We start from the raw sequence: 97,794 nt of genomic DNA on the forward strand, positions 1-97,794 counted from the left end.
CCGCCACGCCTGCCGCGTTACTGAGCTGCCTGTACCTCGGTGGACAGGCGGGTGTACTTCACCGAGTCCGGGCCGAGGTCGATGATCGACTCACCCTCCAGCAGCTGCGCCGGGGTCACGGCGAGCGACGGGTAGGTGGTCAGCAGGGCCTTGTCCACCGAGTCCATCGCGGCCTTGTTCGGCACGTTGTAGAGGATGTTGGCGGCCACCCAGCCGTGCACCTTCGGGTCCAGGATGTAGTTGATGAAGGCGTGCGCCGCCTCCTTGTTCTTGGAGGACTTCAGCACCACCATCGTGTCCGCCCAGAGGTCGCTGCCCTCGGCCGGGACCTTGAACTTGATCTTCGGGTTGTCGGTCGGGCACCAGCCGTCCCAGGCCACGGCCATGGCCGCCTCGCCGCTCTTCAGCTTGTCGCCGAAGGTGACGTCGTCGAAGCCGAGCATCGTCGACTTGGCTTTGATCAGCAGGTCCTTGGCCGCGGCCAGGTCGGCGTCGGCGGTGGTGTTGATCGACTTCTTGAGGGCCTTCAGCGCGGGCAGCGCCAGCCAGCGCTCGGTGGTCATCATCAGGACCTTGCCGCGGGCCTTGCCCTTGGGGGCGAGAATGTCGTTCCAGCTGGTCGGCTCGGCGTCCACCATGTCGGTGCGGTAGCAGATGCCGGTGGTGCCCCAGGTGTAGGGCACCGAGAAGACGTTGCCCTTGTCGTAGGACAGGTTGGTGGCCTCGGGGTAGAGGTTGGCCAGGTTCGGGATCAGCTCGGAGTGCAGGGGTTCGAGGAGACCTGCCTCGTTGAGCGCCTGCGCGTACTGGCCGGACACGAAGACCACGTCGAAGCCGGTCTCGGCGCCGGTGGTCAGCTTGCCCATGATCTCTTCGTTGGTGGCATGCGGGGCGATCTTCAGGTCGAAACCGAGATCCTTCTTGATGCGGTCCGGAAGGTCAGGCGGGCTGTAGCCCTCCCAGATCGACATGGACAGGCTCTGCTTGCTCAGATCCGCGTTGGGGTCGAGCTGAACCGTCGTGGCGCTGGGCGCCGCCGCCGCGGTGGAGTCCGGCGAGGTGCTTGATCCACCACACGCGGCCAGCGCGAGGACAAGTCCGGCGGCGGTGAAAGCAGCCGGCAGTTGACGGGTGTACCGGATACGGGACACGACCGCTACTCCTTCATAGGTGCCTAGATGCCTGCGAGCAGCAGACCAAAGAGGGAGTGTTGCAGCCCATATCAAGATAGATCAAGACTTTTCAGGACATTGTTAGCTGGACGTTCACGGTCTGATTTGAATCTGGATTCAGTTCACGTCCAGGTCCACTTTGCGAACCTGGACATATACTCCTAAATCACCATTTAATGATCTTTTTCTGGGCAAAGCGAAGGGCCACGTGCCGGTCAGCACATGGCCCGCTACGACCGTCTTCCGGCTAGTACGGTCGCCCGTACGCCGACCGAACCGTCAGCACATACTCCACCAAGGTGATCAAAGTTGACTTGACCGCCTCCCTGGAGCGCGCGTCCGTACGGACGACCGGAATGGTGGCGGTCAGCGACAGCGCCTCCCGCACCTCCTCCTCGGCGTGCTGGAACTGCCCGTCCCAGCCGTTCATCGCCACCACGAAGGGCAGCTGGGCCTCTTCGAAGTAGTCGATGGCGGGGAAACTGTCGGCCAACCGGCGGCTGTCGACCAGAACCACCGCGCCGATCGCGCCACGCACCAGGTCGTCCCACATGAACCAGAAACGGTGCTGTCCAGGCGTGCCGAACAGATACAGGATCAGGTCCTGGTCGAGGGAGAGCCGGCCGAAGTCCATGGCCACCGTGGTGGTGGTCTTGTTCGGCGTCAGCCCGAGGTCGTCGATGCCCGCGCTGGCATCGGTCATCACCGCTTCGGTCGTCAGCGGAAGGATCTCCGAGACGGCACCGACGAAGGTCGTCTTGCCCACGCCGAACCCGCCCGCCACGACGATCTTCGTCGAGGTCAGGCCGCGACTAGAGCCTGCGAAGTCCACTGAGCACCCTTTCGAGCAAATTGTGGTCTGGTTGTCCCTGGTTGAGCTGCGGCATGTGCAGGCGCACCAGACCCTCGTCGGCCAGATCGGCGACCAGCACCCGCGCCACACCGAGGGGGACCCGGAGCAGCGCGGAGATCTCCGCGACCGAACGGACGGAACGGCAGAGCGTCATGATCGCTTCCTGCTCGGGCTCGAGCATCGAGTAGTCATCGCTCATGAACGTCACCGTGGAGACCAACGTCTCCATCGCCAGATGGTAACGCGGTTCTGCACGTCCTCCGGTGACGGCGTACGGACGGAACAGCGGCTCGTCCTCGGCTCCGTCAGGCCCACGCATCACCGGACATCACCGACGAGAGGTCTGCAACTCGGCCCGCAGCGCGGGCGTAAGCGTCTGACCTGCGCGCTCGACCAGCAGCGTGGTCTGGTAGGCCACCAGACCCATGTCACAGTCCGGCGCCGCGAGCACGGTCAGACAGGAACCGTCACTGATGGCCATCACCAGCACCAGACCGCGCTGCATCTCCACCACGGTCTGGGTCACCGCGCCGCCATCGAACACCCGGGAGGCGCCCGCCGTCAGGCTGAGCAGCCCGGCGGCAACCGCCGCCAGCTGGTCGGCCCGGTCCGGTGGGAATCCGTCCGAGTGGGCCAGCCGCAGGCCGTCGGCGGAGACCACCACGGCATGCGCGACACCGGGGGTGCCGGCCACGAATTCGGTGATCAGCCAGTCGAACCTGCGCGCCTCGACGCTCAGCTCAGTCACGAGCCCTCCTCCTGATTGCCTGACTCGTCGACCGGTTCCCCGGCCGCCGCCGCGCGTCCCCGCTGCACACCCCGCTGGAAACTGGAGAACCGTTCCCGGACCGCGTCCGGTGAGGCCGGCGCGGCCGTGGCGGGCGGGGAGCCCGCGGCATTCACCGATCCTGGCACCAGGTTCGCCCTGGGGGTACGGCGGGGCAGCCCCGCCGAAGTCACTCCGCCCGCGGCCGGCTCGTTGGCCGCCGCCGCCGCACGGAAGCCGGTGTCCGCACTGGACCGCCAGGCGCTCTGCGGCGGTACGGCCTGCCCCTGGGGCAGCGGGGGCGGCTGAGGCGCGTGTGACGCTTGAGGCGGCACTATAGGCCCCGGAGGAGGCGCCGCAGGCGGTTTGGCGTCCGGGCGGCGGAACCACGCCGACTCCACCGACGCGAAAATTGGCAAGAACTCGTCACCGCGTTCCAGCGGCTGCTCCGGCGCCTTCGGCAGCGGCTGCCGCTCGTACACGGGCGCGCCCATCACCTGGAACGCGCCCGAGTGCTCGGTGAACGCCGGGAACACCGCCGTGGACTCCCCCGCCGACTCCGGCTGAGCCGGCTGGACGGGCTGAGCGGGCTGGGCCGGCCGCGGCGGCACGCCGAAGGCCGACCATCCGTTGGACGACTCCGGTTCGCGCGGCGGAGCGGGCTTGCGCACCGGCAGCCCGCCCGTGGCGGCGCTCTGGAACGAGCCCGCGGGTTCGATCGCGGCCGGCGTCGGCCAGGCGGTGACCTCGCCGAACCCGGGGGCCGGCTTGGCGTCCGGGTTGGTGATCATCTCGGCCGGGAACAGCACCATCGCGATCAGCCCGGACACGTCGCCCGGCCGCAGCTGCACCCGGATCCCGTGCCGCTGCGCCAGCCGGCCGACCACGAACAGGCCCATCCGGCGGGACACCGACACGTCCACGGTGGGCGGCTCGGCCAGCCGCCGGTTGGTCTCGATCAGCTCCTCGGGCGAGAGCCCGATGCCGGTGTCGCTCACCGCCAGCAGGACCGCGCCGCCCTCGATCGGGCTGCTGGACACGATCACCTTGGTGTCCCTGGGCGAGAACGCGATGGCGTTCTCCACCAGCTCCGCGACCAGGTGCACCACGTCGTTCGCCGCGTGCCCGGCCACGGCGGCCGAACGGTGCACCCGTACGGTGACCCGCTCGTACCCCTCGACCTCCGACAGCGAGGCCCGGACCACGTCCTGCAGGCGGGCCGGCTGGCTGCGCTTGCGCGCGGGCTCGTGCCCGGCCAGGACCAGCAGGTTCTCACTGTTGCGGCGCATGCGGGTGGCCAGGTGGTCGAGCTTGAACAGGTCGGCCAGCCGGGTGCCGTCCTGCTCGCCGCGCTCCAGGCCGTCGATGAGCGAGATCTGCCGCTCCACCAGCGTCTGGGTCCGGCGGGACAGGTTGACGAACATCGCGTTGACGTTGTTACGCAGCTGCGACTCCTCGGACGCCAGCCGGACCGCCTGCTGGTGCACCTCGTCGAAGGCCTGCGCCACTTCGCCGATCTCGTCGGCGCTGTCCACGGTGACCGGGTGCACGTCCGGCGGCGCCTGGGGCTCGCTGGACTCGCGCATCCGCCGGACCACCTCGGGCAGCCGGATGCCGGCGATCTCCAGGGCCTCGGTGCGCAGCCGGCGCAGCGGGCGGACCATGGACCTGGCGATGAGCACGGTGGTGGCCAGCACCAGCACGATCAGCGCGAGGATGAGGCCGCCCGCGATGAGGGCGCTGCGCTGCTCGGCGGACTGGAGCGCGGAGGCGCGGGTCAGCACCTGGTCGGCGACCCGCTGCTCCACGCCCTTGATCGCGTCCAGCGCGGCGGCGTTGTCCTTGAACCACTCCTGCGCGGTGATCACCCGGCCGGGGATCGGGCGCAGCGCGTGGTTGCGGGAACCGAGCGCGACCGCCCACGCCTTGGTCATCTCCACGTCCCGGGCGGCCGGCACGCTGCGGGCGGTGAAGAAGGCGGTGAACGCGGCGGTGTCGGCCTCGGCGTTGAACGCGGTCGTGTAGGAGGCCTGCCGGGACCAGGAGCCGAGGAAGCGCTGCAGGTCGTCGGGGGTGAAGGCCTGGCGGGGCTCCAGCAGCTCTGTGAGCAGCACCGCCCGCTGCTGGGACGCCTCGTCCTTGGCGTGGGCCAGCGCGCTGAGCGCCCGGGAGGCGGCGACCACCTGCGGGTCGTCGCTGATCTCGCCGAGTTCGTCGTGCAGCCGCAGCAGGGTGGCGATGGCCTGGCCGTAGTCGAAGAAGACCGAGGTGGCCTCGTCCTTGTCCCGTCCGGCGGCGTGGCTGTCGGCGATGACCTCCAGGCGGCCGAGCGCCTGCTTGGCCTCCTCCAGGGCGCGTTCGCCGAAGGACTCGTCGATCTGGCCGAGGTCCTCGATGGACGCGGCCAGCATCCGGTCCACCACGGACTTCTGCTGGTTCAGGTCGTAGGACTGCTGCTGGAGGATCCGGGTCGGGTCGCGGAGCGAGGCGCGCACGCCGGTCAGGCCGTCCAGCCAGGCCGTGCGGTCGCGCTCGGTGCCGAGTTGCTGGCTCAGGTCGCGGAGCCGCCCGGCGTATTCGGCGGCGGCGAGGGTTCGTTGGTTGGCCGAGATGCTGCCGATGGAGTCGCTCACCCGGATGCCGGCCAAGATCACCGCGATGAGTGTGGGCGCGAGGATCAAGGCGGTCAACCGGGTTGGCACGCGCCAGTTCCGCAGCGCGAAACTATTGGCGCGTTCCCGTTTCCCTGCCGTTTTTTCGGTACTCACCGGCCCCCGCAAACGTGAAGTGCCATTGCCACACAAGCGCGGACAATTCGACCACAAGGTCACGTTGGTAAGAGGCCTTACCGATACAAGGGACGCAATCGTTACCAACTGGTAAGTGGAATGATTCCCAGGGACAGGCCGGACAGAAGATCATCTGAGGGCTATAAGCACCTGTTCCCGCACCTGGAGCCGCTGCTGCTCGTCCAGTATCGGCCGCCCGGCGCGGTCCACCACGTAGAAGACGTCGACCGCCTCCGCGCCCAGCGTCTCCACCCGCGCGGCGCGAACGTCCAGGCCACAGTCGCCGAAGGCGCGGCCGATCTTCCACAGCAGGCCGGGCCGGTCGTGCGCGCGCACCTCGACCACGGTGGCCGTACTGGACGCGTCGTCCACCAGGGTGACCCGGGGCGGGGCCACCGGCACCCGGGGCGGGCGCAGCGAGCGGGTCCTGCGGGCCAGCCGCTGCTCGATGTCCAGCCGCCCGGCCAGCACCAGGCGCAGATCCGCCTCCAGGGTGGCCGGGTCGGGGGGCGAACCGTACTCGGGGACCACCGCGAACTCGATCACCGCCGTCGAGCCTGCCGACGCGGCGGAGGCCGAGCGCACCACCATCCGGTGCGCGGCCAGCACCCCGGCGGCCCGCCAGAGCAGGCCGGGCCGGTCCGGCGCGACCACGGTCACCGCGCCGCCGTTCACCCGGATCGCGCCGCCGCCGTGCCGGGCCAGCGACGCCTGCTCCGGCGACAGGCTCGGCGCGCGCGCGGGCGGCGTGCCCGACAGCGCCGACCTGACCCGGCGCACCAGATCGGAGACGAGCGAGGCCTTCCAGGTGTTCCAGGCGGCCGGGCCGGTGGCCTGGCCGTCCGCGACCGCCAGCGCGGCCAGCAGTTCGAGCACCTCGCGGCTGCCGACCGCGTCGGCCACCCGGGAGATCGTCATCGGGTCGTCCAGGTCCCGGCGGGTCGCCGTCTCCGGCAGCAGCAGGTGGTGGCGGACCACGGTGGCCAGCACCTGCACGTCGGCGGGGGGCAGCCCCATCCGGGTGGCGATGTCGCGGACCACCACCTCGCCGGTGGTGGAGTGGTCGCCGGGCCAGCCCTTGCCGATGTCGTGCAGGAGCGCGCCGATCAGCAGCAGGTCGGGGCGGGACACCTCGCGGGTGAACGCGGCGGCCCCGGCGGCCGTCTCGATCAGGTGCCGGTCCACCGTGTAGGTGTGGACCGGGTTGCGCTGCGGCCGGTGCCTGACCCGCTCCCAGTCCGGGATCAGCCGTACCAGCACGCCCGCCTGGTCCAGCTCCTCCCACACCGGCACGGCGGCGCGGCCCGCGCCGAGCAGCCCCACCAGCGCGTCCCTGGCCTCGTCCGGCCACGGCACCGGCAGCGGCGGCGACTGGGCGGCCAGCATGCTCACGGTGGCCGGGGCCAGCGGCAGCCCGGCCTCGGCGGCGGCCGCGGCGGCCCGCAGCACCAGCACGGGATCGTTGCGCGGGCTGATGCCGCGCGCCAGCACCACCTCGCCGCCGTGCTCCACCACGCCGTCGGCGAGCGGGCGGCGGCCACGCGGCGCGGGCCCGGACAGCAGCCGGTCCACGGTCCGCCAGGTGGCGTCGAACGCGTGCCCGATGGTCCGCCCGGCCTCGGCCAGGCGGCGCATCAGCGCCTCGGCGTCCAGCAGCCCGAGCGTGCCGGCCACCGCGTCCTGCTCCTGCAGCACCAGCCGGTCGGTGCCGCGCGCGGTGACCAGGTGCAGCCCGTGCCGGATGTCCAGCAGCAGCTCGTACGCCTCCCGGACCCGGGGCCCCGGCGCGGAGGCCACCCAGGCGGCGGCCACGGCCTGCATCGCCTGCACGTCCCTGATGCCGCCGCGGGCGTCCTTCAGATCGGGTTCCAGCAGGAAGGCCAGCTCCCCGCTGGTGTCGGCCCGGTTGTCCGCGGCCTCCCGCAGCTCGCCGAGGCGGCGCCGGGAGTCGGCCCGCCACTCCACCAGGACGGCTTCGCGCGCCGCCCGGGTGAGCTCGGGATCACCGCTGATGTGCCGGGCCTGGATCAGGCCGAGCACGGCCTTGAGATCTTCCCTGGCGACCTTGGCGGCCTCGTCCACGGTACGGACCGAATGGTCCAGGCCGATCCCGGAGTCCCAGATCGGGTACCAGATCCGGTCGGCGATCTGGGCGACGTCGTCCCGGCCGTTGTGCAGCAGCACCAGGTCGAGGTCGCTGCCGGGCGCCAGCTCACCCCGGCCCAGGCTGCCGACGGCGACGAGCGCGACCCCGCTGCCCGCGGTGGCGCGCTCGCCTCCTCTCTCGATTTCGGGGAGCCCGCTCTTCCCGTTCCGCTGGCTGATCGCCGTACGGAACAGATCGGTGAGCCAGCGGTCGATGTCCGCGGCCCGCTCCTTGCGGGCCGCGGCGAACGAGCGAGCTTCCCCTCTCATCATTCGGTTACAGCGCCTCCGGCCCGCGTTCACCGGTACGGACGCGGATCACCGTGTCCACCGGCACGGACCAGACCTTGCCGTCGCCGATCTTGCCGGTCTGCGCGGCCTTGACGATGACGTCGATGACGTCCTCGGCGTCGTCCTCCTCGGTCAGCACCTCGACCCTGACCTTGGGCACCAGGTCGACCTGGTACTCGGCGCCGCGGTAGACCTCGGTGTGGCCCTTCTGCCGGCCGTAGCCGCTGGCCTCGCTGACCGTGAGGCCCTTGATGCCGAACTGCTCCAGCGCCGCCTTCACGTCGTCGAGCTTGAACGGCTTGATGATTGCGGTGATTAGCTTCATGCGTCCACCTTCTTGGCCTCGGCCGGAACCGCCGGCCCGTTCGGCGAGGTTACGCCCGAGGAGTGGATCGTGCCGAGGTCGTAGCCGGTCTCGGCGTGAGTGGTGATGTCGATACCGGTGACCTCGTCCTCCTGCGCGATCCGGAAGCCCATCGTCTTGTCGATGATCTTGCCGATGATGAACGTCGCGACGAAGGAGTAGACACCGACCGCGACCGGGCCGAGGACCTGCAGGCCCAGCTGTCCGAGGTCGCCGCCGAAGAAGAGGCCCTTGGCCTGCTGCGGGAGGAACGGGAACTCGGAGATGAAGCCGAGCGAGACGGCGCCGATGACACCGCCGACCAGGTGCACGCCGACCACGTCGAGGGAGTCGTCGAAGCCGAGGCGGTACTTGAGGCCGACCGCGTAGGCGCAGACCGCGCCGGCGATGACGCCGAGGGCCAGGGCCATCAGCGGGTTGACGAAACCGGCGGCCGGGGTGATCGCGACCAGACCGGCGACCGCGCCGGAGGCGACACCGAGGGTGGTGGCGTGACCGTCGCGGAACTTCTCCACCACGATCCAGGCGCCGGCCGCGACGGCGGCGGCGATCTGGGTGTTGATGAAGGCCAGGCCGGTGGTGCCGTCCACCGCCAGCTCGGAGCCGGCGTTGAAACCGAACCAGCCGAACCACAGGAGGCCGACGCCGAGCAGGACCAGCGTCAGGTTGTGCGGGCGCATCGGCTCCTTGCGCCAGCCGGCGCGCTTGCCCAGGACCAGGGCCAGCGCCAAGGCCGCCGCACCGGCGTTGATGTGCACCACCGTGCCGCCGGCGAAGTCCTCGATGCCCATGTTGAACAGCCAGCCGCCGCCCCAGACCCAGTGCGCGACCGGGAAGTAGACCACGGTCGCCCACACGACGCTGAAGACCACCCAGGCGCCGAACTTGGCGCGGTCGGCGATGGCGCCGCTGATCAGAGCCACCGTGATGATGGCGAACGTCAACTGGAAGGCGGAGAAGACGATGTTCGGGATGTTGTCGGAGGTGCTGTCGGGGAGCAGACCCGCGGAGAAGGTGTCCACCACGCCCGACAGGCCGACGGCGTCGAGTCCGCCGACGATCTTATTGACGAAGCCGGTGCCGTCACCGACCGCGTCGAAGGCGAGGGAATGACCGTAGATGACCCAAGTGACGGTTACCGTGATGATGCTGACGAACGACATCATCATCATGTTCAGGACGCTCTTCGCCCTGGTCATGCCCCCGTAGAAGAATGCGAGACCTGGCGTCATGAGCAGCACGATGGCGGTGCTGATCAACATCCAGGATGTGGAGCCGGTATCGATTTCCATCGACGCGGCCCTCCCTTCCATTGGCGTGTGGCCGGTTTTCACGTGCGCAGTGGGCTGCACCCAGGCTTCATCGACCGGCTGGCACACTGACGTATTCGGCCGAGCTCTCCTCCGCCGCCGGGGGGTGCCCACAGGCTCGGGTTCTCGTCCGTGGGCGCCAGCGTGTTCTTCCGCCGTTTCAGGTCACGACGTGGTGTGTTTCACATCTGTGAAACTCGCTTGTGGCATGTTTCGGGCAAGTTTCGGATGGTACGGACACGCGAAAACGCGCACCCCGAAAGGGATGCGCGTTCAGCTGAAAGTTTGGTCAGGCGGCGGCGTGGGCCATCTTCCGCAGCCGGGCCAGCGCGTCGCGTTCCACCCGGCGGGCCCGGTCCCTGCCGATGCCATACCGCTCGCCCACCTCGGTTAGCGTGTGCTCGCGGCCGTCCACCAGGCCGTAACGCCAGCGCAGCATCTCCCTGGCCTGCCCCTCCAGGCCGGTCAGCCACTGCTCCAGGCGCTCCTTCTCCAGGGTGGCCATGGCCTGCTGCTCCGGGTCGGCCCAGGTGTCGTCGGCGATCATGTCGCCCAGTTCGGTCTCGTCCTCGTCGCCGACGCCGAGCTGGAGCGAGACCGGGTCGGAGGCCCACCGGCGCAGTTCCCTGACCCGCTCGATCGGCAGGTCCAGCACTTCGGCGAGATCCACATCCGTGGGCTCGGCGTCGAATTCGGCCAGCATGTCACGGCGGACCCGCATCAACCGGGTCATCTGCTCGCCGGCGTGCGTCGGCAGCCGGACCGGCCTGGCCTGCTCGTGAATGGCGCGCCCCACCGACTGCCGGATCCACCAGGTCGCATACGTCGAGAATTTGTAGCCACGCCGATAGTCGAATTTCTCCACCGCGCGGACCAGGCCCAGATTTCCCTCCTGCACCAGGTCGATCAGCGGCATGCCACGCCCCGAGTATTTCCGCGCCACCGCCACCACCAGCCGCAGGTTCGCCTGGATGAACTCATCCTTGGCGCGCTGACCGGAGACCGCGATGCGCTCAAGCTCCTCGTCCAGCGCGTCGCCGACCTTGGGTTCCGTGTCGCCGGAGTCGAGCAGCTGCTCGGCGAAGAGGCCCGCCTCGATGCGCTTGGCGAGCTCCACCTCCTCCTCGGCGGTCAACAGCGGCACACGCCCGATCTCGGCCAGATAGGTTCCCAGCAGATCGCGATCCGCGACCTCTGCCGTACGATTCCCCGTCGCCATTTGATGGCACCTCGTTCCGCCGCGGCCATGATTCATCAACGCTTCGTCCTGCAACGACCAACGGATCGGCCAGGGCAAAGATTCCCTTGACAAATACGACCGGAGAACGGTTTTGGTTTCCTCCTGGAGGAGGATGCGCGACCCGGAATTTCGGCGTCTGCCCAGGGAAACAGGAATCAAACGACGCGGCGTCCCGCCTGCCACACCTGCGCCACCAGCGGAACTCCCGGGCGGTAGGCCAGGTGCACGTACGAGGGCGCGTCCAGGATGACAAGATCCGCGCGGCTGCCCGGCCGCAGCATCCCGACGTCGTCGCGGCGCAGCGCCGCCGACCCGCCCCGGGTCGCCGCCCGCACCGCCTCCAGCGGCGTCAGGCCCATCTCCCGTACGGCCAGGGCGACGCAGAACGGCATCGACGAGGTGAACGAGGATCCCGGATTGCAGTCCGTCGCCAGTGCCACCGTCACTCCCGCGTCCAGCAGCCGCCGCGCCTCCGGGTACGGCGACCGGGTCGAGAACTCGGCCCCCGGCAGCAGCGTGGCCACCACCCCGCTGGCGGCCAGCAGGTCCACGTCCGCGTCGGTCAGATGGGTGCAGTGGTCGGCCGAGGCCGCGCCCAGCTCGCAGGCCACCCGTACCCCCGGCCCCGGGCCCAGCTGGTTGGCGTGCACCCGGGCCTGCAGCCCCGCCTTCAGCCCCGCGGCCAGAATCTCCCTGCTCTGGTCCTCGTCGAACGCGCCCCGCTCACAGAACACGTCCACCCAGCGGGCGTACGGCGCGCAGGCGTCCAGCATCCGCCCGGCGACCAGCCGCACGTATGCATCGGGGTCGCCCTCCGGGACCACGTGGGCACCTAGAAAGGTGGTCTCCGGAGTGAACGCGGAGGCGATCTCCAGGGATCTGCGCTCGTCCTCGACCGTCAGGCCGTAACCGCTCTTGATCTCCATCGTGGTGGTGCCCTGAGCGATCATCTCGGCGACCAGCGCCGCCGTGTTCGCCGCCAGCGCGGGCGTGGTGGCCGCCCGGGTGGCCGCCACCGTGGTCCGGATACCGCCCGCCGAGTACGGCCGCCCCGCCATCCTGGCCGCGAACTCGGCGGTGCGGTCCCCCGCGAAGACCAGATGGGCGTGACTGTCCACAAACCCCGGCAGAACCGCCCGCCCGTCCACGTCCACGTCACGATCGGCCAGCGGCGCGTCATCGGCCTCACCCACCCAGACCACCATGCCACCCTCGACGACCAGCGCGGCGCCGGCGATCTCCTCACGTTCCGGATCACCCGTGTAGAGCGACCCGATCCCGCGGAACAGCGTTGCCGTCATCGCCCCATCCTGAAAGTCCGCACTCTGATTCCCGGGCCCGTCAGCCGCGGACCGTGTTGATGGCGTTTCGCAGCAGTGCGCCGACTTCGCCCAGTGTGTGTCTGCCGTCCTCGACGATCCGTCGGCCGCCCGAGACGACCGAACTGACGTCCGCCCCGGTCGCCGCGAACACCACCGATTCCACCGCCGAACCGGCGGTCGCGCCAGCCATACGGACCGAGTCGAGCCGGACCGTGACCAGATCGGCGTGCGCGCCTTGCAGGAGGAATCCGGCATCGGGGAAACCAAGTGACGCATGCCCCGCGGCGGTGGCGGCGTTCAGCAGTTCGGGGGCCGTCCAGTGGCCGCGCTCCTGGCTGGCCAGCCGCTCGTCCAGCTCGACCGCGCGTGCCTCCTCGAACAGGTCCACGACCGCGTGACTGTCGGAGCCGAGCGTGATCGGGCAGCCCGCCTCCAGCAGGCGGCGCGCCGGGCCGATGCCGTCGGCCAGGTCGCGTTCTGTGGTCGGGCACATGCAGACATGCGTACTGGAACCGGCCAGCAGCACCACGTCCACATCGGACAGGTGGGTGGCGTGCACCGCCGTCGAACGAGGGCCGAGCACCCCGTGCTCGTGCAGCACCCGGACCGGCGAGGCGGCGTACGCGGCCACGCAGGCGTCGTTCTCGGCCTGCTGCTCGGAGACGTGCGCGTGCAACGGCCCCGCGTGCCGGTGCGTGAACTCGACCACGGTCGGCATCTGCTCCGGTGGAACCGCGCGAACGGAGTGAATCGCCGCACCGATCTCCACATCCTCCTGACCGTGGTAGACGGCGGCCAACTCATCAGCGCGCTCCGCCCACCGCTCCGCGTTCCCATCCCCAAACCGGACCTGCGGCCCTTTCAGCGCAGTCCCGAATCCGCCAGTCAGATAGCAGGTGTCCAGCAACGCGATCCGCAGCCCCGCCGCACGCGCGGCCTCCACCAGCGCGTGCCCCATCACATTCTGATCCTGGTACGGCGTGCCATCCGGCCCGTGATGCACATAGTGGAACTCGCCCACGGAGGTGATCCCGGCCAGCGCCATCTCGGCGTACACAGCCGTGGCCAGGGCGAGATAACTGTCCGGATCGAGGCGGGCGGCCACCGCGTACATCTGCTCCCGCCAGGTCCAGAACGACCCACGCTCAGCCTGGGTGTGACCACGCAACGCCCGGTGGAAGGCATGCGAGTGCGCATTAGCCAGGCCCGGAATGGTGAACCCCGGCAGGCGTACCGCGTCCGGCGGAGGGTCTGCGTGGCGGACGACGTCCACGATCCAGCGGTCGTCGACGGTGACCAGGACACCGGAGATGACCTCACCCGGCGGCAGCCAGGCCAGCTCACACCAATACCTAGTCATCGAACATCCCCACACAGGACGTAAGAGATGACCGCGCCCGCCGAAGGCCAAGCAAACCCACACCAGTACTCAGTCATCGAGCGCCCCCGCACAAAACGTAGGAAATGACCACGCCCGGCGGAGCAAGGCCAGTTCGCAGCAGTACCCGGTCATCGGGCATCCCCGCACAGGTCGGCCAGGACGTCGGCGAGGGCGGTGACGCCGGCCGCGCAGTCGTCGGGTTCGGCGAACTCGGCGGGCGAATGGGATACGCCTGTGGGGTTGCGGACGAACAGCATCGCGCTGGGGATTCCGGCGGAGGCGAGGATGCCCGCGTCATGGCCGGCTCCTGTCGGCAGGATCGGCGCCGGGCCCCCGATCGTCGCCGCCAGGCGGTCGCGGAGCGCCGTCGGGAAGGTCACTTCTGGGGTCCAGGACTCGCAGACGACCTCCTGGCCTTCGGAGAGTTCGGCGACCAGGCGGCGGACCGCGCCCTCGTCGGGCCCGCGAGCGTCCAGCCAGGCCGAGACCAGGGACGGGATGGCGTTGGCGTTGTTCGGGCTGACCCTGACCTTGCCGAAGGTGGCCACCACACCGAACTGCTCGGCGACCCGGCGGGCCGCCAGTACCGCGTGCGCGTAACTGAGCATCGGGTCGTCCCGGTCGGCGAGCGCGGTGGTGCCCGCGTGGTCTGCGGTGCCGCGGAAGTCGAACCGCCAGCGCCCGTGCGGCCAGATCGCGGCGGCCACCCCGACCGGCTCGGTGAGGTTCCTGCCCTGCTCGATGTGCAACTCGACGAACACCTTCATCCGGGCGAGCGCTTTCTCGTCCCGGCCGAGCCCCACGGAATCACGGCCTTGGGCACGCAACACCTCAGCCAGCGTGCCGCCGTCATCTCCCGTCAGACCGCGCGCCCGTTCGGGCGGCAGGATTCCGGTCAGCAGCCGGGACCCGATACACGGCACCCCGAACCTGGCCCCCTCCTCGTCACTGAAACTGACGATCCCAATCGGCCGACCCGGCTCAAACCCGCGCCCCCGGAGCACATCCACCGCCTGGAACGCCGACACGACCCCCAGCGGCCCATCGAACGCTCCCCCTTCACGCACCGAGTCCAAATGACTCCCCGTAACAACCCCGGGCGTCCTGTCCGGATCCCCCCACCAGGCCCAGAGATTGCCGTTCCGATCCTCATACCGATCCAGCCCGCGCGCATCGGCCTCCTGCCCGAACCACTCCCGCAACTCCAGCTCAGACGACGACCACGCATCACGCCGGTAACCACCGGTCCGCACGTTCCGGCCAATCCCCGCAAGCACGTCGAGCATCCTCCCACCTTACTGAATGACCCCATTCAACAAAACGGCCACACCCCGACACGGCGACCTCGCCAGGGTCCGACTTGCCGTGGTTCTCCCACCCCAGCCCTCCCTAATCAGGGCTACCGGGTGTGCTTTCGGGCAGACTTGGTGCCGGTAGCCGCCGGGGGGTGAGCACTCCCCCTCCCTGGGCCCTTCGGGAGCCCTGATCAAAGATCGTGTCCCCTCCGGTCGGCCGGGAGAGTCGATCGCTGCTGGGATGTCGTGGTTCTCCCACCCTGGAGACAAGCTGTTTGGGGATGGCTGGACAGCCCCAGGTCAGAGCCTCGACCTAAGCTCTGACCTGCGGATATTCGGTCCGGGTGGTGGTGGAGTGTCTCACTGGTACCCATTGGTAGCCGCTGTGGCTCACTACTCGCGGGCCACACACGGGCCAGATTCGGCGGGCGTATTGCCTGTTCACGCGGCCGATCTCGAACGGGAGTCTACGTCGTTGCCGGGGACGGGTGCCGGATAGCTTGCCCAACCCGGGGTGTCCGGGCGGCGGGGACCATCGTGTGTCAGTTCGCTCGGTGGTGTCCGGGGTTCGTCGCTCGGCCTTCGGCTGCTCGCGTGTGGGTGGCTTGTGCCACAGTGCTGCCAGCTCCCGATAGCTGCCTGGGTCCGGGGCCTTTCAGGCGGGTTCCGTCAAGCGCGGCTTCGCGTGTACCTTCGCCGGTGACCTTCCACCGTCAGTGGTTGTCCTACCTGTGCAGCCGTGCTTGATGAGTTCCGCCTGACCCCGGATGATCGGGCGGCGGGTGCAGGCTTACGGCGAGAACCATACGGATTTGTCGGTGCGGGCAGAGTGATCGCCGAACTCGCCGTATGCAGGACCAGCTGCCTCCTCGGGCTACTTTGCACCCAAGCGCACCGTGGCATACTCGGCAAACTCTCGGCTGGTCACCGAGGGTCCGCGCGCGGACAACTCCTGGCGGAACGTCCGCAGCAAATGCTCGGCACGCTCCGTGTCCACGTGGTCCGCGAGCAGGTCCACCACGCGCCGGGCTGTCGCGCAGCCCTCGTCCACCCGGCCGCATCGCAGCTGTGCGGTGGCCACGCGCCCCAGCCAGGTCGCCCTGTCGCGGGGGTATCGCTCCCCGCATGCGGTGGTCGCGGCCACCAGTTCGCGCTCGGCGCTCTTGTAATCCCCCATGTCGTAGAGCGCCCGGCCAAGCCGTGCGGCAATCCTGGGCTCGTCCACCCAGTAAGCCCAAGGCGGCGCGTCACCGGTGACGGCTCGGTTGAGCAGTCCGGTCGCGCGACCTAGCGCCGCTCGTGCGGTGTCCTGGTTGCCTACCTTGGCGTAGGCCCTGCCTACCCGGGCCCACGCCATCGCCTGTACGGCCTCCGGCGTCCGGGCCGACTCAGTGGCTGCCAGATCCATGAGCCGGGTCGCGTCGTCCAGGCGGCCGGTCGAGTATGCCTGCGCGCCCATGAAGCCCACGATGTTCACGCCCATAGCCCGGTCCCCGGTCGCGGCCGTGGCCCGAAGCGCGGCCAGGTAGTACTTTTGGCCAGCGGCGTGTCGCCCGCTGTCTGCGGCGGCCCACCCGGCGAGGCGAGCTATTTCGGCGGCGGCTCCGTACAACCCACGCCCGACGTCTTGCTGTAGCTGCCGTTCTTGATTAAGTCGGCCACGTACCGAAAGTCGGCGTGCAGCGCATCGAGAAGCATCGCACCGCCGCGCTCATCGTCCATACGGCGACGAGTGGCGATCAGGTTGTCCAACTCGTCGAGTAGAGCGTGGCCAACGTGACGCCCGCCCTGCTGGGCGGCAATCCAAGGCTCAGGATTGGTTCGCCATTCGTATGCCGGGAGCAGGAGTTCCGCGCCAGCGAGGATGAGGAATTCTCGGCGATCCATAGCGGCCCCCTCTGCGACGGTATCCAGCGTTCTGACTGTGCCGTCCCGGTCCCACTTCTCAGTGACCCACGTGTCCGTCCCGGTGGGAAGCCAGTTCGGCCAGGCGGTCCGTACGTCGTGGGGAATCTCGAACAGAGCACGTAGGACCTGCTGAGCGGCTGCATCTGGGGTGACGCCATGCTCCCAGCGCGTCACCGTCTTGCGGGTGGTGCCAAGTCCCCGGCCGCGCATGAGCATGCCAGGGCTTCCTGTGACCAGCCTCGCTGTTGCCGAGCGGCGACGAGCGGGTGCCGTACTGGTTCGGTCATGGGTGACCCCTCCTGACCCCTACCTGACCCTGCTGTCCCTCGGGATGACCCCCCGCTGACCTCTAGCGTCACATGCCCGTTCTGCCTGTCACTAGTGATGTGAGGGTCCTGCGACACGCAGCGTGATTGCACAACACGCCGCATTTATTGGACCACAACAAAGGGCCTATGCCGAAAAGCAGCGGGTCCGGCTGGCGCTGCGAACGACCAGACGGACCCTTGCTCGCACGTGGAGGTGCGAACCGTGAACGAGTTTAGGGGGCGGCATGGCCGTCGTAGACGGGGCAGCCGTCAGGAAGATCAACGCGCGATCAATCTCATGATGATCAATCTCGTGATCACTGCATGCATCATGAACGGTGCTCACGGCTATTCCTCTTCCCGGCCCAGCGCCCGCAGCACGCTCGCCAGGTTGCTCCGACTGGCCAGCGTGTCGGGGTGCTCCTCACCCAGAACCCGGCGGCGGACCTCCAGCACGGCCCGGGTCTCGGTCTCGGCCTCCGCCAACCGGCCCAGATCCCCCAGCACGCTCGCCAGGTTGCTCCGGCTGGCCAGCGTGTCGGGATGCTCCTCACCCGACCTCTGCCTGCGGAAAATTACGGCGATACGCCAGACGTGTTCGGCAAGGTGATAGCGGCCCTGACGGTCGGCAGTAGAGGCGATCTGGTCGGCGTCGTCGGGATGGTAGACGTGCGTGAGGGCGGTCCGGATCAGCGGCTCCGGGGTGTGGGCCAGAGGGCCTTGTGCTTGCTGGGTGGCGTCCACGAGATAGTCGAAGACCACGACATGACCCCCGGCCCCGTTCTCCTCCTCGCCTTCGGCCTCGGGCATGGGCGTCAGCAGGGCGGTGGTGGCACGCCGCAGCTGGGTCGCCCACGCCCACGCGGCTTCCAATGGTTCGGGTCGTAGCCGGTGGCCGCCTCTGGCGTCCAGGTAGGTGGTGTGGAGTTCCTCGATCAGAGCGCGGGGGGCGGGGTTGATGTATCCGGCGCGGCGGCAGTCGATGGCGGCGGCGACCAGAGCGGCACCACGCGGGTTGACCCCCACATCCCAAGCATTCTCATAGTCGCGTCGGAGTCCGGGCCGGAGGCCAGGTATTCGGCGATGCCGAACTCCTCGGCCCGCTGGATGGCTGAGGCGATGCGGGCGTCCCAAGTGCGCGTCTGGGCGCGTTCCAGTTCGCGCCGCCGATGGCCCACGGGCTGGTCACCTTGAAAGTGGTGAGAACGGTGGCGGCGGTGCCCAACGCGGCTAAACCCACCACAGTGATCAATACGCGATGCTCCTGCCACCGGCCCATAGCCATGATGCCGCCCCTTCGCCCGTGACCGGAGATTCGCACGCCGAACAGAAGACGAATAGCCGGACGGTGTCGTTGACACCCAACCGTCACTGCGGCGACCCGATCAGCCGTACCAGCAAGGAGCGCCGCCCCTTGGGTGGGAGAAGCACGTCTACCCGGCGAAGCCGACATCGTCGCCACGGTGACCATGGGGGGTGGGCGGAGGCCCGCATCGAAACAAGGGGTGGGTGGGAGAACCATGACAAGCCGCAACGCCCAATCCACACCACCGCCACGGCGGAGACGGGCAGCCCGAGGAGAGCAAGCGGCGGGTGGGAGAACCGCTCCGATCAGTTCACTGGGCCCGGTGAAGGGCGGAGGGTTAGTTCGGTGAGGTGGGCGTCGGGGGGCATGGAGGCTGCTGTCAGGACGGCGCGGGCGACGGAGTCCGGGGTCAGGTAGTGGTCTGGCTCGAATTCGCCGCCCTCCTGTTTGCGGACTTCGCGTTGCATGTCGGTGGCGATGCGGCCGGGGTAGATCGTGGTTACCCGGATGCCGTGGGGTTCCTCCTCCAGGCGGAGGACGTCGGCGAAGGCGCGGAGTGCGAATTTGCTGGCGGCGTAGGAGACCCAGCCGGGGTGGGCGCGCAGTCCGGCGCCGGAGTTGATCAGCACGACGTGGCCGCGGGTGGCGCGGAGTTCCGGCAGGAGGAGGCGGGTGAGTTCGGCGACCGCGATGACGTTCAGTTCGTAGGTGTTGCGCCACACTTCGGCGGGCGTGTCCTCGATGCTGCCGAGCCGTACCACCCCCGCGCTGTGCACCAGCAGATCCACCCGCCCGATCCCGGCCACGTCGAACGGGCTGAGCGCGGTGAGGTCCACGGGCAGCGGCCGGGCGCCGAGTTCGGAGCACATCAGGTCCAGCCCGGATCCCCCGCGCCCGCCGAGAACGAGGTCGTAGTCGGGGGCCAGGGCGCGGGCGATGGCCGCCCCGAGACCACGTGAGGCGCCGGTGACCAGGGCTGTTGGGCGTTCGCTCATGCCGGCCAGTTTATCGCGTTGACGTGATCATACAAATTTGTATATAAATTTGAGCATGTCGTCCACCCGGATCCTGATCCTCGGTACCCTGCTCGACGGCCCCCTGCACGGATACGAAGTCCGCCGCCGCCTCGAACTCTGGGGCGCCAGCCACTGGGCCAACGTCGCCTTCGGCTCGATCTACCACGGCCTGGCCAAGATGGCGGACGAGGGCCTGCTGACAGTGATCGAACAGGGCAAGGGCGGCAAGACCAGCTACGAACTCACCGAAGACGGCCGGATGGAGTTCCAACGCCAGCTGCTCACCTACTGGTGGGAGATCCGGCCCATCGTGGACCCGTTCCAGGTCGCGCTCACCTTCATGAACCGCCTGGCCCCCGCCGATCTGGTGGTCGCCATGGAGGCCAGAGCCGAACAACTCCGCGCGGCCATCTCGATGACCGAGCGCGCCCTCGGCGGGAAGCAGGCGTTCGGCGCGCCCCGCCATGTGGACGAGTGCCTGCGACTCAATACGGCCCAGCTGACCGCCCAGCTCACCTGGGTGAACGAGGCGGTCGGCCGGGTGAAGAACGGGGAGCTTCCCTAGCCTCGGGAATAGCCCCCGGAAATGTCGGTGGCGGCAGGCAGGATGAAGGCATGCCGGCAGCGAAAACCCCTTGACCCTCACACCAGGTCAACCCTCATGCTGGCGATTCCCCTGAATTCGGAGAAAATATGATCATCGAGGCGCATGACCTGCGCAAGACCTTCATCGCCAAACGTGGCCGCGGCAAGACCGAGGAGGTCGAGGCCGTCCGCGGCATCGACCTGGCCGTCGAGGCGGGTGAGATCTTCGCCGCGCTCGGCCCGAACGGCGCCGGGAAGACCACCACGGTCCGGATGCTGGCCACCTTCACCGCCCCCACCTCCGGCACGGCCAAAGTGGCCGGTTTCGACGTGGTGAAGGAGGCGGCCAAGGTCCGCGAGAACATCGGCTACGTCAGCCAGGCCGGCGGCGTGGACGACAACTCGCCCGGCCTGGACAGCCTGATGCTGGCGGCCCGCCTCAGCGGTATGTCACGCAAACAGGCCCAGGTCCGCTCCGAGGAGCTGCTTGAGGCGTTCAGCCTGACCGAGATCGCCAACCGGCCGGCCAAGACCCTGTCCGGCGGGCAGAAGCGCCGGTTCGCGCTGGCCATCGGCCTGGTGACCCGTCCGCCGCTGGTCTTCCTGGATGAGCCGACCACCGGCCTGGACCCGCAGAACCGGGCCAACCTGTGGGATGAGGTGCGCACCCTGCGCGCCCAGGGCACCAGCGTCCTGCTGACCACCCACTACCTGGACGAGGCGGACGCGCTCTGCGACCGGCTGATCATCATCGACCACGGCAAGATCGTCGCCGAGGGCACGCCCACCGATCTCAAGAAGGAGGTCGCGGGCGACGTCGTCACCCTGCGGCTCAAGGGCCTCGAGGAGGCGCGCGAGCTGCTGGCCGCCCAGGACTACATCAAGGAGGTCCGCGCGGAGGACGATCTGCTGCGCGCCTACCTGGACGACGGCGAGCACGGGCTGCCGCAGTTGCTGCGGGCCTTGGAGGAGCGCAACCTCACCCTCGACTCGATCTCGCTGGACCGGGCCACGCTCGACGACGTCTTCCTCCGCCACACCGGCCGCTCGCTCCGCGACGCCGCCTGATGCGGAGTCCACAAACCTTCGCCGCCGCGAAGTGGCTTACAGCCTCGGGTATCGCGACCGCTCCAAGCCGGTGAACGTTATCGGGCACCGCACCAGTGCGTGTCCACAACCTCTGCCGAGTCGAGATTGCTCACCGGCCTCGGCGATCTGGGCCGGGCAACGTTACCGGACTCCGCACTAGCCAACCCTCGAAGGAATCCCCCCATGCTTCGCCACACAGCTTTGTTCCTGGGTTACGAGCTCAGGTTCCTGCTCCGTAATCCGATCTGGCCGGTGTTCGGCATCCTCCAGCCGGTCATGTATCTGATCTTCTTCGCGCCGCTGCTGGGCAGCACCACGCCGAGCGGATCGATGGCCGACGTGCTGGCCATGTTCACCCCGGGCTCGATGATGATGATCGCTTTGTTCGGGTCGCTGTTCGCCGGGTTCGGGCTGATCAACGAGACCCGCAACGGCGTGCTGGAGCGGCTGGCGGTCAGCCCCGCCTGGCCTCCGGCGATCATCCTCGGCCGGGTGGCCAAGGACATGCTGGTCCTGGTGCTCCAGGCCATCCTGGTGATGGGCGTGGCCATGCTGATGGGCCTGCGCATCGGCGTGATCGCGTTCGTGGTCATGCTCGGCCTGATGGCCATGACCGGCCTGTTCGCCGCCAGCCTCTCCTACGGCCTGGCACTGGCGCTCCGCGACGAGAACGGCATGTCGCAGATCGTGCAGTTCTTCGCCATGCCGCTGACCCTGATCGCCGGCCTGTTCCTGCCGGTCTCGCTCGGCCCGGAATGGCTCCAGACGGCAGCCAAGTTCAACCCGCTCTACTACGGGGTCGAGGCCGGCCGAGCCCTCTTCCGCGACGACCTCTCCAACAGCACCATCCCGACCGCGTTCGGGCTGCTCGGAGCACTGGCCGTGATCACCCTGATCTGGTCGATGCGATCGCTCCGCAAGATGGCGGGCTAGCCGAATCCCCGCGTTGCCCGGTTATCCGCTCCCCAGCGGCCCTGGGTTAGCGGAAGACTCCGCGTTGCTCGGTCATCCGTTCGTATTCCTCCAGGCGGGTCTGGGTTCGTAGCGGCGCCGCGTCGGCCATGGCCTCTACCAGCACCATGGCCAGCGCCAGCGGCGCCGCGTGCGAATCGAACACCAGGCGTTCCCCGACCGGTGCGTCGAGCACCACGTCGGCCGGGAACGGCACCTCCCGCCGATCGGTGATCACCGCGACCCGCAGGCCGAGTTCGCCCGCGAGTTCGAGGGCTTCGATCGCCTCCACCGGGTAGCGCGGCATCACCACGGCGAGCACCCAGGCCGCGCCCGCCCGGCGGGCGCTGTGCAGGCCGTCCGCCACCTCGGATCCGCCGTGGGTCAGCAGGCGGACGTCGGGGTGGATCCGGCGGGCGTAGTAGGCGAAGGTGGTGGCCAGCCCGCTCGACACCCGTACCCCGAGCACGGGCAGTGGCTCCGATCCCGCCAGGGCCACGCCGAGTTCGGTGATCACGCCCAGCAGGCCCGCGGATTCCGGCGGGTGGCCGCCGATCCGGTTGCGGAGCGCGGTGAGGTTGCGGATCTCCGCGTCCAGTGCGTCCCTGAGCAGGGCACGTTCCCCCGAGTCGTCGGGGTGGCCCGCCGCCGGGCCGCCGAGCACGAGCGGCCGGAGCGCCTGCCGGAGCTCCGGATACCCGGCGAAGCCGAGCGCGGCGGCGAAGCGGGTGACCGACGGCTGGCTCACCCCGGCCCGCTCGGCCAGCTCGACACTGGACAGGAAGATCGCCTCGTGCAGGTGTTCCGCCAGGTAGTGGGCGATCCGGCGCTGCACCGGCGAGAGCCGCCGCCCGTCCAGCAGCCGGTCGAGTCCGTCGGCCAAGTCAGCTCTCCCGCATCGGGAAACGCACGCCAGACGCGATGTCCCGCCCACCCTTGCTGACCAGCACGCCAGCGCTCATCGAGATGTGCGCACCAGGCGCGATCTTCCGCCCATCCTTATTAATCAGCACGTCGGCTCTCCCGCATCGGGATACGCGCGCCAGGCGGGAGCTTCTGCCCGTCCTTGTTGACCGGCACGTCAGCTCTCCCGCATCGGGATGCGGACGCCGCGGTCGGTGGCGACGTCGGTGGCTTCGTCGTAGCCTGCGTCTACGTGGCGGATTACGCCCATGCCGGGGTCGTTGGTGAGGACGCGGTTGAGTTTCTCGGCGGCAAGAGCGGTGCCGTCGGCGACGGAGACCTGGCCGGCGTGGATGGAGCGGCCGATGCCGACTCCGCCGCCGTGGTGGATGGAGACCCAGGACGCGCCGGAGGCGACGTTGACCATGGCGTTGAGAAGGGGCCAGTCGGCGATGGCGTCGGAGCCGTCGGCCATCGCCTCGGTCTCCCGGTAGGGGGAGGCGACGCTGCCGCAGTCGAGGTGGTCGCGGCCGATCACGATGGGGGCGCGGAGGGTGCCGTCGGCGACCATGGCGTTGAAGCGTTCGCCGGCGCGGTCGCGCTCGCCGTACCCGAGCCAGCAGATGCGGGCGGGCAGGCCCTGGAAGCGGACCCGTTCGCCGGCCAGCCTGATCCAGCGGGCCAGTGGCTCGTTGTCGGGGAACAGGTCGAGGACGGCCTGGTCGGTGGCGTGGATGTCGCGTGGGTCGCCGCTCAGCGCGGCCCACCGGAACGGGCCCTTGCCCTCGCAGAACAGCGGGCGGATGTAGGCGGGGACGAAGCCGGGGAAGGCGAACGCGCGCGCGTATCCGGCCAGCTGGGCTTCGCCGCGGATCGAGTTGCCGTAGTCGAAGACCTCGGCGCCCGCGTCCAGGAAGCCGACCATCGCCTCGACGTGGGTGGCCATCGACTCGCGGGCCCGGGTGGTGAACCCGGCGGGGTCCTTCTCCCTGGCCTCGGCCATGTCGTCGAACGCGATCCCGGCGGGGAGGTACATCAGCGGGTCGTGCGCGGAGGTCTGGTCGGTGACGATGTCGATCTCGGCGCCCCGGCGCAGCAGTTCGGGCAGTGCGTCGGCCGCGTTCCCCGCCACCCCGATGCTGAGCGGGCGGCGGGCGTCCCGTGCCTGGTAGGCGAGCCGGAGCGCCTCGTCCAGGTCGGCGGCCCTGACGTCCAGGTAGCGGTGCTCGATCCGCCGTTCGATGCTGCGGGGATCGCAGTCGACGCAGATCGCCACGCCGCCGTTCATGGTGACGGCGAGCGGCTGCGCGCCGCCCATGCCGCCGAGCCCGGCGGTGAGTGTGATCGTGCCGGCCAGTGAGCCGCCGAAACGTTTGGCGGCCACGGCGGCGAAGGTCTCGTAGGTGCCCTGGAGGATCCCCTGCGTGCCGATGTAGATCCAGGAACCGGCGGTCATCTGGCCGTACATGGTCAGACCGGCCGCCTCCAGTCGCCGGAACTCCTCCCAGTTCGCCCAGTCAGGGACCAGGTTGGAGTTGGCGATCAGCACCCGGGGCGCCCACTCGTGGGTGCGCATCACCCCGACCGGGCGGCCGGACTGCACCAGCAGCGTCTCGTCGTCGGCCAGCGTGGTGAGGGTGCGCGTGATCGCCTGGAACGAGGGCCAGTCCCGGGCGGCTTTGCCGGAGCCGCCGTACACGACGAGTTGTTCGGGATGTTCGGCGACCTCGGGGTCCAGGTTGTTGTGAAGCATCCGGAGTGCGGCCTCCTGCGGCCAGCCCCGCGCGGTGAGCGTGGTGCCGCGCGGCGCACGAACGGTAGGCATCTGCCGTCCTCCTGAATGAAAGCATTCATGTTGGTCACTCGAAGGATACGGCGCGGGGGTCGCACGGGGCACCCCGGTGTCCTGTGGCCCCGGGGTGCCCCCACGCACTGTCCCGGCGCGTACCGCACGCACGCGTTCCCCGGGAGCTGGCTGTGGCGAAGGAGAGGCTCCGCACTGACGGAGGTGCCCGTCATTCCGGCGGCGGATGGCCAGCGGACGGCAAATCTTCGATCATGGGGCCGCGGTCGCCAGGAACTGGGTGGTGGCGAGCTCGCGGTAGAGGTCGTCGTCTGTGAGCAGTTCGGCGTGCGTGCCGACGGCGCGGACCTGGCCGGACTCCATCACGATGATGCGGCCGGCGCCGGTCACCGTGGACAGCCGGTGCGCGATCACCAGGACGGTGGTCTCCCGGGCCACCTCCGCGATCACCTCGCGCAGCCGCAGCTCGTTGACCGCGTCCAGCTGCGAGGTGGCCTCGTCCAACAGGAGCAGCCGGGGCCGCCGCAGCAGCGCCCTGGCGATGGCGACCCGCTGCCGTTCGCCGCCGGACAGCAGCACGCCGCGGTGCCCGACCTGCGTCTCCAGCCCCTCGGGCAGCCGGGCCACCAGGTCGTCGAGTTTGGTACGGACGAGCGCCTGCCGTACCTCCGCCTCGGTGGCGTCTGGGGCGGCGAAGGTCAGGTTCTCGCGGAGGCTGCCGTCCAGGACGGGCGCGTCCTGTTCCACGTAGCCGACGGCGGCCCGGAGTTCGGCCAGGTCCCAGTCCCGGATGTCCCGGCCGCCCATCGTGATCGTGCCGGCCTGCGGGAAGTAGAAGCGTTCGAGCAGCGCGAAGACGGTGGACTTGCCCGCGCCGGACGGCCCGACCAGCGCGGACAGGCCGCCGGGCAGCACCTCGAAGCTGACGCCGTCGTGCACGATCGGGCGCTCTTCGCCGTACCGGAACTCGACTCCGGCGAAGGTGACGCCGACCGGCGGGCCCTCGGCGCGCAGCGGGGCGACGGTGGGCTCGGCGGGGAGTTCCTCGATCTCCCTGATCCGGGTAACGGCGGCCAGGCCGTTCTGCAGCTGGGTGAAGCTCTGCACCAGCTGCCCGATCGGGGCGACCAGGTAGAACAGGTACAGCAGGAACGCGATCAGGGCGGCGATCTGCATCGAGCCGTCGGCGACCCGGGCACCGCCGACGCCGAGCACGGCCAGGAAGGCCAGCTGTACCGACAGCCAGCCGCTCACCCCGGCGGCCGACTGCCAGGCCGCGGCCGTCACGCCCCGGTCTCTGGCCTGCCGCGCCGCCACCGAGACGACCTCGATCTCCCGGTGCTCCGCGCCGCTGGCCTTCACCGTACGGAACGCCTGCAGCGACCGGTCCAGCGCGGACCCCATCTCCCCCAGCGACACCTGCGCCAGCGTGGACGCCTTCCGGATCCGGGGCAGGATCAGCGCGTTGACCAGGCCGACGGCGGCCACCACGCCGAGTGTGATCAGCAGCAGCACCAGGTCCATCACCGCCATCATCACCGCGGCCCCAGCGAACAGGAACACCGAGCCGACGGCGGTGACCAGCGCGTTGGTGCAGACCGCGCGGAGCAGGGTGGTGTCGGCCGTGACCCGGGACAGCAGGTCGCCGGGCTTGAGCCGGTCCACCTCGGCCACCCGCAGCCGCAGGATCCGGTCCACCAGCCGGATCCGCGCCCCCAGCACGATGCCTTCGCCCATCCGCTCCAGCACGAACCCGCCGAGCGCCGAGATCAGCGAGCCGGCCAGCACGGCCGCGCTCAGCAGCAGCACCGGACCGGCCATCGACCGGCCGGTGCCGAACGCCTCGATCACGCTCTTGGCCAGCAGCGGCATGGCCAGCCCGGCCACGCTCCCGACCAGGGCGAGCACCGCGCCGAGCAGCAGCGTGCGCCGATGCGGGCGCAGGTAGTCCAGGAGTAACCGCCAGGACGCCCGCCCGGTCAGCCCTGGTTCCTGAACAGCCGGTTCCCGCCGAACTTCTTGTGCACCGCCTGCTTGCTGACCCCCAGGGCCACCGCTATCTGCACCCATGAAATCCCCTGTACGCGCGCCCGCCGCACCTGTACGGCGGCCAGCCGGTCGGCCTGTCGCCGCAGCTCGGCCGCCGCGACGAGCCCGCGCAGGGGATCGTCCCCTTCGGCCGTGGTCACGAGAGTCACGAGTTCTCCGTTCATATAGGTCAACCTATGTTGACCTCCCGATGCGGTCAATCTAGGTTGACCCGATCGGCCGGGTCAACCCGGGTTGACCTGATTCCGCTCTGCGCGTACCGGGCGGGAAGTGAATCTTTCATCGGATTCCCCTGTTGCCCCCGGCGACATTTCCCATATCCCGGGGCGAATGGCGGGCGAGGCCGCCGGCCAGCTCCCCGCAACATCCTGTACACACCCACGAAATCCCCCGAGTCTGGGAGCGCGCCGGGCCGCCCCCAGAAGACCGGTTCACCAGCCCAACCGACCCTGCGGTGAATCCGCCGGGGCGGCCCCCTCCGGCCATCTACTTAACCGGTTAATGCAGAAAGGTAGACCATGAGAAAACGGATCGCACTCGCTGGTGCGACGGTCATCACCCTGCTCGTGTCCCTGTTCGTCACCGCACTCCCCGCCGAGGCGGCCGTCGGCCTGCGGGTCAGCGGCCGGAACATCGTGGAGGCCAACGGCAACAACTTCATCATGCGCGGCACCAGCCACGCGCACGTCTGGTATCCGTCGCAGACCAGCTCGATCGCGAACATCAAGGCCAAGGGCGCCAACGCGGTCCGCGTGGTGCTGAGCGGCGGCCGGTGGACGCCCGCCAACAACGCCGCCGACGTGACCAACATCATCTCGCTGTGCCGGGCCAACCGGCTGGTGTGCATCCTGGAGAACCACGACACCACCGGCTTCGGCGAGCAGAGCGGTTCGATCAGCCTGGACGCGGCGGTGAACTACTGGATCAGCATCCAGAGCGCGCTGACCGGCCAGGAGAACACCGTCATCATCAACATCGGCAACGAGCCGTTCGGCAACAACGCGGTCAGCCCGAACTGGACCCAGGCCACCAGCTCCGCGATCACCCGGATGCGCAACGCCGGCTTCCAGCACCTGCTGATGGTGGACGCCCCCAACTGGGGCCAGGACTGGCAGTTCACCATGCGTGACACGGCCGCGAGCGTGAAGGCCGCCGACCCGACGGGCAACACCGTCTTCTCGATCCACATGTACGGCGTGTTCGACACCGCGGCGGAGATCAACGCCTACCTGAACGCCTTCCAGACCGCGAACCTGCCGCTGGTGATCGGCGAGTTCGGCATCGACCACTCGGACGGCAACCCCGACGAGGACACGATCATGGCCCAGGCGCAGTCCCGGGGGCTCGGCTACCTCGGCTGGTCCTGGAGCGGCAACGGCGGCGGCGTCGAATACCTGGACCAGGTCACCAACTTCAACGCCAACCAGCTGACCCCGTGGGGCACCCGCCTGTTCAACGGCGCCAACGGCATCGCCTCCACCTCCGTGCAGTGCTCGCTCTGCGGTGGCGGCACCCCGCCCACCGACACCACACCGCCGACCACACCGGGCGCCCCGACCGCGTCCGGCGTGACCTCGACCGGCGCCACCCTGAACTGGGGAGCCTCCACCGACAGCGGCGGCTCGGGCCTGGCGGGTTACAACGTCTACCGCGAGCAGGGCGCGACCGACCCGCAGCTCGGCACGCCCACCACCAACTCGATCACCCTGACCGGCCTGACCCCCAGCACCCAGTACCAGGTCTACGTCCGAGCCCGCGACGGCGCAGGCAACCTCTCCGGCAACTCGCAGCTGGTCACCTTCACCACCACCGGCGGCGGCGGAGGCGGCGCCTGCACGGTCGCCCCGACCACCCAGACCCAGTGGGGTAACGGCTACGTGATCCAGCCGGTCACCGTCACCGCGGGCGGCTCGGCGATCACCTCCTGGACCGTGACCTTCACGCTCCCGGCCGGACACACCGTCACCGGCTCGTGGAACGCCAACTTCACCCAGGGCGGCCAGACGGTGACCGCCAAGAACGTCAGCCACAACGGCAACCTCGGGGCCGGAGCCAGCACCAGCTTCGGCTTCCAGGGCAGCCGCCCGAACGGCAACACGTCGCTGCCGACCGCCTACACCTGCACCACTCCGTAAATATCCGCCTATCTGACCTGCCCAGAGTGGCCCCGGGACCCCCGGGGCCACTCTTCTTTAAAAAAGGAGCAATCCGCGAGCCTCCATGGGGCGAATAGGCGGGCGAGGACTCCGGCCGGACTACTCAACTGACCTGACACTCCCTACAGTCCCGAGAGGACCGATCGACATGGAGCTCCGGATCAACCGGCGATCCCTGATCGCTGTTGGGGTCGCGGGGGCGCTGGCCGCCTCCTCGATCGCCTTCCTTCGCCCGGCCGCCCCGAGTGCCTCTTCGCACCGCGAGGCCCCGCTCATCTCCGGCGACCCGCGCAACGACAACACCGACGTGTACGCCTTCGTCAGCCCCGACAAGACCGACACGGTCACCCTGCTGGCCAACTGGATCCCGTTCGAGGAGCCCCACGGCGGCCCGAACTTCTACTTCTTCGACACCAACTCGCGCTACAACATCAAGATCGACAATGACGGCGACGCCAAGCCCGACGTCACCTACCAGTGGACCTTCACCACCGTCGACAAGCGCGGCGACAGCACCTTCCTGTACAACAACGGCCCCGTGACCTCGCTGAACGACAAGAACCTGCTGTTCAAGCAGAAGTACACGCTCAAGCGGATCACCGACAAGGGCGCCAAGACCATCGGCACCGGCGTCGTCGCGCCGAGCAACACAGGACCGGCGTCCATGCCGGACTACGCCAAGCTGCGCGCTGAGGCCGTGGACGGCATCAAGGGCGGCGGCAAGCAGTTCGCCGGCCAGTCCGACGAGGCCTTCTTCCTCGACCTGCGCGTCTTCGACCTGCTCTACGGCGGCAACCTGTCCGAGGTCGGCCAGGACACCACCCGCGGCTACAACGTGCACTCGCTGGCCGTGCAGGTGCCCAAGAACGAGATCGCGCTCAAGGGCGACGTGAAGCGCAACCCGGTCGTCGGCATCTGGTCGACCACCGACAAGTGGAGCCCGAAGGGCTACGTCCAGGTCTCCCGCCTGGGCCAGCCGCTGGTCAACGAGGTCGTGGTCCCGGCCGGGCTGAAGGACGCCTTCAACTCGCTCAGCCCCGACAAGGACGCGGGCATCCCCGCCGTGGTGAAGAAGGTCACCCACCCCGAGGTGCCGATGCTGCTGGAGGGCATCTACGGCCTCAAGGCTCCCAAGACGCCGCGTACCGACCTGGTTGAGATCTTCCTGACCGGCATCGCGAAGAAGAACGGCCCGATCAAGGCCGACCTGAACTCGCAGATTCTCAACAAGGACGCCGGCAAGCTCCGCCCGTCGGAGATGCTGCGCCTCAACCTGAGCATCCCGGTCACGGCGACCCCGAACCGGCTCGGCGTGCTCGCCGGCGACCTGCAGGGCTTCCCGAACGGCCGCCGCCTCGGCGACGACGTGGTGGACATCGCCCTCCAGGCCATGGCGGGCGCCGCCCAGACCGGCCAGCTCGTCCCGGCCCTGGCGGCCGGCGACAAGGTCGACCGCAACGACATCCCGTTCCTGACGACCTTCCCGTACATCCCGGGCCCCAGCAATGTGGCCGTGAACCAGACCTTCAACGGTTCCTGACCTCACCAAACTCCGCCGCCACGGTGTCCCACCACCGTGGCGGCGGCCCTTCCCATGCCAAGGAGGTCCCGATGTCGGAAATATCCATAAAAAAGCCGCGTCGCACGGTGAACGTCCTCGTGCGGGGCCTCCTCGCGGCGGTCGTCCTCACCGCGGGGGCCGCGCTGATTCCCGGATCCGAGAGTTCGTCCGCGCCGGCCGCGCCCGTCGTGGCCATCGGGACGAACGGCTCCACGCCGGGCTCGATTCCGGCGTTGCAAGCGCGGTTGAAGCGGCTGCCGAAAGATGACGGCGCGTGGGCCGCCCTCGGGGCCGCATATGTCCAGCACGCCAGGGTCACCGGAGATCCCTCGTTCTATCCCAAAGCCGAACAGGCCGTCGAACGGTCGCTGGCGCTCAAGCCGGGGAACTTCGCCGGGCTCACCGGGCAGGCCGCGCTCGCGGCCGGACGGCATGACTTCAGCGCCGCCGTGCGTCTCGCCGACCAGGCCGTCGCGGTCAATCCCTACGGGCCCGTCGCGTACGGCGTGCTGGCCGACGCCCACACCCAACTCGGCGACTACGAGCAGGCCACCCGCGCGATCACCCGCATGATGGAACTCGCCCCGGGCGTCTCCTCCTTCACCCGGGCTTCGTACGACGCCGAGATCCACGGCGACCAGACCACCGCGCGCCGCATGCTCGAATACGCGCTCCGCGACGCCTACCTCCCCGGCGACGTCGCCTTCTGCCAGCACTACCTCGGCGAACTGGCCCTGCTCTCCGGCGACCTCGACCGGGCCCGCGAGCACTACCGCCAGGCCAGGGCCGCCGACCCGCGGTTCCTGCCGGCGCAGGCCGGGCTGGCCCGGGTGTCCGCCCTCACCGGCAACCTGACCGACGCCGCCGACCGCTACGCCGACGTGACCGGCCGGCTGCCCCTCACCCAGTACCTGGTCGAGTACGGCGAGGTCCTGGAGAAGCTCGGCCGCGACCCGGCACCCCAGTGGCGGCTGCTCACCGCGCAGCGCGACCTGATGCGCGCCAACGGCGTGCACGACGACATCACCTGGGCCGAGTTCGAGGCCGACCACGGCGACCCCGCGACCGCCGTCGAGTACGCCCGCGCCGAGTACGCCCGCAACCCCAACGTGGTCGCCGCCGACGCCCTCGCCTGGGCGCTGCACCGGGACGGCCGGTCCCGCGACGCCCTGCCGTACGCGAAGAAGGCCGCCGCGACCGGCTGGCGGAACGCCCTGTTCGCCCACCACCGGGCCGAGATCGAGCGTGCCCTCGATCTTCCGGCGGATGCCGCGGCCCTGGTCAAGAAGTACAACCCGCGCTTCGACCCGAAGCTCCCAGCCCTGCAGAGGTTCTCATGACCACCCTCGACCACCTGGCCGACCTGCGCCGCGACGGCGGACCCCGGCGGCGCTCCCGGCTCGGCCGCGGCTTCCGGCTGGCCCTCACCGCCGCGCTGACCGGCCTGGTCGTGGCCGTGGCCTCGCTGGCCGTGCTGCTGGCGATCCCGGCGGTCGCGCAGGCCCACCCGCTCGGCAACTTCACCGTCAACCACTACAACGGCCTGCGCCTGTACGCCGACCACGTCGAGAACACGGCCGTGGTCGACTCGGCCGAACTCCCGACCCTCCAGTCGGAACCGGCCATCGACACCGACGCCTCGGGCGCGGTCTCCGCCGCCGAGGCCCAGGCGCACGCCACCGCCGAATGCGCCGCCCTGATCGCCGCCCAGCGCCTCACCGTGGCCGGCTCCCCCGTCTCCTGGCAGGTCACCGCCGCCTCCTTCGGCTACCACCCCGGCCAGGGCGGCCTCAAAACCAGCCGCCTGACCTGTGCGCTCACCGCCGCCGCCACCCCGGCGGGCACGATCGGCTTCACCGACACCTTCCTCACCGACCGCCTCGGCTGGCGCGAGATCACCATCGCCTCCGATTCGGTACGGCTGGCGCCGACCGGCCTCCCCGTCACGAGCGTCTCCAACGAACTCCGCGCCTACCCGGACGACCTGCTCACTTCCCCGCTCGACCAGCGCGCCGCGACCCTGACGGTGGATCCCGACGGCACCATCCCCGGCCTGCCCGAGTCTTCGACCGAGCGCATCTCCGCTGCCGGTCTCTCCACCCCCGGCCTCTCCGTCCCCGGTCCGATCGGCGTCTGGCTGGCCGGCCTGGACCGCACCTTCACCGACCTGGTCGGCTCCGGTTCCCTCACCGTCCCCGTCGGTCTCCTAGCCGTCCTGCTGGCCGCCGTCCTCGGCGCGGGCCACGCCCTCATCCCCGGCCACGGCAAGACGATCATGGCCGCGTTCCTCGCCGGACGCCGCGGCCGCCCCCGCGACGCCCTCGTCGTCGGCATGACGGTCACCGTCACCCACACCGTCGGCGTCCTCGCCGTGGGCCTCCTCCTCAGCGCCTTCTCCGCCCTGGCCGGCGACTCGGTCCTCGCCTGGCTCGGCCTCGCCAGCGGCCTCCTCATCACCTTCATCGGCGCCCGCCTCCTCTGGACGTCCATCAAGGGCACCCCCGAAGGATCAGCATTCGGCCACGGTCACGGTCATGGGCACGGCCACGGGCACGGGCATCAGCATGGGCATGCGGACGATCACGTGGACGATGACCGCCACGAACACGATCCGGTGAGTGAGCACCAAGGGCATGGGCACGGCCACGGGCATGGGCTTGATCACGGTCATGTTCACGAAGTGGTGGCCGAGAAGGTCGGCAACGTGGGAACGCTTGAGCGGGAAAGCGAGATTCTCGCGGATCTCGAAGTTCCCGAGCCCGTCCGCGACCAACGACGAATCGGGCTTGTCGGCATGGGCATCGCCGGTGGCCTGGTGCCGAGCCCGTCCGCCCTGATCGTTCTGCTCGGCGCCATCGCGCTCGGCCGGACCTGGTTCGGTGTCGGGCTGGTCTTCGCGTACGGGCTGGGCATGGCCGCCACCCTGACCGCCACCGGCCTGCTGCTGGTGAAACTGGCCGGACGCCTCGACCGGCTGAGCACCACGGGCACCGGCGTCCTGTCCAGGATCTCCGCTCTCGCCCCGCTCTGCACCGCCCTGATCGTCGTCACCCTCGGCCTCGGCCTGGCGATCCGCTCCCTGACGGGCGGCCTCTAGCTTCCCGCCGGGCCAGATCCAGCACACTCCGGTGGATATGGCCTGATCAGGAAGGGCATACTTCGATCATGACGATTCCCCATCGGGGTGCCCGCTGATGGAGCTCACGCCCTTCTACGAGCGGGTCCTCGACGCGGTACTCGCGGTCGACCCTGACTACGGGCTGCGCCTGACCGGCGCGTACGCCCTGCGGGCGCACGGCCTGGTCGAACGCCCGAGCCGGGGCCTGGATTTCGTCACGGTCAGCGAGCTGCCGCTCGGCGACATCGCCGACCACCTGGCCGAAGAGCTGCGCGCGGGCGGGCTGGAGACCCAGCAACGGCCGGGCAGCCCGCTACAGGCCAGGATCGTCGTCTCGGACCCGGTCGTCCCCGAACAGTCCTGCCCGGTCAACCTGCTCAAAGCGCCGCTGCAACGGCCGCCCGCGCTGATCGACGACCGCCCGGTGGCCGATCTCGACGACGTCGCAGGCATGAAGGTGGGGGCGGTCCTCAACCGGGCACTCCCCCGGGACCTCATCGACGCCACCGCCCTCAGCGACCGCTACTCCCTGGACGAACTGGAGCGCCTGGGCGCCCACTTCGAGGACAACTTCACCCCGCAGGCCCTCGCTTTCGAGCTGGAGACCGCCCTGGTCTACGACGAGGAGGCCTACGCCCAGTACGGCCTCTCCCCCGAGGAGATCGCCCGGGTCAAGCGGTTCGCCCTGAACTGGTACGAGGACCTGTCGATGCGCATCGCCGAAGAGGCCGAGATCGACCCGTTCGACTAACGAGCGGACCGGTACTCTCTGCGGATCTTCCGAGCCGCGGCCTTGATCTTGTCCTTGGTTTCGAGCAGCCGCGCCTCAGCCGACTCGGTCCGGCCTGCCGCGGCCAGGCGGCGGTTCCCGGTCCGCGCACCGAGACGCTGCTTGGCCATGGCCTTCATTTCCCGAAATTTCGTCATCAGTCCCATGGACGGACGACTGCCCGAGACAGCCCCGCGCTAACGCGGAAGATCATGTCGCCCCGACACGAACTCCTGCACGGCGATCTTGACGCGGATCACCGGCCGCCGCCAGCGCTCCTCCCGGCGGAGCGCGCGCGCCATCTTCCGATCCCGCCCGGCGTAGAACCAGCGCGCCCACGGCGACCCCGGCCGCGCCAGCCGTACCGCCCCCACATAGCCGAAAACCGGCACGAACAGGCCGAGCAGGCCGCTCCAGATCTTGCCCTTGAGCAGGGTGATCACGGCGAACACCAGGTTGAGTATGAGGAAGCCGGTGCCGGTCGGGATGCCGTCCAGGCCGGTCCAGTCGAGCGGGCGGCGGCCGAGCAGCAGCAGCCCGGTCGCCGCGATGGCGACGAAGACCGCGTCCACCGAGGTCCGGCCCTCCTCGGCCCAGTACACGTCGCGCAGGTGCAGGATCAGCGCGAACTCGTCCAGGACCAGCGCGGAGCCGACCCCGAAGATCGCGGCGGTGACCGCGTGCCAGCCCACCGACACGCCGGAGACGATCAGGCTGGACACCCCGCCGAGCAGCATCAGCACCACCCCGAACACGACGTGGTGGATGTGCATGTCGCCGACGTTGACGTTCTTGAACCACCAGCGCGTCTCGGCGCGGATCAGCCGCACGTTGATCCGGGTGAACACGAAGGCCACGATCAGGGCGACGAAGAACGCGAACAGCGGCAGGCGCTGCGCGTCGACGATGCCCCGCTGGAAGAGTTCACCCATATCGTTACCTGATGCTACCTACGCCAGAAACCCCCTGAGCAGGGCCGCCGTTCCCTCCAGGTGCTCGGCGACGGCCTGGCGGGCCAGAGCGGGGTCGCCGTCCAGGATGGCGTCCACGATCGCGGCGTGCTGCGCGGCCGAGTGCTGGATGTTGAAACTGAGGATCGGGATGGCGTTGAGCAGGTCGGTGACGCGTAGTCGCGCGTCCGCGCAGGCGGCGGCGAGCAGCGGCGAGCCGGTCAGCTCGGCGATGCACAGGTGGAACGCGGTGTCCAGGCGCCGGTAGTCGGACGGGCCCGCGTCGTTGACGTCGGCCAGCCTGCGGCGCAGCGTGGCGCTCTGGGCGGGCGTCAGGTCGCGGTCGGCGAGGACCTGCGCCGCGCCGCATTCGACGGCCATCCGGAAGGTGAGCGCGTCGTCGAGCTCGCTGGGGCCCATCTCGTTGACGGCCCGGCGCAGATCGCCGTGGCGCGGGTCGGGCGGCCGGTAGACGACGAAGGCGCCACCGTAACGACCCCGCCGTACGTCCAGGTAGCCGGATTCCTGCAGGGCCCTGATGGCTTCGCGGAGCGTGACGCGGCTGATGCCGAGCTGGGCGGCGAGCTCGCGTTCCGGCGGCATCTTCGCGCCGTGCGCGACGACGCCGAGTTTGATCGCCTGAAGCAGCCGCTCGACGGTCTCCTCGAAGGCGTTTCCCGATCTAACCGGGCGCAGCAACGAAACAGGCGAGGGTTCCGTCATCATCCACCCCCTTCCAAATGGCCCAAGATTAGCCCAAGCCGCAGTTGACGAGCTGACAGACCGGGTGCTTGCATGCCTCCATTGGTCTGATTCCAGACTTTTAGAAAGGACTCGCGCGTGCTGACTGTGGAGCAGCTTCGAGCTGAGGCCGAGGCTGGCCGGATCGACACGGTGCTGCTGGGGTTCACCGACATGCAGGGCCGCCTCCAGGGCAAACGCCTGTCGGCGCGGTACTTCCTGGAAGAGGTGCTCGGCCACGCGGCCGAAGGCTGCAACTATCTGCTCGCGGTCGACGTCGAGATGAACACGGTCGGCGGCTACGCGATGTCCTCCTGGGATCGCGGCTACGGCGACTTCGTCTTCAAGCCCGACCTCTCCACCCTGCGCCGCGTTCCCTGGCAGGAGGGTACGGCGCTGCTCCTGGCCGACCTGGTCTGGGAGGACGGCTCCGACGTCACGGCCTCGCCCCGGCAGATCCTGCGCCGCCAGCTGGCCCGGCTGGGCGAGCACGGCTGGGGCGCGTACGTGGGGACCGAGCTGGAGTTCTGCGTCTACGCCGACAGCTACGAGGAGGCGTGGCGGAACGCGTACCGCGACCTGACCCCCACCAACCTCTACAACGTCGACTACTCGCTGCTCGGCACGGCCAGGGTGGAGCCGCTGCTGCGCCGGATCCGGCTGGGCATGGAGGGCGCCGGCCTGTACGTCGAGTCCGCCAAGGGCGAGTGCAACCTGGGCCAGCACGAGATCGCGTTCCGCTTCACCGACGCGCTGGCCAGCTGCGACAACCACTCGATCTACAAAAACGGCGCGAAGGAGATCGCGGCCCAGGAGAACATGTCGCTGACGTTCATGGCCAAGCCGAACCAGCGCGAGGGCAACTCCTGCCACATCCACATCTCGCTGCGGGACCAGGACGGAACGCCGGTGATGGCCGGCTCCGAGCCGTACGGGCTGTCCAGGGTCGGGCAGCACTTCATCGCCGGGCAGCTGGCCGCGATGCGGGAGCTCACCCTGCTGTACGCGCCCAACATCAACTCCTACAAACGGTATGTGGCGGGTTCCTTCGCCCCGACCGCCGTCAAGTGGGGCATAGACAACCGGACCTGCTCGCTCCGCCTGGTCGGGCACGGCCCAGGGCTGCGGATCGAGAACCGGGTGCCGGGCGGCGACGTCAATCCGTACCTGGCGGTGTCCGCGCTGATCGCGGCCGGGCTGCACGGCATCGAGAACGAGCTCCCGCTCGAAGACCCGTACGGCGGAAACGCCTACGTCTCCGGCGCGGAGGCCGTCCCGGCGACGCTGCGCGACGCGCTCGGCCTGTTCGAGGGGTCCGCGCTCGCCCAGGCCGCCTTCGGCCAGGACGTGGTGGACCACTACGCCAACTACGCCAGAGTGGAACTGGCCGCTTACGACGCGGCCATCACCGACTGGGAGCTGTTCCGGGGGTTCGAGCGGCTGTGAAGATCGTCAATCCGGCGACCGAGGAGGTCGTCGCCGACGTCGAGCTCGCCGACGCCGCCGAGGTCGACCGCGCGGTGGAGCGGGCCAGGGCGGCGTACGCGACCTGGCGGGAGGTCTCCCCCGGGGATCGGGCCCGGCTGCTGCGGGCCTTCGCCCGGCAGGTCGAGGAGCACGCCGAGGAGCTCGCCCAGCTGGAGATCGCCAACGCGGGGCACACCGTCGGCAACGCCCGGTGGGAAGCCGGGAACGTCCGCGACGTCCTGCACTTCTACGCGGGCGCGCCCGAACGTAACCACGGCAAGCAGATCCCGGTGCCCGGCGGGATCGACCTCACCTTCCAGGAGCCGCTGGGCGTGGTCGGGGTGATCGTGCCGTGGAACTTCCCGATGGTGATCATGATGTGGGGGGTCGCCCCGGCCCTCGCCGCCGGCAACACGGTGATCGTGAAGCCGGCCGAGTGGACTCCGCTGACCGCGCTGAGGCTGGCCGAGCTGGCCTTGGCGGCGGGCCTCCCCGAGGGGGTGCTCCAGGTTCTGCCTGGCGCAGGGGAGGTCGCGGGAGCCCGCCTGGTCGATCACCCCGCCATCGCGAAGATCGTCTTCACGGGTTCCACCGAGGTCGGCAAGCAGATCGCCGCGAAGGCCGCCGGCCAGGTCAAGCGGGTCACGCTTGAGCTGGGCGGGAAGAGCGCCAACATCGTCTTCGCCGACGCCGATCTGGCCAAGGCGGCGGCTTCCGCGCCGATGGCGGTCTTCGACAACTCCGGGCAGGACTGCTGTGCCCGGTCCAGGATTCTGGTGGAGCGTTCCGTGTATCCGGAATTCCTGGAACGGCTGACGCGGGCCGTACAGGAGCTGAAGGTGGGGGATCCGCGTGATCCGGACACCGCGCTCGGGCCGCTGATCAGCGCCGAGCACCGGGAGCGGGTGGCCTCCTTCGTGTCCGAGCCCCACTTCCAGGGGGACTGCCCGGCCGGGCCGGGGTTCTGGTTCCCGGCCACCGTGCTGACCGGGACCGAGGACCGGGCCTACCGCGAGGAGGTCTTCGGTCCTGTCGTGTCGGTCGTCCCCTTCGACGGCGAGGCCGCCGCGATCACGATCGCCAACGACACGCCGTACGGGCTGTCGGGATCGATCTGGACCAGGGATGTGGGGCGCGCCCTGCGGGTGGCACGGGCCGTGGAGGCGGGGAACCTGTCGGTCAACTCGCATTCCAGCGTCCGCTACTGGACGCCGTTCGGCGGCTTCAAGCAGTCCGGCCTCGGCCGGGAACTCGGCCCGGACGCGCTCGCCGCGTTCACCGAGACCAAGAACGTCTTCATCGCATCGGAGTAGTGGGCATATATGCAGCGTTTGCAGGACCGGGTGGCCGTCATCACCGGCGGCGTCGGCGGGATCGGACTGGCCACCGCCAAGCGGTTCGCCGCGGAGGGGGCCAAACTGGTCCTGGTCGACCTGGATGAGACCGTCGGCAACCGGGTCGCCGAGGAGGTCGGCGGCGTCTTCGTCCGGGCTGACGTGACCGACGAGGACGACGTGATCCGGATGTTCCAGGTGGCGTACGACACGTACGGCAGTGTGGACATCGCGTTCAACAACGCCGGGATCTCCCCGACCGACGACGACTCGATCCTGACCACCGGGCTGGAGGTGTGGCGGCGCGTCCAGGAGGTCAACCTGACCAGCGTGTATCTGTGCTGCAAGCATGTGCTGCCGTACATGCGGCGGCAGGGCAAGGGGTCGATCATCAACACGGCGTCGTTCGTGGCCGTGATGGGGTCGGCGACCTCGCAGGTGTCGTACACCGCGTCCAAGGGCGGCGTGCTGTCGATGAGTCGTGAGCTGGGGGTGCAGTTCGCGCGGGAGGGCATCCGGGTGAACGCGCTCTGCCCGGGGCCGGTGGACACCCCGCTGCTGCGGGAGCTGTTCGCGAAGGATCCGGAGCGGGCGCAGCGGCGGCTGGTTCATGTGCCGATGGGGCGTTTCGCGCGGGCGGAGGAGATCGCGGCGGCGGTGGCGTTCCTGGCCTCCGACGACGCGTCGTTCATCACCGGGGCGGAGTTCCTGGTGGACGGCGGCATCTCCGGCGCGTACGTGACGCCGCTGTGAGGCCGGTGATCGGGATCACCTGCTACGTCGAACCCGCGGCGTACACGGTGTGGGAGACGAAGGCGGCGCTGCTGCCGTACGACTACGTGCGGCAGGTCGAGCGCGCCGGCGGGCAGCCGGTGATCCTGCCGCCCGCCGGGGAGCCCGCCACGCTGGTCGGGCGGCTGGACGGCCTGATCGTGGCCGGCGGTGGCGACATCGACCCGGCCCGCTACACGGCCGACCCCCACCCCACCACCTCCTATATCCGGAAATTTCGTGATGACGCGGAGTTTGCGATGGTGACGGCCGCGCTGGCGGCGGGGTTGCCCTTTCTCGGGATCTGCCGGGGCATGCAGGTGCTCAACGTCGCCCTGGGCGGCACCCTGCACCAGCACGTCCCCGACGTGGTCGGCCACACCGGGCACTCCCCGGCCCCTGGCGCCTACGGCCGCCTCCCCGTACGGCTCTCGCCGGAACTCGCCAAGATCTACGAGGCCGACGAGATCACCCCCGCCCACTACCACCACCAGGCCGTCGACCGGCTGGCCGACGGCCTCACCGTGACCGCCGTCGCCGACGACGGCACCATCGAAGCCGTGCGGCTGAACGAGCGGGTCCGAGCCGTCCAGTGGCACCCCGAGGTCGACGAGGACGGCCCCCTCTTCGACGACTTCGTGGCCGGGTTTCGGCTAGGCTGGCCGGACACCGGTGATCCCGCGCGGGAGAGCGGCCTGGCATCCGGCCAGGTCCCCTGAAGGAGCAAGCCCTCCCCGCGAACCTCTCAAGGCAAAGGACCGTGCGGGCCAGGTGACCTCTGGAAAGCAGGCCTGCGCCTCGCCGAAGGTGAAAGTCCGGGCAAAATCCGGGCGAAGCTCTCAGGCACCGATGACAGAGGGGGAGGATGCGTAACATCCGACCCTGCCTGAGGTGCGCCCTATGTCACGAACGACGCCGCTGTCCGAGGTTCATCAGAGCCTCGGCGCGACTCTCACCGACTTCGCCGGCTGGCTGATGCCGCTGCGGTACGGCAGCGAGTCCGCCGAGCACAACACGGTTCGGACCGCCGCCGGCCTCTTCGACCTCTCCCACATGGGCGAGATCTTCGTCACCGGCCCGCAGGCGGGCGAGGCCCTCGACTACGCCTTCACCGGGCAGCTGAGCACGCTCGCGCCCGGCAAGGCCCGCTACACGGTGATCTGCGCCCCCGACGGCGGCGTGCTGGACGACGTGATCGTCTACCGGCTGGCCGACGAGGAGTTCATGGTCTGCGCGAACGCCTCCAACTATCCGCGCGTCGCCGCCGAGTTGACCGAGCGCGCGGGCGGGTTCGAGGCGAAGGTGGTCGACCGCTCCGAGGAGTGCGCGCTGATCGCCATCCAGGGCCCGCGGGCGGCCGAGATCCTGGCCACGCTCACCGACGCCGATCTGGACGGGCTGAAGTACTACGCCGGGCTGCCCGGGATCGTGGCGGACGTCTCGGCACTGATCGCCCGTACCGGTTACACCGGTGAGGATGGGTTCGAGCTGTTCGTCGCGAACGATCAAGCCGTACCGCTCTGGCAGGCCCTGACCGACGCGGGCGCCCGCCCCGCCGGGCTCTCCGCCCGCGACACCCTCCGCCTCGAAGCCGGCATGGCCCTGTACGGCAACGAGCTGACCGCCGAGATCACCCCGTTCGACGCGGGCCTCGGCAGGGTAGTGAAGTTCGACAAACCCGGCGATTTCGTCGGACGCGCCGCACTGGAGGCCAACCCCGAACCGCGCCGCCGCCTGGTCGGCCTGGTCGCCCGCGGGCGGCGGGTCCCCCGGCACGGCTACCCGGTCGTGGACGCGTCCGGCGCGGTCGTCGGCGAGGTCACCAGCGGTGCGCCGTCGCAGTCATTGGGCAAGCCGATCGCGATGGCGTACGTGCGGCCGGAAGTATCGGAAAATGATCACCTGGCCGTGGACATCCGCGGCACGCACGAACCGGTCGACGTCGTTGACCTGCCTTTCTACAGGAGGAAGAAGTGAGCACCATCCCCAGCGAGCTGAGCTACACCAAGGAGCACGAATGGGTGGCCGGCCTCGATGACGGACTGACGGTCACGGTCGGGATCACCGAATTCGCCGCCGAGGCGCTCGGCGACGTGGTGTACGTGCAGGTCCCCGACGTGGGCGGCACGGTCACGGCCGGCGACGCGGTCGGCGAGGTGGAATCCACCAAATCGGTCAGCGACATCTACTCCCCCGTCAGCGGCGAGGTGGTCGAGACCAACCAGTCCGTCGTCGACGACCCTTCCCTGGTCAACTCCGACCCGTACGGAGAGGGCTGGCTCTTCCGCGTCAGGATCGACGGCGACCCGTCCGATCTGCTGACCGCCGAGGAGTACGGCGCTCTCACCGCGGGCGAATAACCCTCTAGCAGAGGCACAGATCAATGGCGATCAGCGTCTTCGACCTGTTCAAGATCGGCATCGGGCCGTCCAGCTCGCACACGGGCGGCCCGATGGCGGCCGCCCACCGCTTCGCACGCGCGCTGAGCCAGGACGGCCTCCTGGAGAAGACCGCCCGCGTCGAGGTCATCCTGTACGGCTCGCTCGGCCTCACCGGCAAGGGCCACGGCAGCGACAAGGCCGTCCTGCTCGGCCTGTCCGGCGAGAAGCCGGAGACCGTCGACGTGGAAGCGGTCGAGGCCCGCCTCGCCGAGATGCGGTCGACCGGCGTGATCCGCCTGTTCGGCAGTCACGACATTCCGTTCGTGGTGGGCGAGGATCTGGTCTTCGAACGCAAGATCTCGCTCCCGCACCACCCGAACGGCATGCGCTTCACCGCGTCCACCTCCTCGGGCGACGTGCTGCGGGAGAAGGTCTACTACTCGGTCGGCGGCGGGTTCGTGGTGGACGAGAACGCCACCGGCGCGGACCGCATCAAACCCGACGACACCGTGCTCCCGCATCCGTTCACCACCGCCGCCGAACTCCTCGGCCACTGCGCCGAGACCGGCCTGTCCATCTCCGGCCTGATGCTCGCCAACGAGCGCGCCTTCGGCCGGGACGACGAGCAGATCAAATCCGAGTTGCTCCGGCTGTGGCAGGTCATGTCGGACTCGGTCCGCCGGGGCTCCTCCCGCGAAGGAGTGCTCCCCGGCGGCCTCAAGGTCCGCCGCCGCGCCCACCAGCTGCAGCGCCGCCTGCAGAGCGAATCCGCGGAAGGCGACCCGCTCCAGGCCATGGACTGGGTCACCCTGTTCGCCCTCGCCGTCAACGAGGAGAACGCCGCCGGCGGCCGCATCGTCACCGCCCCCACCAACGGCGCGGCCGGCATCATTCCCGCCGTGCTGACCTACTACTCCAGGTTCATCCCTCGGGCCGATGATGAGGGAATCGTCCGGTTCCTGCTCACGGCCGGAGCCGTCGGCGTCCTGTTCAAGGAGAACGCCTCCATCTCCGGCGCGGAAGTCGGCTGCCAGGGCGAGGTCGGCTCGGCCTGCTCGATGGCCGCCGCCGGCCTCACCGAAGTCCTCGGCGGCACCCCCGAACAGGTCGAGAACGCCGCCGAAATCGGCATCGAACACAACCTCGGCCTCACCTGCGACCCCATCGGCGGCCTCGTCCAGATCCCCTGCATCGAACGGAACGCGGTCGCCTCCATCAAGGCCATCGCCGCCGCCCGCATCGCCCTCCGCGGCGACGGCCGCCACTTCGTCTCCCTCGACAAAGCCATCCACACCGTCCGCACCACCGGCCGCGACATGTCCACCAAATACAAGGAAACCAGCCGAGGCGGCCTGGCGGTCAACGTCATCGAGGCCGAGTCCCACGTCGGCGTCAACATCGTGGAGTGCTGAGGTCCGGCAGTATCCTGGCGAACCACTTGAGGAGGCCGGACTGATGATTCGCTCGCGGTGGAGTGTCCACCTGTTGTTCGGGGGGCTGCTTCTCGCGGGGGTTGGGCTGCGTGGGCTGGCGATGCTGGGGTATCGGCCGGTTTTGTGGTTCTGGGCGGATTCGTTTGCCTATCTGAGTTCGGCTATTGATCTGCGGCCGTTGCCTTCGCGGCCGGCGGGGTACTCGCTGTTTCTGTGGCTGTTCGACAGTGTGCAGGCTGTCGTGGTTGTGCAGCATTTGATGGGGATCGCGATTGCTGTCGCGATCTACGCGGTGTTGTTGCGGGCTCAGTTGCCCAGCTGGGGGGCGGCGCTGGCGGCTGCGCCGGTGCTGCTGGATGTGCATCAGGTGCAGTTGGAGCATCTGCTGATGGCGGATCTGCTGTTCACCTTTCTGGTGGTGATGGCGGTCGTGCTGCTGGTGTGGCGGCCCGCGGCTTGGGCGGTGGTGGTCGGGTTGGGGCTGCTTGGCTTGGCGACGGTCACGCGGACGCTTGGGCTGCCGCTGATCGTGGTGGCGGTGGTGTGGTTGCTGCTTCGGCGGGCGAACTGGCGGGCTGTGGGAGCGGGGGCAGTCGCCGCCGGGCTGGTGGTCGGGGGGTATGCGACCTGGTTCAACGCCGTTCATGGCTCGTTCGGCATGGGGGGCAGCAATGTGTGGATGTGGTCGCGCACGATGACCTTCGCGGACTGCCGGGTCATGGATCCGCGTCCGGAGCTGGCGGTGCTCTGCCCGGAAGCCGGGCCTCGGCTGGCCGCGCCCGCGTACATCTGGGATCCGAGCTCGCCCATCGTGCGGAGCGGAGCGGAGAAAGAGGAACTGACCAGCGAGTTCACCTCTCTGGTCATCCGCAGCCAGCCGTTCGACTTCCTGATGACCGGCCTGAGTGACGCCCTCTGGACTTTCGAATGGAACCGCCGTATATATCCGTCGCCGGGCCCGCAAAGCGCATATGTCTTCCCTGACTCGGTACGCCCGTTCGCCGACAAAGTGGCTTCAGCCGGGCGAACCGCGACCCAGCTGACCGTCGAATACCAGGGTTCCAGTGGCGAGACCACCATCGTGGAACCTTATGCGGGCTGGCTCCGGGCCTATCAGGAGCAGGGATTCCTGCGCGGGCCCCTGCTGGCGGCGATCCTGCTCGCGGGTCTGGCCGGGATGGCCGTCCGGTGGGTCCGGGGCCGATTCGCCGACACGATGTCCGCGCTCCTGCCGTGGGCCGCCGCGATGACCCTGACGTTCCTGCCGCCGCTCATCGCGGCGTTCGATCACCGCTATGTCGTCCCCGTCGTCCCGCTGGCCTGCCTCGCCGCCGGGCTGGCCCTGGCCCGGCGCTCGTCCGGCGACGCGCCGGCGGGCCGCCACTCGGCCACCCGTACCGGGCAGCACGCGTTCACAACCGGGTGACGTGCAGATACACCACGACCGGTAGCGTGCTGCCCGACCCGAGCACGCTGCGCACCCGGGCGACCGCCTGGTCGTCCAGCCGCCGCGCCACGTCCCCCAGCTGCGCCGACGGACGGCAGCGGATCCGAATCCGGGTGCGCTTGTCCGGAACGACCCGCACGGCCAGCTTGTCGATGCCGTCCAACCCCTGAAGCGCCACGCCCAGCATGGCTGTGCCGGTCCCGTGGCGAGCGCCGTACCGTCGCTCGGCGAGGGTGAAGGCGACCCAGCGGATCGCGGTCAGCGCCACGATGACGAGCAGCAGCGCGATCAGAGCCTGAGCCCAGCCGTTGATGAACGTCGTGTCGAAGATCAGGCGGTCGGGGTGCGCGTCCCGGGCCCAGAGGGCGAACAGGCCGCTGAGAGCCAGGAACACGCCGACGGCGGCGAGGCCGATCCGGTTGCCCATCAGATCTTCCTCCGGCGCAGGCGTACCACGACCTCGTGGCGGCCGTGCAGGGCGAGTCCCTGCAGGCGGTCGCCGACGGCGGCGCCCACCTCGCGCAGCAGGTCGCCGGTGCGGAACGCGTCGGTGACCACCGTGACCTGAATGCGCCCGTGCCGCAGCCGGACGCGCGCCAGATCCGCGCCGTCGACGGCGAGCGCCGCGGCCGCGAGGGTACGGCACAGCCCGGACCGGGTCAGCCCCATGGTCACGCTCTCGTCGACGGTCTCCAGGGCCACCAGCTTGGCCCGCCCCGGCAGCAGGGCCAGCGCGACCAGGGCCAGCCCGGCCGCGACGGCCGCCAGCGCCAGCCCGGGCACCAGCGGATCACGCCAGGTCAGCGCCAGCGCCCCGGACACCCCCGGCCAGAGCGAATGCGCGCCCCACCAGAATGCGACCATCTCCGCCATGATCCCCAATGCGGTGATCGCCACGACGGCGGCCACCGCGATCCCCGCCACGGTGCGGCCGGGGTGCAGCGTCCGGGTGGCCCTCCTGGCGACCAGCCTGCGCCGGACCCGCTTGCCCGGTACGGCGGTCAGGATCTCCTCAACCGTGCTCATGGTCATCCAGGGATACACGGACCGGACGGCTCCCGGGCGGCGCACTCGCCACTTTGCCCGATCATGCAGAGGCAGGCCCTGATTGTTTGCCGGACCGCCCGTTAACATGAACTCAGCTCATATAAGCCGGATGCGGCTTAAACTGCACCGGTAACCCGCGATGCCTGGAGATTTCATGACATCTGCTGAGGCTTCGGCAGCCCGTTATGACCGGGCCACCGCGGCGCTCGAACCTCCGTTCGCGGTGGTCGACCTGGACGCCCTGCGCGCCAACGCCGCCGACCTGGTCCGCCGCGCCGCCGGGAAGCCGATCAGGGTGGCCAGCAAGTCGATCCGCAGCCGCGCGATCCTGGAACGCGTCCTGGCGATGGAGGGTTTCGCCGGAATCATGGCGTACACCCTCGAAGAGGCGCTCTGGCTGGTCTCCTGCGGATTCACCGACATCCTGGTCGCCTACCCGACCGCCGACCGCACCGCCATCGCCGCCCTCGGCGCCGACCCCCGGGCAGCCCGCGAGATCACCCTCACCATCGACTCCTCCGACCACCTGGACCTCCTGGACGGCCTCCCCCACGAAATCCGGATATGTCTTGATATCGACGCTGGATTTGTCGCCATGGCCGGAAAGTTCCGCGCGGGCGCGCTGCGCTCCCCCATTCGCGACCCCGACCAGGCCACCGAACTCGCCGCCCACATCGACAAACGCCCCGGACTCCGCCTGGTCGGACTCCTCTCCTACGAGTCCCAGATCGCCGGCGTCGGCGACAAACTCCCCGGCCTGTACGGCAAAGCCGTCCGCCTCATGCAAACCCTGTCCCGCCGCGAACTCATCATCCGGCGCGGCCGCATCGTCCAGGCCGTCCGCCAGGTCACCGACCTGGAATTCGTCAACGGCGGCGGCACCGGCAGCCTCGACCGGACCGTACGCGAAAAGGCGATAACCGAAGTAGCCGCGGGTTCCGGTTTCTACCACCCGCGCCTATTCGACTTCTACCGCGATTTCACCGGCATCCCCGCCGCCCTGTTCGCGCTTTCCGTGGTCCGCAAACCGTCGCCCTGCGTGGCCACCGTCCTGGGCGGCGGCTATCACGCCTCCGGCGCGCCCGGCCCGACCCGGCTGCCCCAGCCCTACCTTCCGGCCGGGCTCGCCTACCACCCCGACGAGGGCGCGGGCGAAGTCCAGACCCCCCTGCTCGGCGAGGCGGCCAACGACCTGCGGGTGGGCGACCGGGTCTGGTTCCGCCACGCCAAAGCCGGCGAACTCTGCGAGCACTTCCCCAGCCTTCTCCTGATCGAGGGCTCCGAAATCACCGAAGAAGTCCCCACGTACCGAGGCGAAGGCAAGGCCTTCCTGTAACCCGTCTTCTCTTACCGCCGACGACGCCGCCGCATGATGAGGATCGCGGCCCCCACCGCCAGCGCCACACCCACGCCGATCAGCACCGGAGCGATGTTCGGCGGCGGGTAGTCGTCCTCCCAGCCCTCGCTCTCCCCGGCCCGCGCCGTGTCGTTCGCCGTCGCCGGCGCGACCCCGTTCGCGAGGTGACCCGCGGAAATGACCCCGTTCGACCGCTGCGCGCCCATGAAGTCGCCGATCGTCGTCACGACATGCTCGGCCTGCGCCTTCACCTTGGCCACGTTGCGCCCCGCAACCCGCTTGGGGCTGACCCGGTCCGCGATGGCGTCGACCGTGCGCGCCAACTCCGTCCGGGTGCGCTCGATCTTCCGCTCCAGCGCCGCGGGATCGGTGTCCGCCATGGCGATCCCCTCCTGTTGTCTCGTCTGTGATCAGTGTGCCAGGTCGGGTACGGCCCCCGGACGCCGCCCGACCCGGTAGTTTGTTGCCGTCGCGACCCCGTCGCTGCCCGAGATAACCCAGAACACGCCACGCGGAGGCGAAGTGAGCCAGTCCAAGCTTGAGCCCGGCGACGCCGCGCCGGACTTCATCCTGCCCGACGCCACCGGCGCCGACATCTCGCTGAAAGCCTTCCGCGGCAAACGCGTCATCCTGTACTTCTACCCCGCCGCGATGACTCCCGGGTGCACCAAACAGGCCTGCGACTTCCGCGACAACCTGAACTCGCTGACCGCCCACGGCCTCACCGTCCTCGGCGTGTCCAAGGACAAACCGGCCAAACTCCAGAAGTTCGCCGAACACGACGCCCTCACCTTCCCCCTCCTCTCCGACCCCGGCCTAGAGGTCCACAAGGCGTACGGCGCCTACGGCGAGAAGCAGAACTACGGCAAGACCATCACCGGCGTCATCCGCTCCACCTTCGTCATCGACCCCGAGGGCAAAATCGAAAAGGCCCTCTACAACGTGAAAGCCACCGGCCACGTCGCCCGCCTCCTAAAGGACCTGGCCATTTCCTGACCCCGCAAAACCGGGTGTCTCCCACCACCCCTCACCAGGTAAGATGGATGCCACCCGGACGTTCGGCGAACCCGAATTCTCCGCTAATTAAACAATGGGGTTGTGGCCCAATTGGCAGAGGCACATGACTTAGGATCATGCCGGTGCGGGTTCGAGTCCCGCCAGCCCCACGAACGACCGACCCTGCGTGTTCGGAAGCTGCGCTTCCTTCCCGCAGGGTCGTTCTTCGTTACACGGGGGGACGACCCCCCGAGCCCCCCGCTGTGGGGGGCACCGCCCCCCACGGTTGCTATCGCGTTGCCGTGTTTTAGTCCGTGGGTATTGGGCTCTGCCTATTTCTTGGCGAATAATTATCGGTGGGTGGCCCGGCGATTCGCTTTTTCGTCAGGAGCTTCGCGTTGCCCCTGTGGGGTTTACCAGACGAAAACTGTGAGATGAGGTAGCGCCTTGTCTGCGGCGTCCACCACGGCGATGGCAATCGGTAGGTCGTCGCGGACGCCGTCCTCGTCGATCCATGTGGTTGTGGTGGGGGTATTCGATCTCGTGGCGAGTTGTGCGGATGCGGTCGATCGGGCGGAGATTGGGCCCATTGAGGCGCCGGATTGGGCGCGGGTGGCGTGTTGGATGGCTAGGTGGCCGCCGGTGGCTGTGGCGCGTAGACCCTGGATCTGCAGGAGGGCGGCCAGTGACTTGCGGACGGCGTCGTGGAGGGCGGCATAGGCGAGGTGTGCGTCTGTGGAGGCGAGGGCTTCCGCGCTCAGCAGGTGTTGGCGGGCTGTAGCAAGTAGTCGTTCGGCGAGTGGGGTGTCGGCGATGACCTGGGTGAGTTCTCGGCGTTGCAGCATTCCGATGATTTCTTCTCTGCCGCGTGGCCAGCTCATTGGCGGCCGTCCGTGGAGAGAACCGGGACGCGGGGGCGGCGGTGCAATTCGCGAATGAATCCGTCCTCGTCGGCTTCCCAGCGTCTGGGCGCCACGACCACGGTGTTGACCTCACGGCCCAGCCGTGATTTCGCTCGGGCGGTGGCGTCGTGGAGGTTGTCTCGATCGGGGCGGCCGATGATGAGGAGGTCGATGTCGACGGGGGCCGGGCCGGGTTCGCCGTGCATGCGTGCGGCCCATGAGCCGAAGACCGCTGCCTCTTCGATGCCGACGAGGTCGGCCAGTTCCTCGGCCAGGATTTGAGCGGGACCGAGCGTGATGGTGATGAGGTCGAGTAGCGGTTGGTAGAAGGGGGCAGTGTGGTTGGGCTGCACCAGTTTGGTGCGGCCTACGTGCCGGCTGGTGAGGATGGCGGCCTGCTCCAGCCGGGAGATCTCGCGCGCCATGGTGCCGGTGTCGGTGTTGGCGGCGGCGGCCAGTTCGCCTATGGAGTGTTCGTGGTCGCTCACGTAGGTGAAGGTCAGCACCGCGCAGGTGATCCGGGAGCGGAAGATCGGAAAGATGCTGGGCGGTGGCTGCTGCATGCCTGGATCCTCCAGCAGGCATGAGCGTGACGGCTCGATCACGCTCGGTATATTACTGTCAAACAGCCAGGATATTCTGGCGTTTTGACAGATTACCTCGTCACCGGGCGGGTGAACAGGCCCGCTCAGAGCTCACCCGGCGACGAGCGTAGGGCGGCAGGTGCCGGGCCTCGCTGGGACTATTCGGGCCTCAGAGGCGCATTTCCTGATTTATCGCGAATTCGCCGGAATGTTCTGGGGAAAATAGCCGGCGGAGTCGGCTCCGGGGCCCGCAGCAGTCTCGGAGTGACTCCGCCGTGGTCTTTGGTGTGGTGGCAGGGTCGCGCGGTGTGTCCTGGCACCGCGCGACCCTTTTGGCGATCCACCATCGGTTCTTATCCCTTTACCTACCCCAAGGGGCGTTCCCGTTAATGATGATGCTGGGTGGGTCGTAAGGGGGGTGTAAGCGGGGTCTGCGACCTGAGTCGTAGGTGGGAATCAGTCCTGAGGCGGACCGGGATTGAGCAGGGGATACGTATCGTGGGGGCATGTTCGGCAGACTGCGGGCCTGGAGGCGGGGGCATCGGGCGGTGGTGGACCTGGTGGCCATCGCGCCATTGGTGGTTTTCTGTCTGGTTACGGTGCCGGAGGCGGTCGGGGCTCCGCTTGTGGCGACGAGTCTGCGGTTGAGTGTGCCGGCGGCGGTGGGGCTGTCGGTGGCGTTGCTGGGGCCGTTGGTTTGGCGGCGGAGTTATCCGCGTGCGGTGTTCGCGGTCGTGGCGGGGATCAGTCTGGGGCAGTGGCTGCTGGGGGTTGAGCCGTTGCCGGCGAATCTCGCGGTGCTGGTGGGGATGTATGGGGTCGCGGCGCGGTGTCCGGTGCAGTGGGCGCTGGGGGCGGGGGCGGTCGCGGAGTTCGGGACTTATCTGGCGTTGCGGGCTTGGAATGATCTGAGTCTGGAGGTGTTCGCGAACGCGTCGGTGTTCGTGGTGGCGATCTGGATGGCGGGGATCTACGCGAACATGCGGCGGCGGTTCGTGCTGGGGCTGGAGGAGCGGGCGGAGCGGGCCGAGCGGGAGCGGGATCAGCAGGCGTTGATCGCGACGGCGGCGGAGCGGGCGCGGATCGCGCGGGAGTTGCATGACGTGGTGGCGCACAACGTGAGCGTGATCGTGGTGCAGGCCGATGGGGCGGGGTTCGCGATCGACAACGATCCGGAGCAGGCGCGCCGGGCCGTACAGGCGATCTCGGCTACCGGGCGGCAGGCGTTGACCGAGATGCGGCGGCTGGTGGGGGTGCTGCGGGATGACACGGCGGCGGGTGAGGAGTATCAGCCGCAGCCGGGGTTGGGGCAGTTGGAGGAGCTTGTCCGGCAGGTACGCGTGTCGGGGTTGCCGGTGGACATGACGGTCGATGGTGATCTGTCGGGGTTGCCGGAGGGCGAGCAGTTGGTGATTTATCGGATTGTTCAGGAAGCACTCACCAATACCCTCAAGCACGGTGGGCCGGGGGCTCGGGCCGGGGTTCGGGTGGAGGCCGGTAGGCAGGAGATCGTGATCAGGGTGATGGATGACGGGCGTGGCGCGGCGGCTCGGGTGAGCGAAGGGGGGCACGGGCTGATCGGGATGCGGGAACGGGTCACGATGTATGGCGGGACCATGGACGCGGCTCCCCGTACCGGGGGCGGGTTCCTGGTGGTGGCGCGGCTGCCGGCGGGCCTGCGCGAGGGGGCGGCGTGATCCGGGTGGTGCTGGTGGACGATCAGCAGCTGGTCCGGACCGGGTTCCGGATGGTGCTGGGAGCGCAGCCGGACATCGAGATCGTCGCCGAGGCGGCCGACGGGGCCGAGGCGGTGGCGGCGTTGCGTGGAATCAGGGCGGATGTCGTGCTGATGGATGTGCGGATGCCTCGAATGGATGGGGTTGAGGCGACGCGGTTGATTCTCGCCGAACCGGATGCGCCGAAGGTGTTGATTCTCACCACGTTCGACTTGGATGAATATGCTTTCGCGGCTATTCGAGCGGGGGCGTCCGGATTTCTGCTGAAGGATGTGCCGCCCGCTGATCTGCTGAGCGCGATCCGGTCGGTGCATGTGGGGGATGCCGTCGTGGCGCCCAGCACGACCCGGCGGCTGCTCGATCTCGTCACCGCGTACCTGCCGAGTGAGAGCAGGCCGGTGGGCAATTTGAACGTGCTGACGGCGCGGGAACGCGAAGTGCTGCTGCATGTGGCGCGCGGGCTGTCGAATATGGAGATAGCCGCTCAGTTGCACCTGGCCGAGGCCACGGTGAAAACGCATCTGGGCCGCATCCTGGCCAAACTCGAACTGCGGGACCGAGCCCAGGCCGTCGTGTACGCCTACGAGAGCGGCCTGATCTCCAGTCGGCCGAAAGGGTGAGCCCGCGCTACCTCAGGAGTCGCACCACGCCTGGCCGAAGGCTCCCGGAGGACCAGCCCGAGCCCATTCCGAGGGCCGAGGAATGGCCGCGAATCCGGCCCTAGCGTTGACCTCATGACCATTACCACCGAGGTCCGGCACGCCGTCGTAGCCAAGGGACTCGCCAAGATATACGGCCAGGGCGACGCGGCGGTGCACGCCCTGCGCGGGGTCGACGTGAGCTTCGCCACGGGGGCGTTCACGGCGATCATGGGCCCGTCCGGATCGGGGAAGTCCACGCTCATGCACTGCCTCGCGGGGCTCGACACGGTGACCGAGGGCAGCGTGGCCATCGGCGACGTCGAGATCACCCGCCTGTCCGACAAGCAGCTGACGCTGCTGCGCCGGGAGCGCGTGGGTTTCGTGTTCCAGGCTTTCAACCTGCTGCCCACCCTGACCGCCGAGCAGAACATCCGGCTGCCGCTGGAGATCGCCGGACGCCAGGCCGACCAGGTGCTGTTCGACCGGGTGATCGACACGGTCGGGCTGCGCGACCGGCTCTCGCACCGGCCGAGCGAACTGTCCGGCGGGCAGCAGCAGCGCGTCGCCGTCGCGCGGGCGCTGATCAGCAAGCCAAATGTGATCTTCGCCGACGAGCCGATCGGCAACCTGGACTCCCGCAGCGGCGCGGAGGTGCTGGCCTTCCTCCGTCACTCGGTCCGCGAACTCGGCCAGACCATCGTCATGGTCACCCACGACCCCGGCGCCGCATCGTACGCCGACCGGGTCGTCTTCCTCCGGGACGGCCTGCTGGTCAGTGAGCTGACCGACCCCACGCCGCAGACCGTGCTGGACATGCTGCTGAAGCTGGAGGCCTGACCGGTGCTCAGAACCACCCTGGCCGGGCTGCGAGCCCACAAACTCCGGCTGCTGCTCACCTCGCTGGCGATCACCCTCGGCGTCGGCTTCATCGCCGGCACCTTCGTGCTCACCGACACGATCGAGGTCGGCTTCCGGCAGAAGTTCACCGCCGACGCGGCCAAGATCAGCGTCGCGGTCTTCCCGAAAGCAGAGCAGAACGCCCAGGAACTCCCCTTCATCCCGGCGGAAACCCTGACCAAGATCAGGGCGGTCCCCGGGGTCACCGACGCCCAGGGCCTGGTCAGCGGCCCGACCCCGCTGCTCGGCAAGGACGGCAAGGCGGCGGGCAACTTCCCGACGACCGGTCTCTCGGTCCCCTCAGGGCCGCTCAATCGCGTCGTCCTGACCAGCGGCGTCGCCCCCGCGAAGCCGACCGACGCCATCATGGACGACAACACCGCCCAGACCAGGCAGTTCGCCATCGGCGCCACCATCACCGTGCTCGACGCGAAGGGCGCCAAGAACGACTTCACCCTGGTCGGGCTCTTCGACACCGGCGTGGACCAGCAGCTCGGCTACACCGGCGCGATCGGCTACACCACCGACACCGCCCAGCGCATGATCGACGCCAAGGGCTTCCGCGAGGTCGACGTCGCGGGCGCGGACGGCGCTGACCCGGCCCAGCTGCGCGACGCGGTGGCCGCGGCCATCGGAGCGGGCTACGAGGTCAAGACCGGCAGCGAGTACGCCGACGAGCTCGCCCTCCAGAGCAACGTCGACACCGGCTACCTCACCCTGATGCTGCTGCTGTTCGGCGTGATCGCGATGTTCGTGGCCGCGCTGGTGATCTACAACACGTTCAACATCCTGGTCGCCCAGCGCACCCGCGAGATGGCGCTGCTGCGCTGCATCGGCGCGACCCGCGCCCAGATCTTCGGCTCGATCCTGCTCGAATCCGTCGTGGTGGCCGTGCTCTCCTCCGGCCTGGGCCTGCTGCTCGGCCTCGGCCTGGGCGCGGGCGCGATGGCCGCTCTGGGCGTGCTGGACGCCCCCGTCCCGGTCGGCGCGGCGATCGCCCTCACGCCCCGGACGATCATCCTCGCGGTGGTGATCGGCCTGGTCGTCACGGTCGGCGCCGCCCTGCTCCCGGCCCGCGCCGCCACCCGGGTCGCCCCTATCGCGGCGCTCCGCTCCCAGGTCGAGGAGCAGACCTTCAAAGCCGGTCTGGTACGGACCGTCTTCGCCACCCTCTTCCTCCTGGCGGGCACCGGCCTGACCGTGGCCGGCGTGACGACCGGCGGCAGCCAGGAGTCGCTGATCATCATCATGGCCGGCGGCGGGGTCTTCTTCCTCGGCGTGCTCGTCATCAGCCCGGTCCTGATGCGCCCGCTCGCGTCGTTCGTCGGCTGGCTCCCCAGGCGGCTGTTCGGCGTCCCCGGCAAGCTCTCCGTCGACAACGCCCGCCGCAACCCGAAGCGGGCGGCGACCACGACCGTGGCCCTGACCATCGGCGTCACCCTGATGACGCTGATCTCGGTGATCACGGCCACCACCCGGGCCACGGTCAAGGCCCAGCTGGACGCGCAGTTCCCGGTCGACTACATGATCTCCGACCAGCGTGGCGGCGACTCGCTCGTTCCGCGCGCGCTGGCCGACCAGCTGCGGCAGCGCCCCGAGGTCGGTTCGGTGATCGAGATGCGGCGCGCGGACGCCCGGCTGGCCGGCCCCGACGCGGCCCTCGACACCAGCCGCTACCAGGTGGGAAATTTCCCGATCGCGCCGGATTTCCGGCCGCAGGCGACCACGGGCTCGTTCGGCGACCTCGTCGCCGGCACCGCGGCCCTGAACGACGACGTCTCCCGCGACCTGGGCCGCAAGGTGGGCGACACGCTCCAGCTGACCACCAAGGAAGCCGGACCGGTCACCTTGAAGATCGTCGCGACCTTCGACCGGGAGAGCACCGACCAGGCGCCGATCACCCTGCCGGACGCGGACTTCGAGCGCTATTTCGGCCGGCTCGACAACGCCGGCGTCTACGTGAACGCGAAGGACGGGGTCGCCTCCGACGTGGCCCGCCGGGCGGTGGAGGCGGTCGCGCAGCCGTACCCCACGGCGCTGGTGGTCAGCGCGACCGAGCTCCGCGGCGAGTTCGACGACGCCCTGGACATGATGCTGATGATCTTCGGGGGGCTGCTGGGCCTGGCGATCCTGATCTCCATCCTCGGCATCGCCAACACCCTGTCCTTGTCCGTGCATGAACGCACCCACGAATCCGCTTTGCTCCGCGCCCTCGGCCTGACCCGCCCGCAGCTGCGCCACATGCTCTCCCTGGAGGCCCTCCTGCTGGGGCTCATCGGCGCGCTGATCGGCATCACGCTGGGCACGGTCTTCGGCTGGGCCGCGATGCAGACCTTCCCGTTCGAGGTTCTGTTCCGCGCCCCGGTCGACCAGATCCTCGTCTTCCTGGTCCTCTCCGGCCTGGCCGGGGTACTGGCCGCCCTGCTCCCCGCCCGCCGCGCGTCCCGCGCCTCCATCGTGGACGCCCTCGCCAGCACCTGACCGACCCATTCGCGCCCGCTCCCGGACACCCGGGGAGCGGGCGCTCGTCATGTGGTCGGCAAACACAGGCTGTTCTGAGGATTCTTACCGGGAGTGAGTGGGGGGTGGTCCCTTAACCTTGGGAAGCATGTTGGACGGGAGCATTGGGATCTTTGACAGCGGCGTCGGCGGGCTGACCGTGGCGCGGGCCATCATCGATCAGTTGCCGCATGAGTCGATCTTGTATGTGGCGGACACCGCGCGGCAGCCGTACGGGCCGAAGAGCATCGCGGAGGTCCGGGGCTACGCACTGGAGGTGATGGACCACCTGGTCGAGCATGAGGTGAAGATGCTGGTGATCGCCTGCAACAGCGCCAGCGCGGCCGTGCTGCGGGACGCGAGGGAGCGGTATGACGTGCCGGTGGTGGAGGTGATCCAGCCGGCCACCCGCCGAGCCGTGCGGGCGACCAGGAACGGGCGGGTCGGGGTGATCGGGACGCGGGCCACCATCGAGTCGATGGCCTACCACGACGCGTTCGCGGCGGCGCCGCACGTCGAACTGGTGGGGGTGGCCGCGCCGCGGCTGGTGGAGTTCGTCGAGCGGGGGGAGACCGACAGCGACGGGCTGATCGAGGCGGTGCGCGAGTATCTGACGCCGATCCTGGCGGAAGGCTGCGACACGCTCATCCTCGGCTGCACCCACTATCCCCTCCTCATCGGAGCGATCTCCTACGTCGCGGGGGACGGCGTGACGCTCGTGTCGAGCGCCGAGGAGACCGCGAAGGACGTCTATCGCGTGTTGCACGACCGGGGGCTCAACCGACCGGCGGCGGTGCCGAAGCACCGGTTCCGCGCGACCGGCGATCCGGCTCCGTTCGCCCTGCTGGGACGGAGGTTCCTGGGGCCGGAGATCCAGGCAGTCGAAATGGCGGCAGTCGGCGACGTACCCGAAATCGTGGACGTCTCCGCGAATGGGAGGTCGGTGTGAAGCTCACAATCGTCGGGTGCTCGGGCAGTTTCCCGGGGCCGGACAGCCCCGCGTCCTGCTATCTGTTCGAAGCGGAAGACTTCAGCCTGGTCGTCGACTTCGGCAACGGCGCGCTCGGCGCCCTGCAACGCCACGTCGGATTAGACCAGGTGGACGCCATCTGCCTGTCCCACCTGCACGGCGACCACTGCCTCGACCTCTGCCCCTACCACGTCGTCCGCACCTACTCCCCCGACGGCCCGTTCCCGCGCCTGCCCGTGTACGCCCCCGCCGACGCCCCCATCCGCCTCAACCGCGCCTACGGTATGCCCGACGAACCCGCGCTCGAAACTGCGTTCGACTTCCATCCCCTCGCCCCGGGAACCCGCCAGATCGGCCCGTTCGAGGTCACCACCGCCCTGATGAACCATCCCGTGGAAACCTACGGATTCCGCATCTCCTGCGGCGGCCGCTCGGTCGCGTACTCCGGCGACACCGGCGAATCCGCGGAGCTGGTCCGGCTGGCCAGGGACGCCGACATCCTGCTCTGCGAGGCGTCCTTCCCCGACCTCCCCGACCTCCCCGCTGACCTGCACCTCAACGGCCGTCAGGCGGCCGAGCACGCCGCCAAGGCCGAAGTGGACCGGCTGATCCTGACCCACCTCGTCCCCTGGCACGACCCCGTCCGCATCCTGTCCGACGCGTCGAACGCGGGCTTCACCGGCCGGATGGAGTTGGCCAGAAGCGGTGCGGTCTATGACCTAGGGTGAAGCTCATGGCTCGCTCTGATGGACGTTCTCCCGACCAGCTCCGGCCCGTCACGATCACCCGGAACTGGCTCGCCCACGCCGAAGGCTCGGTCCTCGTCGAGTTCGGCGGCACGAAGGTGCTCTGCGCCGCGACGGTGGAGAGCGGCGTGCCGCGCTGGCGCAAAGGCAGCGGCCTCGGCTGGGTGACGGCGGAGTATGCGATGCTGCCCCGCGCCACCAACACGCGCGGCGACCGCGAGTCGGTCCGGGGCAAGATCGGCGGCAGGACCCATGAGATCTCCCGCCTGATCGGCCGGTCGCTGCGCGCCTGCGTCGACTACAAGGCGCTCGGCGAGAACTCCATCATCCTGGACTGCGACGTGCTCCAGGCCGACGGCGGCACCCGCACGGCCGCGATCACCGGCGCCTACGTGGCGCTGGCCGACGCGGTCGGGTGGATGCGCAAGAAGCGCATGTGCCCCGGCGACCCGCTGGTCGACTCGGTCGCGGCCGTCTCGGTGGGGATCGTGGGCACCACGCCGCTGCTGGACCTCTGCTACGTCGAGGACGTGAAGGCGGAGACCGACATGAACGTGGTCATGACCGGCAGGGGCGCGTTCGTCGAGGTGCAGGGCACCGCGGAGGGCGCCCCCTTCGACCGGAACATCCTGGACGAGCTGCTCGACCTGGCCGCGGCCGGCTGCGCCGAACTCACCGAACTCCAGAAAACCGTTTTGGCCTGAGCGCGGCCGTAACCCACCATTGAGGTCGCGTCGGTTGGTTTAGGGGATGAAATGACACGTCTGGTGCTGGCGACCCGCAACGCGGGCAAGATCGTCGAATTCCGCCGGATTCTCGAGGAAGCGCAGGTGCCCATCGATCTGGTGGGCCTGGAGGCGTTCCCCGAGATCGGCGAGGTGGCCGAAACCGGCCTCACCTTCGCGGAGAACGCGCTGCTCAAAGCGCACACCGTGGCCAAGGAAAGCGGCCTGCCCGCGATCGCCGACGACTCCGGCCTCTGCGTCGACGCCCTGAACGGCATGCCCGGCATCTTCTCGGCCCGCTGGTCCGGCTCCCACGGCGACGACCAGGCCAACCTCAACCTGCTCCTGGCCCAGCTCACCGACGTCCCCGACGGCCGCCGCCAAGCCCATTTCACCTGTACGGCGGCGCTCGCGCTCCCGTCGGGCGAGGAGCGCACGGTCGACGGCATCATGCGCGGCACCCTGATCCGCGAGCCGCGCGGCGGCAACGGCTTCGGCTACGACCCGATCTTCGTCCCGGACGGCGAAACCCTCACCACGGGCGAACTGGCCGCCGCGGAGAAGGACGCCATCAGCCACCGGGGCAAGTCGTTCCGCGCCATGATTCCGGTAATCATCGAGGTCCTGGGCGGGTGAGCCCGGCTCGTAACCCGCTCGTAAGATCTTCTGTCGCCCGGCGGGCGTAGGTTTCGGCTGTGGAACCACGCACTCGCCTGCCCGCCTGGGCGGCCGCTCTGGTCGGAGTGACGGCCGGCGCGGTCGCGCTCGGCGTCGCCCAGCTCGTCGCCGGAGGTCTCGGCGAAACCTCGGCGATCATCGCCGTCGGAAACTCCGCCGTTGACCTCACGCCGCTCTGGCTGAAGGAATGGGCGATCCGCACGTTCGGCGAGAACGACAAGAACGTCCTGATCAGCGGCATCCTCGCGGTCATCGTCCTGTTCGCCGCCACACTCGGCCTCCTCTCCCGCCGCCGGGTCGGCTTCGGCGTGACCGGCCTGTATCTGTTCGGCGTGGTCGGCATGGTGGCCGTCCTCTCCGGCGCGGAGGCCGGACCGTTCGCCATCCTGCCGCCGCTACTCGGCGCGGCCGCGGGCGCGATGGCGTTGTCCTCCCTGTTCCGCCGCCTGGAACCCCCGCCGTGGGCCGAATCCGAACGCGCCGCCGCGGAACGAGCCGAGCGCAAATCGGAACACGCCGCCGCCGAACGAGAACTGGCCGAGCGCGAATCCGAACACGCCGCCGCCGAACAAGAGCCGGTCGAGGGCGGATCCGACCGCGCCGCCGAACAAGAGCCGGCCGAGCGCGAATCCGAACACGCCGCCGCGGAACAAGAGCCGGTCAAGGGCGGATCGGACGCGGAGATGCCCCCGGTCATGCGCGCCGGATCTGATCTGTACGCGTTCAACCGCCGCAAACTCCTGACCGGCGTCAGCGTGGGGCTCGGGGTCGCCGGCGTGTCCGGAGTCGCGGGTCAGCTGCTCGCCGGCCGCAACGACGTCTCCGCCGAGCGCACGGCCATCGCCAAGGCGCTGCCCACCCCCGCCACGCCCCTGCCGCCCCTCCCGGCCGGAGTGGACTTCAAGCTCCCGAACCTGTCCCCGTTCACCACCCCCAACCACGACTTCTACCGCGTGGACACCGCGCTGGTGGTGCCCTCGGTGGACCCCAAGTCCTGGAGCCTGAAGATCCACGGCATGGTCGACAAGCCCATCGAGATCACCTTCGACGAGCTGCTCAGACGCCCGCTGACCGAAGCCGACGTCACCCTCACCTGCGTCTCCAACGAGGTCAACGGCCCCTACGTGGGCAACGCCCGCTGGCTGGGCGTGCGGATGGCCGACATCCTCCGCGAGGCCGGCCTGCACGCCGACGCCGACATGCTGCTCAGCACCTCCACCGACGGCTTCACCTGCGGCACCCCCGTCGACATCGTGATGGACGGCCGCGACGCCCTGTTCGCCATCGCCATGAACGGCGAGGTCCTCCCCGTCGCACACGGCTTCCCCGTCCGCCAGGTCGTCCCCGGCCTGTACGGTTACGTCTCCGCCACCAAATGGGTCACCGACATCAAGGTCACCCGCTACGACCTGGACGAGGCGTACTGGACCCCACGCGGCTGGTCCGCCAAGGGCCCTATCAAGACCGGCTCCCGCATCGACGTCCCCCGGAACAAGGTCAAGCCCGGCCGCAACACGATCGCCGGCGTCGCCTGGGCCCAGCACCGCGGCATCGAGAAGGTGGAAGTCCAGGTCGACGAGGGCGAATGGCGCGTCGCCCGCCTGGCCGAAGTACCCAACCTCGACACCTGGCGCCAGTGGGCCATCGAATGGGACTTCACCCCCGGCCTCCACAACATCCGCTGCCGCGCCACCGACGGCACCGGCCAAACCCAGACCGCCAACGGCGCACCCCCCGCCCCCAGCGGCGCGACCGGCTACCCGTCGGTCCTGATGGAGGCCGTGTGACGGGAGGCGGGTGAACGCCGGCTCTCCCAACACGCACTTCGACGGCCGCAGGGTCGGCACACGGCCGTCGGTTCACCGCGCGACCGTCTGATCAGCACGTCGCCGTCTGATCGACACGCGGCCGTCGGAGTCGGCACGTCGCCGTCTGATCGCCATGCGACCGTCTGATCAGCGGTTCTTGGGTTGGCCAGTGGAGCGGCATGATTTGGGAAACGCGCCTTGCCCGGCTGAAACGGCCCCTACGATCGACAACCTGAGGGGGAGGGGCCTGCAGTTGGTTTTCAGGGGGATGGCCGATCGTCAGTCCCGGTGGCGGCTGCCGTCCGGCGTCTACAACCCCGTCGTTTCGGGTGATGGCCGCCGCTGGCGTGATTACGAACAAGCCGCCGAGACGCCGGCCCCGACGCTGGAGGATCGCCCGCCCCGCCCGCGAAGTCCCGGCCCGTCCGTCACCGACGACTGGTTCGACCACGGCTGCCGCCCGCCCCGGCTGGACGAGGCCAGGCCGTACGGGATCGCCGGCGGTCTGGCCAGGCCCGACCCGCAGACCCAGCAGGACCTGCTGCAGGCGGCCGTCGGACGCTTCCCCGACCCGCGCGGCACCTGGATCCGGCTGATCAACGCCGAGGGCCCGACCGAGGACCCGTTCCGCTCCACCAACGCGATCGACTGCGCCCTCGCCGTCATCTCCACCTGGCACGGCGAACCGGCGGTGGCGGCCCCACGCCAGCCCGAGTACGACCGGGTCGGCAAGCCCGTCCTCTCCGGCGAGACCGGAGGCGTGGCCAGGGCCGAACAGTGGCTGGGCCACCGGTTCGAGTATCTGGGCCAGGGCCGCCGCGCCTACCTGACCATCGCGCAGCGTCTGCTCGGCGGCGGCCAGGGCGCGTCCGCGATGCTCATCACCCGCTGGCCCAACGGCGGCAGCCACGCCTGGAACGCCGTGAACTCCCGCGGCGAGGTGCTCTGGATCGACGCCCAGCGCGGCCACATGGCCGTCGAACCGCCGTACGAGAACGTCACCGGCGTCTTCTGCGTCATCATCGACCACAGCGGCCAGCGAATTTGACCCGCCCACACCCGGAGCGTGCGCGATGAGCCCCGAAAGCGCACGAGCCCTGGCCGAGGAGTACTTCAACGGCGGACGCCCGCAGGCCGTCGAGGTCTCCATCCACGCCTTCGACGCGGGTTACATCGCCTGGCCACACGATCCGACCTCGGAAGACCCGACCTCGTTACCGGCCACCGTCGGCGGCGCCTGCATCGTCATCGACCGCCAGACCGGCGAGATCTCCATCCGCCCCCTCCTCACCCCCGAACTCGTGGCCGAACAGTGGCCCGACCGAACCCCCCGTTAGGCCCGTTACCCCGCCGGACCCGTCAGACGCCATCGAACCCCGTCAGGCCCGGGTCGGACCCCGTCGGACCTCCTCGGGCCCGGCCGAACCCTGTCCGGCCCGGTCGGACCCCCTGTCCGGCCCGGTCGGACCCCTCGGGCCCGATCGAACCCCCAGTAGGCGCGACGGCGCCCGGTCGGGCATGGCCGCCTTCGGTTAGGCGCGGCCGACGCGGGCCAGTTGGCGGGATTGGGCGACCAGTCGGCCGGTGGAGTCGTGGACTTCGACGTCCTCGTCGAACCAGTCGTCGGAGATGAGGCGGCCGGAGGCGCGGATGGTGAGCCAGCCGGGGGCGGGGAGGGCGCGGAGGTGCCAGGTCAGTTCGACGGTGGGGGCCCAGCCGCGGAGGCCGGCGGAGAAGGCGACCGGGGGGAGCGCGTCCACCGCGAGGGCCAGGACGTAGGGGTCGGGGGCCTGGGGTTCGGTGAGGCGGAAGTAGGCGCGGGATTCGGGGTGGCGGGTGGGGGTGGAGTTGAGCCAGCCGATGGTGGGGGGGTCGAAGCGGAGGTCGGTCTGGGCGTTGAGGGTCATGCCGGATTCGGGCTTGGGGGCCGGGAGCTGGACGCAGTCGGCCAGGGGGGGCATGGGGGTGGTGGGTGGGGTCGTGTAGAAGGGCTCGGCGTCGGGGGTGAGGGTGGCGGTGGTGATGAGAGCGGCCAGGTAGGGGTCGCCGTGCTGGGTGAGGACCGCCTGGGTGACCGTGGTCGTACGGCCGGATTTGAGCGGGGTCAGGTGCACGACGGCCGGGCCGGGGCGGGCGGAGCGCAGGAACTGGGTGCTGGTGCTGACGGGGTGCGGATGCGGGGACGCGTCGACCGTGGCGCGCAGCAGGGCGGCCATCAGGTAGCCGCCGTTGAGCGGGCCACCGATGGCGTAGCCGTCGTCCAGACACACCTCGTACGTCGTCGCGTCGACCCGGATGGCCTTCGTCGCCTCGTCGAACCTGGTCACAGAAACCCCCACCAGTACCGAATGTTGTTCTGGTGGATACCTTAGGCCATATCCCTTCTTGGTCGGTTCATTAGCCACCTGATCAGGGAAAACGCGGCATCCATGGGCAGACTCCCAATGGGGGGATGATCTATGTTGGGTGCCCGCGATCTGATCGGACAATCCGTATGGGACATACACGGAATCTGGGTCGGCCACGTCGTCGACGTGAAGATGATCCGCGAACGTAGCAGCTGGTTCCGGAGACCAGACGAGCCGGAAACAGCCGGTCTGCTCGTCTCGTGCAACCGCGCGCCCTGGCTCATGGGCGTACACCGAGACGCCAACGGCAAGATCACCGGAACACTCCAGAACTTCACCCGGCTGCTGTACGCCCACAGCAAGGTAGTCCCCTGGGACCTCATCGAGTCCAGCGACAGCGGCGAAATCCACCTCAAAGGACCAGGAAAAGATCTCAAACGGGACTAACATCAAGCGCTCTGCAAGCGGACCGCAGGCAATGTGGCATATTTTCAAACTCGCCGAGATAAACCCCCTTCTGTGAGTTGAGAGAGATGCCTGCCGAGAACCCCCCCGGTTTCCCGTTCCCCGAGAACCAGGACCCGGATCGGACCGTCCACTACCGAACCCCTCAGCCGTCCTACGGCCAGCCCTACGGTCAACCGGAGGGCGACCAGCCGACGCGCATGGCGTACCCCGGACCGGCAGGGCAGGATGACGCGGCGACCCGCATGCAGTACCCCGGCCAGGGCCAGCAGCCGCAGTACGGCGACCAGACCCGGGTCGACTACCCCCAGAACTACCAGGACCAGCAGTACCAGAACCAGCAGTACGGCCAGCAGCCCTACGGCCAGCAGCCGCAGTACGGCCAGCAGCCCTACCAGCAGCAGCCCCACCAGCAGTGGCAGCAGCCCGAGGAGCTCGGCTACGGCCTCCCGCCCGTCCAGCACGCCCCCCAGCCCAAGCGCGGCGGCATCGGCCGCGGCTGGATCATCGCGCTGATCGCGGCCGTCCTGGCCGGCATCGTCGGCGGCGGCGGCTTCTACGTGGTCTCCGCGCTCAGCGGCGGCGGCACCCAGCCGCACGAGGTGTTACCCGGCAGCGCGTTCGCCTACGTCCGCCTGGACCTCGACCCGGCCGCCAACCAGAAGCTGGCGCTGTTCACCATCGCCCGCAAGTTCAACGCCACCAAGGACATCTTCAGCGGCGACGACCCGCGCCAGGCGCTGTTCGACTCGCTCGCGCAGAGCAGCCCCAACTTCAAGGGCGTCGACTACGCCAAGGACGTCGCGCCGTGGCTGGGCAGCCGCGTCGGCGTCGCGTTCTCGCAGCCGGGCAAGGCGGCGGAGGGCGAGCCGCAGGCCGCCCTCGGCGTCGCGGTCGCGATCCAGACCAGCAACGAGGAGGCCACCCGCGCCTTCCTGCAGAAGATGGACGCCAAGGAGAAGCAGAAGACCGGTTTCGCCTTCCGCGACGGCTACGTGATCCTGGCCGAGAGCCAGGCCGAAGCCGACAAGTACGCCGACGCCCCCACCCTGGCCGACAACCCCGACTTCTCCGGCGACATGGCGGCGCTGGGCGAGCCCGGCGTGCTGTCCTTCTGGGCCAGCGCCAAGCCGATCCTGGAGTCCGGCATGACCGGCGTCGTCGACCAGACGATCAGCGACCGCCTCAAGAACGGCCGCTTCGCCGGCGCGCTCCGCTTCGACGGCGACTACGCCGAGATCACCGGGATCACCCGCGGCATCGACACCACCCTCACCAGCGACCTGGAGGCCACCCGCCTCGGCGAGCTGCCCGACTCGACCGCCGCCGCGATGTCCATCTCCGGCCTGGGCGCCGTGCTCAGCGAGCAGTGGACCGAGATCCTGAAGGCCAGCAACGCCAACGGGGGCGCGCAGCTCAACCAGTTCGTGGCCGAGGCAGAGCAGCAGTTCGGCCTGACCCTGCCGGACGACCTGGCCGCCCTGCTCGGCAAGAGCATCACCGTCGCCCTGGACGAGAACGGCCTGGACGGCAACCTGCCGAACGTCGGCACCGTCCTGTCCACCGACCCGGCCAAGGCCAAGGAGGTGCTGGAGAAGGTGGAACTCGCCTTCGCCAACACCGGCACGCCGGTCCAGCTGGCCAAGAAGGCCGGCGACGGCAAGCTGGTGGTCGCCACCACCGAGGAGTACGCCGCCAAGCTCGCCGCCAACGGCACGCTCGCCGACAGCGAGACCTTCAAGCTCGCCATCCCGAACGCCGCCGACGCCAACTTCGCCCTCTACGCCGACCTCGACAAGATCGAGAAGCTCTACCTGAACTCGCTCCAGGGCGAGGACCGGGCCAACCTGGAAGCACTCCGCGCGGTGGGCCTCAGCGCCCAGTACTCCGGCAGCGAGGTCGGCTTCACCCTCCGCCTCATCTTCAACTAGTCGACCACCCTCGGTGCCCGGCCGGGCCTCCCGCCCAACACCCCGGCCGGAAACCATAAGAAACGCCCGTCTCCCCTGAGAGTTGGAGACGGGCGTTTCGTTCGACAGCTTACCTAAGCGGTTTTCCGAGTTCCGGCCGCCATGCCCTGGACGGGACTACGCCCAGAGCTGGCCTTCCAGCCGATCCTCCGCCTCGTTCAGCGTCCCCTCGTAGGCGCCGGTCGACAAGTACTTCCAGCCGCCGTCGGCGACGATGAACACGATGTCGGCCCGCTCTTCCGCCTGTACGGCCTTGCGCGCCATCCCCAGGGCCGCGTGCAGAGCGCAACCCGTGGAGATGCCGGCGAAGATGCCCTCCGCGCCCAGCAGCTCGCGGGTGCGGGCCAGTGCGTCGGCGGACGACACGGAGAAGCGGGTGGTCAGCACGGAGGCGTCGTAGAGCTCGGGGATGAACCCTTCGTCCACGTTCCGCAGCCCGTAGACCAGTTCGCCGTAGCGGGGTTCGGCGGCCACGATCTGCACGCCGGGAACCTGCTCGCGCAGGTAACGTCCGACGCCCATCAGCGTTCCGGTGGTGCCCAGCCCGGCCACGAAATGAGTGATCGTGGGCAGGTCTTCCAGGATCTCGGGGCCGGTGGACTCATAGTGCGAGCGCCAGTTGGCCGGATTGCCGTACTGGTAGAGCATCACCCAGTCGGGGTTCTCGGCGGCCAGCCCCTTCGCGACCCGGACCGCCTCGTTGGAGCCGCCCGCCGCGGGCGAGGAGATGATCTCCGCTCCCCACATCCGCAGCAGCTGCCGCCGCTCCTCCGAGGTGTTCTCCGGCATCACGCAGATCAGCCGGTACCCCTTGAGCCGCGCCGACATGGCCAGCGAGATCCCGGTGTTCCCCGAGGTGGGTTCCAGGATCGTGCAGCCCGGGCTGAGCAGCCCGTCCTTCTCCGCCTGTTCGATCATCCACAGCGCGGGCCGGTCCTTGATCGAACCGGTCGGGTTACGATCCTCCAGCTTGGCCCAGATCCGCACCTCGTCCGAGGGCGACAGCCTGGGCAGGCCGACCAGGGGCGTACGGCCGACCGAATCGATCAGCGAGTCGAAGCGCATGCCGGCTCAGCCACCGGCGACGGCGGGCAGCACGGTCACCGTGTCGCCGTCGGTGACCGGGGTGCCGAGGCCGCCCAGGAAACGCACATCCTCGTCGTTGAGGTAGACGTTGACGAAGCGGCGCAGTTTGCCCTCGTCGACCAGGCGTGCCCGCAGACCCGGGTGCCGGGCTTCCAGGTCGCCGATCAGCTCGTCCAGCGTGGCGCCGGAGGCGTCGACGGCCTTGGCGCCGTCGGTGTAGGTGCGCAGGATGGTAGGGATGCGAACCTCGATGGCCATCTCGGGTCATTCTCCTTGATCAGTTGTCGTTATGTGAAACACAGGGATACACGCACGGATTCCTGCGTCAGCGACAGTCGTAGACGACGACCGATCGAGTATGCGCGAAGAGGAACTTCTGCACCGCCGAGAACATGGCCCCAGTTTAGCCGTTCGACTCCAGGATCTTGACTTCCTCCTCCTCGATGACCCCGTCCACGATCCGGAACGATCGGAACTGGTCGAACTCCGTGGAGTAGAGGACGTAGTGCGCGAACGGCTCGGAGGCGTAGCTCACGTCGGTGCGGGACGGATAGGCCTCGGTGGCCGTGTGCGAGTGGTAGATCACCACCGGCTCCTCGTCCCGGTCGTCCATGTCCCGCCAGACCCGGAAATGCTCCATCGAGTCGAACCGGTAGAAGGTCGGCGAACGCTCCGCGTTCTCCATCCGGACGAAACGCTCCGGCACCCCGTCCCGACCGGCGACCACGCCGCAGGCCTCGTCCGGGTGATCCGCGCGGGCGTGCGCCACGATCTGGTCGACCAGCTCACGTGAGATCGTCAACATGCCGGCAAAGCTACCAAAGGGCCCGGACGAGCGTGTCCTGGAGGTAGGTGAGCCAGTCGTAGGTCACGAACGCGGGATAGCGCGGGTCCTCCTCGGACATGCGCGCGATCTCCTCGTGCACCTCCTCGGTCACCTCCAGCCGCACCCCGAGCATCAGCCGGACGTCGTTCAGCGCCCGCATCCAGGCCCCGGCCTCCTCGGTGGTCAGCTCCACCTCGCCGCCGGCCGCGGTGTCGATCAGGGTGATCGCGTCGGCCCGCTTGCCCTCGCGCAGCGTCGCCTCGGTGTAGCGGCGGAACTCCCCCGCCGCCTCGTCATCCTCGTACGCCGACGGGAACAGCCGGGCGAGCACCGGATCGCTGGGGACCTCGGCCGCGCCGATGCCGAGCGCGCGCTGCAGCGGGTCGTCGCCGGTGGTGCCGGGCTCGACCAGGCCGAGCACCAGCCCGACCAGGGAGCGCAGCACCGACGCCTCGGCCGCGTCCAGCCGGATGGAGACGCCGGTCTTGGTCGGCTTGAACCCGGTGCTCATCAGGAATCCCGCTGGACCGTGGCCCACAGGCCGTACGAATGGAGGATCTGCACGTCGCGTTCCATCTCCTCGCGGGTTCCGCTGGACACCACGGCCCGGCCCTTGTGGTGCACGTCGAGCATGAGTTTCTCGGCCTTCTCCCGGGTGAAACCGAAGACGCTCTGGAACACATACGTCACATAGGACATCAGGTTGACCGGGTCGTTCCAGACGATGGCCAGCCATGGCAGATCGGGCCGCACGTCGATTGCCGGACGCTCGACCTTCATTGGAGCGGTGCTACCCACATCCCCAATCCTGCCCTACCGCGGTCGTACTCTCGACTCGTGCAGATGACCATGAACACGGCGTTGCTTACCGACCACTACGAATTGACCATGCTGCAGGCCGCGCTGGCCAGCGGAGCCGCCCATCGGCGCGCGATTTTCGAGGTTTTCGCGCGGCGGCTGCCCGCCGGGCGGCGTTACGGCATGGTCGCGGGCACCGGACGCATCCTTGACGCAATCGAGAACTTCCAGTTCGGACCGCAGGAACTGGCCTTTCTCCGGGACCTGGTCGACGCCCCCACGTATGACTTCCTCGCTAGATTCCGGTTTTCCGGGGATATATACGGATATCGGGAAGGTGAGACGTACTACCCGGGGTCGCCGATCATGGTGGTCGAGGGGCCCTTCGCGGAGGCCGTCCTGCTGGAGACGGTCGTCCTGTCGATCCTCAACCACGACTGCGCCATCGCCTCCGCGGCCGCGCGGATGACGCGCGCCGCCGGGGACCGCCCGATCATCGAAATGGGCTCCCGCCGCACCCACGAACGCGCCGCCGTCGCCGCCTCCCGCGCCGCCTACCTGTGCGGATTCGGCTCCACCTCCAACCTGATGGCCGGTCTGGAGTACGGCGTGCCCACCGCAGGCACCTCCGCCCACGCCTTCACCCTGCTGCACGACTCCGAGGAAGCCGCCTTCCAGGCCCAGCTCGCCTCCCTCGGCGCGTCCACCACCCTCCTGATCGACACCTACGACGTGGCCAAAGCCGTGAAGACCGCCGTCGACCTGGCCGGACCCGGGCTGGGCGCGGTCCGCATCGACTCCGGCGACCTGGCCACCGCCGCCATCGAGGTCCGGCGGCTCCTCGACGACCTGGGCGCCCACCAGACCCGGATCGTCGTCACCAGCGACCTCGACGAGTTCGCCATCGCCGCCCTGGCCGCCGCCCCCGTCGACGGCTACGGCGTGGGCACCTCCCTGGTGACAGGATCCGGCGCGCCCACCGCCAACCTCGTCTACAAACTCGTCACCAGAGAGGATTCCACCGGCGCCCTCCAGCCGGTGGCCAAGAAGTCCGTCGGCAAACCCAGCCGGGGCGGCCGCAAATGGGCCTACCGGGCGCTACGCGACGGAACCGCGACCGCCGAGCTGGTCACCCTCGCCCCCGACGAGCACGCCGGACGCCCCCTGCTGGTCCCGCTGGTCCGCGACGGCGCCGTCGTCGGCCGGGAGCCTCTCCCCGCGGCGCGGGCCCGGGTGCGCGCCTCTGTGACGGAATTACCGGCAATAGCGCACAGCCTCTCGCCCGGGGATCCCGCGATCCCTACTATCTTTAAGTGATCGTGGGAGAGCGGCGCATGAGGACGACGCCGGTCTCCCACGATCTTCTACGCTGGCTTCATGCCTACCGCGCTTGTCATCGTGGACGTGCAGAACGACTTCTGCGAGGGCGGCAGCCTGCCGGTCGCCGGCGGCGCCGACGTGGCCGCGGCCATCACCGAACACCTGCGCACCCACCCGTATGACCACGTCGTGGCCACCCGCGACTACCACATCGACCCCGGCCCGCACTTCTCGGCGACCCCCGACTACGCCCAGACCTGGCCCGCCCACTGCGTGGCCGACACCCCCGGAGCGGACTTCCACCCCGCCTTCGACACCACCAAAGTCCAACAAATCTTCAGCAAAGGCGCACACTCCGCCGCCTACAGCGGCTTCGAGGGCACCGCCCCCGACGGCGCCACCCTCGACTTCTGGCTCCGCTCGCACGCCGTCACCCACCTGGACATCGTCGGCATCGCCACCGACCACTGCGTCCGCGCCACCGCCCTGGACGCCGTCCGCCACGATTTCACCGTCCACGTCCTGCTCGACCTCACCGCCGGCGTGGCCCCCGCCACCACGGCCGCCGCCCTGGCCCAGCTCTCCGACGCCGGCGCCCACCTGACCGGCACCCCCGTCGTCCACCCCTGACCGGTACGCCAAAATCGGTGAGTGTCCAATACTTGCCGGTTCTTTGAGGAATGTCCGTGTTCGCCGTGAGCAGCTCGGAACTGCTGCGAGCCCTCCAGGAGAGAGCCTCCCGCGCCCTCCCCGCCGCCCACATCGAGCACTCCGAAGGCTGGTGGCTACGCCACGCCCCCAACTGCTCCTGGTGGGTGGGCTCGGTGCAACCCCACACCGACACCAGCCCAGACGAACTCCCGCAAAGAATCATCGACGCCGAAAAGTTCTACGCCACCCACGGCGCGACCACCCGATTCCAGATCACCCCGGGAGCCTGCCCCGAACACCTCGACACCGCCCTCGCAACCCGCGGCTACCACCGGCAAAGCCCGATCTCATTACAGGTGGCGTCAACCACACGGATCCTGGAACCGACACCAACGCCCGCGCCCACGCTACGCATTCATGTGCACGACCGACCGACATCTGAATGGTTCGAAACCTGGCACTCCGTGCACACCCATGCCGACCCCCATTCCGAGCGCGCCATGCTCGACCGGGTAAAGGACCCCAGCGCCTACGCCTCCGCCCTGATCGGGCACGATGTCGTCGCCGTCGGCCGCACGGTAGCCGACACCGGCTGGGCAGGCGTATTCAACATGGCCACACGCCCCGAAGCACGCGGAAAGGGCGCGGCCCGCCAGGTCCTCACCGCTTTGGCCTCCTGGGCGAGCACCCACGAAGCCGACCACATGTACCTCCAGGTCGAGCCCGACAATCCCCCCGCCCTCCGCCTGTACGAACGCGCGGGTTTCCGCGAAATCTGCCGATACCACTACCGCAACGCGGAGTAACCCCACCCATTCCACCACCCATCGAGCGGGCCGGCCTGGTCGACTTCGAGGCGACCGAAACCCGCCACGCGCCCAAGATGGCTGGCCCGCGCGACCGCGCAGACGCGATGGAGGGCGGCGCGCGCCAATCGTCCCCAGTAGCCACGCACGCCGACCATGCAGACGCGGTGGGGAGCCGCCCGCGCCAGAGACCGGGCACGTGACCTACTTTCGCTGGCTGGCCCAGCGGCGGATCATGGCGATGCGTTCCCGGATCTGTTCGGCCGAGGCCTGGGCGATCGGGGGGCCGCCGCAGGAGCGGCGCAGGTCGGCGTGGATGACGCCGTGGGGCTGGCCGGTGCGATGGTTCCAGGCGCCGACGAGGCCGTTGAGTTCCTTGCGGAGTTCGTGGATGACCTCGTGCGGGGCGAGTTCGGCGGGGGCCGGTTTGGGCTGGCGGCGTTTGGCGGCCTGCTGGTCGGCCTGGCGTTTGCGCAGGAGTGAGGCCACCTGGTCGGGTTCGAGGAGGCCGGGCAGCCCGAGGAAGTCCTCCTCCTCGGGGGAGCCCGACGCGGCGGCGGTGCCGAATTCGCCGCCGTCGAACAGGACCCGGTCGAAGGTGGCGGAGGCTTCGAGCGTCTGGAAGGGGAGCTCGTCGCCGAGGGCGTCGGGCTGTTTCTGCTCACGCTGCGCCTGTTCGAGGAGCAGGTCGTCCAGACCGTCCTCGTCGCGTTTGCGGTTCAGGATGTGGTCGCGTTCGGCTTCCATCTCCGCCGCGAAGGTCAGCAGCAGCGGCACCGAGGGCACGAAGACGGAGGCCGTCTCCCCGCGCTTGCGCATTCGGACGAAACGGCCGATGGCCTGGGCGAAGAACAGCGGCGTGGAGATGCTGGTGGCATAGATGCCGACGGCCAGACGGGGAATGTCGACGCCCTCGGAGACCATCCGGACGGCCACCAGCCAGCGCTGGGTGGAGAGACCGAACTCCTTGATCTTCTTGGACGCGCCGGGGTCGTCGGAGAGCACGACGGTGGCGCCTTCGCCGGTGACCGTACGAAGGTGCTTGGCGTAGGCGCGGGCGGTCTCGTGGTCGGTGGCGATGATCAGGCCGCCCGCGTCGGGCATGCCCCGGCGGACCTCGGTGAGGCGGCGGTCGGCGGCCGTGATGACCTGCCGGATCCAGTCGCCCTTCGGGTCGAGGGCGGCCCGCCAGGCCTGGCCGAGCTGGTCCTTGGTGAGCGGCGTGCCGAGCGTGGCGGTGATCTCGTCACCGGCCCTGGTCCGCCATTTCATCTCGCCGGAGTAGGCCAGGAAGATCACCGGCCGGACGACGCCGTCGGCGAGCGCGGGGCCGTAGCCGTACGAATAGTCCGAAACGCTGCGGAGAGCGCCGTCGCCGTCCTCGGCGTAGGCCACGAAGGGGATCGGGTTGTCGTCGGACCGGAACGGCGTGCCGGTGAGCTGGAGCCGCCGGGTGGCCGGGTCGAACGCCTCGCGGATGCCGTCGCCCCAGGACTTGGCGTCGCCGGCGTGGTGGACCTCGTCGAAGATGACCAGCGTCTTGCGCGCCTCGGTGCGCGCCCGGTGCAGCGCCGGATGCATGGCGACCTGCGCGTAGGTGACCGCGACCCCGACGTAGTCCCGCGACGTCGCGCCCTGGCTGTTCTTGAACTCGGGATCGAGGCTGATGCCGACCCGGCCGGCCGCGTCGGCCCACTGCCGCTTCAGATGCTCGGTCGGCGTGACGACGGTGATCGACCGGATCACGCCGCGGTTCATCAGCTCGCTGGCGATGCGGAGCGCGTAGGTCGTCTTCCCGGCCCCCGGCGTCGCCACGGTCAGGAAGTCGCGCGGCTCCCGCTGGAAGTAGAGGTCGAACGCCTCCTGCTGCCAGGCGCGCAGCTTGGGGGCGGTCCCCCAGGCGGCCCGATCCGGATAAGAAGGCGACAGGTGAGACGCCGCGGACACGCTCACTGCGCCCCCGCTTCCCGCTGATCAGCTGAGCGACCGCCGCCATGGCGGTGGATTCGCTTGCTCACCCGGCCTCCCCGTTCAGTTGTCCACCCGACACATCCCGGCCAGAGTAGCCGCCCCCACCGACAAACACGCCGACCACCGCGGATCCCGTCCCCCGCGCCAGCCGGTCCGGCCGGAATCCGTCAGCGCACGCCCGAGGTGATCAGATCGATGTCAGCACGGGATTCCGGTGTGTCCGGATGCGCCAGCCCGAGCACCACGACCGTCCCCCCGGCGGGCGCGGTGAGAATGGTCACACGCAGGAACGCCGGGCGGTTCACCACGTCCCGGTATTCGGCGTGCAGCGCCCGGGTGTGCCCGGTCCGGCCGTCGACGGTGATCGCCTTGTCCTCCACGACGTCGACCGTGTCGCCGTGCAGGAGCAGCCGCGAGTACAGCTCGGTGAGCTCCACCAGTTCGGGCCGGATGGCGGCCGCGTCCAGCGGGTCGCCCGGCCGGAGCATGGCGATGGCCAGGTCCCGGTTGCTGGCGACCGAGGTGAACCCGGTGACGGGCGCCAGCACGCCCTGCCGCCAGCCCGGCGGGAGCGGGTAGCTGACCCCGGCCAGGTCGTCGCTGACGGCGACCGTCTCCGGGGGCTCGTCCGGGCGGCCCAGCACCGCCAGCACGAGCACGGTGACCAGCGCTCCGGCCGTCAGCAGCGCCAGCGCGGCGAGCAGCAGGGTGACGGCCCAGCGGGGCAGCCGGCGCGGCGGGGCGGTCGGCGTGCCGTACCAGCGGGCGGAGGGGGGCAGGTCCTGGTCTGGCTCGCCCCGATCGGTGGGTGGCCAGACCCTCCCGTCGTCCATGCCAGGAGTAATTCACGCCCGGGCCGGAACGGTCAATGCGGGTCAGACTTTCGGTATGCGGTAGGCCGTCCACATCTGCCGCATCCGCTCCGACTGGCCTGGGGTGAATTCGGACATGCAGCGGTCGAAGCTGTAGTCCATGTAGTTGTGGATCGGGTCGGTGCCGGGGATGCCGGGGCAGCTGTCCTTGGCCGACGGGCAGCCGTCGGTGGGGTGGCCCTCGGCGGGGGTGTCGTCCACCGAGTCGCCGGGCGCCTCGCAGCCGTTCTCGAAGGTGTGCAGCAGCCCGAACCAGTGCCCGATCTCGTGCACCCCGGTGAAGCCGCGGTCGAAGTTGCGCAACGCGCCGCCGGGCAGGCTGCGCCAGTCGATGACGACGCCGTCCAGCCTGGGGGTGTCGGGGAACCAGTGCGGATAGGTGGCATACCCCAGCACGAGCTCGCTGAGCTGCCCGACGAACAGGTTGAGCGTCTCCCCGCCGCCGCGCCTGAGCAGGGTCTTCATCGGCTCCTCGTGGCCGAGCGGGTCGCGGAACCAGGCCTGGTTACGGGTCCTGGTGATCCCCTTGAGCACGAACCTGATCCCGGTGTCGGTCCCGCCGAACCCCCCGCCGTAGGCCGTGTTGAGGGTCGCGACCTGGCCCTTGACGGCGCTGTCGGACGCGCCGCGCTGGCCGTCGGTGAGCACGTGCACCCAGATCGGCACGTCGATCTGCGCGGCCACCACCCGGGAGGACAGCCGTTCCCGCAGCTCCCCCTCGACGCGGGCGAGCTCGGCGGCGTCCGGCTCGCGCGGTTCGCCCCGCGCCATCCGGGCCGCCCGCACCGCGCACTCACGATCCGCGACGGCGGAACCCGGCACCAGGCCCAGCGTGAACAGGCATGCCAAAGAGACGGCGATCGTACGCCGGGCCATTCGTTTCCCCCGATACGACTGGTCGGTCCAGCCTCCACACGCTAGCTGGATCGGACCTGGTCAGCGGGGAGCGACACTCAGTCGTCGTCGCCGGAGGGGAGACCTTCGTAGATCTCCTTGCACTCCGGGCAGACCGGGTACTTCTTGGGATCCCGGCTCGGCGTCCACACCTTGCCGCAGAGCGCGCGGATCGGGATGCCGGTCACCATACTCTCGGTGATCTTGTTCGCGTCCGCGTAGTGCGAGAAACGCTCGTGGTCGCCGTCCCCGGTCGACAGGTCCGGCGTGACGTCCGCCTCGGGAAGAATCTTCGTACTGCTCATCGCACCGAGTTTAGCCGCAGCCACGGGTACGGCTCCCGCCCGCGGGCGAGAGCCGTACCCGCCGAAAAGCGATCAGCCCACATGCACGGGCGCGCCCTCGGTCTTGCGGCCGGCCTTGACCAGCAGGGCGAGTACGGCGGCGACGATCGCGACGCCGGTGCTCACCATGAAGCCGAGGTGCAGGCCGTCCATGAAGGACAGGTGGGAGGCGTTGGCGATGACGCCGGCCACCTGCTCGGGCAGGCCGGGCGGGGCCATGCCCACCGAGGCCAGGCCCTTGAGGCCCTCGATCTGATCGGGCGGGATGGCGGCCGCGGCCGGGCCGAGGTAGCCGACGTACACGTCGGAGACCTTGGCGGCCACGACGGCGCCCAGGATGGCGGTGCCGAGGGCGCCGCCGACCTGCATGGCCGAGTTCTGCACGCCGCCGGCGACGCCAGCCAGCTGCGGCGGGGCGTTGCCGACGATGATCTCGGTCGCGCCGACGAACACCGGGGACAGGCCGAACGCCAGCAGGGCGAACGGGATGGCGCTGTCGATGAACTCGGCTTCGATGCTCAGCCGGGACATCAGGAACATGGCGGTCGCGGTGATGAGCATGCCGACCGCGATCGGGATGCGCGGCCCGATCTTGCCGATCACCAGACCGGCCAGCGGAGACGCGATGATCATGCCCGCGCTCATCGGGAGCATCCGGACGCCCGACTCCAGCGGGGTGAGCCCGTGCACGCCCTGGAAGAAGAACGTGAGGAAGAACATCGCCCCGAACATCGAGAAGGCCATCAGGATCATCAGGCCGGTGCCGATCGAGAACGACGCGTTCTTGAACAGGGTGAGCGGGAGCAGCGGCTCCTTGGCCCGGGTCTGCCAGAACAGGAACGCCGCGCCGACCAGCACGGTGGCGGCCAGGAAGCCCAGCGTGCCGGGGTCGCCCCAGCCCCACTCGGGCGCCTTGATGATCGCCCAGACCAGCGAGAACATGGTGACCGACAGCAGCACCACACCGGGCCAGTCGACCCGGGCGAGCAGCTGCGTCTTGCTCTCCCGCAGCGCCCACAGGCCCATCACCAGCGCCACCGCGCCGACCGGCACGTTGATGAAGAACACCGACTGCCAGCTCACGTTCTCCACCAGCAGGCCGCCCACGATCGGCCCGGCCGCGCTGGACAGGCCGATGATGCCGCCCCACGCGCCCATCGCCATGTTCAGCCGGTCACCGGGGAACGCGAGCCGGAGCAGCGCCAGCGCGGCGGGCTGCAGCAGCGCGCCGAACAGGCCCTGGAGCACGCGGAACGCGATCAGCGCCTCGACCGAGGAGGTCAGGCCGATGGCGAGCGAGGTGAGCGCGAATCCGGCCACGCCGATCAGGAAGACCCGCTTGTGCCCGAACAGGTCGCCGAGCTTCCCCGCGGTGATCAGGAAAACCGCCAGGGCCAGCAGGTAGCCGCTGGTGACCCACTGCAGGTCGGCCAGGGAGGCGCCCAGTTCCTGGCCGATGACCGGGTTGGCGATGGCGACGACGGTGCCATCCAGCATCACCATGATCACGCCGAGCGAAACGGCGAGCAACGTCAGCCAGGGGCGTCCCTGGCCAGGTTTCTCCGGCGCCTCGGCAGGCGCTGCTAATGCTTGGGCCATGACGGGATTCCCCCCTGTAGAAGTCAACGCGTAGCAATTTATGTCAGTGAGTGACAGATGACAAATCCTTTTATCCGACATAAGGTGACATCTGGCAGTGTGTGAACTTTGGGTTTCGAGGGGGTGACAGGGATGGGTCTACGCGAGCGCAAGAAGCAGAAGACCCGGCTGGCCTTGATCGACGCGGCCCTCGACCTGTTCCTCGAACAGGGCTACGAGGCCTCGACCATCGATCAGATCGCGGCGAACGTCGAGGTCTCGCCGCGGACGTTCTTCCGATATTTCGGTTCGAAGGAGGACGTCGCCCTGGCGTTGCTGGCCGACTCCCAGGACATATTTCTAGCGGAGCTGTCCGCCCGTCCTGAATCCGAGTCCCCCTTTGTGGCGATGGCGCAGGCGATGCGGCTGTCGCTGACGGCCATGGGCGAGGGCGACGAGGCCGACCACGCCCGGTTCGTCAAAACCCGCAGGCTGCTGGATCACCACCCGCAGTTCATGGCGGGCCAGCGGCGGCTGATGATGGCCAACGAGCAGCGCCTGCTGGCCGAGATCGCCCGCCGCCGCGGCACCGACGACCTGCGCTCGCACTTCGTGCTCGCGCTGTTCACCACGGTGGCCCGGGTCGGCTTCGAGTACTGCCGGCCGGACGAGGTACGGGACGCGGACGCAATGGCCGCGCGGCTGGACGAGATCCTCGCCATCGCCGAGGCGTCGTTACGCCCGGACTGGGACAAGTAGGGATCAGTTGAGCTTCGGATCGTCCGGATAAGTGGCGACCATCGCGAGCTCGCCCGGCTGACGGCGCAGCACCGAGCGCCACAGCGTCGACGGATCCGGATGAAAGGTGTCCCCGGGCTCGGAGTCCACCACGTACCAGGCGCCTTCCCTGACCTCGTTCTCCAGCTGGCCGCTGGTCCAGCCCGCGTACCCGGCGAAGATCCGCATCTGGGAGATCTCCCCGGCCAGGATCTCGGGCGGCGCGTCCAGGTCGACCGTGCCGAGCCGGGAGACGGCCGGGCGGCCGGAGTGCAGCCGCCGCCAGCCGAGCGGCTCCTCGCCACTGAGCACGACGGCCAGCGCCAGCGCGCTGTCGGTCTGCACCGGGCCACCCTCGAACAGCACCGATGGCCCGGAGACGAGCGCGTCCCACACGGGCAGCACCTGGGTGACGGTGATGTCGCTCGGGCGGTTGAGGACCACGCCAAGGGTGCCGCCGTCGTCATCGTGCTCCAGGACGAGCACCACGCTACGCCGGAAGTTCGGGTCGTCGAGCAGTGGCGTCGCTACGAGCAACCCGCCGACGTAGATCGCGTCCGCCATACCTTCCATGATGGGGCAGGAAGGACTAATCGCGCACGATTGTCCGAGGAGCAAGTCAAGCGTCACCCCTCACGCCTCGGTGAAGCCGCGCACCTTCCCGCCCGCGGACTCGCGCACGGCCGCCGCCACCGCGTTGGCCACATCCGGATGGAAGACGCTGGGCACGATGTAGTTCGGCCCGAGTTCCTCGGAGCTGACCACGGCCGCCAGCGCCCGCGCGGCGGCCAGCAGCATGTCCTGGGTGACCCCGTCGGCCTGCGCGTCCAGCAGGCCACGGAACACCCCGGGGAAGGCCAGCACGTTGTTGATCTGGTTGGGGTAGTCCGACCGCCCGGTCGCCACCACGGCCGCGTGCTCGCGCGCGTCGTCGGGCGAGACCTCGGGCTCGGGGTTGGCCAGCGCGAACACCACCGAGTCCGGCGCCATGGTGGCGATGTCGTCGCCGGTCAGGATGCCCGGCGCGGACACCCCGATGAACACGTCGGCGCCCTTCACCGCGCCGCGCACGTCGCCGGAGTAGCCCTCGGCGTTGGTGTGCTCGGCGATCCACCGCAGCGACTCGTCCAGGTCGTCCCGGCCCTGGTGCACCGCGCCCAGGTAGTCGCAGACCACCACGTGCCGCGCCCCGGCGGCCAGCAGCAGCCGCAGCACCGCGGTCCCGGCCGCGCCGGCGCCCGCCAGCGCGATCCGCACGTCGGCGAGCTCCTTGCGCACCACCCGCAGCGCGTTGGTGAGCGCCGCCAGCACCACGATCGCGGTGCCGTGCTGGTCGTCGTGGAAGACCGGGATGTCCAGCAGCTCGCGCAGCCGCCGCTCCACCTCGAAGCAGCGCGGCGCGGAGATGTCCTCCAGGTTGATCCCGCCGAACCCGGGCGCGATGGCCCGCACGATCAGCACGATCTCGTCCACGTCCTGGGTGTCCAGGCAGATCGGCCAGGCGTCGATGCCGGCGAACCGCTTGAACAGGGCGGCCTTGCCCTCCATCACCGGCAGCGCGGCGGCGGGCCCGATGTTGCCCAGCCCGAGCACCGCGGAACCGTCGGTGACCACGGCCACCGAGTTCCGCTTGATGGTCAGCCGCCGCGCGTCCTCCGGGTTGCGGGCGATCGCCATGCTCACCCGAGCCACCCCCGGCGTATAGGCCATGGACAGCTCGTCGCGGTTCCGGAGCGGGACCTTGGACTGCATCTCGATCTTGCCGCCGAGGTGCATCAGGAAGGTCCGGTCCGAGACCTTGTGGATGACCACGTCCTCGATCGCGCCGAGCCCGTCCACGATCGCCTGCGCGTGGTCGGTGTCCCGGGCCGCGCAGGTCACGTCGATGCGCAGTTTCTCGTGACCCGCGTTGGTCACGTCGAGCGCGGTGACGACCCCGCCGGCGTGCTCCACCGCGTGGGTGAGCAGGCTCACGGCCTTACCCCCGGCGGGCACCTCAAGTCGGACGGTGATCGAATAGGAAACACTGGGCACGGTGGCCACGTCAATCCGCTCCTTTGCGCATTGGGTGTGGGTCCATCGTGCCACCTCCGGAGGGGTGGAGCAGGCCGAAATGTGAAGCGAAATGAGCCCTATGTACGTTTTGGTCGCTTAGAAGAGGGCCGAAGCCAGCCCCCGGCGGGCCTTGGCGATCGCCGGGTCGTCGGCCGGCAGGGTGTCGAACAGGCCGAGCAGGTGCACCCGCGCCTGATCCCGGTCCTCCCCCGCGGTCCGGCGGACCAGGCCGATCATGCGGTCGAAGGCGGCGTCCACGTTCCCGGCCAGCATCTCCACGTCGGCCGCCTGGATCTGGGTCGCCACGTCGGCGGGCGCGTCCGCGGCGCGGCGCAGCACCTCGGTGGGGTTGAGCCCGCTGGTCCGGCGGACCAGGCCGACGCCGGCCAGCCCGATCTTCGCCTCCTCGTCGGCCGGGGCGCGGGCCAGCAGCCGCTTGAAGGCGGCCTCGGCCGCGTCCAGGTCGCCGTCCTCGATCGCCATGTCGGCCGCCAGCAGGTCGGGGTCGACCGGGGGCTCGGCGGGGCCGTCCTCCTCCGGCGCGCCCAGCTCGCCCAGCTCCACGCCGAGCTGCTCGAAGACCTGGGCGAGGGCCTGGCGCAGCTGCGATTCCGGCAGCGGGCCCTCGAACAGCGGCATCAGCTGCCCCTGCACCGCCAGGTAGACGGTCGGCACCGCGCGCATCCGCAGCGCCTGGGCCAGCTCGGGGTTGGCCTCCACGTCGACCCGGGCGAGCAGCCAGGCGCCGGCCGCCTCGGCGGCCAGCTTCTCCATCGCCAGGCTGAACTGCTGCACCTGCTCGGCCCGGGGCACCGTCGCCTCGACGATGATCGGAACGCTCATCGAGCGTTCCACCACCTCGGCGGTGAAGGTCGCCGCGGTCGGCTCGATGAGCTCGGGGGTGCCCGGAGAGGCGGGGTTCTTGGCCGCGGTCTCGCGCCGCGCCTGCGCCTCCAGGGCCTGCTTGCGCGCGCCGAGATCAACGGCGCCGTAGAGCGATCCAGGTCGAGAGAAGTCCGCTGCCATAGTCCAATCCTGCCGCATCCCCGGGGGGCCACGTTCCATCCCCTCGGGAATGGGCGGTCAGAATCGCGGCGGTTCCGTGTAAGTGCCCCATTCTTCGCGGAGCACGTCGCAGATTTCTCCCAATGTGGCCTCGGCCCTGGCCGCCGCCAGCATCGGTTCGATCATGTTCCGGTCGGTCCTGGCCGCGTCCAGCAGACTGGCCAGCGCCGCGTCCACGGCCTGCCCGTCCCTGGCCGCGCGGCGCTCGGCCAGCACCCGCCGCTGCTCGGCCTCCACCTCGTGGCTGACCCGCAGGATCTCCAGCGGCTGCTCGGCGGTCCCGGTGTGGCAGTTCACCCCGACCACCCGCTTCTCGCCCTTCTCCAACTGCCGCTGGTAGTCGAAGGCGGCCTCGGCGATCTCGGCCATGAACCAGCCGTCCTCGATGCCGCGCAGCAGTCCCGAGGTGATGTCGCCGGCGCCCATCTCCCTGATCTTGGCGAAGATCTCCTCCGCCTCGGCCTCCAGGCGGTCGGTGAGCGCCTCGACGTACCAGGAGCCGCCGAGCGGGTCGACCACGTTCACCACCTCGGTCTCCTCCATGATCACCTGCTGGGTGCGCAGCGCGATCTCGGCGGCCTTCTCCGACGGCAGCGCCAGCACCTCGTCCAGCGCGTTGGTGTGCAGCGACTGGGTGCCGCCCAGGACCGCGGCCAGGGCTTCGACGGCGGTTCTGACGATGTTGTTGTCGGGCTGCTGGGCGGTGAGCGAGACGCCGGCGGTCTGGGTGTGGAAGCGCAGCCACTGGGCCTTCTCGGTGCGGGCGCCGTACACCTCGCGGAGCCAGCGGGCCCAGATCCGGCGGGCGGCCCGGAACTTGGCGATCTCCTCGAAGAAGTCGATGTGCGCGTCGAAGAAGAAGGACAGGCCGGGGGCGAAGACGTCGATGTCCAGGCCGCGTGACAGGCCGAGTTCCACGTAGCCGAAGCCGTCGGCCAGGGTGTAGGCCAGTTCCTGGGCGGCCGTGGAGCCGGCCTCCCTGATGTGGTAGCCGGAGACCGACAGCGGCTTGTAGGCGGGCACCTCGCGGGCGCAGAACTCCATCAGGTCGCCGATCAGCCGCAGGTGCGGCTCGGGCCCGAACAGCCACTCCTTCTGCGCGATGTACTCCTTGAAGATGTCGGTCTGCAGCGTCCCGTTGAGCGCCCGCAGCGGCACACCCTGCCGCTCGGCCGCCACCACGTACATACAGAAGATCGGTACGGCCGGCCCGCTGATCGTCATCGACGTGGTCACCTCGCCCAGCGGGATGCCGTCGAACAGCAGGTCCATGTCCAGCGCCGAGTCGATCGCGACGCCGCAGTGCCCGACCTCGCCGAGGGCGCGCGCGTCGTCGGAGTCGCGGCCCATCAGCGTCGGCATGTCGAAGGCGACCGACAGCCCGCCGCCGCCCGCGCCGAGGATCATCTTGTACCGCTCGTTGGTCTGCCGCGCGTTGCCGAACCCGGCGAACTGCCGGATCGTCCAGGGCCGCCCGCGATAACCGGTCGGATGCAGGCCGCGGGTGTACGGATACTCCCCCGGCCACCCGATCCGCTCGAACCGTGGATCCGGGGCCGCCGGCCCGTAGACCGGGTCCACCGCGATGCCGGACAGCGTCCTGAACTCGCGGTCCCGCTTGTTCGCCGCGTCGTACCTGGCCTGCCAGCGGGCCCGTCCGGCCTCGATCTCATCCATGGACAAAATACTAGGACGTCCTACTAACAACCGCCAGCATCTCTTGACTACGCATGTCACACCTTGGCCTCAAATCACCCACACCTTGGCTCCTTGTCGCAAATACCCCCAATATGGCGTCCGCACGGAACTAACCCGTGTGTTTGTTCCTGCCCACAGGGAGGTGGCAGTTTGAAGCGCGTATCCGCTATCGCCGCCGTCGCGGCGTTAACCGCAGCGGCGTTGACAGCCCCGGCTCAGGCGGCGCCGGCCACGGCCGAGCCCGCGAGCACCAAGGAATACGTGGTCCTCTACAAGGAGGGCGCCAGCGCGGCCGAGGCCCAAAAGGCGATCCAGGCAGCCGGCGGCACCGTTGTGAAGGTCAACACCGCGGTCGGCCTGGCCACGGTCAGCACCGCCAACGCCGGCTTCGCCGACGCGCTCAAGAGCAGCGCGGCGATCGAGGGCGTGGCGGCCAACCGCGTCATCGGCAAGGCCCCCGAGAGCGCCAGGGTCAAGGCCAACGTGCGCAAGGCCATCGAGGCCAAGGTCATCGAGAAGGAGGGCCGGCACGGGACCAAGCGCGCCAAGTGGAACGCGAAGCCGTCCGCCGAGCCGCTGGACGACCTGCAGTGGGACCTCGACGTCGTGCAGGCCAACCAGGCGCACAAGTACGAGCAGGGCGACAAGCGCGTGCTCGTCGGCGTCATCGACACCGGTGTCGACGGAACCCACCCCGACATCGCCCCGAACTTCAGCAACTCGCTCAGCCGCAACTTCACCACCGACATCCCGGTCGACGCCAACGGTGACGTGATCGACGGCCCGTGCGAGGAGGAGCCCGACGCCTCCTGCAGCGACCCCGCCAACGTGGACGAGGACGGGCACGGCACGCACGTCGCCTCCTCGATCGCCTCGCCGCTGAACAAGCTCGGCGTCGCGGGCGTGGCCCCCAAGGTCACCATCGTGAACATCCGGGCCGGCCAGGACTCGGGCTACTTCTTCCTGCAGCCCTCCGTGGACGCGCTCACCTACGCCGGCGACATCGGCGTGGACGTGGTGAACATGAGCTACTACATCGACCCGTGGCTGTTCAACTGCGCCAACCACCCGCTGGACTCGGCGGCCGACCAGGCCGAGCAGCGGATCGTCATCCAGGCCACCCAGCGCGCCCTCAACTACGCGCACCGCAAGGGGGTCACCCTGATCGCGGCGGCCGGCAACGGCGCCACCGACTACACCAAGGAGCTCCTGGACGGCTCCAGCCCCGACTTCGCCAGCGAGCCGGGCGAAGCCCCGTACGACCGGACGATCCCGACGAGCTGCGTCTCGATGCCCAGCGAGGGCAACCACGTGATCTCGGTCTCCTCGGTCGGCAACAGCACCCGCAAGGCGTACTACTCCGACTACGGCAACGGCTACGTGGACGTGGCCGCGCCCGGCGGCGACGTGTACGACACCCCCGGCAACACCCGGGACATCACCAAGGCCACCCTGTCGGCCTACCCCGAGTCGCTGGCCCGCCTCAACGGCGAGATCGACGCGAACGGCGTGCCCACCGTGGAGTACGTCGTGCGGGACTGCCGGGGCAGCGTCTGCGGCTACTACCAGTACCTGCAGGGCACCTCGATGGCCTCGCCGCGCGCGGTCGGCGTGGCGGCTCTGATCGTCAGCAATTACGGCAAGCAGAGCTGGGGCGGCTTCGGCATGGACCCGGACGCGGTCGAGCGGCGCCTGGAGTCCACCGCCACCGCGACCCGGTGCCCGGCGGGCGGCAGCTACACCTACACCCGCAACCTGCCGAGCGGCTCGACCGTGACGGCCACGCACGCCTGCGAGGGCTCGCGGAACAGCAACGGCTTCTACGGTCAGGGCATCGTGAACGCCCTGAGCGCGATCGGCCGCTAAACGATCATTGAAGGGGGTCCGTCACCTGACGGGCCCCCTTCTTCGGTTTTGTCGGCGAAGTCACCGGCCGCCACCCGGAGGGTTCTGAGCACGTCGAACATCGCGGCCAGGTCGGCCTCGCCGTACATGGCCAGGCCGAACTCGGCGGCCATCAGGTCGGCGGTGGCGGCCCGGACGGCGGCCCGGCCCGGCTCGGTGATCTCGGCCAGCACGCCGCGCCCGTCGTTCGGGTTCCGGCGGCGGATCACCAGGCCCGCCTTCTCCAGCCGGTCCACCGTGTTGGTCACGCTGGTCGGGTGCACCATCAGCCGCTCCCCGATCTTGGACAGCGGCAGCGCCCCGGTCCTGCTGAAGGTCAGCAGCACCAGCGCCTCGTACCGGGCGAAGGTCAGATCGTATGGCTTGAGCAGCGTGTCCAGTTGCGCCAGCAAGATCTGGTGAGCTCTCATGATCGAGGTGACGGCGGCCATGGCGGACGAGGGCCCGAAGCGCTCCCGCCACGTTCCGGCGGCGCGCTCGATGGGATCGAACGGCAGGTTGAGAGGCACAGCGTTACGGTAGCGCGCTGATCGTCCTGGTTCGCACTTCACGTAGCGTGACCAAACTCATTCCTTGACCAGAGAATTGGCCCACCAAACATCACGCTCCGTTATGGTTGCGATGGCAAACAGTGAGGTAGCGGCAAACTCGTCCCGCGCCACGGGGAATGGCGCACGGACGGCGGCTCGCACAGGCACGGGGGGTGCTTGATGGGCAGCACATTGACACGGCTGGATCGTGCGTGAGCACAGGGGCGTTTCACGCGAGGAGCTGAAGCACAGCGCGGTGATCACGGTGACCGTGCTGATGGTGCTCGGCCTGGTCGCGGCGTGGAGCGTCCTCATTCCCGGCGTCATGGTGTGGGACAACATCGTGGTGGCCGTGATCGGCTCGCTCCGGCTGACCGGGCCGGTGGCGGCCGCGTTCGCCGCCTGGGTGGCGGTGCGCAAGCGCCGGGCGACCCGGGGCGAACTGACGACCTGGCGGGCGTTGAAGGCGCCGCTGGCGATCCTGGCCGTGGTGGTGGGGTCGTTCGGGGCGACGGTGCTGGTGCTGACGCTGCGCGCGGTGCTGAGCGAGCAGGCCGGGCGACTGCTGCCGAGCGGGCTGGCGATGGGCGCGGCGGGGTTGGCGTTGTATGTCGTGCTGGGGTGGATCGTCGGGTGGGGGGTGCCGTACGCGATCACGCCGTTGCTGGCGGGGACCGGAACGTACGCGCTGTTCAGCTGGATCACGGACGGCGGATGGGCGGATCGGCTGGCGCCGGCCACGCCGCAGCCGTACGACCTGTTCCAGGACCTGAGCGCCGGGTCGTTCCTCTACCAGACCATGTGGCTGGTGGGGATCAGCGCGGCCCTGCTGTTCGGCTGGGCGGCGGCGCTGACGCGGCAGCCGCTGGCGCTGGCCGCGGCGATGGTCGCGGTGCTCGCGGCGGGCACCGGCGTGGCCCGGCTGCTGGCCGAGCCGCCGGTCGTCCCGGTCGCGCGGAACGTGGTCTACAGCTGCCAGGAGTGGCCGATCACGGTGTGCGTGCACCCCGGCATGCGCGGCGGCCTGACCGAGCTGGGCAGCGCGTTCACCGGCATCGCGGCCCGGCTGTCGGGCACCCCGGCCGCGTTCCAGCGGGTGGAGCAGCGGTCCCGGCTGACCCCCGGCGGGGAGGACGCGGCGCGCGGCGTGATCCCGATCCACGTCGACGACCTGGACACCGGGTACGCCGACCGCGCGGCGGCCGAGTTCGTGGAACGGCTCTCCCGGCCCTGTACGGAGGCCGTGGCCAGTGGCTACCGGGCGATCGTGGCGGCCTGGCTGAGGGGGGAACCGTTGCCGGCCGGGCCGCTGGCGGAGCACCAGAACGCGTCCGCGTGGTTCTCCGGGCTGAGCGAGGAGCAGCGGCGCGAATGGCTGCGCATGTTCTACGCGGATTTCGCCAACTGCCGATTGAGCACCAACCACTTCGGCGGCCTGGCCTACGCGCCGCGCCCGAGTCCGACGCCGTTGATGCCCGCGCCGCCGGGAATGCCACCGCCTGGGATGTGATAGCCGCCTATTAGCGGGAAGATGTCCCTTCGTGAACCGCCAGACGCGCGCCCCGCTGACCGAGCCGACCCCCGTCAGGCGCAGCTCGCGCCGTGGCTGGCGCTGGCTGGCCGGGGCGCTCTTCGTCGTGCTGCTGCTGGTCGTCGGCCTCCGGCTGGCCTGGTCCTGGCTGGATCCCTTCGGCGAGACGACCATCGACCGCAGCCAGCCGGTGCTGCTCCAGTCCATCCACAACCTCAGCCGCTTCGAGGCCGCGACCGGCAACTTCCAGGTCGTGGTGGATCTGGAGAAGGACGCCGACTTCCTGCCGGACGCGATCAAGGGGACCAGGACGCTGTTCGTCGGCGCCGGCAACGTGGACGCCTACGTGGAGTTCGGCGGCCTCGGCAAGGACGCGATCACCGTCTCCCCGGACCGGACCTCCGTGACGGTGAAGCTGCCGCGCGCCCAGCTGGAGAAGCCGAACCTGGACAACAAGCGCTCCTACGTCTACCACCAGGAGCGGGGTCTGCTGGACCGGGTGGGCGAGTTCCTGTCCGACTCCCCGGGCAACCAGCAGGAGCTGTACCTGCTCGCCGAGAGGAAGATCGCTGAAGCGGCCACGGGGAGCGACCTGCGGGCCCGCGCCGACGCGAACACCAAGGCGATGCTGGAGAACATGCTGAAGGCGCTCGGCTTCACGAAGGTGACGATCACCTACACCGACGAGCCGTAACCGCTACAGATATCCCCATTTACTGGATATTTCGCGCAATTGTTCTGGGACTTCGTCCGGGGTGGGCAGGGGGCGCCCCGGCTGGACCGTGCCGGTCTGGATCTTGTCGCGCCAGTCGCCGATGCCCTTGACGAAGGTGCCGTGGTCGTGGTCGCCGTACCGGAGCACGCCCGGCTCCCAGGGCACGCCCAGCCGGTCGCAGATCCCCCGGAGTTCGCGCTCCGGGTTGGTGGTGAGCCCTTCGTAGGAGACGGTCAGGCCGCCGACCTTCTGGCGGGCCTCCTCCAGGTAGGTGGCGTACCTGAGCGCGTGCGGCACCGCCTCCTCCATCGGCCGGGCCTCGGGGTCGGCCTCGTGCCAGGAGGTGGCGATCGACAGCGGGTGCCTGATCAGGTAGATGAACCGGGCGTCCGGCCAGCAGGTCGAGATCCGCTTCCAGGCGAACACGTTGCTGGGGGTCTTCTCCACCAGGATCGGCTTGCCGCTGCGCAGCAGCTCGCGGTGGAGCATGCGGTCCCACAGGATGTGCTCGACGTCGCTGTGGGTGTGGCCGAGCGCGGTCAGCGCCTGCTGGAGCGGGTCGGTGGGCAGATTCACCGTCATCCGGCGGAAGTGGGTCTCGTGCGGGGCGTGCAGGCGCGAGTGGCTGTTCAGCATCACCCGCAGCAGCGTCGAACCGGACCGGACGGGGGCCAGCAGGAACACCGGCTCGCGGAGCAGGCGGTCCGCCGCCGGATCCACCGGGCCGCGGATCCTGTCGTCGGGCATCCGGGGCGGCAGCGGGGTGGGCGGGAGCCGTACCCGTTTGATGGCGTAACCAGTGACCCCTTCCAGGGTCGAATTGAGAACCTGCTTCCACTTCATACCTGGAACGTAAGGAGGAGGGGTTACGCGAGGGTGAACACGCCCTGAGAAAAGCTAGAGCGCCGCAATCAGCTCGTCGGCCGCCGCGTACGGATCGGTCTCCCCCGCCAGCGCCCGCTCCGCCAGCGCGTCCAGCCGCAGGTCCCCGTGGATGTTCCCGATCCTGGCCCGCAGCTGGGCCAGCACGATCGCCTCGATCTCGTCCCTGGCCCGAGCCAGGCGGCGCAGCCGGCCCTGCCCCGACTCCGCCAGGTACGCGGCGTGCGCGTCCAGCGCGGCCACCACGTCGTCCACGCCCTCGCCCCGGGCGGCCACCGTCGCCACGATCGGCGGACGCCAGGGCGCGTCCGACAGCGCGACCATGTTCCGCAGATCCCGGATCGTCGCCTGCGCGCCGTCCCGGTCGGCCTTGTTGACCACGAACACGTCGGCGATCTCCAGAATGCCCGCCTTGGCGGCCTGCACCCCGTCGCCCATGCCCGGCGCGAGCAGCACGATCGTGGAGTCGGCCAGTGAGGCGATGTCCACCTCGGCCTGCCCGACGCCCACGGTCTCGACCAGGACCAGGTCGTACCCGGCCGCGTCCAGCACCCGGATCGCCTGCGGCACCGCCCAGGACAGGCCGCCCAGATGCCCGCGGGTGGCCATCGACCGGATGAACACCCCCGAGTCGGTCGCGTGCTCCTGCATCCTGACCCGGTCGCCGAGCAGCGCTCCCCCGGTGAACGGCGACGAAGGATCCACCGCCAGCACGCCGACCCGCTCGCCGCGCTTGCGCGCCGCCTCGATCAGGGCGCCGGTCGAGGTCGACTTCCCCACCCCGGGCGAACCGGTCAGGCCCACCACCCTGGCCCGGTACGGCTGGCGCGTGCCGAGGGCCGCGATCAGGTCGCGCAGGGCCGTACCGGCGTTCTCGACCAGGGAGATGGCCCGCGCGATGGCGCGCGGGCGGCCGGCCAGCACCTCCTCGGCGAGGGGCGTCACGCGGGGACGCGGATGATCAGTGCGTCGCCCTGGCCGCCACCGCCGCACAGCGCCGCCGCGCCCAGCCCGCCGCCGCGGCGGCGCAGCTCGTGCGCGAGGGTGAGCACGATCCGCGCGCCGGACGCGCCAATCGGATGGCCGACGGCGATGCCGCCGCCGTTGACGTTGATTCTGTCGAGCGGCAGCCCGAGCTCCTTCGCCGACTGGAGCACGACCTGCGCGAACGCCTCGTTGATCTCGACCACGTCCAGGTCGGCCACGGTCAGGCCCTGCTTGCCGAGCGCGTGCTTGATCGCGTTGGCGGGCTGGGCCTGGAGCGAGTTGTCCGGCCCGGCCACGTTGCCGTGCGCGCCGATCTCGGCCAGCCAGTCGAGCCCGAGCTCCTCGGCCCTGCTCTTCGCCATCACCACGACGGCGCAGGCGCCGTCGGAGATCTGGGACGCCGACGCCGCCGTGATCGTGCCGTCCTTGGTGAAGGCCGGGCGCAGATTGGCCAGCGTCTCCACGGTCGTCTCGGGACGCACCCCTTCGTCGGCCGTGAACTCGGCGCCCTTGGGCAGCGGCACCGGGACGATCTCCTCGTCGAAGACGCCGTTCTTGGCCGCGGCGGCGGCCAGCTGGTGCGACCGCGCGGCGAAGGCGTCCTGCTCGGCGCGGGTGAGGCCGTAGCGCGCGTTGTGTCTTTCGGTCGACTCGCCCATCGCGATCTGGTCGAACGCGTCGGTGAGCCCGTCCAGCGCCATCGCGTCCACGATCCCGGCGGGGCCGTACTTGACGCCCTTGCGCAGGCCAGGGATCAGGTGCGGGGCGTTGGTCATGGACTCCATACCGCCCGCCACCACGATCTCGAACTCACCGGCCCTGATCAGCTGATCGGCCAGCGCGATCGCGTCCAGACCCGACAGGCAAACCTTGTTGATCGTCAGCGACGGCACGCTCATCGGGATCCCGGCGTGCACCGCCGCCTGCCGCGACGGGATCTGCCCCGCGCCCGCCTGGAGCACCTGCCCCATGATCACGTACTGTACGTCGGACGGAGCCACTCCCGAACGTTCCAGCGCGGCTTTGATGGCGATCCCACCGAGTTCCACCGCGGACTTGCCGGCCAGCGAACCGAGCAGCCGTCCGATGGGGGTACGTGCTCCGGCGACGATGACGGAACGGGACATGCGCGGGCCTCCTCGATAGACCAGGGGCGACGGTGTCACCATACCCAGGGGCGCTCGCGCGATCGCCCAGGAGGGTGGACTCAATGTTTCAGCGGATCGACCATGTGGGCATCGCCTGTCACAACCTGGAGGAGAAGATCGAGTTCTACGAGTCGACCTTCGGCCTGGTGGTCGTGAGCCGGGAGGTGAACGAGGAGCAGGGCGTCAAGGAGGCCATGCTGCACGTGGCCGACGGCGAGCATGGATCCTCCTATGTCCAGCTGCTGCAACCCCTCCACCCCGACACCGCCGTGGGGAAGTATTTGAGCAAACGCGGCGAGGGTGTGCACCACATCGGATACGGCGTCGCCGACGTGGCGAAAGCCATGGCGGACATCGCCGGCAAGGGGGTGCGCCTCATCGATGAACGCCCACGTCACGGCTCTATGGGTGCCTCTATTGCGTTTCTTCACCCGAAGGATGTGGGAGGAGTCCTAACAGAGCTGGTTGAGACACCGAGGCAATGACCAAACACAAGAAAGGCTCATACGTAACAAGTCGCGCAGAAAGTCCGAGGAGGCCGCCAACTCGGCAGCACCGGAGTACGCTGGCCTACCACCGGACGTGGATCCCGCAATGGGCTCCTCGCCTCGGATGTCCGAAACCCCCCCGTCCGGCCCGTGTAGCCGTCTCGACAACCCAGGATCGAGCCTCATGCAGTCCGACATCGACGCCCAGTTGAACAATTTCTTTGAAGACGCCCCCTCCCGGGAATTCGACGTGGTGCTCCGCGGCTATGACCGGCACCAGGTCCACGACCACCTGAAGACGCTGGACACAGACCTGCGTCAGGCCCGGGAGCAGGTCACCGCCCTTCAGCGGGACCTTTCCGACTCCCAGCGCCAGCTGCAGGAGCAGGAGCGCCCGACCTATTCCGGGCTGGGCGCCCGCATTGAGCAACTGCTGCGTCTGGCGGAGGAGCAGGCCACCGAACTCGTCCAGGCCGCCCGATCCGAGGCCAACGAGATCAAGGCCGCCGCCAAGGTGGATGCCGCCGACGTCCGCGCCGCCGCCGAGAACGAGGCCGCTGATAAGCGCGCGCTCGCCACCCGCGAGGCCGACGAGATGCGCACCACCGCCGAGCGGGACGCGGAGGAGATCCGCTCCACCGCCAAGCGCGAGTCGGACGAGCTGACCAACACCACCGAGCGTGAGGTCGCCAAGCTCCGCGCCACCGCCGACCATGAGGTCGCGGAGAAGCGCGCCGACGCCGAGCGTGAGATCGCCAAGCTGCGCACCACCACCGAGCGTGAGGTCGCCCAGCTGCGGGCGTCCACCAAGCGCGAGCGTGACGAGGTGCTGACCACCGCCAAGCGTCAGGCCGACGAGATGCGTGCCCAGGCCCAGCGGGTCCTGGAGGAGTCCGAGGCCAAGCGCGCCCAGGACGAGGCCGAGTTCGAGATCCAGCTGGCCGCCCGCCGCGAGGACTCCGAGCGCCAGGAGTCCGAGCGCCACGCCACCGCCCAGGCCAACACCCAGAAGCTCGTCGCCGAGGCCGAGCAGCGCGCCGCCACCGCGGAACAGCGCGCGACCAAGGCCACCCAGCAGGCCGACCAGACCCGCCGCGAGGCCGACACCCACGCCAAGCAGCTCCTGGCCAACGCCCGCAAGAACGCCGACCAGCTGGTCGCGGAATCCAAGTCCAGCGCAGAATCGATAGTGAGTGACGCCAAGAGCGAGGCCGAGCGCACCCGCTCCAACATGCAGCGCCAGGTCGACGAACTGACCCGCCAGCGCGACAGCATCACCAGCCACCTGGCCCAGCTCCGCCAGCTCCTCGGCGGCGCCGCCCTCCCCGGCATGGACCCCGAGCCCGCCCCCGTGGTGGCCGCTCCCATCAAGCCGGCCCTCTCCGCCGCCCCCAACGGCAACGACAAGCCCACCCCGAAGCCCGCACCCCCGGCCCCCAAGGCGGACGACGACGCCGAATGGTGGCAGGAGTAGGACTATCCAACTCGGGGCGACGGCTACACACCAAACAAATGCCCGGCGGACTAACCCCCGCCGGGCATTTGTCACGTTCCCGCGAGATTAGTGCGGTAAATCCCAAAGCCACCTTCGCCGCCCGCACGGCTTCAACTACTCTTCGCTACTGGCTAACTCCGGAGCCGTACCATCATGACGTCAGCTGAGGTCATATGCTGAGGGCATGACCGCGTTGCCGGACTGGATGGTGCTGTCTCCTGAAGGGCTCAGCGCCGAGGCCTACGAAGCACTGCCCGAAGACATCTCCAGGCGCATCGAAGTCGTGGACGGAGCCATCCTCGTGTACGCCGCCCCCCGCCGCGCGCACCAGATCCTCGCCCGCCGCCTGGCGCACGCGATCGAGTACGTTTGCGACGATCACCTGGCGGTCGCCACCGACATCGACCTGAGACTCCGTGACATCCCCCTACTCAACCGGCGTCCTGATATCGCCGTCTACGATGCCTCCCTTCCTGACGAGGAAGTCCTGCGCCCCGGCCACTGCCTGATGGTCATCGAGGTCATGTCACCCGGCTCAGTGACAGCAGACCAAGACAAGCCTGCGGAGTACGCCGCTGCGGGGATTAAGCACTACTGGCGAGTCGAACTAAACGACCATGATCATGGTCCAGCGGTATTCCGCTATCGACTGGATCCGACCACCGGCTATTACGCCTCAGCCGGGGTGGACACGGGCAAACTCAAGGTGTCAGACCCACTTCCACTGGAAGTCGACCTCATCGAACTGATCTGACGCGATCACCTTACGGTGGATTGTTGGGTCAGGGTGGAGGTAGAGGTGCAGGCCGCGGCCTGGGCTGACGGCGTCGAACAGGGCTTGCAGATCAGCGGGCGAGGGCATCATGACTAAGCGGGTCAGTGGTGGCCACCATCAGCCGGGTGGTGTGTCCAGTCCTACTAGTCCAGACAGGTTCCGGCAGCCCGCCACCTCTGGGTGTGCCATTGCGGAAAAGGATGGCTCTGCCCGCTCGTCAAGCGGCGGAAGCGTCGGTAGACAGCGGAGCGCCCCGGCGCGGGGTCGGCATGGCTTGGAGCTAACTCGTCTCCGGCCCTCTCCACCAGGGGGACCCTCACACCGAAGAAGTACCTGCCACCTGGCTCAATCCATACAAACTAACGCTAGTCCACCTTGGGTATAACGATGAGGTGGGCGGTTTCGGTCAGCTTTTGGGCCGGGCAGTTTCCCTGACGAGGGATCACGACAATGGGAGCATCCATATTCCCTCCCACCGCGATGCCGTCCAGAAGCATCCCAGCGCAGGGTGTCGGCCATGATGCGGGAGAGGCTATCTGAACGCGGGTCGGGACCTTCACCTGCATCACATCGGGCACGAGGGTTGGCAGGAGCAGTAGGACAAGCAAGCTGGCCACAAACGGAGCCCCCGCCCACTTGAGCCCTTTCGCAAGTCGGTCGTAGCGTTGCTGGGTCTCAAAGGCCGCGGCCGCGTCGACCACGCACTGAACGCGTCGGCCCAAATCGAGGCTAAGGCTAGTGAGGGCACTCATAGCAGCCGAATCACCAAGATCATAAATGTTTGTCCCGATCCGAACCCGATCTCCCGGTTTATTGATTGTTGTAGCTTTATAGGCCTTTATGTGATCCCCCGAGAGCTGGCCGATAGCGTCACGAGATGCTCCAAGCAGGTCATTGCGGCGTTCCACGACCAAATACTTCATGAGGGCGGACTTAGGGGACTCGAGACGACGGCCGGGGAAGCCGCCATTGTCGCTGCGGTCCAGTTCGGATAGCTCACCGATGCTGCGACGAGGCACTGCGAGGACTCCTGCCGCCCGATAGAGAACCCACACGACAGAAGTCAGGGCCGTGAGGATCGCGCTCAGCGCCGCCATGACAGCCCAGGCTCCTACTTCCTCAAGGCCATCAAGGTTACGAAACTGCAGGTTGGCGACTAATACGGCGACGATGGATGCGCTACCCCCCACCAGCCAGCGAGCGGCCGCACGCAGGTCGGACGCGTGTGAGACGTCATTTGCCACCGACGGGATCTGGTCGACGCCAGGTGTGGTCATGACCTGTCCTTTGCGGATATTTTGTCTTCGGCTCGCATAGATGGGGTACTTGTAGTACAAAGGTAGTACGTAGACTTGCGGGGATGTCCAAAATGACCATTGGGAAACCACCGGCAGGCCGGGGAGACGTGCACATTTATAGGATGCGTGATCTCAACCAGAGGACTGCCGAAGTGATCCAAGAGATCAATGACTCTGGCATACCTGCAATAATCACTCGCCATGGCAGGTTCGTGGCCATGATTACTCCTTTGCTCAACAAGGGTCTTGAAGGTGAGCTAATCGCTCAGTTCCTCAGAAACCAGGCCAGCGAATCCTCGGATCCGACTTCATCTGCGCGCGAACTCGAATCAAGAAGTTTTCTGACAGAAGACCTGGCTACACGTCTGGGCCTCGACTGGCCATGACTAGAGGCCGTCCACGGCCAACATAGAGTTATGCAGAATACGCGTCACAGTTATGGCGGCATGCCCACCCCCGGCCTCTCGATACTCTTTGTCAGTGGGCCGACGGTAGACCAGGCAGTATTCGCTGAGCTCTTCCGGTGGATCAGAGCCCCTCTTGGTTGAAATGGCGCGACGCCAAGCCATCTCGCCAATCTTTCCCTTGATCCAGCCCTCATCCTCCCGGTGCTCGCGCGGCGGAAATCGCACCTCTTCTTCTGCCAATATGATAATTTCCTTCTGTATTGCAGGGTTCCCGATCTCTTCGAAATCGCGGATTGTCATTTCGTTCCAAACAATTCCGTGCACGTACCCTCCCCGAACCCCAGCCGATTTCTCAGGAGATCAACCGGTGGGCGAACTGTTTGGATCGATCCCGCGGTCCGCTGCGGCATCAACCCATTGCGAACCGGCCCTGATCCCAGCCTTTGGATCGCGAGCCCGGTTCCGGGAGACTCTCCCGTACTGCTAGATTCTGCGTGCATACCAGCAAACTACTACCTTGCAGAACGCATCGTAGCAGAAGGTCTAGCGAAGCTACGTGCAGCGCCAGCAGACGGTCAGTTTGTGGAAATCTCCCAGCTCATGGGGAGATAGACCCCCACACAAGACCATCCCGCCGGTGGGGTACCGTGGGTATGCCAACTTGCACCCTGTGAGGTTACATCGAACACGCGTTCGATAAATGGAATGAGATCGACAATGCCGATAGATCAACGCGGTCCCGTCATCCAGGGCGCGCTACTGCGGAGCAAGCTGACCAGACTCCGCAAGGACAACAGCTTGACGCAGGATGAAGTCGCGGCGGAGTTGGAGTGGCACACCTCTAAACTGATACGCATAGAGGGAGGCCGGACCGGAATTTCAAGACAAGACCTCGAGGCACTTGCCCGGCGCTACGGAGTGACTGATCCCGGAGAGATAGACGAGCTCATCAGGCTCAATCAGGGGGCGCGCAGCAAGGCATGGTGGGACGAATTCAAAGATGACGTCAGCGAGGCCTATCTAACCTATGTCGGATTCGAAGCCGGCGCCAACTTCGTACGTCAGTTCCAGCCCTTGGCGGTACCTGGCCTGCTACAGACCCGAGAATATGCGGAAACCTTGGCCTTCGGTGAAGTGGATGCTATTCGCGTTGGCCAGCGAGTCAAGCTGAGATTGAAGCGCCAGGAATCGCTGAAGGATCGAGAGAATCCACCACACGAGTTGTTTGTTCTGGACGAGGCCGTCATCAGAAGAAAAGTCGGGATTCGGACGAATCCGGCGATCATGCCCATGCAACTCCGCCATATCGTGGATACCGCGCAAGCAAACAACCTCATTAAGGTCAGGGTTCTGCCGTTCTGCGTCGGAGCGCATGTGGGAATGGTGCGAGGCGCCTTCACGCTTCTGGAGTTCAACGGCGGCCTCGGCGAACTACTTCACTTGGAGAGCGGCACTTCCGAAACAACACTCATGGGGGAAGACGGGCGCATAGCTGATGCCCGAGATGATTTCGAGGCCATCCTCGCGGAGGCATTGAGCCCAACCGATTCTCTATCCTTCATCACGCAAGTGGCCGATGAAATGGGGTGAAGACACCCCAACGCGTGAAGACACGACCCGCGCAACAGAAGGACGATGGCGTCGCATGGGCCACAGGGGCAACAACCACTGCCATATATGGCAGACCGGTTACCTTCCCCGGGTTCCACCCGGTGTGGTACAGCTTTTTCCGTACCTTGTACGGCCTTCTTGTCTCAGGCTATTCTCGACCCAACACAGGGGAGATGGCTTGATGTCTTCAGGTTCAGGCGATCCGTTTGAGTTGCTCTGGCGGAAGAGTTCGGCCAGCGTGGAAGGCGAGTGCGTAGAGGTAGCCTTCGGGCCGGAATCGGCCTTTGTGCGAGACTCCAACAATCCCACCGGGGTAGTACTCAAGTTTAGTCGTGCAGATTGGGCGGCCTTCGTTGTCGGCGTCCAACGGGGTGAGTTCGACTGGCCGTAGTCGTTAATTGACAGATACTACCTTCATCCCCAAATAGGGCACTTTAACTTGTAAGACTTGAACAGTTTTGGCCTGCCCAATGGCACCTCTTGAATTCATTGGGACCGCGGTTTCGGTCAGCACCGACGATCCGTTTGGCCGACCATTTCCTTCCCGGGTGGCGACTCGGACCAGGAACACGGGCCAGAGGGTCACCGAAACTAGTCCATCGCCCGGCCGATTGACCTATCTCCCGGCTTCGCTCAGCCGTTCCAGTCCACGCAGGCCATAGAGCTCGGTCACGGATAGGAGCATCATCTGGTGACCGCCGCTGATCCACTGAGGATTACGGCCCGCACTCCGGCACGGTTTGTGCGGTGGACGGACGGCTTGGGCGAGTGGTCAGATCCAGCCCTTGCGGGCGGCTTGGACGCCGGCCTGGAAGCGGCCGGTGGCGCCGAGGCGGTCGAAGAGGGAGGCTATTCGGCGGCGGAGGGTGCGTTCGGAGATGCCGAGTTGGCGGAGGATGGATTCGTCTTTCATGCCGACGGCGAGGAGTTCGAGGATTTGCTGGTCCACGCCGTCGCCGTGGGCGGCCGCTGAGGCGCCCCAGACGGGGGACGATTCTCGCCAGAGGGTTTCGAAGAGGGCGACGAGGGCGTTGGTCAGGGCGCTGCGGCCGACGACGATTGAGGTGAAGCGGGCGCCTTCCTCGTGGTCGGTGAGGGGGAGGAGGGCGGTGCGGCCGTCTACCAGGATCAGTTTGATGGGGACTCGGGAGCGGACGCGGGCCTGTTCGCCCAGGCCGGTCATGCGGCGGATCTCGTCCAGTTTCTGGGGGAGGTCCAGGACGATGGAGGAGTAGATCGCGCGGCAGCGTACGCCGCGGGCCAGGGCCGCTTCTTCGGCGCCGAGAGAGGTGCCGGTGGCGGCGTACGGCGGGGCGTCCAGGGCGAGGACTTCGCGGGTGGCGCCGGCGAGGAGTTCCTCGACGCGGCGGCCGGCCGCGGCGGAGCCTTCGACCACCTCGATGACGCGGCCGGGGTCGGCGCGGAGCAGGCCCTCCTGGAAGTCCGTAGCCAGTTCTTCGGCGGCGATGGCGAGGCGGTCGAGTTCGGCGCGGCGGCGGCGGATGGCCGAGGAAAGAGCGATCCTGGGGTCCGCCGGGCGGTACCCATACGGTCCGGCCGATTCGAGCAGCCCGAGCTCCAGAAGCCGGTCCAGCGCGGCCGTTACGTCAGCGTGTGACGATTCCAGCCGCCGGGTGGACTCGGCGGGGGAGCACTTGGGATCACGCAGCAGGAGGCGGTACAGCCGCTCCTCCAAGCCGGACAGCCCGATCGCATCCCACATGGCTCTACCTTGGCAGATTCCGGCCACTGACCGGTACCGGCCACCCCAATTGGTACATCCCACGCCAGATCCACGTCATGGTTGAGGTGTCTTTCAAGGCAACACCTTGAGGGAGGAAGACCTACGGCCGGCGTTGAGGGAGGCGCCGGCCGTTGTCTATGGCCGAGCCTCCGGCTCGGCGGGCTTGCTGTGTTTATGGCCGATCCTCCGGATT

94 protein-coding genes, 1 tRNA gene, 1 pseudogene and 2 riboswitches are annotated in these 97,794 nt (G+C 68.9%); of the genes and pseudogenes, 45 read left to right on the forward strand and 51 right to left on the reverse strand.

Annotated elements, in window-relative coordinates; all coding sequences use genetic code 11:
* Nucleotides 1-17 precede the first annotated feature (17 nt).
* The 16 genes from Acor_RS19780 to Acor_RS19855 form a co-directional block, all read right to left on the reverse strand.
* A complete protein-coding gene (locus tag Acor_RS19780) occupies nt 18-1,151 on the reverse strand; it encodes a polyamine ABC transporter substrate-binding protein (RefSeq protein ID WP_155338176.1) in 1,134 nt (377 codons plus the stop codon).
* A 268-nt stretch (nt 1,152-1,419) separates the two neighbouring features.
* Complete coding sequence (locus Acor_RS19785; protein WP_246238809.1) at nt 1,420-2,004, reverse strand: GTP-binding protein; 585 nt, start codon at nt 2,002-2,004, stop codon at nt 1,420-1,422.
* Nucleotides 1,985-2,344 (reverse strand): DUF742 domain-containing protein, encoded by a 360-nt coding sequence (locus Acor_RS19790; protein ID WP_155338177.1) that lies wholly within the window; start codon nt 2,342-2,344, stop codon nt 1,985-1,987. The genes Acor_RS19785 and Acor_RS19790 overlap by 20 nt, the downstream gene beginning before the upstream one ends.
* A gap of 9 nt (nt 2,345-2,353) precedes the next feature.
* Nucleotides 2,354-2,773 (reverse strand): roadblock/LC7 domain-containing protein, encoded by a 420-nt coding sequence (locus tag Acor_RS19795; RefSeq protein WP_155338178.1) that lies wholly within the window; start codon nt 2,771-2,773, stop codon nt 2,354-2,356.
* Complete coding sequence (locus tag Acor_RS19800; RefSeq protein ID WP_170317003.1) at nt 2,770-5,493, reverse strand: sensor histidine kinase; 2,724 nt, start codon at nt 5,491-5,493, stop codon at nt 2,770-2,772. Before Acor_RS19800 ends, Acor_RS19795 begins: the two co-directional genes overlap by 4 nt.
* 216 nt (nt 5,494-5,709) lie before the next feature.
* The gene (locus Acor_RS19805) at nt 5,710-7,998 is read right to left on the reverse strand and encodes a [protein-PII] uridylyltransferase (protein WP_246238811.1); all 2,289 of its coding nucleotides are present in this window, start codon (nt 7,996-7,998) and stop codon (nt 5,710-5,712) included.
* A 4-nt stretch (nt 7,999-8,002) separates the two neighbouring features.
* Nucleotides 8,003-8,341 carry a P-II family nitrogen regulator gene (locus tag Acor_RS19810; RefSeq protein WP_155338180.1) on the reverse strand — a complete coding sequence of 113 codons (339 nt, stop codon included), beginning with the start codon at nt 8,339-8,341 and terminating at the stop codon, nt 8,003-8,005.
* Nucleotides 8,338-9,672, reverse strand: coding sequence for an ammonium transporter (locus Acor_RS19815; RefSeq protein WP_155338181.1), 1,335 nt, complete (start codon nt 9,670-9,672; stop codon nt 8,338-8,340). The genes Acor_RS19810 and Acor_RS19815 overlap by 4 nt, the downstream gene beginning before the upstream one ends.
* 307 nt (nt 9,673-9,979) lie before the next feature.
* Nucleotides 9,980-10,909: a sigma-70 family RNA polymerase sigma factor gene (locus Acor_RS19820; RefSeq protein ID WP_155338182.1), complete on the reverse strand. Its 930-nt coding sequence runs from the start codon at nt 10,907-10,909 to the stop codon at nt 9,980-9,982.
* 176 nt (nt 10,910-11,085) lie between these two features.
* Entirely contained in the window at nt 11,086-12,231 is a 1,146-nt protein-coding gene (hutI, locus tag Acor_RS19825; RefSeq protein WP_155338183.1) for an imidazolonepropionase, read from the reverse strand.
* Nucleotides 12,232-12,271: 40 nt separating this feature from the next.
* The gene (locus Acor_RS19830; protein ID WP_155338184.1) at nt 12,272-13,612 is read right to left on the reverse strand and encodes a formimidoylglutamate deiminase; all 1,341 of its coding nucleotides are present in this window, start codon (nt 13,610-13,612) and stop codon (nt 12,272-12,274) included.
* Between the two features lie 149 nt (nt 13,613-13,761).
* Nucleotides 13,762-14,919: an allantoate amidohydrolase gene (locus Acor_RS19835; RefSeq protein ID WP_155338185.1), complete on the reverse strand. Its 1,158-nt coding sequence runs from the start codon at nt 14,917-14,919 to the stop codon at nt 13,762-13,764.
* Nucleotides 14,920-15,802: 883 nt separating this feature from the next.
* Complete coding sequence (locus tag Acor_RS19840) at nt 15,803-16,411, reverse strand: tetratricopeptide repeat protein (protein WP_155338186.1); 609 nt, start codon at nt 16,409-16,411, stop codon at nt 15,803-15,805.
* 104 nt (nt 16,412-16,515) lie between these two features.
* Entirely contained in the window at nt 16,516-17,052 is a 537-nt protein-coding gene (locus Acor_RS19845) for an NsdA family TPR-like regulatory protein (RefSeq protein WP_155338187.1), read from the reverse strand.
* A gap of 440 nt (nt 17,053-17,492) precedes the next feature.
* Nucleotides 17,493-18,170, reverse strand: a complete 678-nt coding sequence (locus tag Acor_RS19850) for a tetratricopeptide repeat protein (protein WP_218034379.1) — start codon at nt 18,168-18,170, stop codon at nt 17,493-17,495.
* Nucleotides 18,171-18,755: 585 nt separating this feature from the next.
* A complete protein-coding gene (locus Acor_RS19855) occupies nt 18,756-19,445 on the reverse strand; it encodes an SDR family oxidoreductase (RefSeq protein WP_155338188.1) in 690 nt (229 codons plus the stop codon).
* Between the two features lie 55 nt (nt 19,446-19,500).
* Between Acor_RS19855 and Acor_RS19860 the strand changes: the two genes are divergently transcribed.
* From Acor_RS19860 to Acor_RS19870, 3 genes are all read left to right on the forward strand, one after another.
* A complete protein-coding gene (locus tag Acor_RS19860; protein ID WP_155338189.1) occupies nt 19,501-20,031 on the forward strand; it encodes a PadR family transcriptional regulator in 531 nt (176 codons plus the stop codon).
* A gap of 128 nt (nt 20,032-20,159) precedes the next feature.
* Entirely contained in the window at nt 20,160-21,119 is a 960-nt protein-coding gene (locus tag Acor_RS19865) for an ATP-binding cassette domain-containing protein (RefSeq protein WP_174876170.1), read from the forward strand.
* A gap of 204 nt (nt 21,120-21,323) precedes the next feature.
* Entirely contained in the window at nt 21,324-22,073 is a 750-nt protein-coding gene (locus tag Acor_RS19870; RefSeq protein WP_155338190.1) for an ABC transporter permease, read from the forward strand.
* A gap of 46 nt (nt 22,074-22,119) precedes the next feature.
* Here the strand turns inward: Acor_RS19870 and Acor_RS19875 are convergent, their stop codons facing one another.
* From Acor_RS19875 to Acor_RS19890, 5 genes are all read right to left on the reverse strand, one after another.
* A complete protein-coding gene (locus Acor_RS19875; protein WP_246238813.1) occupies nt 22,120-22,974 on the reverse strand; it encodes a MurR/RpiR family transcriptional regulator in 855 nt (284 codons plus the stop codon).
* A 1-nt stretch (nt 22,975) separates the two neighbouring features.
* The gene (locus Acor_RS45495) at nt 22,976-23,104 is read right to left on the reverse strand and encodes a hypothetical protein (protein WP_281353241.1); all 129 of its coding nucleotides are present in this window, start codon (nt 23,102-23,104) and stop codon (nt 22,976-22,978) included.
* A gap of 68 nt (nt 23,105-23,172) precedes the next feature.
* Complete coding sequence (gene hutU, locus Acor_RS19880; RefSeq protein ID WP_155338191.1) at nt 23,173-24,819, reverse strand: urocanate hydratase; 1,647 nt, start codon at nt 24,817-24,819, stop codon at nt 23,173-23,175.
* Between the two features lie 231 nt (nt 24,820-25,050).
* Entirely contained in the window at nt 25,051-26,868 is a 1,818-nt protein-coding gene (locus Acor_RS19885; protein ID WP_155338192.1) for an ABC transporter transmembrane domain-containing protein, read from the reverse strand.
* A complete protein-coding gene (locus tag Acor_RS19890; RefSeq protein WP_308805674.1) occupies nt 26,778-26,996 on the reverse strand; it encodes a hypothetical protein in 219 nt (72 codons plus the stop codon). The genes Acor_RS19885 and Acor_RS19890 overlap by 91 nt, the downstream gene beginning before the upstream one ends.
* 369 nt (nt 26,997-27,365) lie before the next feature.
* Here Acor_RS19890 and Acor_RS19895 point away from each other — a divergent pair, with 369 nt between their 5' ends.
* The 5 genes from Acor_RS19895 to Acor_RS19915 all read left to right on the forward strand — a co-directional run bounded on the left by Acor_RS19895 (nt 27,366) and on the right by Acor_RS19915 (nt 34,433).
* Nucleotides 27,366-28,982 (forward strand): cellulase family glycosylhydrolase, encoded by a 1,617-nt coding sequence (locus tag Acor_RS19895; protein WP_155338194.1) that lies wholly within the window; start codon nt 27,366-27,368, stop codon nt 28,980-28,982.
* A gap of 169 nt (nt 28,983-29,151) precedes the next feature.
* Entirely contained in the window at nt 29,152-30,543 is a 1,392-nt protein-coding gene (locus tag Acor_RS19900) for a DUF4331 domain-containing protein (RefSeq protein WP_155338195.1), read from the forward strand.
* 107 nt (nt 30,544-30,650) lie between these two features.
* Complete coding sequence (locus tag Acor_RS19905) at nt 30,651-31,904, forward strand: tetratricopeptide repeat protein (RefSeq protein ID WP_170317004.1); 1,254 nt, start codon at nt 30,651-30,653, stop codon at nt 31,902-31,904.
* Nucleotides 31,901-33,661, forward strand: a complete 1,761-nt coding sequence (locus tag Acor_RS19910; RefSeq protein ID WP_155338197.1) for a nickel/cobalt transporter — start codon at nt 31,901-31,903, stop codon at nt 33,659-33,661. Before Acor_RS19905 ends, Acor_RS19910 begins: the two co-directional genes overlap by 4 nt.
* Nucleotides 33,662-33,758: 97 nt before the next feature.
* A complete protein-coding gene (locus Acor_RS19915; protein WP_155338198.1) occupies nt 33,759-34,433 on the forward strand; it encodes a nucleotidyl transferase AbiEii/AbiGii toxin family protein in 675 nt (224 codons plus the stop codon).
* Here the strand turns inward: Acor_RS19915 and Acor_RS19920 are convergent.
* The 3 genes from Acor_RS19920 to Acor_RS19930 are packed head-to-tail and all read right to left on the reverse strand — an operon-like array spanning nt 34,430 to nt 36,127.
* The gene (locus Acor_RS19920) at nt 34,430-34,609 is read right to left on the reverse strand and encodes a hypothetical protein (protein ID WP_218034383.1); all 180 of its coding nucleotides are present in this window, start codon (nt 34,607-34,609) and stop codon (nt 34,430-34,432) included. The genes Acor_RS19915 and Acor_RS19920 overlap by 4 nt on opposite strands.
* Nucleotides 34,610-34,648: 39 nt before the next feature.
* Nucleotides 34,649-35,383, reverse strand: a complete 735-nt coding sequence (locus Acor_RS19925) for a hypothetical protein (RefSeq protein WP_155338199.1) — start codon at nt 35,381-35,383, stop codon at nt 34,649-34,651.
* 18 nt (nt 35,384-35,401) lie between these two features.
* Complete coding sequence (locus Acor_RS19930) at nt 35,402-36,127, reverse strand: FadR/GntR family transcriptional regulator (protein ID WP_155338200.1); 726 nt, start codon at nt 36,125-36,127, stop codon at nt 35,402-35,404.
* Nucleotides 36,128-36,244: 117 nt separating this feature from the next.
* Here Acor_RS19930 and Acor_RS19935 point away from each other — a divergent pair, with 117 nt between their 5' ends.
* The 8 genes and pseudogenes from Acor_RS19935 to Acor_RS19970 all read left to right on the forward strand — a co-directional run bounded on the left by Acor_RS19935 (nt 36,245) and on the right by Acor_RS19970 (nt 44,954).
* On the forward strand, nt 36,245-37,588 hold the full coding sequence (locus Acor_RS19935) for a glutamine synthetase family protein (protein WP_155338271.1): 1,344 nt from the start codon (nt 36,245-36,247) through the stop codon (nt 37,586-37,588).
* Nucleotides 37,585-38,922, forward strand: a complete 1,338-nt coding sequence (locus tag Acor_RS19940; RefSeq protein ID WP_155338201.1) for an aldehyde dehydrogenase family protein — start codon at nt 37,585-37,587, stop codon at nt 38,920-38,922. The genes Acor_RS19935 and Acor_RS19940 overlap by 4 nt, the downstream gene beginning before the upstream one ends.
* Before the next feature lie 9 nt (nt 38,923-38,931).
* Nucleotides 38,932-39,696 carry a 3-oxoacyl-ACP reductase gene (locus Acor_RS19945; RefSeq protein ID WP_155338202.1) on the forward strand — a complete coding sequence of 255 codons (765 nt, stop codon included), beginning with the start codon at nt 38,932-38,934 and terminating at the stop codon, nt 39,694-39,696.
* Between the two features lie 5 nt (nt 39,697-39,701).
* A pseudogene (locus tag Acor_RS19950) lies at nt 39,702-40,313 on the forward strand (gamma-glutamyl-gamma-aminobutyrate hydrolase family protein); the annotation flags it as partial.
* A 74-nt stretch (nt 40,314-40,387) separates the two neighbouring features.
* Nucleotides 40,388-40,485, forward strand: a riboswitch (glycine riboswitch).
* Nucleotides 40,486-40,580, forward strand: a riboswitch (glycine riboswitch). It begins immediately after the preceding riboswitch.
* Between the two features lie 34 nt (nt 40,581-40,614).
* Nucleotides 40,615-41,691 carry a glycine cleavage system aminomethyltransferase GcvT gene (gene gcvT, locus Acor_RS19955; protein WP_155338203.1) on the forward strand — a complete coding sequence of 359 codons (1,077 nt, stop codon included), beginning with the start codon at nt 40,615-40,617 and terminating at the stop codon, nt 41,689-41,691.
* Nucleotides 41,688-42,074: a glycine cleavage system protein GcvH gene (gene gcvH, locus Acor_RS19960; RefSeq protein ID WP_155338204.1), complete on the forward strand. Its 387-nt coding sequence runs from the start codon at nt 41,688-41,690 to the stop codon at nt 42,072-42,074. The genes gcvT and gcvH overlap by 4 nt, the downstream gene beginning before the upstream one ends.
* Nucleotides 42,075-42,097: 23 nt before the next feature.
* Nucleotides 42,098-43,507, forward strand: a complete 1,410-nt coding sequence (locus Acor_RS19965; RefSeq protein ID WP_155338205.1) for an L-serine ammonia-lyase — start codon at nt 42,098-42,100, stop codon at nt 43,505-43,507.
* A gap of 280 nt (nt 43,508-43,787) precedes the next feature.
* A complete protein-coding gene (locus Acor_RS19970) occupies nt 43,788-44,954 on the forward strand; it encodes a hypothetical protein (protein ID WP_174876171.1) in 1,167 nt (388 codons plus the stop codon).
* Here the strand turns inward: Acor_RS19970 and Acor_RS19975 are convergent.
* Entirely contained in the window at nt 44,941-45,402 is a 462-nt protein-coding gene (locus Acor_RS19975) for an Asp23/Gls24 family envelope stress response protein (RefSeq protein ID WP_155338206.1), read from the reverse strand. The two genes, Acor_RS19970 and Acor_RS19975, sit on opposite strands and share 14 nt — an antisense overlap.
* Nucleotides 45,402-46,001, reverse strand: coding sequence for a DUF6286 domain-containing protein (locus tag Acor_RS19980; RefSeq protein ID WP_155338207.1), 600 nt, complete (start codon nt 45,999-46,001; stop codon nt 45,402-45,404). Before Acor_RS19980 ends, Acor_RS19975 begins: the two co-directional genes overlap by 1 nt.
* A gap of 175 nt (nt 46,002-46,176) precedes the next feature.
* Here Acor_RS19980 and Acor_RS19985 point away from each other — a divergent pair, with 175 nt between their 5' ends.
* Nucleotides 46,177-47,358: an amino acid deaminase/aldolase gene (locus Acor_RS19985; protein ID WP_155338208.1), complete on the forward strand. Its 1,182-nt coding sequence runs from the start codon at nt 46,177-46,179 to the stop codon at nt 47,356-47,358.
* 11 nt (nt 47,359-47,369) lie between these two features.
* Here Acor_RS19985 and Acor_RS19990 read toward each other — a convergent pair whose 3' ends face one another.
* Complete coding sequence (locus Acor_RS19990; protein ID WP_155338209.1) at nt 47,370-47,759, reverse strand: DUF3618 domain-containing protein; 390 nt, start codon at nt 47,757-47,759, stop codon at nt 47,370-47,372.
* Between the two features lie 142 nt (nt 47,760-47,901).
* Between Acor_RS19990 and bcp the strand changes: the two genes are divergently transcribed.
* Together bcp and Acor_RS20000 are read left to right on the forward strand one after the other, a co-directional pair.
* Complete coding sequence (gene bcp / locus Acor_RS19995; protein ID WP_155338210.1) at nt 47,902-48,375, forward strand: thioredoxin-dependent thiol peroxidase; 474 nt, start codon at nt 47,902-47,904, stop codon at nt 48,373-48,375.
* A 96-nt stretch (nt 48,376-48,471) separates the two neighbouring features.
* Nucleotides 48,472-48,545: transfer RNA gene (locus Acor_RS20000), tRNA-Leu, on the forward strand.
* Nucleotides 48,546-48,788: 243 nt separating this feature from the next.
* Here the strand turns inward: Acor_RS20000 and Acor_RS20005 are convergent.
* Together Acor_RS20005 and Acor_RS20010 are read right to left on the reverse strand one after the other, a co-directional pair.
* The gene (locus tag Acor_RS20005; protein WP_155338211.1) at nt 48,789-49,256 is read right to left on the reverse strand and encodes a hypothetical protein; all 468 of its coding nucleotides are present in this window, start codon (nt 49,254-49,256) and stop codon (nt 48,789-48,791) included.
* A complete protein-coding gene (locus Acor_RS20010) occupies nt 49,253-49,882 on the reverse strand; it encodes an ArsR family transcriptional regulator (protein ID WP_155338212.1) in 630 nt (209 codons plus the stop codon). Before Acor_RS20010 ends, Acor_RS20005 begins: the two co-directional genes overlap by 4 nt.
* 485 nt (nt 49,883-50,367) lie before the next feature.
* Here Acor_RS20010 and Acor_RS20015 point away from each other — a divergent pair, with 485 nt between their 5' ends.
* The 11 genes from Acor_RS20015 to Acor_RS20065 all read left to right on the forward strand — a co-directional run bounded on the left by Acor_RS20015 (nt 50,368) and on the right by Acor_RS20065 (nt 61,898).
* The gene (locus Acor_RS20015; RefSeq protein ID WP_155338213.1) at nt 50,368-51,558 is read left to right on the forward strand and encodes a sensor histidine kinase; all 1,191 of its coding nucleotides are present in this window, start codon (nt 50,368-50,370) and stop codon (nt 51,556-51,558) included.
* Complete coding sequence (locus tag Acor_RS20020; protein WP_155338214.1) at nt 51,555-52,217, forward strand: response regulator transcription factor; 663 nt, start codon at nt 51,555-51,557, stop codon at nt 52,215-52,217. Before Acor_RS20015 ends, Acor_RS20020 begins: the two co-directional genes overlap by 4 nt.
* A 114-nt stretch (nt 52,218-52,331) precedes the next feature.
* Nucleotides 52,332-53,075, forward strand: coding sequence for an ABC transporter ATP-binding protein (locus Acor_RS20025; protein ID WP_155338215.1), 744 nt, complete (start codon nt 52,332-52,334; stop codon nt 53,073-53,075).
* 3 nt (nt 53,076-53,078) lie between these two features.
* Entirely contained in the window at nt 53,079-55,616 is a 2,538-nt protein-coding gene (locus Acor_RS20030; protein WP_155338216.1) for an ABC transporter permease, read from the forward strand.
* 127 nt (nt 55,617-55,743) lie between these two features.
* Nucleotides 55,744-56,583: a glutamate racemase gene (gene murI, locus Acor_RS20035; RefSeq protein ID WP_155338217.1), complete on the forward strand. Its 840-nt coding sequence runs from the start codon at nt 55,744-55,746 to the stop codon at nt 56,581-56,583.
* A complete protein-coding gene (locus Acor_RS20040; RefSeq protein ID WP_155338218.1) occupies nt 56,580-57,332 on the forward strand; it encodes an MBL fold metallo-hydrolase in 753 nt (250 codons plus the stop codon). Before murI ends, Acor_RS20040 begins: the two co-directional genes overlap by 4 nt.
* 5 nt (nt 57,333-57,337) lie before the next feature.
* Nucleotides 57,338-58,054, forward strand: coding sequence for a ribonuclease PH (gene rph / locus Acor_RS20045; protein WP_155338219.1), 717 nt, complete (start codon nt 57,338-57,340; stop codon nt 58,052-58,054).
* Nucleotides 58,055-58,105: 51 nt separating this feature from the next.
* Nucleotides 58,106-58,711, forward strand: a complete 606-nt coding sequence (rdgB, locus tag Acor_RS20050; RefSeq protein WP_155338220.1) for an RdgB/HAM1 family non-canonical purine NTP pyrophosphatase — start codon at nt 58,106-58,108, stop codon at nt 58,709-58,711.
* Between the two features lie 59 nt (nt 58,712-58,770).
* Nucleotides 58,771-60,540, forward strand: coding sequence for a molybdopterin-dependent oxidoreductase (locus Acor_RS20055; protein ID WP_246238817.1), 1,770 nt, complete (start codon nt 58,771-58,773; stop codon nt 60,538-60,540).
* Nucleotides 60,541-60,829: 289 nt separating this feature from the next.
* On the forward strand, nt 60,830-61,609 hold the full coding sequence (locus tag Acor_RS20060; protein WP_155338221.1) for a toxin glutamine deamidase domain-containing protein: 780 nt from the start codon (nt 60,830-60,832) through the stop codon (nt 61,607-61,609).
* 25 nt (nt 61,610-61,634) lie between these two features.
* Nucleotides 61,635-61,898: a hypothetical protein gene (locus tag Acor_RS20065; RefSeq protein WP_155338222.1), complete on the forward strand. Its 264-nt coding sequence runs from the start codon at nt 61,635-61,637 to the stop codon at nt 61,896-61,898.
* Nucleotides 61,899-62,093: 195 nt separating this feature from the next.
* Here Acor_RS20065 and Acor_RS20070 read toward each other — a convergent pair whose 3' ends face one another.
* Entirely contained in the window at nt 62,094-62,888 is a 795-nt protein-coding gene (locus Acor_RS20070; RefSeq protein WP_155338223.1) for a thioesterase family protein, read from the reverse strand.
* A 132-nt stretch (nt 62,889-63,020) separates the two neighbouring features.
* Here Acor_RS20070 and Acor_RS20075 point away from each other — a divergent pair, with 132 nt between their 5' ends.
* Nucleotides 63,021-63,356, forward strand: a complete 336-nt coding sequence (locus tag Acor_RS20075; protein WP_155338224.1) for a hypothetical protein — start codon at nt 63,021-63,023, stop codon at nt 63,354-63,356.
* Nucleotides 63,357-63,442: 86 nt separating this feature from the next.
* A complete protein-coding gene (locus Acor_RS20080; protein ID WP_155338225.1) occupies nt 63,443-65,305 on the forward strand; it encodes a DUF3352 domain-containing protein in 1,863 nt (620 codons plus the stop codon).
* A gap of 156 nt (nt 65,306-65,461) precedes the next feature.
* Here Acor_RS20080 and Acor_RS20085 read toward each other — a convergent pair whose 3' ends face one another.
* The 5 genes from Acor_RS20085 to clpS all read right to left on the reverse strand — a co-directional run bounded on the left by Acor_RS20085 (nt 65,462) and on the right by clpS (nt 68,036).
* Nucleotides 65,462-66,409 (reverse strand): PLP-dependent cysteine synthase family protein, encoded by a 948-nt coding sequence (locus Acor_RS20085; protein ID WP_155338226.1) that lies wholly within the window; start codon nt 66,407-66,409, stop codon nt 65,462-65,464.
* Nucleotides 66,410-66,415: 6 nt separating this feature from the next.
* The gene (locus Acor_RS20090) at nt 66,416-66,688 is read right to left on the reverse strand and encodes a MoaD/ThiS family protein (protein ID WP_155338227.1); all 273 of its coding nucleotides are present in this window, start codon (nt 66,686-66,688) and stop codon (nt 66,416-66,418) included.
* Between the two features lie 145 nt (nt 66,689-66,833).
* Nucleotides 66,834-67,235 carry a M67 family metallopeptidase gene (locus Acor_RS20095; RefSeq protein ID WP_155338228.1) on the reverse strand — a complete coding sequence of 134 codons (402 nt, stop codon included), beginning with the start codon at nt 67,233-67,235 and terminating at the stop codon, nt 66,834-66,836.
* Between the two features lie 10 nt (nt 67,236-67,245).
* On the reverse strand, nt 67,246-67,767 hold the full coding sequence (locus Acor_RS20100) for a DUF2017 domain-containing protein (RefSeq protein ID WP_155338229.1): 522 nt from the start codon (nt 67,765-67,767) through the stop codon (nt 67,246-67,248).
* A complete protein-coding gene (clpS, locus tag Acor_RS20105; protein WP_422664822.1) occupies nt 67,767-68,036 on the reverse strand; it encodes an ATP-dependent Clp protease adapter ClpS in 270 nt (89 codons plus the stop codon). The genes Acor_RS20100 and clpS overlap by 1 nt, the downstream gene beginning before the upstream one ends.
* A 63-nt stretch (nt 68,037-68,099) precedes the next feature.
* Here clpS and Acor_RS20110 point away from each other — a divergent pair, with 63 nt between their 5' ends.
* From Acor_RS20110 to Acor_RS20120, 3 genes are read left to right on the forward strand one after another with little or no spacing between them, the layout of a single operon-like run.
* On the forward strand, nt 68,100-69,371 hold the full coding sequence (locus tag Acor_RS20110; protein ID WP_155338231.1) for a nicotinate phosphoribosyltransferase: 1,272 nt from the start codon (nt 68,100-68,102) through the stop codon (nt 69,369-69,371).
* 60 nt (nt 69,372-69,431) lie between these two features.
* Complete coding sequence (locus Acor_RS20115; RefSeq protein ID WP_155338232.1) at nt 69,432-70,004, forward strand: isochorismatase family protein; 573 nt, start codon at nt 69,432-69,434, stop codon at nt 70,002-70,004.
* Between the two features lie 56 nt (nt 70,005-70,060).
* Nucleotides 70,061-70,831, forward strand: a complete 771-nt coding sequence (locus Acor_RS20120) for a GNAT family N-acetyltransferase (protein WP_246238819.1) — start codon at nt 70,061-70,063, stop codon at nt 70,829-70,831.
* A 204-nt stretch (nt 70,832-71,035) separates the two neighbouring features.
* On the opposite strand, the gene Acor_RS20125 is transcribed toward Acor_RS20120, so the two are convergent.
* From Acor_RS20125 to Acor_RS20145, 5 genes are all read right to left on the reverse strand, one after another.
* Nucleotides 71,036-72,784, reverse strand: coding sequence for a DEAD/DEAH box helicase (locus Acor_RS20125; RefSeq protein ID WP_155338234.1), 1,749 nt, complete (start codon nt 72,782-72,784; stop codon nt 71,036-71,038).
* Nucleotides 72,785-72,969: 185 nt separating this feature from the next.
* Nucleotides 72,970-73,635 carry a hypothetical protein gene (locus Acor_RS20130; protein ID WP_155338235.1) on the reverse strand — a complete coding sequence of 222 codons (666 nt, stop codon included), beginning with the start codon at nt 73,633-73,635 and terminating at the stop codon, nt 72,970-72,972.
* A gap of 42 nt (nt 73,636-73,677) precedes the next feature.
* The gene (locus Acor_RS20135; RefSeq protein ID WP_155338236.1) at nt 73,678-74,550 is read right to left on the reverse strand and encodes a zinc metalloprotease; all 873 of its coding nucleotides are present in this window, start codon (nt 74,548-74,550) and stop codon (nt 73,678-73,680) included.
* A gap of 77 nt (nt 74,551-74,627) precedes the next feature.
* A complete protein-coding gene (locus Acor_RS20140) occupies nt 74,628-74,873 on the reverse strand; it encodes a DUF3039 domain-containing protein (protein ID WP_155338237.1) in 246 nt (81 codons plus the stop codon).
* 72 nt (nt 74,874-74,945) lie between these two features.
* Complete coding sequence (locus Acor_RS20145) at nt 74,946-76,511, reverse strand: DHA2 family efflux MFS transporter permease subunit (RefSeq protein ID WP_155338238.1); 1,566 nt, start codon at nt 76,509-76,511, stop codon at nt 74,946-74,948.
* 132 nt (nt 76,512-76,643) lie between these two features.
* On the opposite strand from Acor_RS20145, the gene Acor_RS20150 reads away from it, so the two are divergent.
* On the forward strand, nt 76,644-77,249 hold the full coding sequence (locus Acor_RS20150; RefSeq protein ID WP_155338239.1) for a TetR/AcrR family transcriptional regulator: 606 nt from the start codon (nt 76,644-76,646) through the stop codon (nt 77,247-77,249).
* 3 nt (nt 77,250-77,252) lie between these two features.
* Here Acor_RS20150 and Acor_RS20155 read toward each other — a convergent pair whose 3' ends face one another.
* The 4 genes from Acor_RS20155 to Acor_RS20170 all read right to left on the reverse strand — a co-directional run bounded on the left by Acor_RS20155 (nt 77,253) and on the right by Acor_RS20170 (nt 82,064).
* Nucleotides 77,253-77,831 carry a YqgE/AlgH family protein gene (locus Acor_RS20155; RefSeq protein ID WP_155338240.1) on the reverse strand — a complete coding sequence of 193 codons (579 nt, stop codon included), beginning with the start codon at nt 77,829-77,831 and terminating at the stop codon, nt 77,253-77,255.
* Nucleotides 77,832-77,900: 69 nt separating this feature from the next.
* Nucleotides 77,901-79,310 (reverse strand): NAD-dependent malic enzyme, encoded by a 1,410-nt coding sequence (locus Acor_RS20160; RefSeq protein WP_155338241.1) that lies wholly within the window; start codon nt 79,308-79,310, stop codon nt 77,901-77,903.
* Nucleotides 79,311-79,418: 108 nt separating this feature from the next.
* The gene (locus Acor_RS20165) at nt 79,419-80,348 is read right to left on the reverse strand and encodes a tetratricopeptide repeat protein (protein WP_155338242.1); all 930 of its coding nucleotides are present in this window, start codon (nt 80,346-80,348) and stop codon (nt 79,419-79,421) included.
* A 57-nt stretch (nt 80,349-80,405) separates the two neighbouring features.
* On the reverse strand, nt 80,406-82,064 hold the full coding sequence (locus Acor_RS20170) for a coenzyme B12-dependent isobutyryl-CoA mutase large subunit (protein ID WP_218034380.1): 1,659 nt from the start codon (nt 82,062-82,064) through the stop codon (nt 80,406-80,408).
* A gap of 222 nt (nt 82,065-82,286) precedes the next feature.
* On the opposite strand from Acor_RS20170, the gene Acor_RS20175 reads away from it, so the two are divergent.
* Nucleotides 82,287-83,951: a S8 family peptidase gene (locus Acor_RS20175; RefSeq protein WP_246238824.1), complete on the forward strand. Its 1,665-nt coding sequence runs from the start codon at nt 82,287-82,289 to the stop codon at nt 83,949-83,951.
* Here Acor_RS20175 and Acor_RS20180 read toward each other — a convergent pair.
* Entirely contained in the window at nt 83,948-84,499 is a 552-nt protein-coding gene (locus Acor_RS20180) for a MarR family winged helix-turn-helix transcriptional regulator (RefSeq protein ID WP_155338245.1), read from the reverse strand. The genes Acor_RS20175 and Acor_RS20180 overlap by 4 nt on opposite strands.
* A gap of 229 nt (nt 84,500-84,728) precedes the next feature.
* Between Acor_RS20180 and Acor_RS20185 the strand changes: the two genes are divergently transcribed.
* On the forward strand, nt 84,729-86,030 hold the full coding sequence (locus Acor_RS20185) for a hypothetical protein (protein ID WP_155338246.1): 1,302 nt from the start codon (nt 84,729-84,731) through the stop codon (nt 86,028-86,030).
* Between the two features lie 31 nt (nt 86,031-86,061).
* The gene (locus Acor_RS20190; RefSeq protein ID WP_246238825.1) at nt 86,062-86,745 is read left to right on the forward strand and encodes a DUF4230 domain-containing protein; all 684 of its coding nucleotides are present in this window, start codon (nt 86,062-86,064) and stop codon (nt 86,743-86,745) included.
* 3 nt (nt 86,746-86,748) lie between these two features.
* Here the strand turns inward: Acor_RS20190 and Acor_RS20195 are convergent, their stop codons facing one another.
* The 3 genes from Acor_RS20195 to Acor_RS20205 are packed head-to-tail and all read right to left on the reverse strand — an operon-like array spanning nt 86,749 to nt 89,762.
* Nucleotides 86,749-87,609 (reverse strand): sulfotransferase family protein, encoded by an 861-nt coding sequence (locus tag Acor_RS20195; protein ID WP_155338247.1) that lies wholly within the window; start codon nt 87,607-87,609, stop codon nt 86,749-86,751.
* A 54-nt stretch (nt 87,610-87,663) separates the two neighbouring features.
* Nucleotides 87,664-88,593: a methylmalonyl Co-A mutase-associated GTPase MeaB gene (gene meaB / locus Acor_RS20200; RefSeq protein WP_155338248.1), complete on the reverse strand. Its 930-nt coding sequence runs from the start codon at nt 88,591-88,593 to the stop codon at nt 87,664-87,666.
* The gene (locus tag Acor_RS20205; RefSeq protein ID WP_155338249.1) at nt 88,590-89,762 is read right to left on the reverse strand and encodes an acetyl-CoA C-acetyltransferase; all 1,173 of its coding nucleotides are present in this window, start codon (nt 89,760-89,762) and stop codon (nt 88,590-88,592) included. The genes meaB and Acor_RS20205 overlap by 4 nt, the downstream gene beginning before the upstream one ends.
* Before the next feature lie 83 nt (nt 89,763-89,845).
* On the opposite strand from Acor_RS20205, the gene mce reads away from it, so the two are divergent.
* From mce to Acor_RS20220, 3 genes are all read left to right on the forward strand, one after another.
* The gene (gene mce / locus Acor_RS20210; protein ID WP_155338250.1) at nt 89,846-90,268 is read left to right on the forward strand and encodes a methylmalonyl-CoA epimerase; all 423 of its coding nucleotides are present in this window, start codon (nt 89,846-89,848) and stop codon (nt 90,266-90,268) included.
* Between the two features lie 187 nt (nt 90,269-90,455).
* Complete coding sequence (locus tag Acor_RS20215) at nt 90,456-91,745, forward strand: DivIVA domain-containing protein (protein ID WP_155338251.1); 1,290 nt, start codon at nt 90,456-90,458, stop codon at nt 91,743-91,745.
* Between the two features lie 205 nt (nt 91,746-91,950).
* A complete protein-coding gene (locus tag Acor_RS20220) occupies nt 91,951-92,520 on the forward strand; it encodes a Uma2 family endonuclease (protein ID WP_155338252.1) in 570 nt (189 codons plus the stop codon).
* 386 nt (nt 92,521-92,906) lie between these two features.
* Here the strand turns inward: Acor_RS20220 and Acor_RS20225 are convergent, their stop codons facing one another.
* Nucleotides 92,907-93,818, reverse strand: coding sequence for a hypothetical protein (locus Acor_RS20225; protein ID WP_155338253.1), 912 nt, complete (start codon nt 93,816-93,818; stop codon nt 92,907-92,909).
* A gap of 143 nt (nt 93,819-93,961) precedes the next feature.
* On the opposite strand from Acor_RS20225, the gene Acor_RS20230 reads away from it, so the two are divergent.
* Entirely contained in the window at nt 93,962-94,225 is a 264-nt protein-coding gene (locus tag Acor_RS20230) for a hypothetical protein (protein ID WP_170317005.1), read from the forward strand.
* Here Acor_RS20230 and Acor_RS20235 read toward each other — a convergent pair whose 3' ends face one another.
* The gene (locus tag Acor_RS20235; protein WP_155338255.1) at nt 94,226-94,570 is read right to left on the reverse strand and encodes a hypothetical protein; all 345 of its coding nucleotides are present in this window, start codon (nt 94,568-94,570) and stop codon (nt 94,226-94,228) included. It abuts the gene before it with no gap.
* A gap of 393 nt (nt 94,571-94,963) precedes the next feature.
* Between Acor_RS20235 and Acor_RS20240 the strand changes: the two genes are divergently transcribed.
* A complete protein-coding gene (locus tag Acor_RS20240; protein WP_155338256.1) occupies nt 94,964-95,836 on the forward strand; it encodes a helix-turn-helix domain-containing protein in 873 nt (290 codons plus the stop codon).
* A 202-nt stretch (nt 95,837-96,038) separates the two neighbouring features.
* Nucleotides 96,039-96,248: a DUF397 domain-containing protein gene (locus tag Acor_RS20245; protein WP_155338257.1), complete on the forward strand. Its 210-nt coding sequence runs from the start codon at nt 96,039-96,041 to the stop codon at nt 96,246-96,248.
* Between the two features lie 381 nt (nt 96,249-96,629).
* Here the strand turns inward: Acor_RS20245 and Acor_RS20250 are convergent, their stop codons facing one another.
* Entirely contained in the window at nt 96,630-97,580 is a 951-nt protein-coding gene (locus tag Acor_RS20250) for a LuxR C-terminal-related transcriptional regulator (RefSeq protein ID WP_155338258.1), read from the reverse strand.
* Between the last annotated feature and the right edge of the window lie 214 nt (nt 97,581-97,794).

Source organism: Acrocarpospora corrugata (genome assembly GCF_009687845.1).
In the GTDB taxonomy this organism is placed as follows: domain Bacteria; phylum Actinomycetota; class Actinomycetes; order Streptosporangiales; family Streptosporangiaceae; genus Acrocarpospora; species Acrocarpospora corrugata.

Bases quoted from the DNA above. Each gene is read 5' to 3' on its own strand.
- Acor_RS19790 (WP_155338177.1), bottom strand. From the start codon at position 2,344: ATGCGTGGGCCTGACGGAGCCGAGGACGAGCCGCTGTTCCGTCCGTAC.
- Acor_RS19805 (WP_246238811.1), bottom strand. From the start codon at position 7,998: ATGATGAGAGGGGAAGCTCGCTCGTTCGCCGCGGCCCGCAAGGAGCGG.
- Acor_RS19810 (WP_155338180.1), bottom strand. From the start codon at position 8,341: ATGAAGCTAATCACCGCAATCATCAAGCCGTTCAAGCTCGACGACGTG.
- Acor_RS19815 (WP_155338181.1), bottom strand. From the start codon at position 9,672: ATGGAAATCGATACCGGCTCCACATCCTGGATGTTGATCAGCACCGCC.
- Acor_RS19820 (WP_155338182.1), bottom strand. From the start codon at position 10,909: ATGGCGACGGGGAATCGTACGGCAGAGGTCGCGGATCGCGATCTGCTG.
- hutI (WP_155338183.1), bottom strand. From the start codon at position 12,231: ATGACGGCAACGCTGTTCCGCGGGATCGGGTCGCTCTACACGGGTGAT.
- Acor_RS19830 (WP_155338184.1), bottom strand. From the start codon at position 13,612: ATGACTAGGTATTGGTGTGAGCTGGCCTGGCTGCCGCCGGGTGAGGTC.
- Acor_RS19835 (WP_155338185.1), bottom strand. From the start codon at position 14,919: ATGCTCGACGTGCTTGCGGGGATTGGCCGGAACGTGCGGACCGGTGGT.
- Acor_RS19840 (WP_155338186.1), bottom strand. From the start codon at position 16,411: ATGGGCGTGAACATCGTGGGCTTCATGGGCGCGCAGGCATACTCGACC.
- Acor_RS19845 (WP_155338187.1), bottom strand. From the start codon at position 17,052: ATGCTCATGCGCGGCCGGGGACTTGGCACCACCCGCAAGACGGTGACG.
- Acor_RS19855 (WP_155338188.1), bottom strand. From the start codon at position 19,445: ATGAGCGAACGCCCAACAGCCCTGGTCACCGGCGCCTCACGTGGTCTC.
- Acor_RS19860 (WP_155338189.1), top strand. From the start codon at position 19,501: ATGTCGTCCACCCGGATCCTGATCCTCGGTACCCTGCTCGACGGCCCC.
- Acor_RS19865 (WP_174876170.1), top strand. From the start codon at position 20,160: ATGATCATCGAGGCGCATGACCTGCGCAAGACCTTCATCGCCAAACGT.
- Acor_RS19870 (WP_155338190.1), top strand. From the start codon at position 21,324: ATGCTTCGCCACACAGCTTTGTTCCTGGGTTACGAGCTCAGGTTCCTG.
- hutU (WP_155338191.1), bottom strand. From the start codon at position 24,819: ATGCCTACCGTTCGTGCGCCGCGCGGCACCACGCTCACCGCGCGGGGC.
- Acor_RS19885 (WP_155338192.1), bottom strand. From the start codon at position 26,868: ATGGGTGCAGATAGCGGTGGCCCTGGGGGTCAGCAAGCAGGCGGTGCA.
- Acor_RS19895 (WP_155338194.1), top strand. From the start codon at position 27,366: ATGAGAAAACGGATCGCACTCGCTGGTGCGACGGTCATCACCCTGCTC.
- Acor_RS19900 (WP_155338195.1), top strand. From the start codon at position 29,152: ATGGAGCTCCGGATCAACCGGCGATCCCTGATCGCTGTTGGGGTCGCG.
- Acor_RS19910 (WP_155338197.1), top strand. From the start codon at position 31,901: ATGACCACCCTCGACCACCTGGCCGACCTGCGCCGCGACGGCGGACCC.
- Acor_RS19915 (WP_155338198.1), top strand. From the start codon at position 33,759: ATGGAGCTCACGCCCTTCTACGAGCGGGTCCTCGACGCGGTACTCGCG.
- Acor_RS19920 (WP_218034383.1), bottom strand. From the start codon at position 34,609: ATGACGAAATTTCGGGAAATGAAGGCCATGGCCAAGCAGCGTCTCGGT.
- Acor_RS19925 (WP_155338199.1), bottom strand. From the start codon at position 35,383: ATGGGTGAACTCTTCCAGCGGGGCATCGTCGACGCGCAGCGCCTGCCG.
- Acor_RS19930 (WP_155338200.1), bottom strand. From the start codon at position 36,127: ATGATGACGGAACCCTCGCCTGTTTCGTTGCTGCGCCCGGTTAGATCG.
- Acor_RS19945 (WP_155338202.1), top strand. From the start codon at position 38,932: ATGCAGCGTTTGCAGGACCGGGTGGCCGTCATCACCGGCGGCGTCGGC.
- gcvT (WP_155338203.1), top strand. From the start codon at position 40,615: ATGTCACGAACGACGCCGCTGTCCGAGGTTCATCAGAGCCTCGGCGCG.
- Acor_RS19965 (WP_155338205.1), top strand. From the start codon at position 42,098: ATGGCGATCAGCGTCTTCGACCTGTTCAAGATCGGCATCGGGCCGTCC.
- Acor_RS19970 (WP_174876171.1), top strand. From the start codon at position 43,788: ATGGGGATCGCGATTGCTGTCGCGATCTACGCGGTGTTGTTGCGGGCT.
- Acor_RS19975 (WP_155338206.1), bottom strand. From the start codon at position 45,402: ATGGGCAACCGGATCGGCCTCGCCGCCGTCGGCGTGTTCCTGGCTCTC.
- Acor_RS19980 (WP_155338207.1), bottom strand. From the start codon at position 46,001: ATGAGCACGGTTGAGGAGATCCTGACCGCCGTACCGGGCAAGCGGGTC.
- Acor_RS19985 (WP_155338208.1), top strand. From the start codon at position 46,177: ATGACATCTGCTGAGGCTTCGGCAGCCCGTTATGACCGGGCCACCGCG.
- Acor_RS19990 (WP_155338209.1), bottom strand. From the start codon at position 47,759: ATGGCGGACACCGATCCCGCGGCGCTGGAGCGGAAGATCGAGCGCACC.
- Acor_RS20005 (WP_155338211.1), bottom strand. From the start codon at position 49,256: ATGAGCTGGCCACGCGGCAGAGAAGAAATCATCGGAATGCTGCAACGC.
- Acor_RS20015 (WP_155338213.1), top strand. From the start codon at position 50,368: ATGTTCGGCAGACTGCGGGCCTGGAGGCGGGGGCATCGGGCGGTGGTG.
- Acor_RS20025 (WP_155338215.1), top strand. From the start codon at position 52,332: ATGACCATTACCACCGAGGTCCGGCACGCCGTCGTAGCCAAGGGACTC.
- murI (WP_155338217.1), top strand. From the start codon at position 55,744: ATGTTGGACGGGAGCATTGGGATCTTTGACAGCGGCGTCGGCGGGCTG.
- rph (WP_155338219.1), top strand. From the start codon at position 57,338: ATGGCTCGCTCTGATGGACGTTCTCCCGACCAGCTCCGGCCCGTCACG.
- rdgB (WP_155338220.1), top strand. From the start codon at position 58,106: ATGACACGTCTGGTGCTGGCGACCCGCAACGCGGGCAAGATCGTCGAA.
- Acor_RS20060 (WP_155338221.1), top strand. From the start codon at position 60,830: ATGGCCGATCGTCAGTCCCGGTGGCGGCTGCCGTCCGGCGTCTACAAC.
- Acor_RS20065 (WP_155338222.1), top strand. From the start codon at position 61,635: ATGAGCCCCGAAAGCGCACGAGCCCTGGCCGAGGAGTACTTCAACGGC.
- Acor_RS20075 (WP_155338224.1), top strand. From the start codon at position 63,021: ATGTTGGGTGCCCGCGATCTGATCGGACAATCCGTATGGGACATACAC.
- Acor_RS20080 (WP_155338225.1), top strand. From the start codon at position 63,443: ATGCCTGCCGAGAACCCCCCCGGTTTCCCGTTCCCCGAGAACCAGGAC.
- Acor_RS20085 (WP_155338226.1), bottom strand. From the start codon at position 66,409: ATGCGCTTCGACTCGCTGATCGATTCGGTCGGCCGTACGCCCCTGGTC.
- Acor_RS20090 (WP_155338227.1), bottom strand. From the start codon at position 66,688: ATGGCCATCGAGGTTCGCATCCCTACCATCCTGCGCACCTACACCGAC.
- Acor_RS20095 (WP_155338228.1), bottom strand. From the start codon at position 67,235: ATGTTGACGATCTCACGTGAGCTGGTCGACCAGATCGTGGCGCACGCC.
- Acor_RS20100 (WP_155338229.1), bottom strand. From the start codon at position 67,767: ATGAGCACCGGGTTCAAGCCGACCAAGACCGGCGTCTCCATCCGGCTG.
- clpS (WP_422664822.1), bottom strand. From the start codon at position 68,036: ATGAAGGTCGAGCGTCCGGCAATCGACGTGCGGCCCGATCTGCCATGG.
- Acor_RS20110 (WP_155338231.1), top strand. From the start codon at position 68,100: ATGACCATGAACACGGCGTTGCTTACCGACCACTACGAATTGACCATG.
- Acor_RS20115 (WP_155338232.1), top strand. From the start codon at position 69,432: ATGCCTACCGCGCTTGTCATCGTGGACGTGCAGAACGACTTCTGCGAG.
- Acor_RS20130 (WP_155338235.1), bottom strand. From the start codon at position 73,635: ATGGACGACGGGAGGGTCTGGCCACCCACCGATCGGGGCGAGCCAGAC.
- Acor_RS20135 (WP_155338236.1), bottom strand. From the start codon at position 74,550: ATGGCCCGGCGTACGATCGCCGTCTCTTTGGCATGCCTGTTCACGCTG.
- Acor_RS20140 (WP_155338237.1), bottom strand. From the start codon at position 74,873: ATGAGCAGTACGAAGATTCTTCCCGAGGCGGACGTCACGCCGGACCTG.
- Acor_RS20145 (WP_155338238.1), bottom strand. From the start codon at position 76,511: ATGGCCCAAGCATTAGCAGCGCCTGCCGAGGCGCCGGAGAAACCTGGC.
- Acor_RS20150 (WP_155338239.1), top strand. From the start codon at position 76,644: ATGGGTCTACGCGAGCGCAAGAAGCAGAAGACCCGGCTGGCCTTGATC.
- Acor_RS20155 (WP_155338240.1), bottom strand. From the start codon at position 77,831: ATGGCGGACGCGATCTACGTCGGCGGGTTGCTCGTAGCGACGCCACTG.
- Acor_RS20165 (WP_155338242.1), bottom strand. From the start codon at position 80,348: ATGGCAGCGGACTTCTCTCGACCTGGATCGCTCTACGGCGCCGTTGAT.
- Acor_RS20170 (WP_218034380.1), bottom strand. From the start codon at position 82,064: ATGGATGAGATCGAGGCCGGACGGGCCCGCTGGCAGGCCAGGTACGAC.
- Acor_RS20195 (WP_155338247.1), bottom strand. From the start codon at position 87,609: ATGAAGTGGAAGCAGGTTCTCAATTCGACCCTGGAAGGGGTCACTGGT.
- Acor_RS20205 (WP_155338249.1), bottom strand. From the start codon at position 89,762: ATGTCCCGTTCCGTCATCGTCGCCGGAGCACGTACCCCCATCGGACGG.
- mce (WP_155338250.1), top strand. From the start codon at position 89,846: ATGTTTCAGCGGATCGACCATGTGGGCATCGCCTGTCACAACCTGGAG.
- Acor_RS20215 (WP_155338251.1), top strand. From the start codon at position 90,456: ATGCAGTCCGACATCGACGCCCAGTTGAACAATTTCTTTGAAGACGCC.
- Acor_RS20220 (WP_155338252.1), top strand. From the start codon at position 91,951: ATGACCGCGTTGCCGGACTGGATGGTGCTGTCTCCTGAAGGGCTCAGC.
- Acor_RS20225 (WP_155338253.1), bottom strand. From the start codon at position 93,818: ATGACCACACCTGGCGTCGACCAGATCCCGTCGGTGGCAAATGACGTC.
- Acor_RS20230 (WP_170317005.1), top strand. From the start codon at position 93,962: ATGCGTGATCTCAACCAGAGGACTGCCGAAGTGATCCAAGAGATCAAT.
- Acor_RS20240 (WP_155338256.1), top strand. From the start codon at position 94,964: ATGCCGATAGATCAACGCGGTCCCGTCATCCAGGGCGCGCTACTGCGG.
- Acor_RS20245 (WP_155338257.1), top strand. From the start codon at position 96,039: ATGTCTTCAGGTTCAGGCGATCCGTTTGAGTTGCTCTGGCGGAAGAGT.
- Acor_RS20250 (WP_155338258.1), bottom strand. From the start codon at position 97,580: ATGTGGGATGCGATCGGGCTGTCCGGCTTGGAGGAGCGGCTGTACCGC.